Annotated in this window: 96 protein-coding genes, 2 tRNA genes, 1 pseudogene and 1 riboswitch (1 of these 100 cut by a window edge); of the genes and pseudogenes, 23 read left to right on the forward strand and 76 right to left on the reverse strand. The window is 72.4% G+C overall.

Annotated elements, in window-relative coordinates; genetic code table 11:
• A protein-coding gene (locus ACFYZR_RS09645; RefSeq protein WP_391907470.1) for an aminoglycoside phosphotransferase family protein crosses the window boundary here: on the forward strand, window positions 1-774 show its 3' portion. The gene continues 165 nt to the left of window position 1, outside the view; the window shows 774 of its 939 coding nt (coding positions 166-939); the start codon falls outside the window, past its left edge; it ends in the stop codon at window positions 772-774.
• Between the two features lie 125 nt (window positions 775-899).
• On the opposite strand, the gene ACFYZR_RS09650 is transcribed toward ACFYZR_RS09645, so the two are convergent.
• The 9 genes from ACFYZR_RS09650 to ACFYZR_RS09690 form a co-directional block, all read right to left on the reverse strand.
• Window positions 900-1,433: a GNAT family N-acetyltransferase gene (locus ACFYZR_RS09650; RefSeq protein WP_391907473.1), complete on the reverse strand. Its 534-nt coding sequence runs from the start codon at window positions 1,431-1,433 to the stop codon at window positions 900-902.
• 36 nt (window positions 1,434-1,469) lie between these two features.
• Entirely contained in the window at window positions 1,470-2,315 is an 846-nt protein-coding gene (locus tag ACFYZR_RS09655) for a GNAT family N-acetyltransferase (RefSeq protein WP_391907476.1), read from the reverse strand.
• Between the two features lie 159 nt (window positions 2,316-2,474).
• On the reverse strand, window positions 2,475-3,632 hold the full coding sequence (gene ispG / locus ACFYZR_RS09660; RefSeq protein ID WP_311614070.1) for a flavodoxin-dependent (E)-4-hydroxy-3-methylbut-2-enyl-diphosphate synthase: 1,158 nt from the start codon (window positions 3,630-3,632) through the stop codon (window positions 2,475-2,477).
• Window positions 3,633-3,760: 128 nt separating this feature from the next.
• The gene (locus ACFYZR_RS09665; protein WP_391907479.1) at window positions 3,761-5,062 is read right to left on the reverse strand and encodes a M50 family metallopeptidase; all 1,302 of its coding nucleotides are present in this window, start codon (window positions 5,060-5,062) and stop codon (window positions 3,761-3,763) included.
• Complete coding sequence (gene dxr, locus ACFYZR_RS09670) at window positions 5,059-6,333, reverse strand: 1-deoxy-D-xylulose-5-phosphate reductoisomerase (protein ID WP_391907482.1); 1,275 nt, start codon at window positions 6,331-6,333, stop codon at window positions 5,059-5,061. Before dxr ends, ACFYZR_RS09665 begins: the two co-directional genes overlap by 4 nt.
• A 75-nt stretch (window positions 6,334-6,408) precedes the next feature.
• A complete protein-coding gene (locus tag ACFYZR_RS09675) occupies window positions 6,409-8,343 on the reverse strand; it encodes an acyl-CoA dehydrogenase family protein (protein ID WP_391907485.1) in 1,935 nt (644 codons plus the stop codon).
• Between the two features lie 165 nt (window positions 8,344-8,508).
• Complete coding sequence (locus ACFYZR_RS09680; protein ID WP_391907487.1) at window positions 8,509-9,954, reverse strand: aldehyde dehydrogenase family protein; 1,446 nt, start codon at window positions 9,952-9,954, stop codon at window positions 8,509-8,511.
• 526 nt (window positions 9,955-10,480) lie between these two features.
• On the reverse strand, window positions 10,481-12,091 hold the full coding sequence (locus ACFYZR_RS09685) for a PucR family transcriptional regulator (protein WP_391907490.1): 1,611 nt from the start codon (window positions 12,089-12,091) through the stop codon (window positions 10,481-10,483).
• Between the two features lie 243 nt (window positions 12,092-12,334).
• Window positions 12,335-14,545 (reverse strand): ATP-binding protein, encoded by a 2,211-nt coding sequence (locus ACFYZR_RS09690; RefSeq protein WP_391907493.1) that lies wholly within the window; start codon window positions 14,543-14,545, stop codon window positions 12,335-12,337.
• Between the two features lie 189 nt (window positions 14,546-14,734).
• Here ACFYZR_RS09690 and gabT point away from each other — a divergent pair, with 189 nt between their 5' ends.
• The gene (gene gabT, locus ACFYZR_RS09695; protein WP_391907496.1) at window positions 14,735-16,087 is read left to right on the forward strand and encodes a 4-aminobutyrate--2-oxoglutarate transaminase; all 1,353 of its coding nucleotides are present in this window, start codon (window positions 14,735-14,737) and stop codon (window positions 16,085-16,087) included.
• A 330-nt stretch (window positions 16,088-16,417) separates the two neighbouring features.
• Entirely contained in the window at window positions 16,418-17,014 is a 597-nt protein-coding gene (locus ACFYZR_RS09700) for a phosphatase PAP2 family protein (protein WP_391907498.1), read from the forward strand.
• A gap of 54 nt (window positions 17,015-17,068) precedes the next feature.
• Here ACFYZR_RS09700 and ACFYZR_RS09705 read toward each other — a convergent pair whose 3' ends face one another.
• From ACFYZR_RS09705 to ACFYZR_RS09720, 4 genes are read right to left on the reverse strand one after another with little or no spacing between them, the layout of a single operon-like run.
• The gene (locus tag ACFYZR_RS09705; protein WP_391907501.1) at window positions 17,069-18,508 is read right to left on the reverse strand and encodes an NAD(P)/FAD-dependent oxidoreductase; all 1,440 of its coding nucleotides are present in this window, start codon (window positions 18,506-18,508) and stop codon (window positions 17,069-17,071) included.
• 5 nt (window positions 18,509-18,513) lie between these two features.
• Entirely contained in the window at window positions 18,514-19,320 is an 807-nt protein-coding gene (locus ACFYZR_RS09710) for an ABC transporter permease (protein WP_391907504.1), read from the reverse strand.
• Window positions 19,320-20,249, reverse strand: a complete 930-nt coding sequence (locus ACFYZR_RS09715) for an ABC transporter permease (protein WP_391908519.1) — start codon at window positions 20,247-20,249, stop codon at window positions 19,320-19,322. Before ACFYZR_RS09715 ends, ACFYZR_RS09710 begins: the two co-directional genes overlap by 1 nt.
• A gap of 2 nt (window positions 20,250-20,251) precedes the next feature.
• Window positions 20,252-21,451, reverse strand: coding sequence for an ABC transporter ATP-binding protein (locus ACFYZR_RS09720; RefSeq protein WP_391907506.1), 1,200 nt, complete (start codon window positions 21,449-21,451; stop codon window positions 20,252-20,254).
• Window positions 21,452-21,810: 359 nt separating this feature from the next.
• Here ACFYZR_RS09720 and ACFYZR_RS09725 point away from each other — a divergent pair, with 359 nt between their 5' ends.
• Window positions 21,811-22,425 carry an NADAR family protein gene (locus ACFYZR_RS09725; RefSeq protein ID WP_391907509.1) on the forward strand — a complete coding sequence of 205 codons (615 nt, stop codon included), beginning with the start codon at window positions 21,811-21,813 and terminating at the stop codon, window positions 22,423-22,425.
• Here ACFYZR_RS09725 and ACFYZR_RS09730 read toward each other — a convergent pair.
• Window positions 22,371-23,285: a hypothetical protein gene (locus ACFYZR_RS09730; protein WP_391907512.1), complete on the reverse strand. Its 915-nt coding sequence runs from the start codon at window positions 23,283-23,285 to the stop codon at window positions 22,371-22,373. The two genes, ACFYZR_RS09725 and ACFYZR_RS09730, sit on opposite strands and share 55 nt — an antisense overlap.
• 128 nt (window positions 23,286-23,413) lie before the next feature.
• Here ACFYZR_RS09730 and ACFYZR_RS09735 point away from each other — a divergent pair, with 128 nt between their 5' ends.
• Window positions 23,414-24,436 carry an adenosine deaminase gene (locus tag ACFYZR_RS09735; RefSeq protein ID WP_391907515.1) on the forward strand — a complete coding sequence of 341 codons (1,023 nt, stop codon included), beginning with the start codon at window positions 23,414-23,416 and terminating at the stop codon, window positions 24,434-24,436.
• 90 nt (window positions 24,437-24,526) lie between these two features.
• Complete coding sequence (locus ACFYZR_RS09740) at window positions 24,527-25,249, forward strand: glycerophosphodiester phosphodiesterase (RefSeq protein WP_391907518.1); 723 nt, start codon at window positions 24,527-24,529, stop codon at window positions 25,247-25,249.
• A 4-nt stretch (window positions 25,250-25,253) separates the two neighbouring features.
• On the opposite strand, the gene ACFYZR_RS09745 is transcribed toward ACFYZR_RS09740, so the two are convergent.
• Both ACFYZR_RS09745 and ACFYZR_RS09750 read right to left on the reverse strand, forming a co-directional pair.
• The gene (locus ACFYZR_RS09745) at window positions 25,254-26,417 is read right to left on the reverse strand and encodes a spermidine/putrescine ABC transporter substrate-binding protein (protein WP_391908524.1); all 1,164 of its coding nucleotides are present in this window, start codon (window positions 26,415-26,417) and stop codon (window positions 25,254-25,256) included.
• Between the two features lie 131 nt (window positions 26,418-26,548).
• Window positions 26,549-28,000, reverse strand: coding sequence for a gamma-aminobutyraldehyde dehydrogenase (locus tag ACFYZR_RS09750; RefSeq protein ID WP_391907521.1), 1,452 nt, complete (start codon window positions 27,998-28,000; stop codon window positions 26,549-26,551).
• 166 nt (window positions 28,001-28,166) lie between these two features.
• Here ACFYZR_RS09750 and ACFYZR_RS09755 point away from each other — a divergent pair, with 166 nt between their 5' ends.
• The 5 genes from ACFYZR_RS09755 (at window position 28,167) to ACFYZR_RS09775 (ending at window position 33,283) form a co-directional block, all read left to right on the forward strand.
• Entirely contained in the window at window positions 28,167-28,670 is a 504-nt protein-coding gene (locus tag ACFYZR_RS09755; RefSeq protein WP_311614053.1) for an Lrp/AsnC family transcriptional regulator, read from the forward strand.
• Window positions 28,655-30,034: an aspartate aminotransferase family protein gene (locus ACFYZR_RS09760; RefSeq protein ID WP_391907524.1), complete on the forward strand. Its 1,380-nt coding sequence runs from the start codon at window positions 28,655-28,657 to the stop codon at window positions 30,032-30,034. Before ACFYZR_RS09755 ends, ACFYZR_RS09760 begins: the two co-directional genes overlap by 16 nt.
• A 284-nt stretch (window positions 30,035-30,318) precedes the next feature.
• On the forward strand, window positions 30,319-31,056 hold the full coding sequence (locus ACFYZR_RS09765; protein WP_391907525.1) for an ABC transporter ATP-binding protein: 738 nt from the start codon (window positions 30,319-30,321) through the stop codon (window positions 31,054-31,056).
• Window positions 31,038-32,249, forward strand: coding sequence for a hypothetical protein (locus tag ACFYZR_RS09770; RefSeq protein WP_391907528.1), 1,212 nt, complete (start codon window positions 31,038-31,040; stop codon window positions 32,247-32,249). Before ACFYZR_RS09765 ends, ACFYZR_RS09770 begins: the two co-directional genes overlap by 19 nt.
• Before the next feature lie 101 nt (window positions 32,250-32,350).
• Window positions 32,351-33,283 (forward strand): hypothetical protein, encoded by a 933-nt coding sequence (locus ACFYZR_RS09775; protein ID WP_391907531.1) that lies wholly within the window; start codon window positions 32,351-32,353, stop codon window positions 33,281-33,283.
• 106 nt (window positions 33,284-33,389) lie between these two features.
• On the opposite strand, the gene ACFYZR_RS09780 is transcribed toward ACFYZR_RS09775, so the two are convergent.
• The 9 genes from ACFYZR_RS09780 to rpsB form a co-directional block, all read right to left on the reverse strand.
• On the reverse strand, window positions 33,390-34,406 hold the full coding sequence (locus tag ACFYZR_RS09780; RefSeq protein WP_391907534.1) for an ABC transporter ATP-binding protein: 1,017 nt from the start codon (window positions 34,404-34,406) through the stop codon (window positions 33,390-33,392).
• Window positions 34,406-36,019, reverse strand: coding sequence for an ABC transporter permease (locus ACFYZR_RS09785; protein ID WP_391908527.1), 1,614 nt, complete (start codon window positions 36,017-36,019; stop codon window positions 34,406-34,408). Before ACFYZR_RS09785 ends, ACFYZR_RS09780 begins: the two co-directional genes overlap by 1 nt.
• A gap of 83 nt (window positions 36,020-36,102) precedes the next feature.
• On the reverse strand, window positions 36,103-37,194 hold the full coding sequence (locus ACFYZR_RS09790; RefSeq protein WP_391907537.1) for a thiamine ABC transporter substrate binding subunit: 1,092 nt from the start codon (window positions 37,192-37,194) through the stop codon (window positions 36,103-36,105).
• A riboswitch (TPP riboswitch) is annotated at window positions 37,190-37,295 on the reverse strand. It overlaps the preceding gene by 5 nt.
• 62 nt (window positions 37,296-37,357) lie before the next feature.
• Window positions 37,358-38,464, reverse strand: a complete 1,107-nt coding sequence (gene rlmN / locus ACFYZR_RS09795; RefSeq protein WP_229349131.1) for a 23S rRNA (adenine(2503)-C(2))-methyltransferase RlmN — start codon at window positions 38,462-38,464, stop codon at window positions 37,358-37,360.
• Window positions 38,465-38,690: 226 nt separating this feature from the next.
• On the reverse strand, window positions 38,691-39,803 hold the full coding sequence (locus ACFYZR_RS09800; protein ID WP_391907543.1) for a phosphatidate cytidylyltransferase: 1,113 nt from the start codon (window positions 39,801-39,803) through the stop codon (window positions 38,691-38,693).
• Entirely contained in the window at window positions 39,803-40,360 is a 558-nt protein-coding gene (gene frr, locus ACFYZR_RS09805; RefSeq protein ID WP_229349127.1) for a ribosome recycling factor, read from the reverse strand. The genes ACFYZR_RS09800 and frr overlap by 1 nt, the downstream gene beginning before the upstream one ends.
• A gap of 184 nt (window positions 40,361-40,544) precedes the next feature.
• Complete coding sequence (gene pyrH, locus ACFYZR_RS09810) at window positions 40,545-41,324, reverse strand: UMP kinase (RefSeq protein WP_391907547.1); 780 nt, start codon at window positions 41,322-41,324, stop codon at window positions 40,545-40,547.
• Between the two features lie 162 nt (window positions 41,325-41,486).
• Window positions 41,487-42,323, reverse strand: coding sequence for a translation elongation factor Ts (gene tsf, locus ACFYZR_RS09815; protein ID WP_391907550.1), 837 nt, complete (start codon window positions 42,321-42,323; stop codon window positions 41,487-41,489).
• Window positions 42,324-42,499: 176 nt separating this feature from the next.
• Entirely contained in the window at window positions 42,500-43,360 is an 861-nt protein-coding gene (rpsB, locus tag ACFYZR_RS09820) for a 30S ribosomal protein S2 (RefSeq protein WP_391907553.1), read from the reverse strand.
• 314 nt (window positions 43,361-43,674) lie between these two features.
• Between rpsB and ACFYZR_RS09825 the strand changes: the two are divergent.
• Window positions 43,675-44,196: pseudogene (locus ACFYZR_RS09825) on the forward strand (peptidoglycan DD-metalloendopeptidase family protein); the annotation flags it as partial.
• A gap of 156 nt (window positions 44,197-44,352) precedes the next feature.
• On the opposite strand, the gene ACFYZR_RS09830 reads toward ACFYZR_RS09825, so the two are convergent.
• From ACFYZR_RS09830 to proS, 18 genes are all read right to left on the reverse strand, one after another.
• Window positions 44,353-44,910, reverse strand: coding sequence for a TetR/AcrR family transcriptional regulator (locus ACFYZR_RS09830; protein ID WP_391908530.1), 558 nt, complete (start codon window positions 44,908-44,910; stop codon window positions 44,353-44,355).
• A gap of 74 nt (window positions 44,911-44,984) precedes the next feature.
• Entirely contained in the window at window positions 44,985-45,821 is an 837-nt protein-coding gene (gene whiG / locus ACFYZR_RS09835; RefSeq protein ID WP_229349119.1) for an RNA polymerase sigma factor WhiG, read from the reverse strand.
• A gap of 250 nt (window positions 45,822-46,071) precedes the next feature.
• Window positions 46,072-47,253 (reverse strand): DNA-processing protein DprA, encoded by a 1,182-nt coding sequence (dprA, locus tag ACFYZR_RS09840; RefSeq protein ID WP_391907557.1) that lies wholly within the window; start codon window positions 47,251-47,253, stop codon window positions 46,072-46,074.
• Window positions 47,250-48,857, reverse strand: a complete 1,608-nt coding sequence (locus tag ACFYZR_RS09845; RefSeq protein ID WP_391908533.1) for a YifB family Mg chelatase-like AAA ATPase — start codon at window positions 48,855-48,857, stop codon at window positions 47,250-47,252. Before ACFYZR_RS09845 ends, dprA begins: the two co-directional genes overlap by 4 nt.
• On the reverse strand, window positions 48,857-49,216 hold the full coding sequence (locus ACFYZR_RS09850) for a YraN family protein (protein ID WP_391907560.1): 360 nt from the start codon (window positions 49,214-49,216) through the stop codon (window positions 48,857-48,859). Before ACFYZR_RS09850 ends, ACFYZR_RS09845 begins: the two co-directional genes overlap by 1 nt.
• Window positions 49,217-49,339: 123 nt before the next feature.
• On the reverse strand, window positions 49,340-49,648 hold the full coding sequence (locus ACFYZR_RS09855) for a DUF2469 domain-containing protein (RefSeq protein WP_126916304.1): 309 nt from the start codon (window positions 49,646-49,648) through the stop codon (window positions 49,340-49,342).
• 39 nt (window positions 49,649-49,687) lie between these two features.
• Window positions 49,688-50,197 carry an NUDIX hydrolase gene (locus tag ACFYZR_RS09860; RefSeq protein ID WP_391907563.1) on the reverse strand — a complete coding sequence of 170 codons (510 nt, stop codon included), beginning with the start codon at window positions 50,195-50,197 and terminating at the stop codon, window positions 49,688-49,690.
• A complete protein-coding gene (lepB, locus tag ACFYZR_RS09865; protein ID WP_391907566.1) occupies window positions 50,190-50,933 on the reverse strand; it encodes a signal peptidase I in 744 nt (247 codons plus the stop codon). The genes ACFYZR_RS09860 and lepB (ACFYZR_RS09865) overlap by 8 nt, the downstream gene beginning before the upstream one ends.
• 110 nt (window positions 50,934-51,043) lie before the next feature.
• Window positions 51,044-52,090: a signal peptidase I gene (gene lepB, locus ACFYZR_RS09870; RefSeq protein ID WP_391908536.1), complete on the reverse strand. Its 1,047-nt coding sequence runs from the start codon at window positions 52,088-52,090 to the stop codon at window positions 51,044-51,046.
• Window positions 52,029-53,075, reverse strand: coding sequence for a signal peptidase I (lepB, locus tag ACFYZR_RS09875; protein WP_391907569.1), 1,047 nt, complete (start codon window positions 53,073-53,075; stop codon window positions 52,029-52,031). Before lepB (ACFYZR_RS09875) ends, lepB (ACFYZR_RS09870) begins: the two co-directional genes overlap by 62 nt.
• On the reverse strand, window positions 53,068-53,883 hold the full coding sequence (lepB, locus tag ACFYZR_RS09880; protein ID WP_391907572.1) for a signal peptidase I: 816 nt from the start codon (window positions 53,881-53,883) through the stop codon (window positions 53,068-53,070). Before lepB (ACFYZR_RS09880) ends, lepB (ACFYZR_RS09875) begins: the two co-directional genes overlap by 8 nt.
• 45 nt (window positions 53,884-53,928) lie before the next feature.
• Window positions 53,929-54,279 carry a 50S ribosomal protein L19 gene (rplS, locus tag ACFYZR_RS09885; protein ID WP_361699541.1) on the reverse strand — a complete coding sequence of 117 codons (351 nt, stop codon included), beginning with the start codon at window positions 54,277-54,279 and terminating at the stop codon, window positions 53,929-53,931.
• Window positions 54,280-54,410: 131 nt separating this feature from the next.
• Window positions 54,411-55,226: a tRNA (guanosine(37)-N1)-methyltransferase TrmD gene (gene trmD / locus ACFYZR_RS09890; RefSeq protein WP_391907577.1), complete on the reverse strand. Its 816-nt coding sequence runs from the start codon at window positions 55,224-55,226 to the stop codon at window positions 54,411-54,413.
• A complete protein-coding gene (gene rimM / locus ACFYZR_RS09895) occupies window positions 55,226-55,780 on the reverse strand; it encodes a ribosome maturation factor RimM (protein ID WP_391907580.1) in 555 nt (184 codons plus the stop codon). The genes trmD and rimM overlap by 1 nt, the downstream gene beginning before the upstream one ends.
• A gap of 90 nt (window positions 55,781-55,870) precedes the next feature.
• Window positions 55,871-56,110 (reverse strand): RNA-binding protein, encoded by a 240-nt coding sequence (locus tag ACFYZR_RS09900; RefSeq protein ID WP_014153811.1) that lies wholly within the window; start codon window positions 56,108-56,110, stop codon window positions 55,871-55,873.
• A gap of 2 nt (window positions 56,111-56,112) precedes the next feature.
• Window positions 56,113-56,550 carry a 30S ribosomal protein S16 gene (rpsP, locus tag ACFYZR_RS09905; protein WP_391907584.1) on the reverse strand — a complete coding sequence of 146 codons (438 nt, stop codon included), beginning with the start codon at window positions 56,548-56,550 and terminating at the stop codon, window positions 56,113-56,115.
• Between the two features lie 206 nt (window positions 56,551-56,756).
• A complete protein-coding gene (locus ACFYZR_RS09910; RefSeq protein WP_311614030.1) occupies window positions 56,757-57,350 on the reverse strand; it encodes a hypothetical protein in 594 nt (197 codons plus the stop codon).
• A 266-nt stretch (window positions 57,351-57,616) separates the two neighbouring features.
• The gene (proS, locus tag ACFYZR_RS09915) at window positions 57,617-59,032 is read right to left on the reverse strand and encodes a proline--tRNA ligase (RefSeq protein ID WP_391907588.1); all 1,416 of its coding nucleotides are present in this window, start codon (window positions 59,030-59,032) and stop codon (window positions 57,617-57,619) included.
• Window positions 59,033-59,354: 322 nt separating this feature from the next.
• Between proS and ACFYZR_RS09920 the strand changes: the two genes are divergently transcribed.
• On the forward strand, window positions 59,355-60,182 hold the full coding sequence (locus tag ACFYZR_RS09920; protein WP_391907591.1) for a class I SAM-dependent methyltransferase: 828 nt from the start codon (window positions 59,355-59,357) through the stop codon (window positions 60,180-60,182).
• A gap of 68 nt (window positions 60,183-60,250) precedes the next feature.
• On the opposite strand, the gene ffh is transcribed toward ACFYZR_RS09920, so the two are convergent.
• From ffh to ACFYZR_RS09945, 5 genes are all read right to left on the reverse strand, one after another.
• Window positions 60,251-61,795, reverse strand: coding sequence for a signal recognition particle protein (gene ffh / locus ACFYZR_RS09925; protein ID WP_391907594.1), 1,545 nt, complete (start codon window positions 61,793-61,795; stop codon window positions 60,251-60,253).
• 76 nt (window positions 61,796-61,871) lie between these two features.
• Window positions 61,872-64,334: a [protein-PII] uridylyltransferase gene (locus ACFYZR_RS09930; RefSeq protein WP_391907597.1), complete on the reverse strand. Its 2,463-nt coding sequence runs from the start codon at window positions 64,332-64,334 to the stop codon at window positions 61,872-61,874.
• Between the two features lie 16 nt (window positions 64,335-64,350).
• Window positions 64,351-64,689, reverse strand: coding sequence for a P-II family nitrogen regulator (locus tag ACFYZR_RS09935; RefSeq protein ID WP_391907600.1), 339 nt, complete (start codon window positions 64,687-64,689; stop codon window positions 64,351-64,353).
• Window positions 64,686-65,972 (reverse strand): ammonium transporter, encoded by a 1,287-nt coding sequence (locus ACFYZR_RS09940; RefSeq protein ID WP_391907603.1) that lies wholly within the window; start codon window positions 65,970-65,972, stop codon window positions 64,686-64,688. The genes ACFYZR_RS09935 and ACFYZR_RS09940 overlap by 4 nt, the downstream gene beginning before the upstream one ends.
• Before the next feature lie 325 nt (window positions 65,973-66,297).
• Window positions 66,298-67,815, reverse strand: a complete 1,518-nt coding sequence (locus tag ACFYZR_RS09945) for a hypothetical protein (protein WP_391907606.1) — start codon at window positions 67,813-67,815, stop codon at window positions 66,298-66,300.
• Between the two features lie 426 nt (window positions 67,816-68,241).
• On the opposite strand from ACFYZR_RS09945, the gene ACFYZR_RS09950 reads away from it, so the two are divergent.
• The gene (locus ACFYZR_RS09950) at window positions 68,242-68,910 is read left to right on the forward strand and encodes a bifunctional DNA primase/polymerase (protein ID WP_391907609.1); all 669 of its coding nucleotides are present in this window, start codon (window positions 68,242-68,244) and stop codon (window positions 68,908-68,910) included.
• 188 nt (window positions 68,911-69,098) lie between these two features.
• Here ACFYZR_RS09950 and ftsY read toward each other — a convergent pair whose 3' ends face one another.
• On the reverse strand, window positions 69,099-70,346 hold the full coding sequence (gene ftsY / locus ACFYZR_RS09955) for a signal recognition particle-docking protein FtsY (RefSeq protein ID WP_391907612.1): 1,248 nt from the start codon (window positions 70,344-70,346) through the stop codon (window positions 69,099-69,101).
• A gap of 222 nt (window positions 70,347-70,568) precedes the next feature.
• Here ftsY and ACFYZR_RS09960 point away from each other — a divergent pair, with 222 nt between their 5' ends.
• A complete protein-coding gene (locus ACFYZR_RS09960; protein WP_391907615.1) occupies window positions 70,569-72,053 on the forward strand; it encodes a purine-cytosine permease family protein in 1,485 nt (494 codons plus the stop codon).
• Between the two features lie 482 nt (window positions 72,054-72,535).
• Here ACFYZR_RS09960 and ACFYZR_RS09965 read toward each other — a convergent pair whose 3' ends face one another.
• The 4 genes from ACFYZR_RS09965 to ACFYZR_RS09980 all read right to left on the reverse strand — a co-directional run bounded on the left by ACFYZR_RS09965 (window position 72,536) and on the right by ACFYZR_RS09980 (window position 78,904).
• Window positions 72,536-73,954 carry a sugar porter family MFS transporter gene (locus ACFYZR_RS09965; protein ID WP_391907618.1) on the reverse strand — a complete coding sequence of 473 codons (1,419 nt, stop codon included), beginning with the start codon at window positions 73,952-73,954 and terminating at the stop codon, window positions 72,536-72,538.
• A 215-nt stretch (window positions 73,955-74,169) separates the two neighbouring features.
• Window positions 74,170-77,760 carry a chromosome segregation protein SMC gene (gene smc / locus ACFYZR_RS09970; protein WP_391907621.1) on the reverse strand — a complete coding sequence of 1,197 codons (3,591 nt, stop codon included), beginning with the start codon at window positions 77,758-77,760 and terminating at the stop codon, window positions 74,170-74,172.
• 249 nt (window positions 77,761-78,009) lie between these two features.
• On the reverse strand, window positions 78,010-78,216 hold the full coding sequence (locus tag ACFYZR_RS09975) for a hypothetical protein (protein ID WP_391907624.1): 207 nt from the start codon (window positions 78,214-78,216) through the stop codon (window positions 78,010-78,012).
• A 406-nt stretch (window positions 78,217-78,622) separates the two neighbouring features.
• Window positions 78,623-78,904: an acylphosphatase gene (locus ACFYZR_RS09980; RefSeq protein ID WP_391907627.1), complete on the reverse strand. Its 282-nt coding sequence runs from the start codon at window positions 78,902-78,904 to the stop codon at window positions 78,623-78,625.
• Between the two features lie 130 nt (window positions 78,905-79,034).
• On the opposite strand from ACFYZR_RS09980, the gene ACFYZR_RS09985 reads away from it, so the two are divergent.
• Window positions 79,035-80,321: a CAP domain-containing protein gene (locus ACFYZR_RS09985; RefSeq protein ID WP_391907630.1), complete on the forward strand. Its 1,287-nt coding sequence runs from the start codon at window positions 79,035-79,037 to the stop codon at window positions 80,319-80,321.
• A gap of 149 nt (window positions 80,322-80,470) precedes the next feature.
• Here ACFYZR_RS09985 and ACFYZR_RS09990 read toward each other — a convergent pair whose 3' ends face one another.
• Window positions 80,471-81,055 (reverse strand): flavodoxin family protein, encoded by a 585-nt coding sequence (locus tag ACFYZR_RS09990; RefSeq protein ID WP_391907634.1) that lies wholly within the window; start codon window positions 81,053-81,055, stop codon window positions 80,471-80,473.
• Between the two features lie 109 nt (window positions 81,056-81,164).
• Between ACFYZR_RS09990 and ACFYZR_RS09995 the strand changes: the two genes are divergently transcribed.
• Entirely contained in the window at window positions 81,165-81,560 is a 396-nt protein-coding gene (locus ACFYZR_RS09995) for a winged helix-turn-helix transcriptional regulator (protein ID WP_391907637.1), read from the forward strand.
• Window positions 81,561-81,643: 83 nt separating this feature from the next.
• Here the strand turns inward: ACFYZR_RS09995 and mutM are convergent, their stop codons facing one another.
• From mutM to ACFYZR_RS10040, 9 genes are all read right to left on the reverse strand, one after another.
• The gene (gene mutM / locus ACFYZR_RS10000; protein ID WP_391907640.1) at window positions 81,644-82,522 is read right to left on the reverse strand and encodes a bifunctional DNA-formamidopyrimidine glycosylase/DNA-(apurinic or apyrimidinic site) lyase; all 879 of its coding nucleotides are present in this window, start codon (window positions 82,520-82,522) and stop codon (window positions 81,644-81,646) included.
• A gap of 79 nt (window positions 82,523-82,601) precedes the next feature.
• The gene (gene rnc, locus ACFYZR_RS10005; RefSeq protein ID WP_391907643.1) at window positions 82,602-83,393 is read right to left on the reverse strand and encodes a ribonuclease III; all 792 of its coding nucleotides are present in this window, start codon (window positions 83,391-83,393) and stop codon (window positions 82,602-82,604) included.
• Between the two features lie 19 nt (window positions 83,394-83,412).
• Window positions 83,413-83,586: a 50S ribosomal protein L32 gene (gene rpmF / locus ACFYZR_RS10010; protein ID WP_086575354.1), complete on the reverse strand. Its 174-nt coding sequence runs from the start codon at window positions 83,584-83,586 to the stop codon at window positions 83,413-83,415.
• A gap of 2 nt (window positions 83,587-83,588) precedes the next feature.
• Window positions 83,589-84,185, reverse strand: a complete 597-nt coding sequence (locus tag ACFYZR_RS10015; RefSeq protein ID WP_391907646.1) for a YceD family protein — start codon at window positions 84,183-84,185, stop codon at window positions 83,589-83,591.
• Window positions 84,186-84,374: 189 nt separating this feature from the next.
• Entirely contained in the window at window positions 84,375-85,508 is a 1,134-nt protein-coding gene (locus ACFYZR_RS10020) for a cell division initiation protein (RefSeq protein ID WP_391907649.1), read from the reverse strand.
• Window positions 85,509-85,613: 105 nt separating this feature from the next.
• Window positions 85,614-86,105 (reverse strand): pantetheine-phosphate adenylyltransferase, encoded by a 492-nt coding sequence (coaD, locus tag ACFYZR_RS10025; protein ID WP_391908539.1) that lies wholly within the window; start codon window positions 86,103-86,105, stop codon window positions 85,614-85,616.
• Window positions 86,106-86,131: 26 nt separating this feature from the next.
• On the reverse strand, window positions 86,132-86,734 hold the full coding sequence (gene rsmD, locus ACFYZR_RS10030; RefSeq protein WP_391907652.1) for a 16S rRNA (guanine(966)-N(2))-methyltransferase RsmD: 603 nt from the start codon (window positions 86,732-86,734) through the stop codon (window positions 86,132-86,134).
• Between the two features lie 104 nt (window positions 86,735-86,838).
• On the reverse strand, window positions 86,839-88,980 hold the full coding sequence (recG, locus tag ACFYZR_RS10035; RefSeq protein WP_391908542.1) for an ATP-dependent DNA helicase RecG: 2,142 nt from the start codon (window positions 88,978-88,980) through the stop codon (window positions 86,839-86,841).
• Window positions 88,981-89,095: 115 nt separating this feature from the next.
• Window positions 89,096-90,763 (reverse strand): DAK2 domain-containing protein, encoded by a 1,668-nt coding sequence (locus ACFYZR_RS10040; RefSeq protein WP_391907655.1) that lies wholly within the window; start codon window positions 90,761-90,763, stop codon window positions 89,096-89,098.
• 252 nt (window positions 90,764-91,015) lie between these two features.
• Between ACFYZR_RS10040 and rpmB the strand changes: the two genes are divergently transcribed.
• Window positions 91,016-91,201, forward strand: coding sequence for a 50S ribosomal protein L28 (rpmB, locus tag ACFYZR_RS10045; RefSeq protein WP_003957616.1), 186 nt, complete (start codon window positions 91,016-91,018; stop codon window positions 91,199-91,201).
• Between the two features lie 137 nt (window positions 91,202-91,338).
• Here rpmB and thiD read toward each other — a convergent pair whose 3' ends face one another.
• Both thiD and ACFYZR_RS10055 read right to left on the reverse strand, forming a co-directional pair.
• Window positions 91,339-92,127 (reverse strand): bifunctional hydroxymethylpyrimidine kinase/phosphomethylpyrimidine kinase, encoded by a 789-nt coding sequence (gene thiD / locus ACFYZR_RS10050; protein WP_391907658.1) that lies wholly within the window; start codon window positions 92,125-92,127, stop codon window positions 91,339-91,341.
• Window positions 92,128-92,136: 9 nt separating this feature from the next.
• Entirely contained in the window at window positions 92,137-93,111 is a 975-nt protein-coding gene (locus ACFYZR_RS10055; protein WP_391907660.1) for a thiamine-phosphate kinase, read from the reverse strand.
• 161 nt (window positions 93,112-93,272) lie between these two features.
• Between ACFYZR_RS10055 and ACFYZR_RS10060 the strand changes: the two genes are divergently transcribed.
• Together ACFYZR_RS10060 and ACFYZR_RS10065 are read left to right on the forward strand one after the other, a co-directional pair.
• Entirely contained in the window at window positions 93,273-93,506 is a 234-nt protein-coding gene (locus ACFYZR_RS10060) for an Lrp/AsnC ligand binding domain-containing protein (RefSeq protein ID WP_391907662.1), read from the forward strand.
• 20 nt (window positions 93,507-93,526) lie between these two features.
• Window positions 93,527-94,033 (forward strand): DUF3515 domain-containing protein, encoded by a 507-nt coding sequence (locus ACFYZR_RS10065; RefSeq protein WP_391907665.1) that lies wholly within the window; start codon window positions 93,527-93,529, stop codon window positions 94,031-94,033.
• Between the two features lie 28 nt (window positions 94,034-94,061).
• Here the strand turns inward: ACFYZR_RS10065 and ACFYZR_RS10070 are convergent, their stop codons facing one another.
• Genes ACFYZR_RS10070 through ACFYZR_RS10080 form a run of 3 tightly spaced genes read right to left on the reverse strand, consistent with a single transcriptional unit; the run spans window position 94,062 to window position 97,022 of the window.
• Window positions 94,062-95,213, reverse strand: a complete 1,152-nt coding sequence (locus tag ACFYZR_RS10070) for a D-alanine--D-alanine ligase family protein (RefSeq protein WP_391907668.1) — start codon at window positions 95,211-95,213, stop codon at window positions 94,062-94,064.
• Between the two features lie 34 nt (window positions 95,214-95,247).
• Window positions 95,248-96,249 (reverse strand): NAD(P)H-dependent glycerol-3-phosphate dehydrogenase, encoded by a 1,002-nt coding sequence (locus ACFYZR_RS10075; protein WP_391907672.1) that lies wholly within the window; start codon window positions 96,247-96,249, stop codon window positions 95,248-95,250.
• Window positions 96,246-97,022 carry a lysophospholipid acyltransferase family protein gene (locus tag ACFYZR_RS10080; protein ID WP_391907675.1) on the reverse strand — a complete coding sequence of 259 codons (777 nt, stop codon included), beginning with the start codon at window positions 97,020-97,022 and terminating at the stop codon, window positions 96,246-96,248. Before ACFYZR_RS10080 ends, ACFYZR_RS10075 begins: the two co-directional genes overlap by 4 nt.
• Before the next feature lie 202 nt (window positions 97,023-97,224).
• On the opposite strand from ACFYZR_RS10080, the gene cofC reads away from it, so the two are divergent.
• Together cofC and ACFYZR_RS10090 are read left to right on the forward strand one after the other, a co-directional pair.
• Window positions 97,225-97,884 (forward strand): 2-phospho-L-lactate guanylyltransferase, encoded by a 660-nt coding sequence (gene cofC, locus ACFYZR_RS10085; protein WP_391907678.1) that lies wholly within the window; start codon window positions 97,225-97,227, stop codon window positions 97,882-97,884.
• 10 nt (window positions 97,885-97,894) lie between these two features.
• A complete protein-coding gene (locus ACFYZR_RS10090; RefSeq protein ID WP_391907681.1) occupies window positions 97,895-98,122 on the forward strand; it encodes a hypothetical protein in 228 nt (75 codons plus the stop codon).
• A gap of 176 nt (window positions 98,123-98,298) precedes the next feature.
• Here the strand turns inward: ACFYZR_RS10090 and ACFYZR_RS10095 are convergent, their stop codons facing one another.
• The 4 genes from ACFYZR_RS10095 to leuC all read right to left on the reverse strand — a co-directional run bounded on the left by ACFYZR_RS10095 (window position 98,299) and on the right by leuC (window position 101,560).
• Window positions 98,299-98,988, reverse strand: a complete 690-nt coding sequence (locus ACFYZR_RS10095) for an HU family DNA-binding protein (RefSeq protein ID WP_391907684.1) — start codon at window positions 98,986-98,988, stop codon at window positions 98,299-98,301.
• A gap of 123 nt (window positions 98,989-99,111) precedes the next feature.
• Entirely contained in the window at window positions 99,112-99,357 is a 246-nt protein-coding gene (locus ACFYZR_RS10100) for a hypothetical protein (RefSeq protein WP_311615514.1), read from the reverse strand.
• 169 nt (window positions 99,358-99,526) lie between these two features.
• On the reverse strand, window positions 99,527-100,120 hold the full coding sequence (gene leuD, locus ACFYZR_RS10105; protein WP_391907687.1) for a 3-isopropylmalate dehydratase small subunit: 594 nt from the start codon (window positions 100,118-100,120) through the stop codon (window positions 99,527-99,529).
• A 3-nt stretch (window positions 100,121-100,123) separates the two neighbouring features.
• On the reverse strand, window positions 100,124-101,560 hold the full coding sequence (leuC, locus tag ACFYZR_RS10110) for a 3-isopropylmalate dehydratase large subunit (RefSeq protein WP_391907690.1): 1,437 nt from the start codon (window positions 101,558-101,560) through the stop codon (window positions 100,124-100,126).
• A 99-nt stretch (window positions 101,561-101,659) separates the two neighbouring features.
• Between leuC and ndgR the strand changes: the two genes are divergently transcribed.
• Window positions 101,660-102,388, forward strand: coding sequence for an IclR family transcriptional regulator NdgR (ndgR, locus tag ACFYZR_RS10115; protein ID WP_126916265.1), 729 nt, complete (start codon window positions 101,660-101,662; stop codon window positions 102,386-102,388).
• Window positions 102,389-102,531: 143 nt separating this feature from the next.
• On the opposite strand, the gene ACFYZR_RS10120 is transcribed toward ndgR, so the two are convergent.
• From ACFYZR_RS10120 to ACFYZR_RS10135, 4 genes are all read right to left on the reverse strand, one after another.
• Window positions 102,532-103,497 carry an anti-sigma factor RsbA family regulatory protein gene (locus tag ACFYZR_RS10120; protein WP_391907693.1) on the reverse strand — a complete coding sequence of 322 codons (966 nt, stop codon included), beginning with the start codon at window positions 103,495-103,497 and terminating at the stop codon, window positions 102,532-102,534.
• Window positions 103,484-104,326, reverse strand: coding sequence for an MEDS domain-containing protein (locus ACFYZR_RS10125; RefSeq protein WP_391907696.1), 843 nt, complete (start codon window positions 104,324-104,326; stop codon window positions 103,484-103,486). The genes ACFYZR_RS10120 and ACFYZR_RS10125 overlap by 14 nt, the downstream gene beginning before the upstream one ends.
• A 91-nt stretch (window positions 104,327-104,417) precedes the next feature.
• Window positions 104,418-104,490: transfer RNA gene (locus ACFYZR_RS10130), tRNA-Glu, on the reverse strand.
• Window positions 104,491-104,505: 15 nt separating this feature from the next.
• Window positions 104,506-104,577: transfer RNA gene (locus ACFYZR_RS10135), tRNA-Gln, on the reverse strand.
• Window positions 104,578-104,595 lie beyond the last annotated feature (18 nt).

A 104,595-nucleotide genomic window follows, 5' to 3' on the forward strand; every position in this document is an offset into this window, starting at 1 on the left:
CCCGGCGGCCGCACCAGCATGGTCATCCTCGTCCGGCAGGCCGACGGCACGCCCGCCGCGCTCAAGCTCTCCCCGCCCGACGGCACCACCGCGGCCGAGCACGCCGCGCTCGCCCACTGGGACGGCCGCTCGGCCGTCCGCCCGCTGCGCGTGGACGCCGAGGGCGGGGCGCTGCTCCTGGAGCGACTGCACGCCGACGTCAGCCTGCGCTCGCTGGCCGAGCAGAAGGCGCAGCTGGAGGCGGCGGCGACGCTCCAGCGGCTGTGGGTGGCGCCGCCCGCCGGGGAGCACCCCCTCGCCACCGTGGCCGACCGCTCGGCGGCGCTGGCCGAGGCGCTGCGCGCGTGGCGCGGGCTGCCGTGGGCGGCGGACGCCCGGGGGCTGGTCGACGAGGCCGTCGAGCTGCGGGACGGCCTGACGGCGGACGCCCCGGCGGAGCCGGCGGTGCTGCTGCACGGCGAGTTCCACCAGGGCAACGTGCTGGCCGCCGACCGGGTGCCGTGGCTGGCGATCGCGCCCCGCCCGCTGGTGGGCGAGCGGGCGTACGACCTGGCGTGGCTGGTGCGCGACCGGCTCGACACGCTGCTGGCGGCGCCGGGCGCGGCGGCCGCGGCGCGGCGGCGGGTGACGAAGCTGGCGGAGTCCCTGGAGGTCGACGCGGACCGGTTGCGCGGCTGGACGGTGTTCCGGGCGACGGCCGCCGGGATGCGGGAGCTGTCGCTGGGCGCGCGGGGCCGGGGCGAACTCCTCCTGGAGTTCGCGGACTTGCTGTGACACCGCGCGGGGCGGCCCGTGCTCACCCCAGCAGCGGCAGCGAAGCCCCCATCACCGCGTAGGGGCTCGCCGCGCTCGGACTGTGTACCCCGGGGGCAACCCCCGGACCCCCGGCCGGTCCGGGCTCACCCCAACAAGGGCAGCGAAGCCCCCATCACCGCGTAGGGGCTCGCCGCGCTGGGGAAGACCACATGGCGGGCCAGGTCGCGGTAGCCCAGTTTGCGGTAGAGCGCCCGGGCGGGGCTCTCCTTGTCGATGGCGGAGAGGATGGAGCGGGGCTCCTCCGCGTCGGCCGTGATCGTCGTGATGAGGGCGCGGCCGATCCGCCGGTTCTGGTAGGCGGGGTGGACGTGGAGCTCGGTGATGACGAAGGCCCCGTCGAGCCAGCCGTCCAGTCCGTTGGCGCGCAGATACGGCTCGACGACCGTGGACCACCAGTGCGTACGGTCGTTGGGCATGCCGTAGACGAAGCCCACCAGGCGGTCCTCGGGCGTGGTGGCGCCCAGGGCCCGGGCGCCGGGGCAGGTGAGGTGCCGGAGCACGATGTGGCGCCGGACGTCGACCTCCTCGGGTGTCAGCCCGAAGGCGAGGGCCTGGACGGCCAGCGCCTCGTCCACCCGGGAGGCCAGGTCGAGCGGGCCGACCACGATGTCATCCATGCCCGGGAGGCTACCCATGCGGGGTCCCGTGCCTCATCAGAACAGCACGCTCATGAACGCGCCGACTTCCTGGAAGCCCACGCGGCGGTAGGTGGCCCGCGCCGCGGTGTTGTAGTCGTTGACGTAGAGGCTCACCACGGGGGCGACCTCGCGCAGCGCGTAGCCGAGCACGGCGGCCATGCCGGTCACGGACAGCCCCTTGCCCCGGTGCTCGGGGGCGACCCAGACGCCCTGGATCTGGCACGCCAGGTCCGTGGCGGCGCCGATCTCGGCCTTGAAGACGACGCGGCCGTTCTCCACGCGGGCGAAGGAGCGCCCGGAGCCGACGAGTTCGGCGACGCGTGCCTGGTAGAGCAGGCCGCCGTCGCCGGCGAGCGGGGAGATGCCGACCTCCTCGGTGAACATGGCCACGCACGCGGGCATGATCGTCTCCATCTCGTCCTTGCGGACGCGGCGGACGAGGGGGTCGGGGGCGATCCCGGCGGGCATGGTCCGGGTGACCATGAGCGGCTGGTGGGCGCGGACCTCGCGGGCCGGACCCCAGTGGGGTTCCAGCAGGCTCCACAGCTCGGCCGTGGCCGGGGCGGGGCCGACGATGGAGGAACAGCGGCGTCCGCTCCGGCGGGCGCGGTCGGCGAAGGCGCGTACGGCCTCGGGACCCGCGCCGATGGGGACGAGGTTGGCGCCGGCGTAGCAGAGGGACGCGAGGCGGCCGCCCGCGTACCAGCCCCACATCTCGCCGCCGAGCCGCCAGGGGTCGAGGCCGGCGACCTTGACCCGGGCTGCGACGAAGGCGTTGGCGACGGGGTCGCGGTCGAGGACGGCGAGGGCGGCGTCGAGATCGCCGGGCTCCAGGACCTTGGTGGTGGTCGTCGTCAGCACGTGTCGGAATGCCTCACCGTCGCGGGCCCGAGGCCGGGGGAATCAGGTCCTGGCACTGTACCTCCCGCCTCCGCCGCCCACCCGCCGCGCCGCCGATATGGCGCCGCCCCGCCCGGTGCGCGGACGGGGCGGGGCGGGGCGGGGCCGGGGCGCGGGCGGTCAGCCCGCGACGCTGATGGTGGGCTCGCCGGAGGCGACGCCGTCCTTCTCCATCTGCTCGGCGATCTTCATCGCCTCCTCGATGAGGGTCTCGACGATCTTCGACTCGGGGACGGTCTTGATGACCTCGCCCTTCACGAAGATCTGGCCCTTGCCGTTGCCGGAGGCGACGCCCAGGTCGGCCTCGCGGGCCTCGCCCGGGCCGTTGACGACACAGCCCATGACGGCGACGCGCAGGGGCACCTCCATGCCCTCCAGGCCGGCGGTGACCTCCTCGGCCAGCTTGTAGACGTCGACCTGGGCGCGGCCGCAGGACGGGCAGGAGACGATCTCCAGGCGGCGCTGGCGGAGGTTGAGGGACTCCAGGATCTGGATGCCGACCTTGATCTCCTCGGCCGGCGGGGCGGAGAGGGAGACCCGGATGGTGTCGCCGATGCCCTCGGAGAGCAGGGCGCCGAAGGCGACGGCGGACTTGATGGTGCCCTGGAAGGCCGGGCCGGCCTCGGTGACGCCGAGGTGCAGCGGGTAGTCGCACTGGGCGGCCAGCTGGCGGTAGGCGTTGACCATGACGACCGGGTCGTTGTGCTTGACCGAGATCTTGATGTCGCGGAAGCCGTGCTCCTCGAAGAGGGACGCCTCCCAGAGGGCGGACTCGACCAGCGCCTCGGGGGTGGCCTTGCCGTACTTCTGGAGCAGGCGGCGGTCCAGCGAGCCGGCGTTCACACCGATGCGGATCGGGGTCCCGGCGTCGCCGGCGGCCTTGGCGATCTCCTTGACCTTGTCGTCGAACTGCTTGATGTTGCCGGGGTTGACCCGGACGGCGGCGCAGCCGGCGTCGATGGCGGCGAAGACGTACTTCGGCTGGAAGTGGATGTCGGCGATGACCGGGATCTGCGACTTCCTCGCGATGATCGGCAGGGCGTCGGCGTCGTCCTGGGTCGGGCAGGCGACGCGGACGATCTGGCAGCCGGAGGCGGTCAGCTCGGCGATCTGCTGGAGGGTGGCGCCGATGTCGGAGGTGCGGGTCGTCGTCATCGACTGGACCGAGACGGGGGCGTCGCCGCCGACGGCCACGGAGCCGACCTGGATCTTGCGGCTGACCCGGCGGTCGGCGAGCTTGGTCGGAACGGAAGGCATTCCAAGCGAAATCGCTGTCATCTGGCGAGCAACCCCAAGGTTTGAATCATGGTCCCGAGATCGGCGGGCTCCGGCATCCGAGGTTACGGCACGCGGTCCCTTCGGGGCACATCCACCGGGGCCCGGGGCGGCGCCCCGGGCCCCGGCGCCTACGTCAGCCGCACCGGGTTCACCACGTCCGCGATCAGCACCAGCAGCGTGAAGCAGACGAAGATGCCCGCCACCACGTACGCCACCGGCATCAGCTTCGCCACGTCGAACGGACCGGGGTCCGGCCGGCGGAAGACCTTGGCGAGATTGCGCCGGACCGACTCCCACAGGGCGCCCGCGATGTGCCCGCCGTCCAGCGGGAGCAGCGGCAGCATGTTGAAGAGGAACAGCGAGAGGTTGAAGCCGGCGACCAGGAAGAGCATGGTCGCGATCTGCTGCGACGGCGGGATGTCGAGGTTGAACACCTCACCGCCGACGCGGGCCGCGCCGACCACGCCCATGGGCGAGTCGGGCTTGCGCTCGCCGCCGTCGAAGGCCGCGTTCCACAGGTCCGGGATCTTGCCGGGCAGGGCGATCAGCGACTCCACGCCGGACTGGACCATGTCGCCCATGCGGTCGACGGACTGGCCGAAGGACTGCTGGACGACGCCCGAGGCCGGGGTGAAGCCGAGGAAGCCCGCGGTGACGTACTCGCCCTTGATGGGCGTGCCCTTGCCGTCGTACTTCTGGACCTGGTTGGAGATGAGGTCCGCGTGGAGGGTCTTCTCGACGCCGTCGCGGACGACGGTGATCGTGGCCGGTCCGGTGGTCTTGCGGATCTCCTTCTGGAGGGTGGTCCAGCCGTCGACCTTGTGGCCGTCGAAGGCGACGATCCGGTCCTTGGGCTGGAGGCCGGCCGCCTTGGCCGGGGAGTCCTTGGCGCCCTTGGGGCACTTGTCGGTGGCGGCGCTGGCGGAGACCACGCAGTCCGAGACGGCCGAGACGGTGGTCGTCTGGGTGTTGACGCCGAAGGACATCATCACGCCGAGGAAGATCGCGACGGCCAGGACCAGGTTCATGAACGGGCCGGCGAACATCACGATCACGCGCTTCCAGGGCTTGCGCGTGTAGAACATCCGGGTCTCGTCGCCCGGCTGGAGCTCCTCGTACGCGGCCGAGCGGGCGTCCTCGATCATGCCGCGCCAGGGGGAGGTGGAGCGGGCGCTTATCCGGCCGTCCTCGCCGGGCGGGAACATGCCGATCATGCGGATGTAGCCGCCGAGCGGGACGGCCTTGATCCCGTACTCGGTCTCGCCCTTCTTCCGCGACCACAGCGTCGGCCCGAAGCCGACCATGTACTGCGGCACACGGATGCCGAACATCTTCGCCGTGGACAGGTGGCCCAGCTCGTGCCAGGCGATGGAGAAGAGCAGGCCCACCACGAAGACGACTATCCCGAGGACCGTCATCAGTATCGTCATGCGCGGGCCTCCGAGGTCGCTTTCGCCGTACGGCCGCCCGTGCGGGCCGCCAGTTCACGGGCCCGGGCACGGGCCCAGGTCTCCGCCTCCAGGACGTCCGAGAGGGTCAGGCGAGTTCCCACGGCGGGGGTGCCGTGTTCCGCGACCACCTCGGCGACGGTGTCCACGATCCCATTGAACGGCAGGTGTCCGCTCAGGAACGCGTCGACGCACTCCTCGTTCGCTGCGTTGAAGACGGCCGGGGCGGTCCCGCCGAGCGTGCCGACGTGCCGGGCCAGGCCCACGGACGGGAAGGCCTCGTCGTCGAGCGGGAAGAATTCCCAGGTGGAGGCCTTGGACCAGTCGAAGGCGGGGGCGGCGTCGGGCACCCGCTCGGGCCAGCCCAGGCCGATGGCGATGGGGCCGCGCATGTCCGGCGGGGTTGCCTGCGCGAGGGTGGAGCCGTCGGTGAACTCCACCATCGAGTGGACGTACGACTGCGGGTGGACGACGACCTCGATGCGCTCGAACGGGATGTCGTAGAGCAGGTGGGCCTCGATGACCTCCAGGCCCTTGTTGACCAGGGTCGCGGAGTTGATCGTGATCACCGGGCCCATGGACCACGTGGGGTGGGCCAGGGCGTCCTTCGGGGTGACGGTGGCCAGCTCGGCCTTCGTCCGGCCGCGGAAGGGGCCGCCGGAGGCCGTGACGACCAGCTTGCGGACCTCGGCGCGGGTGCCGCCGAGGAGGGCCTGGAAGAGCGCGGCGTGCTCGGAGTCGACCGGGATGATCTGGCCGGGCTTGGCGAGGGCCTTCACCAGCGGCCCGCCGACGATCAGCGACTCCTTGTTGGCCAGGGCCAGGGTGCGGCCCGCCTCCAGGGCGGCGAGGGTGGGGGCCAGGCCGATGGAGCCGGTGATGCCGTTGAGGACCGTGTGGCACTCGCCACGGGCCACCTCGGTGGCCGCGTCCGGGCCCGCCAGGATCTCCGGCAGCGGCTCGGTGCCGTAGCGGGCGGCCAGCGCCTCGCGCAGCGCGGGCGCCTTGTCCTCCTGGGCGACGGCCACCGTGCGGACCCTCAGTCTGTGCGCCTGCTCGGCGAGGAGCTCCACCCGGCCGCCGGCGGCGGACAGCGCGGTCACCGTGAACCGCTCGGGATTGCGCAGCACCAGGTCGATGGCCTGGGTGCCGATCGAGCCGGTCGAGCCGAGGATCACGATCTCGCGCGGGCCGTCGTGGTCGCGGCCGGGGGCGGAGTAACGCAGGTGGGGGTCAGCGAGGCAGTCCGTCATCCCCCCATTGTGGCCGTACCGCCGGTGCGCACCGACAGGGCGTCCGGCGATACGGCGCGAGGGGCCGGCGGACGGTCAGCGGATCGGGCGGTGGACGTTCTCCGCCTTGGAGGGGCCGGGGGTGGCATCAGCGATCCAGGGGCCCTCGCCGCTGGGGTCCACGATGCCGCTCTCCAGCCATTCGTACGACCCGGCCATGACCCCCGAGACGACCTTGCGGTCGAGGTCGTCGGTGTTGGTCCACAGCCGCCGGAAGAGCTCCTCCACCCGGATGCGGGACTGCCGGCAGAAGGCGTCGGCGAGCTGGTAGGCCTCGGCGCCGTTCTCGCCGCGCAGCCGCAGGTGCTCGGCGCGGACGCAGGCGGCGCTCATCGCGAAGAGCTCGGCGCCGATGTCGACGATCCGGCCGAGGAAGCCCTGCTTGGTCTCCATGCGGCCCTGCCAGCGGGACATGGCGTAGAAGGTGGAGCGGGCGAGCTTGCGCGAGGACCGCTCGGCGTACCGCAGGTGGCCGGAGAGGTCGCGGTGGCCGGACGGGTGGAACTCGGAGTAGGTGCGCGGCAGCTGTCCGGGGCCCGCGACGAGCTTGGGCAGCCAGCGGGCGTAGAAGCCGCCCGCGCGGGCGCCGGCCCGTGCCTTGTCGCCCAGGGACTTGTCCGGGTCGATGAGGTCGCCGGCCACGGAGAGGTGGGCGTCGACGGCCTCGCGGGCGATCAGCAGGTGCATGATCTCGGTGGAGCCCTCGAAGATCCGGTTGATGCGCGCGTCGCGCAGCATCTGCTCGGCGGGGACCGCGCGCTCCCCCCGGGCGGCGAGCGAGTCGGCGGTCTCGTAGCCCCGGCCGCCGCGGATCTGGACCAGCTCGTCCGTCATCAGCCAGGCCATCTCGCTGGCGTAGAGCTTGGCGAGGGCGGCCTCGATGCGGATGTCGTTGCGCTCCTCGTCGGCCATCTGGCCGGACAGGTCGACGATCGCCTCCAGGGCGAAGGTGGTCGCCGCGATGAAGGAGATCTTCGAGCCGACGGCCTCGTGCTTGGCGATGGGCTTGCCCCACTGCTCGCGGGCCGAGGACCACTCGCGGGCGATCTTCAGTGCCCACTTGCCGCTGGCCGCGCACATGGCGGGGATGGACAGCCGGCCGGTGTTGAGCGTGGTCAGCGCGATCTTCAGGCCGGCGCCCTCGGGGCCGATCCGGTTGGCGGCGGGCACCCGCACCTGGTGGAAGCGGGTGACGCCGTTCTCGATGCCGCGCAGGCCCATGAAGGCGTTGCGGTTCTCCACGGTGACGCCCTCGGCGGCCGCCTCGACGACGAAGGCGGTGATGCCGCCCTTGTGGCCCTCGCCCTTCGGCACCCGCGCCATCACGACGAGCAGGTCGGCGACGACGCCGTTGGTCGTCCACAGCTTCACCCCGTCGAGGACGTAGTCGTCCCCGTCGGGCACGGCGGCGGTGGCCAGCCGGGCCGGGTCGGAGCCCACGTCCGGCTCGGTGAGCAGGAAGGCGGTGATGTCCGTGCGCGCGCAGCGCGGCAGGAACTTCTCCTTCTGCTCCTGCGTGCCGAAGAGCTTCAGCGGCTGGGGCACGCCGATCGACTGGTGCGCGGAGAGCAGCGCGCCGACGACGGGGCTCACGGAGCCGACAAGGGCGAGGGCCCTGTTGTAGTAGACGTGGTTGAGCCCGAGACCGCCGTACTTGACGTCGATCTTCATGCCGAAGGCGCCGAGCTCCTTGAGCCCGGCGACCGTCTCGTCGGGGATCTTCGCCTCGCGCTCGATGCGCGCGCCGTCGATCCGGGTCTCGCAGAATTCCCGGAGCTTGCCCAGGAACTCCTCGCCCCGCCGGACGTCCTCCGGCGCGGGGGTGGGATGCGGGTGGATCAGATCGAGCCGGAACCGGCCGAGGAAGAGCTCCTTGGCGAAACTGGGTTTCTTCCAGTCCTGCTCGCGCGCCGCTTCGGCGACCTGGCGCGCCTCGCGCTCGGAGACCGGTCGTACGGATGGTGCGGTCATGTGGCACCTCACCGCGTGAGTCGGGGTGATGGTCCCGGTCGACTACCGACCGGTGCTACTCGTCCGTATGTACCTACCCGATCTGTACCGGGTCTACCAGCCCCCGCGCAAGACGGGCCGCCGTCCCCCGCGTGGGGGACGGCGGCCCGTCTTGCGTCCGGAGGCTCAGAGGTCGAGGCCGGTGAGCACGAGCACGCGCTCGTAGGTGTAGTCGTCCATGGCGTACCGCACACCCTCGCGGCCGACGCCGGACTGCTTGGCGCCGCCGTACGGCATCTGGTCGGCGCGGTAGGACGGGACGTCGCCGACGACCACGCCGCCGACCTCCAGGGCCCGGTGGGCGCGGAAGGCGGTCTGCAGGTCGTGGGTGAAGACACCGGCCTGGAGGCCGTACGGGGAGTCGTTGACGGCCGCGAAGGCCGCCTCCTCGCCCTCGGCCTTGGCGATGGTCAGGACCGGGCCGAAGACCTCCTCGCAGGCGATGGTGACGCCGGCGGGGACGTCGGCGAGCACGGTCGGGGCGTACGTCGCGCCGTCGCGCTTGCCGCCGGCGAGCAGGGTGGCGCCCGCCGCGACGGCCTCGTCCACCCAGGACTCGACGCGCTTGGCGGCGTCCTCGCTGACCAGCGGGCCGACGTCGGTGGACGCGTCGGACGGGTCGCCCGTCACCTGCGCCTCGACGGCCGCGACGACCTTCGGCAGCAGCCGCTCGTAGAGCGAGGCGTCGGCGATGACGCGCTGCACGGAAATGCAGGACTGGCCGCCCTGGTAGTTGGAGAAGGTGGCGATCCGCTGCGCCGCCCAGTCCAGGTCCGCCTCGGAGGACCAGTCGGCGAGGACGACGGCCGCGCCGTTGCCGCCGAGCTCCAGGGTGACGTGCTTGCGGGGCACGGAGTCGAGGATCGACCAGCCGACCGGGCCGGAGCCGGTGAAGGAGATGACGGGCAGCCGCTCGTCCTGGACCAGGGCGGGCATCCGGTCGTTCGGGACCGGCAGGACGCTCCAGGAACCGGCGGGCAGCTCGGTCTCGGCCAGGATCTCGCCCAGGACGAGGGAGGAGATGGGGGTGGCCGGGGCGGGCTTGAGGATGATCGGGGCGCCGACGGCGATGGCCGGGGCGACCTTGTGGGCGCTCAGGTTGAGCGGGAAGTTGAACGGCGCGATGCCCAGGACCGTGCCGCGCGGGACGCGGCGGGTCAGCGCGAGGCGGCCGGTGCCGCCGGCGTCGGTGTCCAGGCGCTGGGCCTCGCCGGCGTTGAAGCGGCGGGCCTCCTCGGCGGCCCAGCGGAACACGGAGACGGCGCGGCCGACCTCGCCGCGGGCCCACTTGATGGGCTTGCCGTTCTCGGCGGAGATCAGCTGGGCGATCTCCTCGGTGCGCTCGGTGAGCCGCTTGGCGACGTGGTCGAGGGCGGCGGTGCGGACGTGCGCGGGCGTGGCCGCGAACTCCTCGCGCACGGCGTGCGCGGCCGCCACGGCCTCCTCGACCTGCGCCTCGGTCGGCACGCTCACGGTGCCGACGAGACGGCCGTCCCAGGAGTTCGTGACGTCGAAGGTCTCCTCGCCGGTGGCCTCACGGCCGGCCAGCCAGAACGCGATGGGAGCGGTCACGGGGTTCCTCCGGGGGGTGCGGATGATTTGGGGCACCCTCACCGTAGGGCTGGGCGACCGTCGGGTCGCTTGTCCGTGATGGAGCGCGCGGGGGCGCGAGCGCGCCGGTATGGCGGGGTGGGCACGGCACCGCCGGGATCCTTGACGGTGGCCGATCGCCGTCGCGGCGGGGGGAGGGCCCCGGTCCCGCCCTTTCACCGTTTCCGGGAGGGCTTCGCCCCCCCGACCCCCGGTCCCCGGAGGGCGAGGGGCTACCGCCCCCGCCCGGAAACCTGGGGGCGGACCCCCGGACCCCCAGAGCCCCGGAGCCCCAGAGCCCCAGAGCCCCGGGGGGCGTGCCCGAGGGGCTACCGCCTCGCGGGCCTCGCGGGCCTCGCGGGCGGGGGCGGAGCCCCTCGCCCTCCGGGGGCCCGGGGGCTTGCCCCCGGTTTCGGGAAGGGGCGGGATTGGGGCTCCTCCCCCGCCGCGACGGCGACCAGCCACCGTCAACGCGTCCGGCGGTGCCGGACCGTGCCCGGCCGGGCCGCTACGAAGGACCCGACGTCGCCTTCAACGCCAGCCACAGCTCCATCCGCACATCCGGGTCGTCCAGCGACCGCCCCAGGATCTCCTCCACCCGCCGCATCCGGTACCGCAGCGTGTGGCGGTGGACGCCCAGGTCGGCGGCGGCCGCGTCCCACTGGCCGTGGCGGGCGAGCCAGGCGCGCAGGGAGGCGACCAGGTCGCCGCGCCCGGTGGCGTCGTGCTCGTGGAGGGCGCGCAGGAGCCCGTCGGCGAAGGCCCGTACCGCGTCGTCGGCGAGCAGGGGCATGACCGAGCCGGTCGCGACCTCCTCGTGCTCGACGAGGGCGCGGCCCCGGCGCCGGGCGACGGACAGGGCCTGTTCGGCCTGGTGGAAGGCGGCCCCGGCGGCCGCCGGCCCGGTGGGCGCCGAAAGGCCGACGGCCACACCGGGCGCCGCGCCCCCATCTCGCCCGTCCCGTTCCGGCGCCGCCGCCCCGCGCCGCGCCTCGACCGTGCGGGCGTACGCGACGCACGCGGCCACGGCCGCCCCGCCGTCCCGGGCGAGGACGACGACGCGTTCCCCCTCCGGCACCACGAGCACCGGCTCGGCCGCCCGGCTCGCCGCGGTCTCGGCGGTGTCGGCGAGCACGCCGAGCTCGCCCTCCGGGTCGGTGTCGGCGGCCTCCGCCACCAGCATCCGGAAGGGCTCGTCCAGCAGCGCCCCGTACAGCTCCCCCGCGACGGCCCGCGCGTGGCCCGGCTCGTCCGCGAGCAGCATCCGCAGCACCGCCGCGCCCAGCCGCGCCTCCGCGTCCTGGAGGGCGCGCGAGCGCTCGGTGGTCAGGGTGAGGAGGGCGACCGCGGAGTTGACGGCGTAGCGCCCGGCGGTGCCGAGGGGGGCGTCCGTGCCGACGGCGAGGACGCCGCGCGTGCGGCGGCCGGTGCCGAGGGACTGGAGCTCGACGCGGTCGCCGCCCTCCGCCCCGGCGGCCTCCGGGCCGAGGACGGCGCTGGCTGGCGCGGGCCGCTCCCGCAGCCGTTTGACGTCGGCGCCCAGCCGGGCCGCGCGGCGGGCCGCCCAGCCGGGCGCGGCGGCGACGACCGCGCCGGAGGCGTCGTAGAGCGCGGCCCACCCGCCGAGGTGAGCGGCGAGCCGGGCGAGGAGGGCGGCGGGGCCCTCGGGGGCGAGGGCGGCGCGGGTCAGCTCGCGCTGGGCCTCGAAGCCCGCCGTGACCGCGTGGTACTGGTCGGCGGCGACGGCCGCGGAGACGGCCTTGGTGATGGCGAGGAACGGGGTGCGGCGGGGCACCTCCAGCAGCGGCAGGCCCTCCTCGGCGGCCGCCTCGACGAGGGCGCCGGGCACCTCGTCGTAGTTCACCCCGACGGCGAAGCCCAGCCCCACCACCCCGGCGCGCACCAGGCGGCGCACGTACTGCCGCATCTCCTCCCGGTCCGCGGCGTCGATCTTCATCGCCGTGATCAGCAGCAGTTCCCCGCCGTCCATCCACGGCACGGGGTCGGCGAGCTCGCTGACGTGCGCCCAGCGGACGGGCGTGTCCAGCCGGTCCGCTCCGGCGAGCACGGTGAGCCTGAGCGCGGAGTGGTTGACCAGGGCGGCGAGCGTGAGGGGCATGGAACCTTCGGGCGGGCGGTGCGAGGAGGGTGCCGTCCCGTATGAACGGCTGTGACCGATTCTGCCTCAGTGGAGCATTGCGTAGAAAGCGGGAGCCCGGGGCCGAGCGGGCCCGGTGAAGTCCGGCACGGTTCGGTGGCGCCCCGAAGGGGCGCGGGACAGTGCCGATATGCGGCTACGCCGCGTGGGCGCGACCGGCCACAACGCACCCGCGGATGACAAGCCGGAAATCCAGCGGAGCGCTCAGCGCTCCAGGTCGACCAGGACGGGGGGCGTGCTGCCGCCCCGTACGGACGTCACGGACAGTACCGCGTGCCCGGCGGGCACGCCGTGGGCCAGCTCGGAGGCGGACCAGCGCTCCCGCTCCACCTTGCGGACGGTCACGGACTGGGCGGTGACGGCCCGGCCCGTGATCACCCGGCGGACGACGTGGGTGACGCGGGTGAGCGGCTCGTGGGCGATGACCTGGCGGTCGGTGACGTCGCGGGTCTCCACCCACTCCTTGCCCCAGACCTCCGCGAAGCGCGCGCCGTCCCAGGTGGTCACCCCGGAGAAGGCCATCCGGCAGCCGACGGAGCCCAGCAGGGCGCTGCGCAGCGCCTCGGGGACGTCGTCGAGGGTGCGCAGGGTGAGCACGGCCCCGGCGTGGGCGGAGCGCAGCCGCGCCAGGCCGCGCACGGACTCGGGGGTGACGGTGTGGGTGGCGTCGTCGAGGACGAGGCAGGCGAACAGCGAGCGGTCGGCGCGGCCCGCGGCGCACTCCGTGAACTGGGCCAGGATCAGCCGGGCGAGCATCCGGGACGCCTCGGCGTGGCCGCGCTCGGGGAGGTCGATCCGGACGCGCAGCGGGTGCTCCAGCGTCCGCAGGGAGAAGCTCCGCCCGGGGCGGGTGGTGTCGAAGAAACCGGCGAAGGCGGGCCGGTCCAGGAGGGCGAGCCGGTCGGAGAGCAGCGGCCCGGGGTCGCCGGGCCGTCCCGCCTGGCGTTCGCGGGCGTCGAGTTCGCGGACGAGCGCCTCCTGTCCGCGCGCCGCGAGGGCGGTGCGCAGGGCGCCGGTCGCGGCGGCGGAGCCGTCGAGGAGGTCGCGCAGTTCGGGGACGGCCGGGAAGCGGCCGTGGGCGGCCCGGAACGGGCCGAGGAGCTGGGCCAGGGCGGTGGCGGCCCGGCGGCCGTCGTCGCCGGGAAGACCGGCGACGACGTCGCCGACGAGCCCCTCGGCCAGGACGGCGGCGGCCTCGTCGGGATCGTCCGTACCGCCGTACAGGTCGAGGTCGTAGGCGGAGTCCGGGCGTCCGATGCGGACCACGATGTCGAAGGCGTCGTCGGGGGCGAGCCCGGCGCCCGCCGCCCCGACGGCGACGACCGCCGTGCGCCCGGCGAGCGCCTGGAGGCACAGCGATTCGAGGACGGGCCGCACCAGCCGCGCGGACTTGCCGCAGCCGGGCGGCCCGACGGCAAGCAGGGAGGTGCCCAGCGACGTGGGGTCGAGGGCGGCGCCGACGCCCCGGTGGTCATAGGGGTTGCGCTCGTCGTCGATGGCGGTGCCGATGCGGACCTGACGGGTGGCGAGGTCGTGGACGGCGGCGCGTACGGGCAGGTCGCGCGCCCCGGAGGGGTGGGCGCAGGCGGCGGCGCCGTGCTTGACCACGGCGTCGGTGAAGGCGGCCAGCCGGTCGGGGCGGACGCGCTCGGTCTCCCAGGCGCGCCCGATGCGGGCGTGGTCGACGTCGTTCATCAGCCCGGCCCTGGCCTCCGCCGCCAGCCGGTCGGCGGCGGCCCCCGCCCCCGAGGCGCGCAGCCCGGGCCATTCGGCGGGGTCCTCGTCCGGTGTGGCGGGAGCGGCCGGCGCGGGGTCGCCGGAGTCGTCCCACAGGCGGCGCAGGGCGGGCGCGGCCCAGCGGCGCCAGACCTGGGGCCAGCGGCCGAGCCGGCCGAAGACGACGACGAGGACGAGGGCGACCAGGACGTAGTAGCCGTAGACGACCCAGACGGCGAACATGCCCTCCTCACGCCAGGAATCGGGCGTCAGGGCGAACAGCGGCCAGATCCAGTAGTGGCCGAGGTAGCCGTTCCACAGCAGGGACCACAGCAGCCAGCCGCACAGCAGGGAGATCACCGCGCTGCTGATCAGTTGCCGGCCGGGGATCCGGTCGGGCTCCTCCGGCGGCCGGGGCCGGTGGCCGAACGTCCACACGCCGGGCGCCGCGTCCGGGCGCGGGGTGCGCAGCCAGGTCAGGAACGGGGCGCCGGCGGCCCCGGCGTCCGGGGGCGCGGCGTCCGGGCGCGGCGGCACGGCCGCCTCGACGGGCGGTGGCACGACGGCCCCCACGGGCGGTGGCACGGCGGCGGCCCCGGCCGGAGGCGGCGTGGGCGGGCCCGCCTGGCGCGGCGGGCGGCCCCCCCGCGCGCCCGGCGCCTCCTTGGCGCCTCCCGTGGTCCCCTCGGTCTCCCTCACTGCCCCTCGCCCCCCACCCGGCCGTCGCGCCGCGCGTGCCTGAAGTCTCCGACCGGCCCAATCTAGTGGGACACCATGTCCGATACGGACAACGGGACGCGCGCACTTCTCCCGATCGGAACATGCCGCGCTCCCGCCGCCCCACCTAGCCTGCGAGCAAAAGCCCGTACGTTCCCCCTGGAGCTCTTCATGACCGAACTGTCCGGAGGCGCCGCCCTCCCCCAGGAGCGCCGCGTCGTCACCGCGATCCCCGGCCCCAAGTCGCTCGAGCTCCAGGCCCGCCGCCTCGAAACGGTCGCGGGCGGCGTGGGCTCCGTCCTGCCGGTGTTCACCGCGCGCGCCGGCGGCGGCGTCATCGAGGACGTCGACGGCAACCGCCTGATCGACTTCGGCTCGGGCATCGCCGTGACCTCGGTCGGCGCCAGCGCCGAGGCCGTGGTGCGCCGCGCCGCCGCGCAGCTCGCCGACTTCACCCACACCTGTTTCATGGTGACCCCGTACGAGGGTTACGTGGAGGTCTGCGAGAAGCTCGCCGAGCTGACCCCGGGCGACCACGCCAAGAAGTCCGCGCTGTTCAACTCGGGCGCCGAGGCCGTCGAGAACGCCGTCAAGATCGCCCGTGCGTACACCAAGCGCCAGGCCGTCGTCGTCTTCGACCACGGCTACCACGGCCGCACCAACCTGACGATGGCGCTCACCGCCAAGAACATGCCGTACAAGCACGGCTTCGGCCCGTTCGCGCCCGAGGTCTACCGGGTGCCGGTGGCGTACGGCTACCGCTGGCCGACCGGCGCGGAGAACTGCGGCCCCGAGGCCGCCGCCCAGGCCATCGACCAGATCACCAAGCAGATCGGCGCCGAGAACGTCGCCGCGATCATCATCGAGCCGGTGCTGGGCGAGGGCGGCTTCATCGAGCCGGCCAAGGGCTTCCTCCCGGCGATCGTGAAGTTCGCCAACGACAACGGCATCGTCTTCGTCGCCGACGAGATCCAGTCCGGCTTCTGCCGCACCGGCCAGTGGTTCGCCTGCGAGGACGAGGGCATCGTCCCCGACCTGATCACCACCGCCAAGGGCATCGCGGGCGGTCTGCCGCTGGCCGCCGTCACCGGCCGCGCCGAGATCATGGACGCGCCGCACGCGGGCGGCCTGGGCGGCACCTACGGCGGCAACCCGGTGGCCTGCGCCGGTGCCCTGGGCGCCATCGAGACCATGCGCGAGCTGGACCTCAACGGCAAGGCCAAGCGCATCGAGGAGGTCATGAAGGGCCGCCTCGCCGCGATGCAGGAGAAGTTCCCGGTCATCGGCGACATCCGCGGCCGCGGCGCGATGATCGCGATCGAGCTGGTCAAGGACCCGGCGACCAAGGAGCCGAACCCGGAGGCCGCCGGCGCGCTCGCCAAGGCCTGCCACGCCGAGGGTCTGCTGGTCCTCACCTGCGGCACCTACGGCAACGTGCTGCGCTTCCTGCCGCCGCTGGTCATCGGCGAGGACCTGCTCAACGAGGGCCTCGACATCATCGAGGGCGCGTTCGCGCGTCTCTGAGCCCACTGTGAGCCGGTGAAGAACCTGTGCGGGGCGGGTGGTGGACGGGTGATCCGACTATCGGATCGCCCGGCCGCTGCCGTACGGTTTCTTCAGATGAATGAAACACCCCGTCCGCAGGGGACTGCGGACGAGACCGTGCCGTCGCTTCCCCGGCGCCGGCCCGGCCGTGCCTTCGCGCACAGCACTGGAGCCTTCGGCTCCGGACATCCTCACCGATCGGACGGTCGCCCGCCCCATACCCCCCGGGGCGCGCGGTCCACCGGACGGACCGGCGGCCCTGGAACTTCCCCCCCTGTTCCGGGGCCGTCGGCATTCCTCTTCCCGGCCGTGTGCACGGCCCTCTTCGCCCTCGTCACCTGGCAGGTCGCCGCGCACGGGCCGCTGCGCGCCCTCGACGAGCGGCTGGGACGCACGGTCGTGGGCGCGGGCGCCGTGCCGTCGGGGGTCGCCGAGGTCCTGGCCGATCTGGGCAACACGGTGGTGGCGGTGCCGGTGCTGCTGGCGGCCGTCGTCTTCTCCGTGGCCCGCCACCGGCTGTGGCGGGCGCCGGTGGGTGCCGCCCTCGCGATGGTGGCGGTGCCCGCTCTCGTCGTGCCGCTGAAGTGGTGGATCGGACGGGCGGGGCCACCGGCGATGGGGGCCGGGCCGCATGACGGGTTCTTTCCTTCCGGCCATGCGGCCACGGCCGCTGTGGCGTACGGGGCGGCGGCGCTGCTCCTGTTCCGGACGTGGTGGTGGGTACCGCCGTACGTGTTGCTCAACCTTGGGGTCGGCCTCGGGCTGGTGCGGCAGGGGTATCACTGGCCGCTGGACGTGGTCGGGGCGTGGTGCCTGGCCGGGGTCGTGCTGTGGGCGCAGGCCGGTGGTCGCGTTGTGCCCACCCGTCCCGCCCTGCGGGACGATTGCCCACAACGCGCCCCGTAAGGGGCGCGGGGAACTGCGCGACCAGCCACCGACGGCCCGCAGTCGCATGAGCGCTCAGCTGTCGAAGCCCAGGCCCATCCTGTCCATGGCCCTCAGCCAAAGGTTGCGGCGGCCGTCGCGGTCGGCCCGCGCCATCGCCCACTGCGTGATGCCGATGCCCACCGACCGGACCGGCTCCGGCGGGAACGGGAGGGGCTTGCTGCGGACCATCTCCAGTTCCGTACGCTCGGTGCGCGCGCCGGAGAGCAGGTCCAGCATGACGTCCGCGCCGAAACGGGTCGCACCGACGCCCAGCCCCGTGAAGCCCAGCGCGTAGGCGACGCGGCCGCCGTGGGCGGTGCCGAAGAAGGCGGAGAAACGGGAGCAGGTGTCGATGGCACCGCCCCAGGTGTGCGAGAAGCGCACCCCCTCCAGTTGCGGGAAGCAGCGGAAGAAGTGCTCGGCCAGGCGCTGGTACGTGGCCGGGTGGTGGTCGTACTCGGCCCGTACGCCGCCGCCGTAGCGGTAGACGATGTCGTAGCCGCCCCACAGCACGCGGTTGTCCGCGGTCAGCCGGAAGTAGTGGAAGTGGTTGGCGCTGTCGCTGAGTCCCTGGCGGCGGCGCCAGCCGACGGAGGCCAGTTGCTCCTCGGTGAGCGGCTCGGTCATCAGCGCGTAGTCGTAGACGGGGGCGATGTACGGGCGCAGCCGCTTGACCAGGCAGGGGAAGGCGTTGGTGCCGAGCGCGGCGCGGCGGGCGAAGACCCGGCCGTAGGGGGTGCGGACGGCCAGTCGGGCGCGGCGGGCGGAGAGCTCGGTGCCGGGGGTGTGCTCGTAGATCCGTACGCCGAGGCCGAGGCAGGCGCGCCGGAGGCCCCAGGCGAGCCTGGCGGGGTGGAGCATGGCGACGCCGGTGCGGTTCCACAGTCCGGCGAGGAAGGTCGGGGAGTCGGCCTCGGCGCGCACGGCGTCGCGGTCGAGGAAGGTGTGGCCGGTGATGCCGAGGGCCTTCGCCCGCGCGGCGGCCTCGCGGAGTTCCAGGGCCTGGTGGGGGGCGGTGGCCACGTCGATCTCGCCGGTGCGCTCGAAGTCGCAGGTGATGCCGTGGCGGGCGAGGGTGGCCTCGATGCCGTCGAGGTTGCGGTGGCCGAGCTCCTCCAGCGTGCGGAGCTCGGCGGGCCAGCGGGCGTGGCCGTTGGCCCAGCCGTGGGTGAGGGAGGCGGCACAGAAGCCGCCGTTGCGGCCGGAGGCGGCCCAGCCGGTCTCCTGGGCCTCGATGAGGACGACGTCCCGGCCGGGGTCGCGCTCCTTGGCCAGGAGCGCGGTCCACAGGCCCGAGTAGCCGCCGCCGACGACGAGCAGGTCGCAGTGCTCGTCGCCGACGAGCGCGGGGAGCGCCTCCGGCCGGGAGGGGTCGTCGAGCCAGTAGGGGCGAGGGGTCGCGTCGGAGAGTGCTCGTACAGCGGGGATCCGGGGGCGTCCCCCGGACTGGTGCGGTATGGCACCGACGGCCATGGTTCTCAGCTCCTTCTCGGGCGTCTCCCGACGAGCTGGCCGACGAGGACGCACAACACGGCGATGGCGAACATCGCCGTTCCGATGACATTGATTTGAACGGGTGTGCCCCGTTGTGCGGAGCCCCAGACGTACATGGGGAAGGTGACGGTCGAGCCGGCGTTGAAGTTGGTGATGATGAAGTCGTCGAACGAGAGCGCGAAGGAGAGCAGCGCTCCGGCGACAATGCCGGGGGCGGCGATGGGCAGGGTGACCTTGCGGAAGGTCTGCCAGGGGGTGGCGTAGAGGTCCTGGGCGGCCTGTTCGAGGCGCGGGTCCATGCTCATCACCCGGGCCTTGACGGCGGTGACCACGAAGCTCAGGCAGAACGTGATGTGGGCGATGAGGATGGTCCAGAAGCCGAAGCTGACGCCCATGTTGAGGAAGAGGGTCGCCAGGGAGGCGGCCATGACGACCTCGGGCATGGCCATCGGCAGGAAGACCAGGGTGCCTGCGGAGGTGCGGGCCCGGAAGCGGTAGCGGGCGAGCGCGAAGGCGATCGCGGTGCCCAGGAGGGTGGCGCCGACGGTCGCCCAGAGGGCGATCCACAGGCTCAGCGAGAGCGAGCCGCACAGGTCGGCGACGCCGCAGGGGTTGGTCCAGGCGTCGGTGGAGAAACGCTGCCACTCGTAGTTGAAGCGGCCGTTCGGCTTGTTGAACGAGAAGACCGTCACGACGACGTTGGGCAGGATCAGGAAGGCGAGGGTGGCCAGCCCGGCGATCACGACCAGGTTGCGGCGCAGTCCGCGCGCGAGGCGGGTCAGAGGTGCCATCAGACCAGTTCCTCCGTCCCGGACTTGCGGATGTAGACGGTGACCACGGCGAGGATCACGGCCATGAGGAGGAACGACAGGGCGGCAGCCGTCGGGTAGTCGAGGACCCGCAGGAACTGGGACTGGATGACGTTGCCGATCATCTTCTGGTCGGTGGAACCCAGCAGCTCGGCGTTGATGTAGTCGCCCGTGGCGGGGATGAAGGTCAGCAGGGTGCCGGCGACGACGCCCGGCATGGACAGCGGGAGGGTCACCTTGCGGAAGGTGGTGAGCGGCCGGGCGTAGAGGTCGCCGGCGGCCTCGTGGAGGCGGCTGTCGATGCGTTCGAGCGAGGTGTAGAGCGGCAGGATCATGAACGGGAGGAAGTTGTAGGTCAGCCCGCAGACCACGGCGAGCGGGGTGGCGAGCACACGGTGGCCCTCGGTGACGCCCAGGGCGTCGGTGACGGCGAGGACGTGCAGCGCGTCGAGGGCGCGGACGACGGGGCCGCCGTCGGAGAGGATCGTCTTCCAGGCGAGGGTGCGGATCAGGAAGCTGGTGAAGAACGGCGCGATGACGAGCACCATCAGGACGTGGCGCCAGCGGCCCGCGCGGAAGGCGATGAGGTAGGCGAGCGGGTAGCCCAGCAGGAGGCAGAGCGCGGTGGCGGTCGCGGAGTAGGCGACGGAGCGCAGGAACTGCGGGTAGTACTCGGTCAGGGCGTCCCAGTAGGTGGCGAAGTGCCAGGTGACCTTGAAGCCCTCTTCGAGGGAACCGGTCTGTACGGACGTCGAGGCCTGGTAGACCAGGGGGGCCACGAAGAAGACGAGCAGCCAGAGGGCGCCGGGGAGCAGCAGCCAGTAGGGGACGCGCTTCCTGCGGAGGACGGCCTTGTGGAGGGCGCTGTCGGCGGGGGGTGCGGGAGGGTGGTCGGCGGTGGTGGTCGTCATCGTCACGTAGCCGCCTCTCGCGCGTCGATGCCCGCCTCGACGAGGTCCGTGCCGGTCTCGTCCGGCGTTCCGGCGGTCACGGCCTGGGCCGCGTCCAGGCCGAAGCCGTGGTCGGGGTTCCAGTGCAGGACCACGTCGGCGCCGGGGACGAGGCGCGGGTCGCGCTCGATGTTCTGCTCGTAGACGGACAGACCGGACGCGGCCGGGCTGTCGACGAGGTACTGGGTGGAGACGCCGATGAAGCTGGACTGCGCGATGCGCCCGGCGAGGCGGTTACGGCCGTCGGCGATGGTGCCGGCGTCGTCGGCATGGGTGAGCGTGATCTTCTCCGGCCGTATCCCGACCAGGAGTTTCTCGCCCACCCGGGCGGTGGCTGTACATCGTGTCCCCGGAAGGGTGAGTTTGGTATCGGAGACCCGCAGAAGGACGTCGTCGCCGGTGCCGACCACATCGGCGGCGATGAGGTTGGAGGTGCCGAGGAAGTTGGCGACGAAGGTGGTGCGCGGGGTCTCGTAGAGGTCGGCGGGGGCGCCCATCTGCTCGACGCGTCCGGCGTTCATGACCGCGACCGTGTCGGCCATGGTCATGGCTTCCTCCTGGTCGTGGGTGACGTGGATGAAGGTGATGCCGACCTCGGTCTGGATGCGCTTGAGCTCCAGCTGCATCTGGCGGCGCAGCTTGAGGTCGAGGGCGCCGAGGGGCTCGTCGAGGAGGAGGACGTCCGGGTGGTTGATCAGCGCGCGGGCGACGGCGACGCGCTGCTGCTGACCGCCGGAGAGCTGCTGGGGCTTGCGGCGGGCGTAGTCGCCGAGCTGGACGAGGTCGAGCATCTCGTCGACCTGCTTGCGGACGGACTTGACGCCGCGCCGGCGCAGGCCGAAGGCGACGTTCTCGTAGATGTCCAGGTGGGGGAAGAGCGCGTAGCTCTGGAAGACGGTGTTGACGGGCCGCTTGTACGGGGGCAGGGCGGTGACGTCCCGGCCACCGAGCTCGACAGTGCCGGTGGTGGGCTCCTCCAGGCCGGCGATCATGCGCAGCGTGGTGGTCTTGCCGCAGCCGGAGGCTCCGAGCAGGGCGAAGAAGGAGCCGGCGGGCACCGAGAGGTCGAGCGGGTGCACGGCGGTGACGTCGCCGTACGCCTTGCTGATGCCGGTGAGGCGGACGTCGGTGCCGTTGCTGCCTGTCGTGGCGAAAGCCGTCATGGTCGTGGGTCCAGGGGGTTCGTGGGGAGGACGCAGAACACGTAACAGTGACACACGATGGGACGTGGTCTCATACGGGCCATGCCGCGCTCGGGCCCGGGGCGGCCTCGCGCGGCGCCGGATCGTCGGTCCATCGCGTACTCCTCACCGGGCCCGGGCGTCGGGGCGGGTGTGGTTCCCACGGGATTGGTTGCCGATCCTGGCAGAGCAATTGGCTTGCGACAAGGGATTCCGTCGCCATCATTTGATGGGACGACGGATTCGGTGCGGCCCCCTCGTCGGCTCCCCTGCCCCGCGCGGGGCCGTTGTCAGTGGCCGTCGCCACACTGGCGCCAGGCAGGGAACGGGGAGGAAGCAGCATGATCAAGTCAGGTGCGGATGTCGCCGACGGGCCGCGCTCGGTCGAGGAGCTCACAGCGGCCGTGGCCCGCGGCGAGCGGGTGAAGTACGTGCACTTCTGGGGGCACCGGCCGCGCAGGGACGGCTCCGTCGGGCCCGGCTGCTTCAGCCAGTGGTGGCCGTCGCCGTTCACGGTGGACGGGACGGTCTACGCGACGGCGGAGCACTGGATGATGGCCGGGAAGGCGCGGCTGTTCGGTGACGCCGAGGCCGAGGCCCGGGCGCTCGCGGCGGGCCATCCCAAGCAGGCCAAGGACGCGGGCCGCGCGGTGCGCGGCTTCGACGAGGAGGTGTGGCGCCGCCACCACTACGCCCTGGTCGTCGAGGGCAGCGTGCACAAGTTCGGGCGGCATCCGGAGCTGAGGGAGTATCTGCTGGGCACCGGGGGCCGGGTGCTGGTGGAGGCGAGCCCGCTCGACCGGGTGTGGGGCATCGGCCTGGCCGCCGACGACGAGCGGGCCGGGGATCCGGCCCGCTGGAACGGTCTCAATCTGCTGGGTTTCGCCCTGATGGAGGCGCGTCAGCGGCTGGCGGCGGGCAGCAGCGGCCCGGGGCCCGGCGGCACGGCCATATAGGCGCCGTAGGTGGCGTCGTCGGGATTGTCGTCACCGGCCGGGCCGGTGCTCTCGCGCACCCCCACGGCGATGAAGACGACGAGCATCACGGCCGTCAGCAGCAGCGCCACCCCGCCCAGGATCAGCCCGACCAGCGCCTGGCCGCCGTTGGTCGCCTCACCGGTGTTGGCCTTGGTCCGGCCGATCGCCCCGAAGACGATCGCCATCACTCCGATGACGACGCCGAAGACGATCGTCCAGCACATCAGCACGCCGATGACGCCCAGCACGAGGGAGGCCACGCCCAGGCCGTTGTTGGGCACCCGCGCCGCGTGCGGCCAGCCCTGCCCGTAGCCCGGGGCGCCCCAGCCGTAGTGGCCGGTGCCATAGGCGGTCTGCCCGTAGGGGCCCTGGGCGTAGGGGCCCTGGGCGTACGGTCCGGCCGCGCCCGGCACGCCGTAGGGCGCCCCCGGCTGCGGCGGGAGGCCCGCCTGCGCGTAGCCGTACGGACCGGGCGGGTACGCGCCCGGGGTGCCCGGCCCGGTGGGCGCGAGGGGCACGGGAGGCACGGCGCCCGGCTCCGGGGCGACCGGAGCGGACGGGGCCGCGGGCGGCGCGGACGGCTCCACGGGGAGTCCGGCGGCCGGTCCCGGGGCGGGCGGCGCGGCGGGGAGACCGGCGGCAGGCCCGTCAACGGACAGTCCGGGAGCGGACGGTCCGGGGGCGGACTCGCTGGAGGCGGACGGTCCGGGAACGGGCCCCGCGGGCGGCGGCACCGGCGCCGTGCCGGGCTTGTCGAGCGGCACACGCCGCTCCGGCGGAGCCCAGGGGTCGCCGTCCCGGTGCTCCTGCTGCGCGTGCGCGTCGTCCTTCTCGGACATGGCCCTCCCCACTCGGTACCCCGTCATGCTAAGGCCTGAGCACAGCCGCGGCGGCATCCGTGCATACGATGATCGGCACGCCGTTGACCCGGACGGACCGAACGACCCGAGCAGCCCTGGAGGCCCCCATGTCCGCACTCGACTCGTTCATCGCAGGGCTCCCCAAAGCGGAGTTGCACGTGCACCACGTGGGATCGGCCTCCCCTCGCATCGTCGCCGAGCTGGCGGCCCGGCACCCCGACTCCCCCGTGCCCACGGACCCCGAGGCGCTCGCCGACTTCTTCACCTTCCGCGACTTCGCGCACTTCATCCAGGTCTACCTCTCCGTCGTCGACCTGATCCGCGACGCCGAGGACGTCCGGCTGCTGACCTTCGAGGTCGCCCGTGACATGGCCCGGCAGAACATCCGCTACGCCGAACTGACCGTCACCCCCTACAGCTCCACCAAGCGCGGCATCCCCGACGTCGCCTTCCTGGAGGCCATCGAGGACGCCCGCAAGGCCGCGGAGTCGGAGCTGGGCGTGGTGCTGCGCTGGTGCTTCGACATCCCCGGCGAGGCGGGCCTGGAGGCGGCCGAGGAGACGGCCCGGATCGCCTGCGACCTGGGGGCCGACGGCCTGGTCTCCTTCGGGCTCGGCGGGCCCGAGATCGGTGTGCCCCGGCCGCAGTTCAAGCCCTACTTCGACCGGGCGATCGCCGCCGGCCTCCACAGCGTGCCGCACGCCGGCGAGACCACCGGGCCGCAGACCGTCTGGGACGCGCTCACCGAGCTGCGCGCCGAGCGCATCGGCCACGGCACCAGCGCCCCGCAGGACCCGAGGCTGCTGGCCCACCTCGCCGAGCGCCGTATCCCGCTGGAGGTCTGCCCCACCTCCAACCTGGCCACCCGCGCGGTGACCGACCTGGAGCGGCACCCCATCAAGGAGATGGTCGCCGCCGGTGTGCTGGTGACCGTCAACAGCGACGACCCACCCATGTTCGGCACGGACCTCAACACCGAGTACGCGGTCGCGGCCCGGCTGCTGGACCTGGACGCCCGGGGCGTCGCCGCGCTCGCCAAGAACGCCGTGGAGGCGTCGTTCATGGACCAGGCGGGCAAGGCCGCGCTGACCGCCGAGATCGAGGCGTACACCGCCGCCTGGCGGGGCTGACGCGGGCGTGGGGCCGGGGTTCCGGGCGGGCGCCGCGCCCGCCCCCGGCCGCCGTGCCGGACGCCCCGCGCGCCCGTCACAATGAGGCCCATGGTCTCCACGGACTCCGCCGCCCCGCGCACCCCGGCCGCCTGCGTCGCCGTCGCCCACCGCGGCGACCCGTACGTCCACCGCGAGAACACCCTGCCCTCGATCCGCTCCGCGCTGGGGGCGGGCGCGGCCGCGGTGGAGATCGACGTCCGGCTGACCGCCGACGGGGTGCCCGTCCTGCTGCACGACGCGACGCTGGGGCGGCTGTGGGGCCACGAGCGGGCCCTCGCCGCGGTGTCGGCGGCCGAGCTGCGGGGGCTGACCGGGGGCGGGGTGCCGACGCTGGCCGAGACGCTGGACGCCACGGCGGAGGACCACGGGGCGCGGCTGTTCGTCGACCTGCCGGACCCGTCGGCGGCGGGCGCGGCCGTCGCCGAGGTCCGGTCCGCCGGCGCCGGGGACCGGGTCTACTACTGCGGCTCCCCCGCCGCCATGCTCGCCGTCCGGCGGGCCGACCCGGACGCCGAGATCGCGCTGACGTGGACCACGCTCGCCCCGCCGCGCCCGGCGCTGCTCGCCGAGGTGCGCCCGCACTGGCTCAACTACCGCTTCGGGCTGGTGAGCGAGGAGCTCGTCGCCCGCGACCACGCGGCGGGCTTCCTCGTCTCGGCCTGGACCGCCGACACCCGGTGGACCATGCGCCGGCTGCTGCGCGCGGGCGTGGACTCGATCACCACCAACCGCGTGGGCACCCTGCGCTCGCTGCTGCCGGGCCGCGGCTGAGGGCTCAGAGCCCGACGATCTCGTTCCACTCCTTGGTGAAGGCGGGGCGCTCCTTGGGCGTCATGTCGCGGGCGGTCGAGAGCCGCCCGCGCATGTCCTCGGTGGGGAAGACCAGCGGGTTCTCGGCGAGCTGGGCGAGTTCCTTCTCCTTGGAGGAGGCGAGGACCTCGCGCGCGGCCGGCACCGGGCAGACGTAGTTGACCGCCACGGCCAGCTTGGCCGCGACCTCCGGCTGGTAGTAGTAGTCGATGAGCCGTTCCGCGTTGCGCTTGTGGGCGGCGAGGTTGGGGATCATCAGGCTCTCGGCCCACAGCTCGGCGCCCTCCTGCGGGACGACGAACTCGATGTCGGGGTTGTCGGCCTGGAGCTGGATGATGTCGCCGGAGTAGGCCTGGCAGGCCAGGACGTCGCCGGAGGAGAGGTCCTTGATGTAGTCGTTGCCGGTGAAGCGGCGGATGTGGCGCTTGCGGACCAGGGTGCGCAGCTGGTCCGTCATCCGGTGGAAGTCGTCGGCGGTCCAGCGGGTGACGTCGGCGCCGTTGCCCAGCATCAGCAGCGCGAACGCCTCGTCCATGCCGGCGAGCAGGGTGACCTTGCCGCGCAGGTCGTCGGCCCACAGGTCGGAGGTGTGGCGGATCTCGCGGCCGAGCTTCTTGCGGTTGTAGGCGATGCCGGTGATCCCGGACTGCCAGGGGACGGTGTGGAGCCGGCCGGGGTCGAAGGACGGCTTGCGCAGCAGCGGGTCGAGCTCACGGGCGACGTGGGGCTGGGCCGCCCGGTCCATCGTCTGGACCCAGCCCAGGCGGACGTAGCGGGAGGCCATCCAGTCGCTGACGACGATGATGTCCCGGCCGGTGCTCTGGTGGTTCATCAGAGCGGGGCTGATCTTGCCGAAGAACTCGTCGTTGTCGTTGATCTCCTCGGTGTACTTCACCGAGATGCCGGTGCTCTTCTCGAAGGCGTCGAGGGTGGGCCGCCGCTCCGGGTGCTTCTCGTCGGTGTCGATGTAGAGCGGCCAGTTGGCGAAGGCGAGCCGGTGGTCGCGCTCGGAGCGGTCCTGGGCGGACCGGTCGCGCGGGGCGACGTACGCGGCGGGGACCCCGCATCCGGCGAGTGCTGCGGCCCCGGCGCCGGCGCCCAGCGCGCGCAGCAGGGTACGGCGGGACAGGGGCTTCACGGGCGTCTCGCATTCAAAGGACGTGCGGGGCGGGTGGGGGGCCGGTCGGCCGGGCGTCGATGATACGCGCACACGCGTACGGAACGTACGCGTGTGCGCGACCCCGCTCCCGCGGGCCGGGCTCAGCCCAGCGACGTCATGACGTGCTTGATGCGGGTGTAGTCCTCGAAGCCGTAGGCGGAGAGGTCCTTGCCGTAGCCGGACTTCTTGAAGCCGCCGTGGGGCATCTCGGCGACCAGCGGGATGTGGGTGTTGATCCACACGCAGCCGAAGTCGAGGGCCTTGGACATCCGCATCGCCCGGCCGTGGTCCTTGGTCCACACCGAGGAGGCCAGGGCGTACTCGACGCCGTTGGCGTAGGCGACGGCCTGCTCCTCGTCCGTGAAGGACTGGACGGTGATCACGGGGCCGAAGACCTCGTGCTGGACGATCTCGTCGTCCTGCTTGAGGCCGGAGACGACGGTCGGGGCGTAGAAGTAGCCCTTCTCGCCGACCCGGTGGCCGCCGGCCTCGACCTTGGCGTGGGCGGGGAGCCGCTCGATGAAGCCGGTCACCTGCTTGAGCTGGTTGGCGTTGTTGAGCGGGCCGTAGAGGACGTCCTCGTCGTCGGGCTGCCCGGTCTTGGTGTCGGCGGCGGCCTTGGCGAGGGCGGTGACGAACTCGTCGTGGACGGACTCGTGGACGAGCACGCGGGTGGCGGCCGTACAGTCCTGGCCGGCGTTGAAGTAGCCGGCGACGGCGATCTCCTCGACGGCCTTGGCGATGTCGGCGTCCTCGAAGACCACGACGGGGGCCTTGCCGCCGAGCTCCAGGTGGACGCGCTTGAGGTCGCGGGAGGCGGACTCGGCGACCTGCATGCCCGCGCGGACGGAGCCGGTGATGGAGGCCATGGCGGGCACCTTGTGCTCGACCATCAGCCGGCCGGTCTCGCGGTCGCCGCAGATGACGTTGAAGACGCCCTTGGGGTGGCCCAGCTCCTCCAGGACCCCGCCGATGATCTCGGCGAGGAGGACGGTGGAGGCGGGGGTGGTGTCGGAGGGCTTGAGGACGACGGTGTTGCCCGCGGCGAGCGCCGGGGCGAACTTCCACACGGCCATCATCATCGGGTAGTTCCACGGCGCGACCTGCGCGCAGACGCCGACGGGCTCCCGGCGGACGATGGAGGTCATCCCCTCCATGTACTCACCGGCGGAGCGGCCCTCCAGCAGCCGGGCGGCGCCCGCGAAGAACCGGATCTGGTCGACCATCGGGGGGAGCTCTTCGCTGCGGGTGAGCCCGAGCGGCTTGCCCGTGTTCTCCGACTCGGCGGCGATCAGTTCCTCGGCGCGCGCCTCGAAGGCGTCGGCGATCTTGAGCAGGACCTTCTGGCGCTCCCCGGGCACCAGGTCGCGCCAGGCGGGGAAGGCGGCCTCGGCGGCGGCCATGGCGGCGTCCACGTCGGCTGCGCCGGACAGCGGGGCGGTGGCGTACGCCTCTCCCGTGGCCGGATTGATGACCTCGGTGGTCCGCCCGTCGGCGGCGTCGCGGAACTCGCCGGCGATGTAGTTGCGCAGGCGGCGCAGCTCGGTGGTCACGATGTGCCACCCCTTCTGTCGGATGTCCGATCGGTGAGACGCCCAGCCTAGTCACTGAGGTGACGCTTTCGGCAGACCCATCAGGCATGAACAACGGAATCAGTGTTTCCACCACCATTCGGCAACGGATTTCATCGCCCAGGGGTTGTCACACCACCGAGTCCTCATGCACAGTGGGGATGTGGCCACTCGTAACCCCGAAGCGAAGAACCTGACCAGCGCACAGCCGGTCGACGCCGTCTCCCTGGCGATCATCGAGCAGCTCCAGGAGGACGGGCGCCGCCCCTACGCGGCGATCGGCAAGGCGGTGGGACTGTCCGAGGCGGCGGTCCGCCAGCGTGTGCAGAAGCTGCTCGACCAGGGCGTGATGCAGATCGTCGCCGTCACCGACCCGCTCACCGTGGGGCTGCGGCGCCAGGCCATGATCGGCATCAATGTCGAGGGGGACCTCGACCCGGTCGCGGACGCCCTGACCGCGATGGACGAAGTGGAGTACGTGGTCGTGACCGCGGGCTCCTTCGATCTCCTCATCGAGATCGTCTGCGAGGACGACGACCATCTCCTCGAAACGATCAACAAGCGGGTCCGGACCCTGCCCGGGGTCCGCTCCACGGAGAGCTTCGTCTACCTCAAGCTCCGCAAGCAGACCTACACATGGGGAACCCGATAGCCGTGAGCAAGGACCTCAGCAGGACGGCGTACGACCACCTGTGGATGCACTTCACCCGCATGTCGTCGTACGAGAACGCCCCCGTGCCCACCATCGTGCGCGGCGAGGGCACCTACATCTACGACGACAAGGGCAAGCGCTACCTCGACGGTCTCGCCGGCCTGTTCACGGTCCAGGCGGGCCACGGCCGCGCCGAGCTCGCCGAGGCGGCGAGCAAGCAGGCGCAGGAGCTGGCCTACTTCCCGGTGTGGAGCTACGCCCACCCCAAGGCCGTCGAGCTGGCGGAGCGACTGGCGCACTACGCCCCCGGGGACCTGAACAAGGTCTTCTTCACCACCGGCGGCGGCGAGGCCGTGGAGACCGCCTGGAAGCTGGCGAAGCAGTACCACAAGCTCACCGGCAACCCCACCAAGTACAAGGTGATATCCCGGAACGTCGCCTACCACGGCACCCCGCAGGGCGCCCTGGCCATCACCGGGCTGCCCGCCCTGAAGGCGCCCTTCGAGCCCCTGGTGCCCGGCGCGCACAAGGTGCCCAACACCAACATCTACCGGGCGCCCGTCCACGGCGACGACCCGGAGGCCTTCGGCCGCTGGGCCGCCGACCAGATCGAGCAGCAGATCCTGTTCGAGGGCGCGGACACCGTGGCCGCCGTCTTCCTGGAGCCCGTGCAGAACGCGGGCGGCTGCTTCCCGCCCCCGCCCGGCTACTTCCGGCGGGTCCGCGAGATCTGCGACCGGTACGACGTGCTGCTGGTCTCCGACGAGGTCATCTGCTCCTTCGGCCGGCTGGGCACCATGTTCGGCTGCGAGAAGTTCGGCTACGTGCCGGACATCATCACCTGTGCCAAGGGCATGACGTCGGGCTACTCCCCCATCGGCGCGGCGATCGTCTCCGACCGGATCGCGGAGCCCTTCTTCAAGGGCTCCCACACCTTCCTCCACGGCTACACCTTCGGCGGCCACCCGGTCTCCGCGGCCGTGGCACTGGCCAACCTCGACATCTTCGAGCGCGAGGGCCTCAACCAGCACGTGCTGGGCCACGAGGCCGCCTTCCACGCGACCCTCTCCAAGCTCCACGACCTGCCGATCGTCGGCGACGTCCGCGGCAACGGCTTCTTCTACGGCATCGAGCTGGTGAAGGACAAAGCCACCAAGGAGACCTTCAGCGGCGAGGAGTGCGAGCGCCTGCTGTACGGCTTCGTGTCCAAGAAGCTCTTCGAGAACGGCCTGTACTGCCGGGCCGACGACCGCGGTGACCCGGTCGTCCAGCTGGCCCCGCCGCTGATCTCCGGCCAGTCGACGTTCGACGAGATCGAGCAGATCCTGCGCGGCGTCCTCACGGAGGCCTGGACGAAGATCTGACCGAATCCCGCCCCCCGTCACGGCCCACGCCGGCGCACCCCTCCCGCGCCGCCGTGGGCCGCGGCACGCGCGCGTGGCCGACGGCGCGCCTCCCGCGCGTTAACCGTGATACCGCCGCGCAAACCTCGTCGTATGAGCCCGATGGGAGGAAAGTGAGGCACTAAAGCGCCGAGCCTGGACGGAGGCTAGGATCCCGGTTCCGTACGGTGCCAGTGACCCAATGGCCTCCGGTTCGTTCACCCGGACAGGGGAACGAACCCTCTCAGCGACCCGAGGTGCTCGATATGGTGGCCCCGCCGGACAACGACGTGCTCTGGGCACGCGGCCTGCACTACTCCTACAGCGGTTCCCCCGCCCTCGCCGGGGTGTCCATCGGGGTCCGGGAGGGCGAGATCCTCGCCGTGACCGGACCACGCGGCTGCGGCAAGACCACCCTCCTCAAATGCCTGTCCGGCCAACTCCTGGCCGACCCCGGCGAGGTGTGGTTCAACAGCGCCCCCGTGCACACCCTCTCCCGCTCCGCCCGCGAGCGACTGCGCCGCGACCGCTTCGGCTGGATCGACAGCGAACCGCACCTGGTCCCCGAGCTGACGGGCTGGGAGAACGCCGCCCTGCCGCTGCTGGTGCGCGGCACCGGCCACCGCACGGCCAAGCAGACCGCCACCGAGTGGCTCGAACGCCTCGACGTGGGCGACTGCGCCCGCAAACGCCCCCAGGCGCTCACCCAGGCCCAGCGCCAGCGCGTCGCCATCGCCCGGGCCCTGGCCGCCGAACCCACCGTGGTCTTCGCCGACGAGCCGACCGCCCCGCTGCACGCCGCCGACCGCGCCCAGGTGCTGCGCACGCTCACCACGGCCGCCCGCTCCCACCAGATCACCGTCGTCCTGGCCACCCTCGACGACGAGAGCGCGGCCCTCGCCGACCGCACCGTCGCCCTCGTCGACGGCCGCCGGGGCGGCGCGATCCCGGCACCCGAGGCGACCGACGGGGAGGGCAGGGCCGCGTGCTCAGTCTCCGCCTAGCGCGCGGCGCCCACCCGCTCGTCCTCCTGCGGCGGCTGCTGGTCGCCGTCGCCTCCTCCGGCGCCGGCTTCCTGCTGCTGTGCTCCCTGGGCTACGCGGTGGCCCACCCCAACGCCACGGAACAGTCGCTGGTGCGGCTGCTGTGGTGCGCGGTGCCCGTGGCCGCCGTCACCCAGTTCGCCGTCACCGTGGCCCGCAGCGACCCGGCGACCCGACCCCGCGACGGACTCGACGCCATCGGCTTCGGCCCCGTCCGCCTCTCCCTCCTCGCCGCCACCTCGACGGCCCTGTCCTGCGGCCTCGGCAGCGCCGCCGCCCTGCTGGTCTACCTCGAACTGCGCGGCGACCTCGGCGGCACCCCCCTGAGCGGCACGGCCTCCGGACTGCTCGACGGGGACGCCGCCCTGCCCTGGGCCGCGACGCTCACCCTGCTCGGGCTGCTCCCCGCGCTGGCGGCGGGCGCGTGCGCCATCGCACTGCGCCCGCGCAAGGAGCGCGCCGCAGGCGCGTCCACAGCCGCCTCCACGGCCTCGGCGCCCGCCCCCGCCAAGGACGACCGCCGAGGCCACGCGGGCCTCCCCTGGGGCGTGGCGACCATCGCCTGCGGCCTCGCCCTGGAGGCGTACGTGGGACACGCCCCGGCCCCCGCGCCGGACAGCCTGCTGGCCCTGCCGGGCCAGGACGGCGGCACCTCCCCCGGGCTGATGGGCGGCTGGCTGCTCGCCTCCCTCGGCCTGGTGCTGGCCGGCCCCGGCCTCACCCACTGGAGCGGCACCCTGCTCTCGGCCGGGCGGCCCGGCCCGATGCGGCTGCTCGCCGGCCGGATACTCCAGGACACGGCGAACCGGCTCGGACGGCCCCTCGGGGTGCTGTGCGCGGTGGCCGCGGGCACGCTCGCGGCCGTCGAACTGTACGGCGCGGCCTGGGAGCGGTCGGGCCCCCGCCCGTTCGGGCCGCTCACGGGGCTGGGCGCGGCCGTGGTGATGGCCTGTGTGACGGCCACCGCCGTCACCGCCGCCATCGACACCCGGCACTCCCGCGCCGAGACCACCGCGGCGCTGCTGCGGCTGGGCATCCCCGCCTCCCTGCTGCGCGGTGCGGCGGCCGTCCGCACGGGCGTCCTGCTGATCGTCCTCGCCCCGCTCACCTGGGTCATCGCCGAACTGACGGCACTGCCGCTCACCCGGTCTTGACCAGTTCTTGACCGAAGGCAACTCCGGCGCCGAAATTCACGTCTGCTCAGAAGTACGTCTGCTTCCTGAGCACGACGGCTTTCAGGCGAACGGAGCTACTGGTGATCATCGGCCTTGTCACGGCTGTCGCGGCCTCTGCGTGTTACGGCACAGGATCGGTCCTTCAGGCCGTGGGGTCCCGGAAATCGGCCCGGCAGGAGGCCGCGACGGCGTCCTCCACGGCCACCACCCAGCACGGCGGGCCCAGCCTGTCCTCCACCGCGAAGGCCGCGGTGACCTGGGAGTTCATGGTCGGCACGGTCCTGGACTTCATAGGCTTCGCCCTTGGCGCCCTCGCCGCCCGGATGCTGCCGCTGTTCCTCTCCCAGACCGTCATCAGCGCCAACCTGATCGTCACCGCGCTGCTGAGCATCAAGCTGCTCGGCATCAAGCTCAACCGCAGGGAGTGGATGTCGATCGGCGTGGTCTGCTCCGCCCTGGTGCTGCTGGCGACCGCCGCCGGCCACGAGGGCAGCGGCGACGCCGCGCGCTCCACCCACTGGTGGCTGCTCGCCATCTCCGTCGTCCTGATGGGCGGCGGCTGGATCGCCGTCCACTTCCTCGGCTCCCGGGCCGCGATCCTCGCCGGCCTGCTCTCCGGCCTCGGCTTCGGCGCGATCGGCGTGGGCGTCCGCATCCTCGACGGCATCGACCCCTTCGACCTGCCCACCCTCCTCGCCGACCCGGCCCTCTACGCCATCCTCATCTCCGGCTCCGTCGGCATGTACCTCCACACCGTCGCCCTCCAGATCGGCTCCGTCAACGGCGCCACGGCGGCCCTCGTCGTCGGTGAGACGGTCCTGCCGGGCATCATCGGCGTCCTGTGGCTGGGCGACACGTCCCGCGAGGGATTCGCGTGGATGGCCATCCTCGGCTTCCTCCTGGCCGTGGCGGGCGCGGTGGCGGTGGCGTGGTTCGGCGAACCGGACAGCCATGCGGCTGGGCTTCCGGAGACGGAGAAGCCGGCGCCGGAGCCGGCTCCCGTTCCGCGCTGACGCGCGGTGTCCTCAAACGCCGGACGGGCTGGATTTATCCAGCCCGTCCGGCGTTTGAGGACCGGGGGTCCGGGGGCGGAGCCCCGGGAAACGGTGAAAGGGCGGGTCAGGGGAGAACAACGACCTCGTCCACCACGAAGGCGGCACCCACCCGGTCGCCCACCCCCGGCGCCCCACCGAGCGGGCATGTCGCCTCGAGCTCCGGACCGTCGGCAGGCCGGAGCCGCACCACGACGTGGTCCCCCCGGAACGTCCGGGCGACCACCTCGCACGGCAACCCGTCCGCCGCCCCCACGAGCCGCACCCCCGCCGGCCGCACCAGCACCGCGCACTCCCCCGGCTCCGTCCCCTCCGGCACGGGAAGCACGCCCCACACCGTCTCCGCCCGCTCACCCGTGACCGTCGCCGGAACGACGTTGTCAAAACCCAGAAAACGCGCCACGAACTCGGACGCCGGCCGCCGCCACACCTCCAGCGGCGTACCCGCCTGTGCGATCCGCCCGTCGCGCATCACCACCACCCGGTCGGCGAGCGCGAACGCCTCGCCCTGGTCGTGGGTGACGGCCAGCACCGTCGTCCCCAGCCGCCCGAACAGCCCGCGCAGCTCCACCACGAGCCGCTCGCGCAGGCCCCGGTCGAGCTGCCCCAGCGGCTCGTCGAGCATCAGCAGCCGGGGCTGGGGCGCCAGCGCCCGCGCCAGCGCGACCCGCTGTTGCTCACCGCCCGACAGCGCCCCCACGGCCCGCTTCTGCGCGCCCGGCAGCCCCACCAGGTCGAGCAGCTCGGCCACCCGCCGCTCGGACTCGGCCCGCCCGGCCCCCCGTACGCGCAGCCCGAAGGCCACGTTCCCGACGACGTCCCGCTGGGGGAAGAGCTGGTGGTCCTGGAACATCAGGCCCACCCCGCGCCGGTGCGGGGGCACCCCGCTCTGGTCGCGCCCGCCGAGCAGCACCCGCCCGGCGGCGGCCGGCTGGAGGCCGGCCACCACGCGCAGCAGCGTCGACTTGCCGCTGCCGCTGGGGCCGAGCACGCACACGGTCTCGTGGTCGGCGACGTCGAGGTCCACCGCGTCCAGCACCGCGCGCTCGCCGAAGCGGACGGTCACGCCTTCGAGGCGAAGCATCAGAACTCTCCCGTACGGTCGGTGCGCACACGCTCCAGCACCAGCAGCGCCGCGGCGCACACCAGCATGAGGATCGTGCTGAGGGCCATCGCCTGCCCGTAGTTCAGCTCGCCGGGGCGGCCCAGCAGCCGGGCCACGGCCACCGGCAGGGTGGGGTTGTCGGGGCGGGCGATGAAGACGGTGGCGCCGAACTCGCCCAGCGACACCGCGAACGCGAAGCCCGCCGCGATGCCCAGGGCCCGGCCCACCAGCGGCAGGTCCACCTCCCGCCAGGCCCGCAGCGGGGACGCGCCGAGCACCGCCGCCGCCTCCCGCAGCCGGGTGTCGACCGCGCGCAGCACGGGCAGCACGGTGCGGACGACGAAGGGCACGCCCACCAGCGCCTGGGCCAGCGGCACCAGGATCCACGAGGTGCGCAGGTCCAGCGGCGGCTCGTCCAGGGCGATCAGGAAGCCGAAGCCGACGGTGACGGCGGAGGTGCCCAGCGGCAGCATCAGCAGCGCGTCGAACCCACGGACGAGCCTGCCCTCGCGCCGGGTGAGGGCCGCGGCCGCGAGGCCGCCGACGACGACCGCGATGGCGGTGGCGGCGAGCGCGTAGGTGAGCGAGTTGCCGATGGTGTCGAGCGCGGCGACGGTGAAGGTGCCGCCGCCCGCGCCCGCCGAGGTGAGCGCCCGGTAGGAGGCGAGGCCGTAGCCGTCGGGGCCCTCGAAGGAGCGCAGGACGAGCACCCCCAGCGGCAGCAGCACCAGCAGCGCGATGACGGCGAGGACGGAGATGAGCAGCGCCCACTGGCCGGCGCCGCGCGGGCGGTGGGCGGTGCGGGAGGCGTCCACCAGCCGCAGCGTCGCCTCGCGGCGCCGTACGGTCCGGGCGTGCACGGCCAGCAGCGCGGCCACGACCACGAACTGCAGCAGGGTGAGGACGGCGGCCGTGGGCAGGTCGAGGAGCTGCGCGGTCCGCTGGTAGATCTCCACCTCCAGCGTGGCGTAGCGGGGTCCGCCCAGGATCTGGACGACGCCGAAGGAGGTGAAGGTGAAGAGGAAGACCATGAGGGCGGCGGCGGCCACGGCGGGGCCGAGCGCGGGCAGGGTCACCCGGCGCCAGGCGGCGAGGCGGCCGGCGCCGAGGACGCGTGCCGCCTCCTCCTGGCGGGGGTCGAGCTGGGCCCACAGCCCGCCGACGGTCCGCACGACCACGGCGTAGTTGAAGAAGACGTGGGCGAGGAGGATCGCCCAGACCGTGGTGTCCAGGCGGACGCCCCACAGCTCGTCCAGCAGCCCGCCGCGGCCCACGAGCGCCAGGAACGCCGAGCCGGCGACGACGGTCGGCAGCACGAACGGGATCGTGACGACGGCCCGGAGCAGCCGTTTGCCGGGGAAGTCCAGGCGCGCGAAGACGTAGGCGCCGGGCAGGGCCAGCAGGAGGGTGAGGGCGGTGGAGGCGGCCGCCTGCCAGAGCGTGAACCACAGGACGTCGCGGATGCCCGGGTCGGTGAGCACCTCGCCCACGCGGGCGAGCTGCCACCGGCCGCCGTCCGTGAGGCCGCGGGTGACGATCGAGGCGACGGGGTAGGCGAAGAAGACGCCGAAGAAGGCGAGCGGCACGGCCATCAGGCCGAGCCGCGTCGCCGTCCGGCGGACGCCGGTGGCCCGCCCCTCCGCCGCCTCGGCCGCGGTCGCTCCGGTTGGTTCGGTTACTTCAGGACGAGCGAGGACCATTCCTTGACCCACTGGTCGCGATTCTTGGCGATCTTCTCCGGGGCAAGGGTCTGCGGGTCGGGGACCTGCGCTCCGTACCGGGTGAAGATCTCGGGCAGCTTGGCGTCCTTGACGACCGGCTTGACGTACATCTGGAGGGGCATGTCCTCCTGGAACGTCCGGCTCAGCATGAAGTCGATCAGGGCCTTGCCGCCCTCGGTGTTCTTCGCGCCCTTGAGCAGGCCGGCGAACTCGGTCTGCCGGAAGCAGGTGCCGGTCGCGACGCCGGTCGGGCCCTCCTTGGGCAGCGGGTTCGCGCCGGCGACCTCGGCGGGCGGGCTGGAGGCGTAGGAGACGACGAGGGGCTTGTCGCCCTTGGCCTTCCTGCCGCCGGCGGAGCCGGAGAAGCGCTCGTTGTAGGCCTGCTCCCAGCCGTCGACGACCTCGACGCCATTGGCCTTCAGCTTGGTCCAGTAGTCCTTCCAGCCGTTGTCGCCGTACTTGGCGGCGGTCGCGAGCTGGAAGGCGAGGCCGGGCGAGGAGGTGGCGGCGTTCTCGGTGACGAGGAGGTTCTTGTACTCCGGCTTGATCAGGTCGTCGAGCGTCTTCGGCGGGTCCATCTTGTGGTCGGCGAAGTACGCACGGTCGTAGTTGACGCAGATCTCGCCGGTGTCGACGGGCGTGACGCGGTGCCCGTCGGCGTCGGCCTGGAACTCCTTGGGGACCCCGGCCAGGCCCTTGGCCTCGTAGGCGGTGAACAGGCCGTTGTCGAGGGCCCGGGAGAGCAGGGTGTTGTCGACGCCGAAGAAGACGTCGCCCTGCGGGTGGCTCTTGGAGAGGATCGCCTGGTTGACGGCCCGGCCGGCGTCGCCGCCCTTGACGACCTTGACCTTGTAGCCGGTCTGCTTGGTGAATTCCTGGAGCACGGAGTCCGAGGCGACGAACGAGTCGTGCGAGACGAGGGTGACGGTCTTGCCGCCCGACGCCTCACCGCCCTTGTCGCCGGAGCCGCCGCAGGCGGCGAGCGCGGGAAGGCCGAGGGCGGCGACGGCCGTCGCCACGACGGCACGCCGAAGACTGGTGTTCATGGTGGTGCTGACTCCCTACGCCGGTACTAACCGGATCAGGTCCGAGGGTCTGCGGGCCGTGCCGCACTCTCAGCGCCCTGGGCGCTCCCCTGTCGGATTGTTCATTTGTACGAAAGGCACCGTATCAGTGCCGACCGGTCTCCCCGGCCGGCACCGATACGGCTCAGCGCTCGGTGGCGGCCAGCTGGCCGCAGGCGCCGTCGATCTCCTGGCCGCGGGTGTCCCGTACGGTCACGGGCACGCCGTGGGCGGCGATGGCCTCGACGAAGGCCCGCTCGTCCTCCGGACGGGACGCCGTCCACTTGGACCCGGGGGTGGGGTTGAGCGGGATCAGGTTGACGTGCACCCGCTTGCCCTTGAGGAGCCGGCCGAGCAGGTCGCCACGCCAGGCCTGGTCGTTGATGTCGCGGATCAGGGCGTACTCGATGGAGATCCGGCGGCCGGACTTCTCCGCGTACTCCCAGGCGGCGTCGAGGACCTCACGGACCTTCCAGCGGGTGTTGACCGGCACCAGGGTGTCGCGCAGCTCGTCGTCGGGCGCGTGCAGCGAGACCGCGAGACGGCACTTGAAGCCCTCGTCGGCGAACCGGTGCATGGCCGGGACCAGGCCGACCGTGGAGACGGTGATCCCGCGCTGGGACAGGCCCAGGCCGTCCGGCTCCGGGTCGGTCAGCCGGCGGATGGCGCCGACGACGCGCTTGTAGTTGGCCAGCGGCTCGCCCATGCCCATGAAGACGATGTTGGACAGCCGTGCCGGGCCGCCGGGCACCTCGCCGTCGCGCAGGGCGCGCATGCCGTCGACGATCTGGTGGACGATCTCGGCGGTGGACAGATTGCGGTCCAGCCCGGCCTGGCCGGTGGCGCAGAACGGGCAGTTCATACCGCAGCCCGCCTGGGAGCTGATGCACATGGTGACCCGGTCCGGGTAGCGCATCAGGACGGACTCGACGAGCTTGCCGTCGTGCAGCCGCCAGAGGGTCTTGCGGGTGGTGTCGTCGTCGCACGAGATGTGCCGCACCACGCTCATCAGGTCCGGCAGCAGCTCACCGGCGAGCTTCTCGCGGGCCGCCGCCGGGATGTCCGTCCACTGCGCCGGGTCGTGGGCGTAGCGGGCGAAGTAGTGCTGGGACAGCTGCTTGGCGCGGAACGGCTTCTCGCCGATCGCGGCGACGGCCTCGCGGCGCTCGGCGGGGCTGAGGTCGGCGAGGTGCCGCGGGGGCAGCTTGGCTCCGCGGGGGGCGACGAAAGTGAGTTCTCCGGGTGCAGGCATGGTCCCACCAGTGTCGCAGACATACGGAGGGGGCCCGCCGTCCTGTGGACGACGGACCCCTCACGTATCGAACACCTACCGAAAACCCCAGGTCAGAGGCGTTCGGACATCAGGAGCCGACGAACGCCACCATCAGCAGCCAGACCACCGGCGCGGTCGGCAGCAGCGAGTCCAGCCGGTCCATGCTGCGTCCGATGTGCGGCTACCGCCGCGTGGCGCCGTGGCCTCAGCCGCTCCCCACGAACGCCACCATCAGCAACCAGACCACCGGTGCCGTCGGCAGCAGCGAGTCCAGCCGGTCCATGATCCCGCCGTGGCCGGGGAGCAGGGCACCCATGTCCTTGATCCCCAGATCCCGCTTGATCATGGATTCACCGAGGTCGCCGAGCGTGGCGCTGACCGCCACCGCGAGGCCCAGCAGCAGGCCCTGCCACCACGCCCCGTCGTCGATCAGCAGCTGCATGCACAGCGCGCCCGCCACCATCGCGAACAGCACCGCGCCCATCAGGCCCTCGCGGGTCTTGCCGGGGCTGATGCGCGGCGCGAGCTTGTGCCGGCCGAACCGCCAGCCCACCGCGTACGCCCCGGTGTCGCTGACGACCGTCAGGATCAGGAACGTCAGCACCCGCCAGGCGCCGTCCTCCGCGGCCAGCATCAGCGCCACGAACGTGGCGAGGAAGGGCACGTAGAACGCCGCGAAGATGCCGGCCGTGACGTCCTTGAGGTAGTCGTCCGGCGCCTCCGTCATCCGCCAGACGAGCACGGCGAGCGCGGTGAAGGCCATGGCCACCCACGCGCCCTCGGCGCCGTTGACATAGCCGGCGACGATCATCGCGGCACCGCCGATGGCCAGCGGCACCAAGGGGGCCTTGATGTTCTTCCGCTCGGCGAGCCGGGAGGTCAGCTCCCACAGCCCGACCACCACGGCGATCACGATCACGCCGAGGAAGACGGGCTTGTAGACGAACAGGGAGGCGAGGATCACCGCACCGAGGCCGACCCCCACCCCTATCGCGGCACGCAGATCACGCCCCGCGCTCTTCTTCGCCGGGGGTCCCTGTGGGGCGGCGGGCTCCTGCGGCCGGATGTCGGGCTCCTGTTCATCGCGGAACAGGGGGCCACCGATGTGGGCGGCCCCCTGGTCACGGTCGGCTCCGTCGTCCTGGTATCCGCCTGCTCCGGGCACAATGGGCATGGGCCGAGTCTGCGCCGCGTCGCCCGCGACGTGCAGAGGACCCGCCGATGGGGGCACCTCCCGGCCGTAGCCGGGGGAGGTCCCTTGGCCGGTGGACCCCCAGTGGCCGGCGCGCGGCGGGGCTCCCCAGGATGCGTCGTTCATCAGACCTCGAGCAGCTCGGATTCCTTGTGCTTGAGCAGCTCGTCCACCTGCGCGACATACTTCGCGGTGGTGTCGTCGAGCTCCTTCTCCGCGCGGCGGACCTCGTCCTCGCCGGACTCCTTGTCCTTGACGAGCTTGTCGAGGGCGTCCTTGGCCTTGCGGCGGATGGAGCGGATCGAGACCTTGGCGTCCTCGGCCTTGGTCTTGGCGACCTTGACGAACTCACGGCGCCGCTGCTCGGTGAGCTCGGGGAAGTTCACCCGGATGATGTTGCCGTCATTGCTCGGGTTGACGCCCAGGTCCGAGTCGCGGATGGCCTGCTCGATGTTGCGCAGCGCGCTCTTGTCGAACGGGGTCACCACGGCCATGCGCGGCTCGGGCACCGAGAACGACGCCAGCTGATTGATGGGCGTCAGCGCGCCGTAGTAGTCGGCCACGATCTTGTTGAACATCGCCGGGTGCGCACGCCCGGTGCGGATCGCCGCGAAGTCCTCCTTGGCGACCACAACGGCCTTCTCCATCTTCTCCTCGGCCTCGAGGAGGATCTCTTCGATCACCACTTGCTCCTGGTGTTATCAGTAAGCAGAGCCTCGCCCCTGCGCGCGTCTTCTCCTGCACGGTGTCCGACCGGCAGGCAGTTGTCCATCCCCGTGCCGAGGTCTTCCCCCGGCGCGGTGTTGCCGTCCATGGCGGGGGCGGCCGATTCCTCGGCCGCCCGGCGCGGACGGCTTACGGGCCTTGTCAGTCCCGCGTGCCCTGGTCGCTCACGAGCGTGCCGATCTTCTCACCCTTGACCGCGCGGGCGATGTTGCCCGCCGCGAGCAGCTCGAAGACGAGGATCGGCAGCTTGTTGTCCATGCACAGGCTGATCGCGGTGGCGTCGGCGACCTTGAGGCCGCGAGCCAGCACCTCGCTGTACTCGAGGGCGTCGAACTTCACCGCGTCGGGGTTCTTCTTGGGGTCGGAGTCGTAGACCCCGTCAACGCCGTTCTTGCCCATGAGGATCGCCTCGGCGTGGATCTCCAGGGCGCGCTGGGCGGCGGTGGTGTCGGTGGAGAAGTAGGGCATGCCCATGCCCGCGCCGAAGATCACGACGCGGCCCTTCTCCAGGTGACGCACGGCGCGCAGCGGGATGAACGGCTCGGCGACCTGGCCCATGGTGATACCGGTCTGGACCCGGGTCTCGACGCCTTCCTTGGCCAGGAAGTCCTGGAGGGCGAGGCTGTTCATCACGGTGCCGAGCATGCCCATGTAGTCCGAGCGGGCACGGTCCATGCCGCGCTGCTGGAGCTCGGCGCCGCGGAAGAAGTTTCCGCCGCCGATGACCACGGCGATCTCGTAGCCCTCGCGGACCACGGCCGCGATCTCGCGGGCGATGGCGTGCACGACATCGGGGTCGACGCCGAGTCCACCGCCGCCGGCGAAGGCCTCACCTGACAGTTTCAGCAGGAACCGACGGCGTTTGCCCTGGTCGGTGCCGGTGTCACCGGCGGCCTGCGTGGCGTCCGCGCCCTGATTCATTGGAGTTCTCCTCGTGCACATACGAAGAAGGCCACTGCCGGATGGATCCTTTCGGTTCCCTCTGCGGCAATGGCCTCCTCGTCACATCAGCGGCCGGCCGGTGGGCGGCCGACTGCGTACGACCCTAGCGGGTCGCGGGTCATTCGCTGCCCTGCGGGCGGCTCAGGCGCCGACGCGGATGCGGGCGAAGCGCTTCAGCGTGACGCCGGCCTCGTCCAGGATCTTCTGGACGGTCTTCTTGTTGTCCTTGGCGAAGGGCTGGTCCAGCAGGACCTGCTCCTTGAAGAAGCCGGTGACGCGACCCTCGACGATCTTCGGCAGGGCGGCCTCGGGCTTGCCCTCCTCGCGAGCGGTGGCCTCGGCGACGCGACGCTCGTTCTCCACCGTCTCGGCCGGGATGGCGTCACGGGAGAGGAACTTCGGCGCGAAGGCGGCGATGTGCTGCGCGACGTCCTTGGCGACCTCGGCGTTGTCCTTGTCCAGCTCGACCAGGACACCGACCTGCGGGGGCAGGTCCGCGGCGGTGCGGTGCATGTAGGCGTAGACCTTGCCGTCGGCGAAGTGCGCGAAGCGGTCCACGACGATCTTCTCACCGAGGGTGGCGTTGGCCTCGTCCACGAACGCCTGGACGGTCTTGCCGGCCTCGATCTCGGAGGCCATGAGGGCCTCGACGTCGGCCGGGGCGACCTTGGCGATGTGGGCGGCCAGGGCGTCGGCGACGGTGATGAACTTCTCACCCTTGGCGACGAAGTCCGTCTCGCACTTCAGCTCGACGATGACACCGGAGGTGTTGTCGTCGGCGATGAGGGAGGCGACGGCGCCGTTCTCGGTGGTGCGGCTCTCGCGCTTGGCCACGCCCTTCAGGCCCTTGACGCGGACGATCTCGATGGCCTTCTCGAGGTTGCCCTCGGCCTCGTCGAGCGCCTTCTTGCAGTCCATCATGCCGGCGCCGGTCTGCTCACGGAGCTTCTTGACGTCAGCGGCGGTGTAGTTCGCCATCCTTCAATCCTTCTCGTCACTGCGCCCCGCCGTGCCACCCGGGCATCCGGCAGGGCTGGTCCGTCTTGAGGTCACCACACCTGTCGGCTCCCGTCCCGCTGACGGGGTCCGACAGTGGATCCGCCGGATGACGGCGGGGGCGCGACGCCCCCGCCGTCATCCGGTACGGCAAGGCGTCAGGCCTGCTCGGCGTCCGCGGCCGGCTTCTCGGCCTCGGCGGCCGGCTCAGCGGCGGCCTCGGCGGCCGGCTCGTCGGCCTTCTTCTCGCCCTCGAGCAGGTCGCGCTCCCACTCGGCCAGCGGCTCGCCGGCGGCCTTGTCGGCCTTGACGTCACCGGTGGCGGCACCGGAGCGGGCGATGAGGCCCTCGGCGACGGCGTCGGCGATCACGCGGGTGAGCAGGGTGACGGAGCGGATGGCGTCGTCGTTGCCCGGGATCTTGTAGTCGACCTCGTCGGGGTCGCAGTTGGTGTCGAGGATGGCGACAACCGGGATGCGGAGCTTGCGCGCCTCACCGACGGCGATGTGCTCCTTCTTGGTGTCCACGACCCAGACGGCGCTCGGCACCTTCTGCATCTCGCGGATACCGCCGAGGGTCTTCTCCAGCTTGGCCTTCTCGCGGGAGAGGACCAGGAGCTCCTTCTTGGTGAGGCCGGAGGCGGCCACGTCCTCGAAGTCGATGAGCTCGAGCTCCTTCAGGCGCTGGAGGCGCTTGTAGACGGTCGAGAAGTTGGTGAGCATGCCGCCCAGCCAGCGCTGGTTGACGTAGGGCATGCCGACGCGCGTCGCCTGCTCGGCGATGGCCTCCTGGGCCTGCTTCTTCGTACCGACGAACATGATGGAGCCGCCGTGCGCGACGGTCTCCTTGACGAACTCGTAGGCGCGGTCGATGTACGACAGCGACTGGAGCAGGTCGATGATGTAGATGCCGTTGCGCTCCGTGAAGATGAAACGCTTCATCTTCGGGTTCCAACGACGGGTCTGGTGACCGAAGTGGACGCCGCTCTCCAGCAGCTCCCGCATCGTGACGACGGCCATGGCCGCGCTCCTTGAAATACTCGGTTCCACGACGGCCGGGCGGCCGCCGCTCCTGACGCCCCGACGCGCCTGCCGCGAACGAATCCCTTGCGAGGAGCCGTTTCACGGACCGAGAGACACGGCCACCGTGCTGCCCGAGAGGGTCTGACGCGTCAGTGGCGGGGCGTGCGAAGTCGACCCGGTGACCCGGATCGCCATGAGAAGTGTACGGGACCGGAGAACCCCCGGGTGACGGCGTTGTCCACAACCCGCGAGTAGTCCACAGATCCCGTTCAAGATCCCCACGGTCCGCCGGCCCCCGCCATGGTTACTCCATGCGACGACCCGAGCTCTCTCCCGGATTCTCCGCCCGACTGCGCGGCACGGCCCGACGGGCACTCGCGCTCTGCGCTCCCGCGGCCCCGATCACGCTCCTGATCGTGGCTCTGACCTGTGCGACAGCCGTGTCCGGACCCGCTCCCCCGGCCCCCGCTCCCCCGTCCTCCGGACCACCGGGACCATCGGGGCCCTCAGGCCCCGGAGGCGACCGGTCCTGGCCCGTGGCGGGCGCCCGGGGCGCCCGGCCCCTGGTCCTACGGGCCTGGGAACCGCCCCCGGCACGCTGGGCGGCGGGCCACCGGGGCGTCGATCTCGCGGCCGGGCCCGGCCGGCCGGTCCGCGCGGCCACCCCGGGGCGGATCTCCTTCGCCGGCCAGATCGCGGGGCGAGGAGTGGTGTCGGTGGAGCTCGCCCCCACCCTGCGGACCACATACGAGCCCGTAAGGGCGACGGTCCACGAAGGGGACCATGTCAGCGCCGGGCAGACGATCGGCGTCCTGGAGGCAGGATCGGCCCACTGCCCGGGCCATGGCTGTCTCCACTGGGGCCTGCGTCGCGGGGAGGACTACCTCGACCCGCTGACCCTCCTGCCCCCATGGATGCTGCGCCGCGCCCCGTCCCGGCTGTGGCCGGTGGCGGGAGCGCTCGGCGCGTTCTCGGCCGCCTCAGCCGCCTCAGCCGCAGACGCCCCGCAGGGCCATGGCGACGGCCGCCTCCGTGATCCGGTCCGGCTCCTCCGCCGCGCCGAGCTCGATACGGCGCACCGCCGCGTCGACGACTCCCTGGAGGAGCATGGCCGCCAGCCGGGGCTGGTCGTGGCCGAGGGCCTCCAGCGCCTCGACGACCATGGCGATCAGACCGCCGTGGGCAGCACGGATCTTCTCCCGGGCGCCGGCGTCCAGCTCGCCCGCGGAGATGGCGACCACGGCCCGGTGGCGGCGGTCGCCGACGAGCGACAGCTGCTGCCGCACATATGCCTCGATCTTCCCCCCGGGCGTGTCGGCGCGCTCCATGGCGGCCTCGACCTCCGCCGCCCAGACGGGGAAGTCCACGGCGCACAGCTCTTCGACGACGGCGGCGCGGGAGCGGAAGTACTCGTAGACCGAGGACCGCGCGAGCCCGGTGCGCTCGGCCAGGGCGGGGAAGGTCAGGGCCTCCGTCCCGCCTTCGGACAGCAAGGAGCGCGCGGCGTCCAGGAGGGCGCCGCGCTGCATCGTCCGGTGCTCGGCCACTGAGGCCGCTCGAATCCTGGGCACGGTCCCACTTTACGGACACGCCGCGTCGGGGACGACGTTGGAGGGACGATTCAGCGTCCGACGTCCGCCAGCTTGGCCCTCAACTGGAGGACGGACTTCGTGTGGATCTGGCTGACCCTGCTCTCGGTGACCCCGAGCACGTGACCGATCTCGGCGAGGGTGAGTCCCTCGTAGTAGTAGAGGGTGACCACGGTCTTCTCCCGGTCGGGGAGGGTGTTGATCGCCCGGGCCAGCAGCCGGCGCAGTTCGTGGTCCTCGGCCACCTCGACGGGGTCGTCGGCCGCGGTGTCCTCCAGGGTGTCCATCAGGCTGAGCCGGTCGCCGCCCTCGCCGCCGACGTGCAGCAGCTCCTCCAGGGCCACCACATTGGCCAGCGACAACTGACTGAAGACGGAGTGGAGTTCCTCCAGGGAGATGTCCATCTCGGCCGCGACCTCCGCTTCGGAGGGGGTACGGCGCAGGGCGGCTTCCAGGGTGGCGTAGGCGCGCTCCACGGCACGGGCCTTCTGCCGGACCGAACGGGGGATCCAGTCCAGGGCCCGCAGTTCGTCGATCATGGCGCCCCGGATGCGGGTGATCGCATAGGTCTCGAACTTGATGGAGCGGGTGGGGTCGAACTTCTCGATGGCGTCGATCAGGCCGAAGATCCCGGAGGAGACGAAGTCGGCCTGCTCGACATTGGGCGGCAGCCCGACGCTGACGCGGCCCGCCACGTACTTCACCAGGGGTGAGTAGTGGAGGATCAGTTGCTCCCGCAGCCGGTCGTCGCCCGAGGCCTTGTACGACCGCCACAGCTCGTCGAGCGTCGAGGGTGCGGGAGGGCGCACGGCGCCGCGCGCTGCGGGCGGTGCCGCCGCGCGGTCGGACCCGGAGGTGTGCTGGGGCATTCGTCGTTTTGAGCCGTTCTGCTGTGACTTGGATCGGGTGGTACGAATGGCTGGATTCTGTGAGCGTAGCGTGACCGTGGCGCTGCGGTGAGCGATGAGACCTCCTTCGGTAGTGAGGGAGGGGCGCGGATGTCCTTCGCGGGTCCGCGTTCCGCGGCGGCGGCCATCGGGGCGCCCCGGGGGCCGCGCGGAGCCCGCCGTATCGGCCGGCTTGGCCCGCCCCTTAACCCTTTCACCCGATCACCCCAGGTCAAGCACCGCCTCGCCGCGCGCCGGGGCGCCGTCCGAGCGGCTTGGGGGTCACGGAGGTTGACGCCGCGTCAGCCAACTGCCAGAGATCGCCCAGTCGTTCCACGAACCCTAGCGCCTGGAGTTCGTACAGACTGCCGAGTGTCCGGTCCCGGCCCATCCCGGCGTTCCGGGCGATGAGCGCGAGCTCGGCGCCGCCTCTGCCGGGGACGGCTTCCAGCGTTCTGACGGCCGCTTCGGGCAGCAGGTCCCTGGCCACGACCGGTCCTCTGCGCTCCGGGGCCAGCTCTCCCATGTCGCCGATCAGCTCGGTGATCTCATCGGCGTCGGTCACCAGACAGGCTCCTTCGCGCAGGAGTTCGTGAACCCCGGCGGAGAGTCCTGAGGTGACCGGGCCGGGCACTCCCATGGTGTGGCGTCCCAGTCGTCGCGCGTGGCGCGCGGTGACGAGCGAGCCGCTGCGGTATTCGGCCTCCACGACCACGGTGCCCCGCGTGAGCGCGGCGATCACACGGTTGCGCAGGACGAAGCGGCTGCGCGTGGGGTGTCCGCCGGGTGGCAACTCGGCCAGTACGAGACCTTGTTCCGCGATCCGGCCGAGCAACTCGGCGTGTCCGCGCGGATAGGGCACGTCGATTCCCGAGGCCAGTACCGCCATGGTGGCCCCGCCGGCGGCCAGCGCGCCCCTGTGGGCGGCCCCGTCGACACCGAAGGCGGCCCCGGAGACGACCACCCATCCGCGTTCCGCGAGCCCGGAGCCGAGGACGGCCGCCACATAGGACCCGTAGTCGGTGCAGGCGCGGGCTCCGACGACGGCGACCGACCGCAGCGCCCACAGTCGTACATTCGGACTGCCGTGGACCCAGAGGCCGATGGGGCGGGCGTCCCCGAGGTCGTCGAGCTGTCCGGGCCATTCGATGTCGCCCGGGCAGATGAAGCGCCCGCCCATCCGGGCGACGGTGGCGAGGTCGCGGGCCGGGTCGCGGTGGGCGGCGCGGGCGCGGCAGCCTTCGAGCCGGTCCGGGCGGGCTCCTTTCGGCGGTGGTCCCGCGCCGGTCAGGCCGTGGAGCAGGGCCTCGGCGCCCATCTCCCGAAGCCAGCGGCCCACGTGTTCGTCCCCCGGTTCCGTCAGGCCGGTGAGCGCGGCCCGCGCCAGCCGCTCCCTCGGCCCCGGCCCGCTCATGGCCGACCTCCGGCGGGGACCGTGCCGCGCCGGACGCCCGTGCGCAGTTCCAGCGCCTGGGCCACGTCCTCGGTGTCCGGCCGGGGGCGTCCGGCGAGGTCCGCGATCGTCCAGGCGACCCGGAGGACCCGGTCCAGCCCCCGTGCCGTCAGCAGTCCGCGCTCCATGTCCCGTTCGGCCTCGGCGAGGGCGTCCGGTGGCACGCTCCAGCGGGTGCGCAGCTCGTAACCCGGCACTTCGCTGTTGGTGCGCCAGGGTGTGCCGGTGTACCGGGCGGCGGCTCGCTCGCGGGCGAGGCGGACGCGCGCGGCGACGTCGGCCGTGGATTCCGCCGGAGGGCCGGTGAGCTCGGAGCGGGCCACGGGTTCGACGGCCACTCGGAGGTCCACACGGTCCATCAGCGGCCCGGACAGGCGCCCCAGATAGCGTTTGACGGCCCGGGGCGGGCAGTCGCAGCCGTCGCCGGTCATACCGCGCCGGCCGCAGGGGCAGGGGTTGGCCGCGAGGGCGAGCAGAAAGGCGGCGGGCAGCCGCATCACTCCGCCGGTGCGGGCGACGACGACGTGTCCGGACTCGAGTGGCTGGCGCAGGGCGTCGAGCACTCTGCCGGAGAATTCGGGGGCTTCGTCGAGGAAAAGTACGCCGTGGTGCGCGAGGGAGACGGCTCCCGGCCGGGGCAGCCCGGAGCCGCCGCCGATCAGCGCGGGCATGGACGCCGAGTGGTGGGGTGCGCAGTAGGGGGCGCGGTCGATCAGGGGCTGGCCTGCGGGCAGGGTCCCGGCTACGGAGTGGACTGCTGTGACTTCGAGTGACTCTTGGGGTGTGAGGGGCGGGAGCAGTCCCGGGAGTCGTTCGGCCAGCATGGTCTTGCCGGCCCCCGGGCTGCCCATGAAGAGGAGGTGGTGACGCCCGGCGGCGGCCACCTCCAGTGCCCGGCGGGCCCTGGCCTGTCCGGCGACCTCGGCGAGGTCGGGCGGACGCTCGCCGGGCCGCGCCCCGAACCCGCCACCGGCGCCCGGTACGGCCAGCCCCGCGAGCATGGGGTCGGGCCGCCCCTCCCCCAGCGGCTCCTCGTCCTCCTCGGGGACGGGCTCGTCCGCCAGCACCGCGATCAGCTGGCGCAGACTGCGGACGCCCAGCACGGACACCCCTGGCACCAGGGCGGCCTCGGCCGCCGTGCGTTCGGGGACGACGACCTGGCGGTATCCGGCGTCGGCGGCGGCCAGGACGGCGGGGAGGATGCCGCGCACGGGGCGGACCCGGCCGTCGAGGCCGAGCTCGCCGATCATCATCAGGTCGGCGATCGCCCTGGGGTCGATCCGCTCGGCGGCGCCGAGGACCGCGCAGGCCACCGCGAGGTCGAAGCCGCTGCCGCCCTTGGGCACCGAGGCCGGGCTGAGGCCCACGGTGAGCTTCTTCTGCGGCCAGTCCGCGCCCGAGTTCACCACGGCGGCCCGCACTCTGTCCCGGCTCTCGCTGAGGGATTTGTCCGGCAGCCCGACGAGGGTGAAGGCGGCCACTCCCGGCTCCAGGCCGGCCTGGACCTCGACCACCACGCCGTCCACACCGGTCAGGGCGACCGAGCACGTCCGCGCGAAGCCCATCACGCCACCCCCTTGGCGTGCTCGACGAGGGGCGCGCCCCGGTCCGGGACGACCACGCCCACGAGATCGATGCGCACCCCGCCCGGTGGGGCTCCGCCGTGCCGGGCCAGCCAGCGCTCGGCGAGCTCGCGCAGCCGCCCGGCCTTGGTGGCCGTGACGGCGGCCATCGGATGTTCGAACCGGCCCGCGCGGCGGGCCTTCACCTCGCAGATCACCAGGACGTCGCCGTCCAGGGCCACGATGTCCAGCTCGCCGGCGCGGCACCGCCAGTTGCGGGCCAGCACGGTCATCCCGGCCTCGGTCAGCCGGCGCGCCGCCAGATCCTCCCCGTACCTGCCGAGCCCCCCTCGGGCGTTCATGGGCACCACCTCCGGTGCCGACTATGCCGCCCTCGCCCCCAAGTTTTGGATCTTGGTGGACAACCCCGCGATTGTGGAAAACCCCGTCACCCGATCAGGGAAGAACGCCCCTGGACGCTCGGATCACGTCCCCGGCAGATCAAGATCGGTCTTGTTCAGCTCCTCGATGTTCACGTCCTTGAACGTGAGCACCCGGACCTGCTTCACAAAGCGCGCCGGCCGGTACATGTCCCACACCCAGGCGTCCGCCATCGAGACCTCGAAGAAGACCTCGCCCTGCACCGAGTGCACCTGCATCTCGTAGTCGTTCGTCAGGTAGAAACGGCGCTCGGTCTCGATCACGTATTTGAACAGCCCGACGACGTCGCGGTACTCCCGGTAGAGCTTCAGCTCCATCTCGGTCTCGTACTTCTCGAGGTCCTCGGCGCTCATGGCATGTTCCCCTTCAGCCGTGCGTCCCCCCATTGTGCGTCAGGCGCGCTCGGTCTCCAGGAGCACCGGCGTACTCGGGGGTCCCTCGTCGAGCAGCGCCCGCAGCAGCCCGGCGAGTCTGGTCGGATACACCGTCTCATGCGTCGCGAGCAGTTCTTCGCAGGTCCACCAGCGCAGCCCCGACAGGCTGCGCCGCTCCAGCTCCGTCCCGCCGCCGGACCAGGTGGGCCGCTGCGCGGTACGGGCCAGGTAGTAGCGCTCGTCCTGCTCCCAGCGGCGGCCGTCGAAGGGGAACGAGCAGCTGCGCGTCCAGAGCACCGGGCCGAGTTCGATCTCGGTGACGCCCGTCTCCTCGGCCAGCTCGCGGCGCGCGGCCTCCTCCCAGCCCTCGTCGCCCTCCAGTCCCCCGCCGGGGGTGAACCACCAGGTGGTGCCGGGGTCGTCCGGTTCGTAGCCGTGGAGCAGCAGGATCCGGTCGTCCGGGTCCAGCAGGACGACACGGGCGGCCCGGCGCGGGCCGTCGCCCTCAGCCCCGCCCGTCTCACCCATGGGTCGCCACCGCCGCCTTCCCGCCGCGTGCCGCCCGCTGCGCGAGCGCGCCCACCGCCGCACCTCCCAGGATGAGCACCGCGCCCGCCACCACGCACGTCGTGATCAGGGGCAGCGGGCCCGGCCGGGACGTGCCGCCGGGCAGCCCCGCGAAGGCACCGGGGCGCTCGATCATGCCCCAGCCGGACACCGGCCAGGCCTTGGCGTCCACCCGGGCCCGTACCGCGTCGCGCGGCACCGTGCCCTGCCCCGCCTCGGTCATATGGCTGCGGGAGTCCAGCGAGTCGGAACGGTGGTCGCCGAGGAGGAACAGCCGGCCCTCGGGGACGGTGGCCGAGAAGCCCGTGGGCGAGGCCGGGCCGGAGCCCTCCAGATAGGGCTCCTCCACGGGTTTGCCGTTGATCGTCAGACGGCCCTGTCTGTCACAGCACTCGATGTGATCGCCACCGACGCCGACGACCCGTTTGACCATCGGGACGCTGCCCCAGACCTCGTCCTCGAAGACGACGACGTCCCCGCGCCGCACCTCGCCGCCGTCGATCCGCTGGGCGAGGATCCGGTCGCCGCGCCCGATCGTGGGCGCCATCGAGTCCGTGGGCACGGTGTACGGCCGGTACAGCAGGGCGGCCCAGCCGAAGCCGCCGAGGAAGAGCAGAGCGCCGACGGCCACGGCCAGCCCGGACAGCACTCTGCCCGCGCGGCCGTGGCCGTCGGCGCCACGTTCCACTGTGCTCATCGCGTCCCATCCCCCGTCCGCCGGTCCGACGGAACCGCACCCTACCCGGGGGTACGGGCATCGGTCAGCCCCTGGCGAGGGCCGATGTCAGCCGGTTCGGGGGCGGCGCGTCACCCCTTCGCGGCGGGGACCACCACGACGGACCGCTCGGCCCCCTCGGCCTTCCGCAGCGTGCGGCGCCGGCGCCACAGCACCAGCGGCAGCGCGCCCGCGAGCCCGAGCGCCGGCGGCGCGACGGCGGCCGCCGCGCTCAGCCCCGGCTGGTCGAACGTGCCGGGGACGGGCAGCGTGGCCCACCGGTTGACCGGCCAGGCGACGACGATCGCGCGGCCGACGACCTCGTCCTCCGAGACCGTGCCCTGGAACCTGTCGAGCTCCTGGTGGTAACGGGAGTCGAGGGAGTCCTGGCGGTGGTCGCCCATCACCCAGATCCGGCCCTTGGGCACCTTGATCGGGCCGAAGGGCTTGTCACCGCAGGGCGTGTTCCCGGGGAAGATGTACGGCTCGTCGAGCGCCTTGCCGTTGACCGTCACGGGCTCGTTGTTGCCCTTGCACTCGACGGTGTCGCCGCCGACCGCGATGACCCGCTTGATCAGGTCCTTCTCCTCGGCCGAGGGCATCAGGCCGATGAAGCTGAGCACCTTCTGGACGCCATTGGCCACCGGGCCCTGGTCGGTGGCCGGGCTCTCGCCCAGCCAGCCGCCCGGATCGTGGAAGACGACGACCTCGCCGCGCTCGGGTTTCGAGCCGAACCACGGCGTGAGCTTGTCCACCAGCACCCGGTCGCCGCGCTGGAGGGTGTTCTGCATCGACTCGGAGGGAATCGAGAACGCCTGCACCAGGAAGGTCTTGATGAGCAGCGCGAGCACCAGCGCGATGCCGATGAGGAGCGGCAGCTCCTTCCAGAAGGATCGTTGCTTCTTGGGCTCGTCGCGGCGCGCCCCGCGGCCCTCGCCGCCGCTTGCGCCGCGTCCCGCGCCATCCTCGGACGCGGGGGTCTCCGAGGACGTCACCGTCGTGGCGTCCTGGCCGGGCCCGGCCGCCTGGGACCTGGCCTCCTGCGGCGTGTCGCCGCCGGACGGCTCCCCGGACGGGTCATCCGTCCGCCCGGGCCGCCTTTCGGGCTCTCCGTGACCGGAACGCGCGCCGACCGCCACATCCCCCACATCCACTCCTCACTCCACGCTGCCGCCCGCGATACGTACGACGCAGGCCCATCACTCCCATAACGAGCGGGAGTTCCGCAGGGGTCGGGAGCAGGATCAATCCTTCATGATCCATGGGGGACAGACTATGCGGCGAACCGCCCGCCCGCGCATCCGCGCGCGGCGCGTCCCGCACCGAAGCGTACGTGTCCGGCTCGGTGAGCCGCCGCCAGTGGTCCATGGGCCAGGCGATCAGCACCGCACGTCCCACCACCAGGTCCTCCGGGACGGTTCCCTGCCCCGGCTGGTCCAGGTGGTAGCGCGAGTCCGCCGAGTCGGAACGGTGGTCCCCCATGACGAAGAGCCGGTCCTTGGGCACCTTCACGTCGAACGTCATCTGGGAAGGAGGATTTCCCGGATGGACGTAGGGTTCGAGGAGCGGCGTTCCGTTGACCGTGATTTTGCCGTCCTTGTCGCAGCACTTGACCCTGTCGCCGCCGACGCCCACCACGCGTTTGATGAGGTCCTGCTCGTCGGCCGAGGGCAGCAGGCCGATGAAGGTGAGCGCCTGCTTGGCCTGCTTGACGCCCACCGGGTCGTTGCGGGACTTCCACTCGTCGCCGAGCCATCCGCCGGGGTCCTTGAAGACCACCACGTCGCCGCGTTGCGGCCGGGTCCCGAACCAGGGCGTCAGTTTGTCGACCAGCACCCGGTCACCGATCCGGATGGTCTCCTCCATCGAGCCGGACGGAATCACGAAGGCCTGGACGAGGAACGTCTTGAGCACCAGGGCGATCAGCACCGCGACGCCTATAAGGATCGGTACTTCCTTGAGCACCGAGCGCTGCCGGCGGTGGCGCAGCTTCCTGGCGGTCCGTTTCGCGGCCTTGCGCCGCTCCGCCCGTCCCCCGGTCCCCGGGGGCGGCCGGTCCGCGGGCGCCGCCGGGCGGGCGGCCGGCGCGGCCGTACGGACGCTTGTACGGCCCCTGCTACCCATGCGGGCCGCCTCCCCCGTGCCCCGGGCCCGGCGCGGGTACGTCCGCGAAGGCACCGGTGCGGCCCAGGGAGGTCATCCGGCCCAGCGGCCAGCCGATCCAGTCGGCGCGCCCGATGACGCGGTCCACCGGAACCATGCCGCCGCCCGGCTCGCCCAGATGGTCCCGGGAGTCACGGGAGTCGCTGCGATGGTCACCCATGACCCATAGCTTGCCCTCCGGCACCACCACATCGAACGGCACTTGGGAGGGAACGTCCCCCGGGTAGAGGTATTCCTCCAGCACGGGATGGCCGTTGATCTCCAGCCTGCCCCATTTGTCGCAGCAGCGGACCCGGTCGCCGCCGACGCCGACGACACGCTTGATGTAGTCGGTCTCGGAGGGGCGCATCAGCCCGACGGCCGCCGCGCCCTTGCGGATGATCGTGGTCACCGCGTTCTCCGAGGGCCGGTCCTGGACGAAGGAGTCGGTGCCGTCGAAGACGATCACCTCGCCCCGGCGCGGCTCGTCCCCGAAGCGATAGGCGAGCTTGTTGACGAGCACCCGGTCGCCGACCTGGAGCGTCTTCTCCATCGACCCGCTGGGGATCAGGAACGGCTGCACCACATAGCCGCTGACCAGCAGCAGCGAGACCAGGCAGAGGGAGAGCAGCACCCCGGCGCGCCGCAGCGGCCCGCCGTCCGCGTACCAGCGCCATGCGGCGGAGAGCCGGGGAAAACGCGCGGAGCGCGACCCCTGTCCCTCCCCCTGTGCGGGTTCGGGAGAGCGGTCGCGCTCCGGAAGCGATGCGAGCTGTGCGTCGGTGTCCATCGGGCCGAAAGCCTATCCGGCCGTTCCCGGACGCCGTCGGGAAGCTCAGTTGTCGCGCTTCTCCTTGATCTTCGCGGCCTTGCCGCGCAGCTCACGGAGGTAGTACAGCTTGGCGCGGCGGACGTCACCGCGGGTGACGAGCTCGACCTTCTCGAAGATCGGGCTGTGCACCGGGAAGGTGCGCTCGACGCCGACGGAGAAGGAGACCTTGCGGACCGTGAAGGTCTCGCTGATGCCCGCGCCCTGGCGGCGGATGACGACACCCTTGAACTGCTGGATGCGGGAGCGGTTGCCCTCGATGACGCGAACGTGGACGTTCACGGTGTCACCGGGACGGAAGGCCGGGACGTCGGTGCGCAGCGAAGCGGCGTTGACGCCGTCGAGCAGGGAAGACATATTCGTCTGCTTCCTCGCCGATGCCACAGGTCATCGGCGGAATTCGTATGGAAAAGAGAACGGTACCTCGCACACCGGGCGGGCGTCGGTCCCCCTGTGGCAGGGGCGCACGCCGGACGCAAGGCAACGGCTCATTCTTCCACGTCGGGGGCCACTCGCCCAAATCGGCCGTCCTCGCCGGGGCCCCAGCCCAGGATCGAGAGCATCTCGCGGTCCTTCTTGTCGAAGGCGGCCGGGTCGGTGCGCTCCAGGAGGTCGGGGCGGTTGGCGGTGGTGCGGCGGAAGGCCTCGTCGCGGCGCCAGCGGGCGATCTTGCCGTGGTGGCCGCTGAGCAGGACGTCGGGGATGCCACGGCCGCGCCACTCCGGCGGCTTGGTGTAGACGGGGCCTTCCAGGAGGTCGGCCATGGCGCCGGGGGCGAAGGAGTCGTCGCGGTGCGACTCGGCGTTGCCGAGGACGCCGGGCAGCAGCCGGGCGACGGCCTCGACCATGACGAGGACGGGGGCCTCGCCGCCGGCCAGGACGTAGTCGCCGATGGAGAGCTCGCGGACGTCGTAGTGGTCGCCGTACTCCTCGATGACGCGGCGGTCGATGCCCTCGTAGCGGGCGGGGGTGAAGACCAGCCACGGCTTCTCGGCGAGCTCGACGGCGATCTCCTGGGTGAAGGGCTTGCCGCTGGGGGTGGGGACGACGATGGTGGGCCGGGCGCCCTCCGCGCCGGACTCGATGATCGCGTCCAGTGCCTCGCCCCAGGGCTCGGGCTTCATCACCATGCCGGGGCCGCCGCCGTACGGGGTGTCGTCGACGGTGTTGTGCTTGTCGTGCGTCCACTCGCGCAGGTCGTGGACGCGTACGTCGAGCTGGCCGCGGGCACGGGCCTTGCCGACGAGCGAGACGTTCAGCGGCTCGAGGTACTCGGGGAAGATCGTGACGACGTCGAGGCGCATTACTCCTGCCCCTCCTCGTCGCGAGAGCTCGCGACCTCGGCCTCACCGCTGTCGAGGAGGCCGCGCGGCGGGTCGACGACGGCCCGCTGTGCGTCGAGGTCGATCTCGGTGACGATCTCGGAGACGAAGGGGATCATCACCTCGGTGCCGTCCGGCCGCTCGACGATGAAGAGGTCCTGGGAGGGCAGGTGGGAGATCTCGGCGATCCGGCCGACGGCGGTGCCGTCGACGGTGACGACGTCGAGGTCCATCAGCTGGTGGTCGTAGTACTCCTCGGGGTCCTCGGGAGTCTCGTCCGGATCGACGTCGGCGATCAGCAGGGTGTTGCGCAGGGCCTCGGCCGCGTTGCGGTCGGCGACGCCGACGAAGCGCAGGAGCAGCCGGCCGCTGTGCACCCGGCCGGTCTCGACGGTCAGCGGGCCCGTGCCCGCGGGGTCCGTGGCCAGCACCGCGCCGGGTCCGAGCCGCAGCTCGGGCTCGTCCGTACGCACCTCCACGGTGACCTCGCCCTTGATGCCGTGGGCGCGTCCGATCCTGCCGACTACCAGCTGCACAGTCTCAATCCTTCTCGCATGGTCTTACGAACGCGACAACGGGCCGGGAAGGGAAACCCTTCCCGGCCCGTGCCGGTGCTCTGTCGCTTCTCAGCGGACCTGGTCCACGTCGACGAGGTCGACACGGATGCCACGGCCGCCGATGGCGCCCACGACGGTGCGCAGGGCGCGGGCGGTACGGCCGTTGCGGCCGATCACCTTGCCGAGGTCGTCGGGGTGGACCCGGACCTCCAGCACGCGCCCGCGGCGCAGGTCGCGCGAGGCGACCTGCACGTCGTCGGGGTTGTCGACGATGCCCTTCACGAGGTGCTCAAGGGCCTCCTCGAGCATCCTCAGGCCTCGGTCGACTCAGCGGACTCGGCCTCGGCGGCCTCGTCCTTCTTCTCCGACTTCTTGGCCTTCGGGGTGATGGCCTCACCCTTCGCCTCACCCGCGGCGTTCACACGAGCCTCGAAGAGGTCGCTGAAGTCGCGCTTCTTCTCCTCGGCGACCAGCATCGGGGCCGGGGCCGGCAGACCCTTGAACTTCTGCCAGTCGCCGGTGACCTTCAGGATGGCCAGGACGGGCTCGGTCGGCTGGGCGCCGACGCTCAGCCAGTACTGGGCGCGCTCGCTGTTGACCTCGATGCGCGAGGGGTTCTGCACCGGGTGGTACAGACCGATCTCCTCGATCGCACGGCCGTCACGGCGGGTGCGGGAGTCGGCGACGACGATGCGGTAGTGAGGCGAACGGATCTTGCCCAGACGCTTCAGCTTGATCTTGACTGCCACTGGAGTGGTGTCTCCTGGTCTTGACGTGGTTGGGCACAACGAGATGCCACGTGGGGTTTGCGGTACTCGGGGTGCCCGATGGACGCGTCAGCCGGAGGAGAGAGGGGTCCTATGCGACTGTCGAGTACAGCGACCCATTGTGCCACACCGATCGCGGGGCGCCGAACGGCCCGGGTCCGCCGGGGCGGACCCGGGCACGCGCCGTCTCAGCCGACCGGGACGGCGGGCTCCGGGATCCGGAAGGGCTGGCCGCAGCCGCCGCACATGATCGGCGCCTGGGCGAGCACGGACGGCACGACGCGCACATTGCGTCCGCAGTCACACACGGCCTTCACCCGCACCCCGCCGCCGGAGGAGCCGTGGCGCGCGGCCGGGCCCCGGAAGGTGCGCGAGGTGTCGGCGGCGGTGGCCACCGTGTGCGCCTTGAGCGCCCGCTGGAGTCTCTCGATCGTGGGCCGGTAGCGCTTGCGCGCCTCCGGATTGAGCACGACGAGCGAGAAGCCGCTGCTGGGATGCGGCTCATCACTGTGGTCGAGCCCCAGCTCCTCGGCGATCGCCAGGAATCGCCGGTTGTGGTAGCGGCCGGCACGAGAGGTGTCCCGGACACCGCGGGCGGCCGCGATGCCGTGCACTGCCTCGTGCAGCAGCCTTTCGAAGGAGAGCTCGGCGCCACAGGCGGACGACGACTCTCCGATCAACGATTCGGGCGCGGCTAGATCCGGCAGCTCGGGGTGGAACCGCTGAATGTCGGCCCACGCCTGTGCCAGCTCTGCGGCGAGAACAGGTGGTGTCGTGCTCACGTCGTGACAACGAGCGGGTACGGCCCGGTGTTCCGATACCGGGCCATCCCAAATAATTTGCACGTACCAGTCAGTTTCCCGCCTCATTCGTCCTGAGGAGGGCGGGTGCGCAGAACTGCGGAGAAGGAGGGATGAGACGCTCAGCTGTTCGCAAGGTGGGACGTACTGACTCATCAGTAAGCGGCAGTACGCCCCGCTCCGGCGCCCGTACAAGCGCGAACCCCCGGAACGCGCGCCTCGGGAGCGCGCGCCCGGGGGCGGGTGGATCAGTAGGCGCGCGCGACGATCGCGACGGCGCCCTCGGCGTCGTCGGTCTCCGGCACCGAGCCGTCGGGCATCACCAGGCAGCGCACGGTCACGGCCTGCTCGGCCAGCTTGGCCTCGCCCTCCGCGCCCAGCGTCGCCCACGGGATACGGGCCCAGCCGCCGGCGAGGGCGGCCTCGGCGGCCTCCTCGATGGTCGCCACGTCCGTCGTGCGGGCCAGCCGGCGCTCGCGCGACTCGCGCAGCAGCTGCGCCTGGTCCTCCTCCAGGACCTTGGGCAGCAGCGCGGCCAGCTCGTCGATGCGCACGGCCTCCTTGCCGCCCGGGATGCGGCGGGCCAGCATCGCGGTGCCGTTCTCCAGGTCGCGGGGGCCGATCTCGATGCGGACCGGGACGCCCTTGAGCTCCCAGTCGACGGCGCGCCGGCCGAAGGGGGTGTCGGTGCGGTCGTCGACCTGCACCCGCACGCCCGCCGCCTTGAGGACGTCGCCGAGCTCGCGGACCTTGGCCAGGACGGCCTCGTCGCCCTTGATGGCCAGGACCACGGCCTGGACGGAGGCCAGGCGCGGCGGCACCCGCAGGCCCTTGTCGTCGCCGTGGGACATGATCAGGCCGCCGACCATACGGGTGGAGACGCCCCAGGAGGTCTGCCAGACCAGCTCCTGCTGCCCGTCCTTGGACAGGTAGGAGGTGTTGAAGGCCTTGGCGAAGTTCTGGCCGAGCTCGTGGCTCGTGCCCATCTGGAGGGCCTTGCCGTCGCCCATCATGCCCTCGAGGGTGAGGGTGTTGATGGCGCCCGCGAAACGCTCCTTGGGCGTCTTGCGGCCGAGCACCACGTCGATGCCCAGGACGTTCACCATGAAGTCGTAGTAGACGTCCCGGTGGATGCGGGCCGCGTAGTCGCGGGCGTCCTCGTACGTGGCGTGGGCGGTGTGGCCCTCCTGCCAGAGGAATTCGCTCGTGCGGAGGAAGACGCGGGGGCGCATCTCCCAACGGACGACATTGGCCCACTGGTTGATGAGCAGGGGCAGGTCGCGGTAGCTCTGCACCCACTTCGAGAAGTACTCGTTGATGATCGTCTCGGAGGTGGGCCGGACGACGACCGGCTCCTCCAGCTCCTTGCCGCCGCCGTGGGTGACGACCGCGAGCTCGGGGGCGAAGCCCTCGACGTGCTCCGCCTCCTTCGTCAGGTAGGACTGCGGGATGAAGAGCGGGAAGTACGCGTTGGAGGCGCCCGCGTCCTTGATCCGGGCGTCCATCTCCTGCTGCATGCGCTCCCAGAGCCCGTACCCGTACGGGCGGATGACCATGGTGCCGCGCACCGGGCCGTTGTCGGCCAGCTCGGCCTTGTTGATCAGGTCCTGGTACCAGCGCGGGAAGTCTTCCGCCTGGGGGGTGAGAATGGGAGCCTTTGCCATGCTGCGAATGGTACGGGGCCCGTCAGTCCGAGTGTGAATCCGTCCGCCGGCGACCGTCTCTTCCCGGCCGTCGAGGGGGCCGCCCGTACGCCCGGCACATGCCATCGTGACGCCGGGGTAAAGCGTCGGCCCCACCCCTGGACTCGGCGGCCGAAGCGGAGTTCTCTGGCATCGGGGGGTTCTTCGCCACGGCCCGCGGAACGATGTCCCGCGGCCTTCGGTACATCGCGGCGAAGCACCGGGCACTCGGCAAGGACAAGAAGCATTCGGGGGGCGGGACCACGGACCAGAACACGTGAACCGGCGGATTGGGGCGCTTTCGATGACACCAACGCTCGTGCGGCGGCACCGGCCGTCCCCGACCTCGCCCGAATCCCGGGCCCGCGACTGGGCGGAAATCCAGGAACGGATGCTGGTACCGCTCTACGAGGCCGTGTACGAGCGCCTGGAGACCGGCCCCGGCACCCGGCTCCTGAGCCTCGGCTGCGGCTCGGGGCTCGCCCTGCTGATGGCCGCGGCCCGGGGAGCCGTCGTCCGCGGTGTGGACACCGACGGCCGCAGGCTCGCGCTGGCCCGTGAGCGGCTGCTGCCGGAGGGCGCCCGGGCGGGCGGCCCCCGACTCGGCCTCGGCGGGCCCGAGGCCGTGAGCGGGCCGGACGACCCGCTCTTCACCCTCGTCACCGCCTTCGACCCGCTCTTCTGCGCGGGCAGCGGCCCCCGGGGCCTGGCCCGGGAGCTCGCCAGCGCCGCCGCCTACGCGGCGCCGGGCTTCCCCGTCGTCCTGGCCGGCTGGGGCCCGCAGGAGCGCTGCGCGGCGTCCGGCGCGCTCCGGGTGGCCGCGCGTCTGGCGGATCCGATGTGCGCCCCCGCCCGCTGGCGTCCGTGCGGCCGTGACGACCTGGAGAACCTGGCCCGCGACGCCGGGCTCACCCCGGACGGCTCGGGCCGGGTCTCCTGCCCGTACGGCTACGCCGACATGGGCAGCGCGGTGCGGGGCCTGCTGTCGACGGGCGCCTTCGACGCGGCGGTGCGGGCGACGGACGAGGAGCAGGTCGCCAAGGAGCTCGTCGAGGCCCTCCACCCGTATCTGCGGGCCGACGGGACGGTGTGGATGCCGAATGTGTTCCGCTATCTGATCGCCCGGGTGTAGGCGTACGGAACGACGGACAGCCCCCGGCGGTGCCGGGGGCTGTCGTCTCCGGGAGACCCGCCGAGGGGTCAGCCCATGAACTTCTTGAACTCGTCGGGCAGTTCGAACTTGCCGTCGGCGCCCGTCGGGAGCTCGGGCATGCCACCGGCCTGCGCCTGCTCACGGCGGGCGGCCGCGGCCTCCGCCTCGGCCTTGCGCTTCATCGGGTTGCCGGACTGACGCTTGCCCTTGGCCTGCTTGATCTGCTTCTTCTTGCGGGCCGCGCCGCCGCCCATGCCCGGGATACCCGGCATGCCCGGCATTCCGCCGCCCTGGGCCATGCGGGACATCATCTTGCGGGCCTCGAAGAAGCGCTCCACGAGGTTCTTCACGGCGCTGACGTCCACACCGGAACCCTTGGCGATACGGGCGCGGCGCGAGCCGTTGATGATCGTCGGGTCCTGGCGCTCGGCCGGGGTCATCGACTTGATGATCGCGGCGGTGCGGTCGACGTCGCGCTCGTCGAGGTTGTTGATCTGGTCCTTGATCTGGCCCATGCCCGGGAGCATGCCGAGGAGCTTGGAGATGGAGCCCATCTTGCGGACCTGCTCCATCTGCGACAGGAAGTCGTCGAGCGTGAACTCCTTGGGGCCCTTCGCCAGCTTGGCCGCCATCTTCTCGGCCTCGTCCTGGCTGAAGGTCTGCTCGGCCTTCTCGATGAGGCTGAGCATGTCGCCCATGCCGAGGATGCGGGACGCCATGCGGTCCGGGTGGAACGCGTCGAAGTCGTCCAGCTTCTCGCCGTTGGAGGCGAACATGATCTGCTTGCCGGTCACGTGCGCGACCGACAGGGCGGCACCGCCGCGCGCGTCGCCGTCGAGCTTGGAGAGCACGACACCGTCGAAGCCGACGCCGTCGCGGAAGGCCTCGGCGGTGTTGACCGCGTCCTGACCGATCATCGCGTCGAGGACGAAGAGGATCTCCTGCGGCTGCACCGCGTCACGGATGTCCGCGGCCTGCTGCATCATCTCGGAGTCGATGCCGAGGCGGCCGGCGGTGTCGACGATCACCACGTCGTACTGCTTGGCGCGGGCGTGCTCGATGGAGTCCTTGGCGACCTGGACCGGATCGCCGACGCCGTTGCCCGGCTCCGGCGCGAAGATCGCGACACCGGCGCGCTCGGCGACGACGCCGAGCTGGTTGACGGCGTTGGGGCGCTGGAGGTCACAGGCGACGAGCAGCGGGGTGTGGCCCTGGCCCTTGAGCCAGTGGCCGAGCTTTCCGGCGAGGGTCGTCTTACCGGCACCCTGGAGACCGGCGAGCATGATGACCGTCGGGCCGCTCTTGGCGAAGCGGAGGCGGCGGGTCTCGCCACCGAGGATGCCGATCAGCTCCTCGTTGACGATCTTGATGACCTGCTGGGCCGGGTTGAGGGCCTGGGAGACCTCGGCGCCGAGCGCGCGCTCCTTGACCTGCTTGATGAAGGCCCGCACGGCGGGCAGCGCCACATCGGCCTCGAGCAGGGCGATGCGGATCTCGCGTGCCGTGGCGTCGATGTCGGCCTCGGAGAGGCGGCCCTTGCCCCGGAGGTTCTTGAACGTCGCTGCGAGGCGGTCGGAGAGGGTATCGAACACGGTGGTCGCGAGTCCTTCTTGTCGTGAGTCAAGGCGGCGGCTGACCCCCAAGGGTATCCGGCCCTCCCCGGTGCGGTCAGCCGCCCAGTGACTCCTGGACCGCGCGGGCCGTCCGCGCAGCCTCCTCGGGCGGCAGCGGGCCGCCCCCGGAGCCCGTCACATAGAACGCGTCCACGGCGCTCGCGCCCAGGGTGCTCACGTGCGCGCTGCGCACCCACAGCCCGGCTTCCTCCAGGGCCCGGCCGATGCGGTGCAGCAGTCCGGGGGCGTCCTGGGCCCGTACTTCCAGGACCGTCGCGTCCCGGGAGCCGCCCGGGGCCACGCTCACCCGGGGCGGCGCGTGGGGCACGCCGGGGCGCCGGCCGCGGTAGGCGGCCTCGCGCTCGGCCAGCCGCCCGGCGACGTCGAGGGAGCCGTCCAGGGCCCGTGTCAGGTCCTCGCGCAGCCGGGCCGCCCCGGGCGGGGAGCCGTACTCGGCGGCGACGCGCCAGGTGAGCAGGAGGACCGGGCGGTCGCCGGCCGGTGCGGCCATGGCGCGGATCTCGGCCGTGCGGACGCGCAGCCGGTGGAGGGCCAGCACCCCGGCGGCGGCGGGCAGGACGCCCGGCCGGTCGGGGAGCGCTATCAGCAGCTCGACGCCGACGGGCCCGTCGCCGTCGGTGCCCTCGGGGCGGGCCCGCAGGACGACGACGGGGGCGCCCGTGCGCCGGGCCTCGTCCGCCGCCGTCGTCTGCTCGGCGGTGGGGGCGCTCCGCCGGGGGCCGGGCGGCACGGGCCGGCCGTCGAGGGCGGCGGCCGCCCGGCGCACCAGGTCGGCCACCAGCGAGGCCCGCCAGGCGCTCCAGGCCGTGGGGCCGGTGGCGAGGGCGTCGGCCTCGGTGAGGGCGTGCAGCAGCTCCAGGACGGCGGCGGAGCCGACCGCGTCCGTGACCGCGCGGACCGTGGCGGGGTCGCCGAGGTCGCGGCGCGTGGCGGTGTCGGCCAGCAGCAGATGGTGGCGGACGAGCGTGGCGAGGACGCCGGCGTCCTCCGGGCCGTAGCCGAGCCGGGCCGCCACCTGGCGGGCGGTCTCCGCGCCCGTCTCGGAGTGGTCGCCGGGCCGGCCCTTGCCGATGTCGTGGAGGAGCGCGGCCAGCAGCAGCAGGTCGGGGCGGCCGACGCGGCGGGTGAGGGCGGCGGCGCGCACGGCCGTCTCGACGAGGTGACGGTCGACGGTCCAGCGGTGGAGGGCGTTGCGCTGGGGGCGGCAGCGCACGTGCTCCCATTCGGGCAGCAGCCGGGAGACGATTCCCTCGGTCTCCAGGGCCTCCCAGACGGCCACGGCGGGCTCTCCCGCGCCGAGGAGGGTGAGGAGCTGCTCGCGGGCCTCGGCGGGCCAGGGCACGGGCAGCGCGGCGGCGCCGGTCATGCGGCGCACCGCGTGCCGGGACAGCGGCAGGCCCGCCTGGGCGGCGGCCGCCGCGGCGCGCAGCGGGAGCACGGGGTCGTGCTCGGGGCGGGCGGTACGGGCGAGGCCGACCTCGCCGTCCTGTTCGACGACGCCTTCCGCCAGCGGGATCCTCTCGGGCGCGACGAAGCCGCCGCGTCCCCCGCGCCCCCCGTCCCCCATAGCCTGAACGGCATGGGAGGTACCCCCACCCCGCCGCAGCCGGGGCCGTCCGGAGCGGGCGCGCAGGACGCGGCCGACCTCGCGCCAGGTGACCTCGGCGGCGTAGGAGACGGTGTGGGCGGCCCCGTACACCCGGCGCAGCAGGGCGTCGGCGTCGGGGAGGCCGAGGGCGGCGGCGACCTGGTCCTGCTCCTGGAGGGCGAGCCGGTCGGTGGCGCGGCCGGTGGCCAGGTGGAGGGCGTCGCGGGTGTCGAGGAGGAGGGTGCGGGCGGCTTCGAGGCCCTCGCGGGGGGCGTCCGCGAGCCAGGAGGCGGCCACGGCCCGCAGGGCGGTGGCGTCGCGCAGGCCGCCGCGCGCCTCCTTCAGGTCGGGCTCCAGTAGGAAGCGCAGCTCGCCCTGGCGGCGGGCGCGTTCCTCGCACAGCTCGCGCAGTTCGGGCAGCCGGGCGGGGGCCTGGGCGCGCCAGTCCTCGTAGGCGGTGGTGCGCAGGGCGGCGGTGAGGGCGGGGTCGCCGGCGAGGTGGCGGGCGTCGAGGAGGCCGAGGTGGACCTTGAGGTCGCTCGCGGCGGCCTTGCGGGCCTCGGCGGGGGTGCGGACGGAGTGGTCGAGGGCGAGGCCCATGTCCCAGACGGGGTACCAGACGCGGTCGGCGAGGGCGGCGATGCCGGGGTCCGCGGTGGTGCCGTCGTGCAGGAGGAGGACGTCGAGGTCGCTGCGGGGGGAGAGCTCGCCGCGGCCGTAGCCGCCGACGGCGACGAGGGCGACACCGGGGGCGGGGCCGAGGAGCTCGCCCAGCCAGTGGTCGGTGGCCCGGGCGAGCTCGGTGCGCAGGGGCGGGCCGGTGAGCCGTTCCTGGTGGAGGAGGCGCAACCGGGCGGCCGCGTAGCCGCCCTGTCGCCCGGGGTGCGCCTCGGTGTCGTGCTCCGTCAAGGGGTGCTCCTGGCGGTCACAGCGCGTCCGGGCCGCGCTCGTCGGTGCGGACGCGGACGACGGTGTCGAGGGGGACGACCCAGACCTTGCCGTCACCGATCTTTCCGGTCTGGGCGCTCCGGACGATGACGTCGACGATGTCGTCGGCGTCCTCGTCCTCGGCGAGGACCTCTATGCGGATCTTGGGGACGAGGTCGATGGTGTACTCGGCGCCGCGGTAGACCTCGGTGTGGCCGCGCTGGCGGCCGTGGCCGGTGGCCTCGCTGACGGTCAGGCCGTGGACGCCGAATTCGCGCAGGGCGGTCTTGATGTCCTCGAGCTTGTAGGGCTTGACGATCGCGGTGACGAGCTTCACGCGTCCACCTTCTTGTCGGGCGTCCCGTTCGGGAGCTGTTGTGCGGGGGTGTGGTGGACGGCGCGGTTGGCGGCGGATCCGCCGACGGCGGTGAAGTCGTAGGCGGTCTCGGCGTGGAAGGCCTGGTCGACGCCGGTGATCTCGTCCTCCTCGCTCGCCCGGAAGCCGACGAGCCTGTCGACGAGCTTGGCGAGCAGCCAGGAGACGGTGAAGGAGTAGGCCATCACCGAGAACGCTCCGGCGGCCTGGCGGCCCAGCTGGGTGAGGCCGCCGACGCCGTCGGTGGCGAGGAGGCCGACGAGGAGGGTGCCGATGACGCCGCCGACGAGGTGGACGCCGACCACGTCGAGGGAGTCGTCGAAGCCGAGCCTGAACTTCCAGCTCACGGCCCAGGAGCAGACGGCTCCGGCGACGAGGCCGATGAGGATCGCCCCGAAGGCGTTGACGGCGGCGCCGGAGGGGGTGATGGCGACGAGGCCGGCGACGGCTCCGGAGGCGGCGCCGAGGGTGGTGAACGCGCCGTGCCGGATCCGCTCGTAGGCGAGCCAGCCGAGCATGGCCGCGCCGGTGGCGATCTGGGTGTTCATGGCCATGTTGGCGGCGGTGCCGTTGGCGGCGAGCGCGGAGCCGGCGTTGAAGCCGAACCAGCCGAACCACAGCAGTCCCGCGCCGAGCATCACCAGGGGCAGGCTGTGGGGGCGCATCGGGTCCTTCTTGAAGCCGACGCGCTTGCCGACGACGAGGACGGCGGCGAGGGCGCCGATGCCCGCGTTGATGTGGACGGCCGTGCCACCGGCGAAGTCGATCACCTTGAGCTTGAACAGCCAGCCGTCGGCCTGCCAGACCCAGTGGGCGACGGGGAAGTAGACGACGCTCACCCACAGGGCGATGAACAGCGTCCAGGCGCTGAACTTCACCCGGTCGGCGAGGGCGCCGCTCATCAGGGCGGGGGTGATGACGGCGAACATCATCTGGAAGAGGGCGAAGGCGAGGACGGGGATGCCCTCCTTGCCGCCGGTGAGGGTGTCGGGGTGGATGCCGCTCAGGCCGAGGTGGCCGAGGCCGCCCAGGAGGCCGGCGCCGATGTCGTCACCGAAGGCCAGGGAGTAGCCGTAGAGCACCCACAGGACGCTGACGACGCCCAGCGAGATGAACGACATCATCAGCATGTTGAGCGCGCTCTTCACCCGGACCATGCCGCCGTAGAAGAAGGCCAGGGCGGGTGTCATCAGCATCACGAGCGCGGCACTGATCAGTACGAACGCGGTGTCTGCGCCATTCAATGTCGGTGTCTCCTCGCCGCCGCGGCCCGGGCCCCCGTGCGGGCGGTGTTCGGTGGGCCGTTGTCGCCTTGAGGCTGTCGCAGCGCGGTTTCAGCCGGTGCCGTGGACTGTTTCACGCCGGTGACGATGGAGGCGGGCGCGTTACGCCCCGGTGAACGGCGGGGCGGGCGCGGCGGGTCTCCCGTACCCTGCCGGCCACCTCGGCCGCGGCCCCCGCGCGAGGACACGGACCGGCCGTGGCGACCGTCCGGGGTGACCTGGCGTGGGGGAGCCGAGTCGGGCTGTACGGGAGGGTCGCCACGGCCGGGCAGGGGGGCCGGAGGGATCAGACCGCGTGGGCGGCCTCCAGGGATTCCGGCAGGTGGACGGCGAGTTGGTCGGTCAGGTCGACGACTTCGGCGACGTCGCCGAAGTCGCGGTGGGCGTTGTCGACGGTCTTGCGCAGCCGGTTGTTGACCCGCTCGGAGCGGACCTGTTTGGCGATCCTCAGCGCCTTCTTCACGGGCTCCGCGCAGGCCTCCGGCTCACGCTGGAGCAGGTGGACGGTGGCCATGCCGATCAGGTTGAGCGCATACGAACGCTGGTGCTCGTCGTCCTGGGAGAACAGCTCGACGGCCCGCTCCATCTTGGGCCGCGCCAGCTGGGCGTAGGTGGGGCTGCGGCCGGCCACATAGGCCAGATCGCGGAAGGAGTGGGCGTTCTCGGCGTTGAGCTCGGCCTCGGAGAAGAAGCGGATCCAGTCGGGGTCCCCGTCGCCGGGCGCGATGTCGGCGAAGCAGTCCTCGGCCATGGCGACCGCGCGCTTGACCTTGGCGGGCTGGCCCATGTTGGCGTAGGCGCGGGCCTCCATGGCGTGGAGCATGGCCTGGGTGCGGGGGGTGGCCGTTTCCCTGGAGCCGTACTGGCCGAGGTGGATCAGCTCCAGGGCGTCGTCCGGGCGGCCGAGGTGGATCATCTGGCGGCTCATCATGGAGAGCACGAACGAGCCCAGGGGGCGGTTGCCCGCCTCCTTGGCGGCGTGGAGGGCGAGGACGAAGTACTTCTGGGCGGTGGGGTGGAGGCCGATGTCGTAGCTCATCCAGCCGGCCAGCTCGGCCAGCTCGGCGGCGACGTGGAACAGCCGCCGGGTGGTCTCGTCGGGCTGGGGCTCCTGGAGCAGGTCGGTGACCTCGTGGAGCTGGCCCACCACGGCCTTGCGGCGCAACCCGCCGCCGCACTGGGCGTCCCACTGGCGGAACATCACGGTCGTCGACTCCAGCAGCTCCAGCTCCGGCTCGGAGAGCCGGGACCTGCGGGAGCGGTCGCGCTCGGCGCTCCGGGCGCCGTCCCGGCCGGTGGGGCCGGGCACCAGCCAGCGCTGCATGGGCTCGATGAGGGCGGGGCCGGCGGTGAGGGCGAGCGAGGTGCCGAGGAAGCCCCGGCGGGCGAGCATCAGATCGCTGCGGGAGAACTCGCTGAGCAGCTCCACGGTCTGGGGGGCGGCCCAGGGCAGGTCCACCCCGCCGACGGAGGGCGACCGGTGGGCGACGCGCAGGCCGATGTCCTCGACGCCGACGACGCAGCCGAAGCGCTCGGAGAAGAGCTCGGAGAGGATCTTGGGGATGGGCTCGCGGGGCTGCTCGCCGTCCAGCCAGCGGCGCACCCGGGAGGTGTCCGTGCTGATGTGATGGGCACCCAGCTGTCGGGCCCTGCGGTTGACCTGGCGGGCGAGCTCGCCCTTGGACCAGCCGCTGCGCAGGAACCAGGAGTTCAGCTGTTCGTTCGGGCGTTTCTCACCCTTGTCGGCCCGATCGGCCTTCTCGGCCCGATCGGCGCCGTCGGCACCACTGACATTGCCGCTCATGGGAACGCCCCCATCCACAATTCCGCAATTCCGCGATACGTGTCCACACGTGCGCTCACCACGTCTGCGCGTGAAGTCTGCGCGTGAACCGCCAACAGCTTGCCGCGTGTTGCCGCCGTCTGTCCGGCGCTGTCCATGCACCGAAAGTAATCCTACGATCACCGTTCAGGCGAGAGCGGTCCAGTAAACGCCACCATTCGCCACCCCAAGGAATGAACGAGTCCCCCGCACTTCGCGCTTGACTTGACGCGGAACGACCACAGGGAAACCGGGCAGCGGGTGGATCGTTGCGCGCCACGGCGCACGGCCTACGGCGCACCACCCGTCGCACACCGTCGCACCGCCCCGGAGCAGACGTCCGCGACCGTACGTGTCCGAGACACTCCGACACGTAACCAACTGCGAACACGACCCGTTGGAGGGGGCATGGGCTTCACAATCGGCGGCATCCGGGACCTGCGCTCGAGCTCTCGGCGCCGAGGCCGCGCGTCCGAGTACGCGACGACGGTCGCGGAGTACACCGGCCTGTGGGGCTGGGACGTGGTCCCGGGCGCCCGGGCCTCGCGCGGGGGCCGGGTGGTCTGCTCGTGCGGAGCCGCCGACTGCCCCTCCCCCGGCGCCCACCCCCTCCCCTTCGCCTCACCGGTCCCCGCGGGCTCCACGCTGGACGAGGCCGCGGCCGCCTGGGCGGAGGTGCCGGGCGCGGCCGTGCTGCTGCCGGTGGGGCGCTCCTTCGACGTGCTGGAGGTCGCGGAGGCGGCCGGGCGGCACGCCCTGGCCCGGCTGGAGCGGATGGGGGTGCCGCTGGGCCCCGTGGCCCTCACCCCGGACGGCCGCGCGCTGTTCCTCGTCGCCCCCGGCGCGGCCGCGGAGCTCCCCCAGCTGCTCTACCGCATGGGGTGGGACGACGCCCGGCTCGATCTGCGCGGCCTGGGCCGCGGCGACCACATCACGGCCCCGCCGTCGGACTACGCGGGCCTGGGGCCGATGCGCTGGCTGCTGCCGCCCGCCCTCGACACGGCGGGCTGCCCCCCGGAGGCCCGCCTGCTGCTGGGGACGCTGGCGTATGTGTGCCACCGGTCCGCCGGCGCCTAGCCGGTTCCGGCCGGGCCGGTTCGGGGTGCGGAGCCCGTTCGGGTCGGCCCTGCGGATGGCCGGGTGCGGGCACGTCCGGGTGCGGGACCGGTCCTGACCAGGCCGGGTGGCGGCCGGGTGCGGGTACAGGTGAGCCCCGTCGCGGTCTCCGTCGCGACGGGGCTCCTTGGGGTCGTTGCGGCCGTCGGCTAGTCGCCGATCAGCGCGTCGACGAACGCCTCCGGCTCGAACGGCGCGAGGTCGTCCGCGCCCTCGCCGAGGCCGACGAGCTTGACCGGCACGCCCAGCTGGCGCTGGACCTGGACGATGATGCCGCCCTTGGCCGTACCGTCGAGCTTGGTGAGGACGACACCGGTGATGTCGACCACCTCGGCGAAGACCCGGGCCTGGACCAGGCCGTTCTGGCCGGTGGTGGCGTCGAGGACCAGCAGCACCTCGTCGACCGAGCCGTGCTTCTCCACGACGCGCTTGACCTTGCCGAGCTCGTCCATCAGACCGGTCTTGGTGTGGAGCCGGCCGGCGGTGTCGATGAGCACGACGTCCGCGTTCTCGGCGATGCCCTCCTTGACCGCGTCGAAGGCGATCGACGCCGGGTCGCCGCCCTCGGGGCCGCGGACCGTGCGGGCGCCCACGCGCTCGCCCCAGGTCTGGAGCTGATCGGCGGCGGCGGCACGGAAGGTGTCGGCCGCGCCCAGGACGACGGACTTGCCGTCGGCGACGAGCACCCGGGCGAGCTTGCCGGTGGTGGTGGTCTTGCCGACGCCGTTGACGCCGACGACCATCACGACGCCGGGCTTCTCCTCGCCGTTCGTCCCCACACCGGGCTCGGTGTGGACACTGCGGTCGGCTTCGGTGCCGATCAGGGTGAGCAGCTCCTCGCGCAGCAGGCCGCGCAGCTCCTCGGGGGTACGGGTGCCGAGGACCTTGACGCGCTCGCGCAGGCGCTCGACCAGCTCCTGGGTGGGGGCGACGCCCACATCCGCGGTGAGAAGGGTGTCCTCGATCTCCTCCCAGGTGTCCTCGTCGAGGTGCTCACGGGACAGCAGGGTCAGCAGACCCTTGCCGAGGGAGTTCTGGGAACGGGAGAGACGGGCCCGCAGCCGCACCAGCCGGCCGGCGGTGGGCTCGGGAACCTCGATCTCGGGTTCGGCCGGCGCGGGAGCCTCGGCAACCGGCTCCGGCTCGACGACGGGAGCGGTCTCCTCCGGGGCGGGGGCGGCCTCGGGGAGCTCGACCTCCTCCACGGTGCGGCGGGTTTCCGGCCGCGGGGTCTCGGCCTCCTCGCCGACGTGCGGTTCGGCGGGCGGCGCGGTGACGGACGGGCTGCTCGGCGGAGCGGGGGGCAGCGCTTTCTTCTTGCGACTGCTGACCACGAGCCCGCTGATCGCGCCCAGCGCGACCACGGCGATGACTACAGCAAGGATGACGATGTCCATAACGCCCCCCAGTATCCGGCACCTGCGCTCGAGGGCGCTGCGGCGCCTTCGAACGGGGCGTGTTCGTGCTTTTCCACAAGGACCAATGGCACTAACCGGCTAAAGTTAGATCAAAGTACGATGGCGTGGGTTCGCGCGACGCGCGTAGAGTCCCAACGTCCCTTTCTGCCCAGGCCCCGCCCTGCAATTCCCCCACACGGAGCCCCCGATATGGCCCCCACCATGGACAACGCTGCCGAAGGCGCCAACGTGTCCAGCACCGACGGCGCCGCGAGCGCCGTCGAGACCCGAGGTATCGAGCCGGTACCCGACAACGAACGGCACGGCCGGGTCCGGGAGCTCTTCCCGACCTGGGTGGCCGCCAACATCAGTGTGCTGCTGCTCACCATGGGCGCGGCACTGGTGGTCTTCAACAAGCTGAACTTCTGGCAGGTCCTGATCGTCGCGGCGTGCGCCGCGCTCGTGTCGTTCGGCCTGGTCGGCGTCGTCTCCGTGTCGGGCAAGTGGGGCGGCGCGCCCGGCGCGATGCTCTCCCGGGCCACCTTCGGTGTACGCGGCAACCTCTTCCCGGGCGCGATCCTGTGGGTCGCCCGCTTCGGCTGGGAGACGATCAACGCGGTCACCGGCGCGTACGCGGTGCTGACCGTGCTCGATCTGGTCTTCGGCGTGAAGAGCAACAACGTGCTGATCGTGATCACGCTGTTCGTCTTCGTCGCCTGCACGTTCCTGGTGAGCGGCATGGGCCGCAAGGTGCTCAACGTCTGCAACACGTGGTCGACGTACCTCTTCGGCGTCTTCAGCGTGCTGGTGCTCGGCTACCTGATCGTCCACATCAAGTGGGACGACGTCTTCTCCAAGCCCGCGGGCACCACCGCCATGATGATCGCCGGCATCGGCACGATCGCCGCGGGCGGCATCAGCTGGGTGCCCACCGGCCCCGACTTCGCCCGCTACCTGCCGCACGCCGCCTCCGGCAAGAAGATCGCGGGTGTCACGGTCTCCGGCGCCGGCATGGTGATGGTCCCCATGGTGCTGATGGGCGCGGTGATGGCCGTGGCCACACCGGGCCTCGCCGACGCGCCGGACCCGGTCTCCTTCCTCGGTGACCTCCTGCCGACGTGGCTCGCCGTGCCCTACCTGATCACCGCGATCGTCGGCATGCTGCTGATCAACTCCCTGTCGATGTACTCGGCCGGCTTCACCGCCCAGACGATGGGCGTCAAGCTGCCGCGCGCGCTGGCCGTGAGCATCAACGCCGCGATCTCGCTGATCGGCGGTCTGCTGCTGATGCTGGTCGCGAAGAGCTTCCTGAGCTCGTTCATCACCTTCCTGATCCTGCTGGCCGTCTCCTTCTCGGCCTGGATCGGCGTCTACGTGGTCGACATGGCCCGGCGCAAGAAGCGGGCCGTCCGCTACGACGCCGAGGCGCTCATGAACACCGGCCGTACCAGCAAGTACTGGTACGTGGGCGGCTTCTGCTGGCAGGCGATGACGGCCTGGGCCGTCGCCCTGATCGCGGGCATCGCCTTCACCAAGTGCGACTGGTTCGCCGGTCCGCTGTCGGGGACGTTCGTCGGCAAGTACGGGCTGGGCTGGGCGGCGACGATCGTGATCTCGGCGGCGGTCATGGCACTGCTGCCGGCGCCGCGTGAGGTTTCGGCGGAGTCGCCGGAGTCGCTCCCGGAGCGGGAGAAGGTCGCCGCGTAAGCTGCGCGACAACGCGCGGAGGGCCCCCTTTGGGGGCCCTTTTCGCGTTTCCGGGTTCAGTCGGCTTTCCGGCTCGCCGCCGTGGGGGTTTTCCGCGCCTTCGGCGCGGTTCTACCCCACCCACCCGCCCGATTGCCCGGCACTGATTGCCCGGGTAGGGGGCGGGGGTAGGGGGTCAGGGCAGGGGGGCGTCCCCGGGCGTCCCTGGGTGCCCCCGGTGGGGTGACGTGAGGGGGCGGGGTGGGGTGGATGGGTCCTTGCGGAGCGTAAAGAGCTCTTCGCCGCTAGGGCCAAGTACGGGGTACCCCGTACCGAAGTGGCAGGCACCGCGAAGAGCTCAGCCCCGTAAGGGCCCGTCCGCCCCCCCCCGCCCCCGACCCACCCACCGAACCGCCACCCAGCGCGCGCAAAGCGAAAGGGTGCTGCCCCGGCCGACAAGGCCGGGGCAGCACCCTTCGAGGAGAAAGGCGGCGGGGGGGGGGTTAGCCCATCTCCTCCAGCGCCTTGCCCTTGGTCTCCTTCACGAACTTGAGCACGAAGGGAATCGAGAGCACGGCGAAGACCGCGTAGATGACATACGCACCCGACAGGTTCCAGTCCGCCAGGCTCGGGAAGCTGGCCGTGATGGCCCAGTTCGCGACCCACTGCGCGGACGCGGCCACACCGAGCGCGGCGGCGCGGATGCGGTTGGGGAACATCTCGCCCAGGAAGACCCAGACCACGACGCCCCAGGAGAGCGCGAAGAAGAGGACGAACGCGTGGGCCGCGACGAGGGCGACCGTGCCCTGCGTGGTGGGCAGGGTGCCGTCCGCCGTCTTGGAGGCGAAGGCCCAGGCCTCGAGGGCGAGGGAGACGGCCATGCCGACGGAGCCGACGAGCGCGAGCGGCTTACGGCCGATCCGGTCGACGAGGATCATCGCGATCACGGTGCCGACGATGTTGATGATCGACGTGGTGAAGCTGTAGAAGAACGAGCTCTCCGGGTTGACGCCGACGGACTGCCACAGCGTCGAGGAGTAGTAGAACGCGACGTTGATGCCGACGAACTGCTGGAAGACGGAGAGGCCGATGCCGACCCAGACGATGGGCAGGAGGCCGAAGCGGCCGCCGAGGAGGTCCTTGAAGGTGGACTTCTCCTCGCTGTGCATCGCGTGCTCGATCTCGGCGACGCGCTTGTCGACGTCGACGGTGTGACCCTCGACCTCGGCCAGGATCTCCTTGGCCTTGTCGGTCTTGCCGACGGAGATCAGGAAGCGGGGGGACTCGGGGATGGCGAAGGAGAGCAGGCCGTAGAGGACGGCCGGGACGACCATGACGCCGAGCATGAGCTGCCAGGCCTCGATGCCCAGGACCTTGCCGCGCTGCTCACCGTTGGCGGCGTTGAGGATGCCCCAGTTGACCAGCTGCGAGACGGCGATGCCGACGACGATCGCGGCCTGCTGGAAGGCGCCGAGGCGGCCGCGGTAGGCCGGCGGGGAGACCTCGGCGATGTAGGCCGGGCCGATGACGGAGGCCATGCCGATGGCCATGCCGCCCAGGACGCGCCAGAAGGCGAGGTCGTAGAGCGAGAAGGGCAGGGCCGAGCCCACGGCGCTGATGGTGAAGAGCGTCGCGGAGATCTGCATGACGCGGATGCGGCCGATGCGGTCGGCGAGCTTGCCCGCGACGGCGGCACCGACGGCACAGCCGATCAGCGCGATGGCGATGACCTGGGCCAGGGCGGCGGAACCGATGTCGTACTTCCCGCGGATGCCCTCGACCGCGCCGTTGATCACGGAGCTGTCGTAGCCGAAGAGGAAGCCACCCATGGCCGCGGCCGCGGTGATGAAGATGACGTGGCCGAGGTGGTCCGGCTGGGCCTTGCGGCCCTCGGACCCCTGCGCCGTCGCAGTGCTGGTCAAGGTTTTCTCCTGGGCCCGGCCACGTTGCCGGGAGTGGGGGGCGGCCTTTCCCGTGGGACAGATCCAGTGGGACACAAGATCAAGGGGGTCACCACGTGAAGGCGCGAGCGTCGTGGGAGACCCTATGTCTTCAATTTTCTAAGTCAATAGGTTGTGATGAAGAAGTTTCCGGGGCGTTTCCCCAGCGTTGGCTTCAATAGTTGAATCGATCTTGGCTAGTGAAGCCGCTGGCTGATCACCTTTGACACTCCGTCGCCCTGCATCGACACTCCGTAGAGCGCGTCGGCGACTTCCATGGTCCGTTTCTGGTGCGTGATCACAATCAGCTGGGAGCTCTCCTGGAGTTCCCTCATGATCCCGATCAGCCGCTGGAGATTGGTGTCGTCCAGGGCAGCCTCGACCTCGTCCATGACATAGAACGGGCTCGGCCGGGCCTTGAAGATGGCGACGAGGAGGGCGACCGCGGTCAGGGAGCGCTCGCCGCCCGACAGCAGGGACAGCCGCTTCACCTTCTTGCCGGGCGGCCGGGCCTCCACGTCCACACCCGTCGCCAGCATGTCGTCCGGGTCGGTGAGCACCAGGCGGCCCTCGCCACCGGGGAAGAGCCGGGAGAAGACACCCTCGAACTCCCGGGCCGTGTCGTGGTAGGCGGCGGTGAAGACCTCCTCGACCCGCCTGTCGACGTCCTTCACGACCTGCAACAGATCCGCCCGGGTCTTCTTGAGGTCCTCCAGCTGCTCGGAGAGGAACTGGTGGCGCTCCTCCAGCGCCGCGAACTCCTCCAGGGCGAGCGGGTTGACCTTGCCCAGCTGCTGGTACGCGCGTTCGGCGGCCTTGAGGCGCTTCTCCTGGGCGGCCCGGTCGTAGGGCACGGGACGGTTGCGCGGGTGCTCCGGGTCGTCGGGGAGCTGCTCGCCCTCGGCCGGGGGCGAGGGCGGTACGGGCTGGTCGGGCCCGTACTCGGCGATCAGGACGGCCGGCTCCACGCCCAGCTCCTCCAGGGCCCTGGCCTCCAGCTGCTCGATGCGCAGCCGCTTCTCCGCGCCGAGGACCTCGCCCCGGTGGACCGAGTCCGTGAGCTTGTCCAGCTCCGTCTTCAGGACCCGGGAGCGGTCGCGCTCGGCGGTCAGCTCCGCCTCGCGGTCGGCCTTCGCCCGCTCGGCGCGCCCCCGCTCCTCGTCCGCGCGCAGCAGCGAGACCTCCACATGGGCCAGGAGCTGGCGGGCACCGGACGCGACGGCCCCGGCGACCCGGGCCTCGTGCGCCAGCCGGGCGCGGCGCCCCTCGGCGCGGGCGCGTGCCTCGCGTTCGGCGCGGGCCGCGCGGTCGAGGCCGTCCGCCCGGCCGGCGAGCGCCTTGACCCGCTCCTCGTGGGTACGGACCTGGAGGCGGGCCTCCATCTCGGTCTGCCGCGCGTTGGCTCCGTCGGCGGCGAGGCGGTCGCGGACGGAGGTGTCGGGTTCGTCCGTGCCGTGCTCGTCGTCGAGCTCCTCGGCCGCCGCGAGCCGGGCGGCGAGCTCCTCGGCCTCCTCGGTGGCCGCCGCGAGCGCCTCCTCGGCGCGCGCGACCGCCGCGGCCGTGCGCTCGGCCTCGCCGGCCGCCGCCCTGGCCTGCCCGGCGAGACGGCCGAGCGCCTGGGCGGTCCGGGACTTCTCCCGGTCGGCGTCGGTACGGCGGGCGGCCAGCTCCTCGACGAGGGCGGCCGCGGCCGCGCGGCGCTCCTCGGCCGTGTGCCGGGCCTCGGCGAGTCCGGCGCAGCGGGTGGTCAGCCCGGTCAGCTCGGCGGTCGCCTCGTCCACCGCCGCCTGGGTCTCCAGGAGGCTGGGGGCACCGCCGGAGCCGCCCTGGGCGAGGTGGGCGCCGAGGAGATCGCCGTCGGCGGTGACCGCGGTGCGCTCGGGATGGGCGCGGACGAGGGCCTCGGCGTCGTCGAGGGTGTCGACGACGACGATGCCGCGCAGCAGCCGGCGGACGGCGGGCATCAGGTCGTCGGGGCCGCTCACCAGGGCGGCGGCCGGGCGGGCGCCGCCGGGGGCGTTCTCGGGGAGTGACGTTCCTTCCGAGGGACCGGCCGAGGGGCCGATAGAGGGTCCGGCGAGCAGGAGGGTGGCCCGGCCCGCGTCCTCCTTCTTCAGCAGGCGCAGCGCCTCGACCGCGGCGGTGGGGCCGGTGACGGCGATCGCGTCGGCCGCCGTGCCCAGGGCGGCGGCGACGGGGAGCTCGTACCCAGGGGTGACGGTCAGGAGCGCGGCGGCCGGGCCGAGGAGTCCGGTCAGTCGTTCCCGCGCGCTCAGCAGCGCTCCGGTGCCGTCCTTGCGGCGCAGGCCGAGGGCGAGGGCGTCACGGCGGGCGGTGACGGCGGCGCGTCGGCGGTCGGCCGCGGCGGCCTCCTCGCGGGCGGCGTCGAGGGCGGCCTCGGCGGCGGTCAGAGCGGCCCTGGCCGCGTCGTGGCGGGCGGTGAGCTCGGCGTCGTCGGCGGCGGTGCCGTCGGCCTCGGCCTGGTGGCGTTCGTACTCCTCCTGAGCGGCGGCGGCGCGCTCGGCGGCCTCTTGGTGGGCGGCCGCGAGGCGGCCGATCTCGGCCTCGGCGGAGGTGGCGCGGCCGCGGGCGGCGGTGACCCTGCCCTGGAGCCGGGCGAGGTGTTCGCGGCGGTCGGCGATGGCGCGGGCGGCGTCCTTGAGGCGGCGTTCCTCCTCGGCGAGGCGGCGTTCGAGCTCGGCGCGGTGGCTACTGGTGTCCTCCAGGGCGTGGCCGGCGGCCTCCAGCGCGGCTTCGAGCTCGGCCTCCTGTTCCCGGACGCGGGCGGCCTCGCGTTCCTGGTCCTCCGGGTCGCGGCCCCGGCGTTCCTCGGCGGGGGCGGAGGTGGCGCTGGTGACGCGGGCGTCGGCGAGGCCGACCGTGCCGCGGACGCGTTCGGCGAGCCGGGAGAGTTCGTGCCAGGTCTGCTGGGCGCGGGCGAGGCGCGGGGCGAGCTCACGGACGTGCTCCTCGAGTGCGGCCTCGCGCCGGGCGGCGGCCAGCAGTTCCGTCTCGGCGGCCTCCTTGCGGGCCTTGAGGGCGGCCTCGTCGGCGATCTCGGCGCGCAGGGCCTCGCGGAGGACGACCAGGTCGTCGGCGAGCAGGCGGAGCCGGGCGTCGCGCAGGTCGGCCTGGATGACGGCGGCGCGGCGGGCGACGGCGGCCTGCCGGCCGAGCGGTTTGAGCTGGCGGCGCAGTTCGTCGGTGAGGTCCTGGACGCGGGCGAGGTTGGCCTTCATCGCGTCGAGTTTCCGCAGCGCCTTCTCCTTGCGCTTGCGGTGTTTGAGGACGCCGGCGGCCTCCTCGATGAAGGCGCGGCGGCCCTGGGGGTCGGCGTGGAGGACGGAGTCGAGCTGGCCCTGGCCGACGATGACGTGCATCTCGCGGCCGATGCCGGAGTCGGAGAGCAGTTCCTGGATGTCGAGCAGCCGGCAGGTGTCGCCGTTGATCTGGTACTCGCTGCCGCCGTTGCGGAACATGATCCGCGTGATGGTGACTTCGGCGTAGTCGATGGGGAGGGCACCGTCGGAGTTGTCGATGGTGAGGGAGACCTCGGCGCGGCCCAGCGGGGGGCGGCCGGTCGTCCCGGCGAAGATGACGTCCTCCATCTTGCCGCCGCGCAGGGACTTGGCGCCCTGCTCGCCCATGACCCAGGAGAGCGCGTCCACGACATTGGACTTCCCCGAGCCGTTGGGGCCGACGACACAGGTGATCCCGGGCTCGAAGCGCAGCGTGGTGGCGGAGGCGAAGGATTTGAAGCCGCGCAGGGTCAGGCTCTTGAGGTGCACGCGGAAGGAGTCTAGCGGCCGTACGGCGCACGGAGCCGTCCCGCGCGCCGTGCTGGCGCGCCGCCTTTAACAATGGGTTTCACCCGGGAATCTTCAGGGCACACCATGCGTGAGGCGACGTCGCGGTGGAACGGGGGGACGGGGGACACGACCGGATACGACGAAGGGACGCCGAAGCGTCCCTTGCTTGTGCGAATCTCCAGCGGCTGACGGTACAGCCCGACCGGGCCCCCGGGGCAGGGCACGTGGTCAGGCGAGCGCAGGCTCCGCCTTCGATACGTCGATGCTGTCGAGCAGCGAGTCACCGCGGTGAGCGGCGGCAGCCAGCGCGTCATTCTCGGCCTGCATCCGGATGAGCTCGGATTCAAGGTCCTGGACACGCTGCTGGAGCCGTCGCATCTCGGAGAGGACTCGGGGGTCGGAGCCGCCGACGTAACCGAGAAGCGCCTTTGCCATGATGGATGGTCCTCCACACTGAGTGACCGACCGAAGCGGTGTGGGTCGTGAGGGATTCGCACCCGCGGTGTCTGCCATCACTACTGCGGTGTTCCAATGCCAAACAGCTAAGGTGCGCGGGGCTTCCAGAGTCTCACCAAATGGTTTGACGGTCAACACGATCACACCCCGTATCCGCAGGCGTCCCAGGGGTGCGCGCGGGTTTATCCGCGCCGCATTTCCGCGCCCGGGGCCCGAGAGGGCGTAGAGATCATCCGTTGACAGGCAGCCTTGCACGATGCGGCCCGGTTGGCAACCATCAGGCGATTTCCCGCCCCCACATATGCCATTGGCATATGTGGGGGACATCGCTCCTTGTGTGATTCCCGGGAAAATCGAGCCGATATCCGATTTTCCGGCGGTCGGGTCAGCGGATCTCGAAACCGTCGTATCCACCCCTGGGCGTACCCCAGATCTCGGTGACACCGTCCACCCGCCCGGGCGTGTCGCCGACCCGCAGCCAGTCGAGCAGTCGTTCGCAGCCCTGGCGGGAGCCCTCGGCGACGACCTGCACCCGGCCGTCGGAGAGATTGGAGGCGAAGCCGATCAGGTCACCGATCCGCAAGGCATTGGCCCGAGTGAACCAACGAAAGCCCACACCCTGCACATGTCCACGGACCCACGCCGTGAGACGAACATTGTCGTTCATGTCTGCACGTTAACCGGCCAATTACATAAGCAGCACTTCGGCCCACCGTCCCGTGCCGTACAGTCGCGGCCGAATAAGGCTCCCCCGTACGAGTGATGCACTTCGGCGCCGAACACAAGGAAGGCAGCGGATGGGTCGCCATCGACGCTCTGCCCGTGCGACCGCTGACGAGGCGGTGGCGAATGCCCGGCAGGCCCGGGCTCCCCTGACGAGCGAGACGGCCGGAGTGTTCGAGCCCGAGGATCCGGCCGAGGCGGTCACCCAGCCCATTCCCATCGTCCGCCCCAACCCCACCGGCACCGGTCGCCACCGCAGCCCCCACCGGGCCAAGCCCAAGGCGGGCCGGGCGCCCAAGGCGGGCGCCGCCACGGCGGGCCGGGGCGGCGGAAAGCCCCCCAAACCCGCGCCGCCGGCCCGGCGGGCCGGGCTGCTCGGCGCGTCGGCGGCCGTGGCGATGGGCGCGGTCGCGATGGTCTCCGGTCTGCTGCCCAGCGGGGCCTTCCCGCCGGGCGGCGAGCCGCACTCCCCCGGCTCCGGCAGCAGCGGCCACGTGCTGGCCGACGCCCCGCCCGAGACACCACCCGAGGCACCGGCGTCCCCGCCGCGGCGCGACGGCCGGGCCGACGCCCCGCCGGACCGGGCGGACGGGCACGACGGCCCGGCCCCGGCCCTGGAGGCCCGTCCGGAGCGCGACACGGCGGCACCCCCGGAGGCGTCCGGCCCAGCGGCATCCGGCCCGGTCGCGGCGGCGGCGCCCCGGAACGCCCAGGCGGACCGGAGCGCCCAGGCGGAGCCGGTGAGCGCGCCCGGGCGCGGCAACGCCCCGGTGAACCGGGCCGCCGAGCGGCCCCCGGCCTCCTCCGGCGCCCCGGCCGACGCGCGCCCCGAGGGCCCGGCCCGCACCGCCGTCCCCGGTCGGCGCCCGGCCCCACCGGCACCCGGCACCCCCCGGCGGCCCGCGACGCACGAGCACACCGAGCACACCGATCACGATCCCGACGACGACCTGGGTGCGCTGCCCGGCACGCTGGCGGACACCCGGTCGTCCGCCGCGCATCTGGTGCTCTCCCTGGTCAACGCCGAGCGGGCGAAGGCAGGCTGCCGCCCCCTGCGGGTCAGCGGCAAGCTCAGCCGGCTGGCCCAGTCGTTCAGCGACGACATGGCCCGGCGGGGCTTCTTCGACCACACCGACCCGGACGGCCGGACCCCCTGGGACCGGGCCGCCCGGCGCGGCATCAACAACCTCGGCGGGGAGAACATCGCCCGCGGCCACCCCGACGCCCACACCGTGATGGAGGCCTGGATGCGCAGCAGCGGCCACCGGGCGAACATCCTCAACTGCGACTACCGCAGCATCGGCGTAGGAGTGCACCACGGGGGCAACGGCCCCTACTGGACGCAGGACTTCGGCTACTGACCCGGCGCCGCGACGCACCGCTGCCCCGGCCGTACGGCGGTACGGCCGGGGCAGCGGCGTCCGGTGGCCGCGCGGTGTCACGCGGCGGCGCGGGGTCGGGCGAAAGCGCTGGATCGGGCAAAGGCGCCGGATCGGGCGGCGGCCCGGGATCAGGCGGAGGCGCGGCCCGCCACATAGATCCGGGTCTGCTCGGCGACGCGGCGGCCCAGCAGCTCGGCGGTGGCTATGTCCGCCTTGTGGACGCCCTCGGGGCCCTGGTCGTTGTCGGTCTGGGCGCCGGCGCCGAGGAAGAAGCCGAGGCGGTTGATGTCGTTCTCGGAGGCGGTGGAGCTGTTCCAGCCCGGCATCGCGCCGAGGCCGACCCAGTGCATGCCGTGCTGGGCGGCGAGGACGGTGAAGAACTGGAGGGTGTGGAGCTTGTCACCGCTCTTGGAGGCGGAGTTGGTGAAGCCGGCCGCGATCTTGTCCTGCCAGGCGCGGGTGAACCAGCGCTTGGACGTCGCCTCGGCGAAGACGTGGAAGGCGCCCGAGGCGGTGCCCATGTAGGTGGGCGAGCCGAAGACGATCGCGTCGGAGGCGTCGAGGAGCTCCCACTGCGCGTCGGTGATCTCGGCGACGTTGATCAGGTGGACGGTCGCCCCGGTCTCGGCGGCACCGGCGCGGACGGCCTCGGCGAGGACGGCGGTGTGGCCGAAGCCGGAGTGGTAGGCGATGGCGACGACGGGCGTGGTCACGATGGGCTCCTGGAGAAGCTGGTTGCGCTGACTGGGTGACCAAAGGAAAGCACTAACTTTTGGTTAGCGCAACCCTTTGGATAGCGCTGCGCGAGAGTATGGTGTTCTCATGACGACGATCGACGGCATCGACGGCACGGACGAGCAACTGCCCTTCGACGTCTTCGCCCGCAACTGCCCTTCGCGCGAAACCCTGGGGCATGTCACCGGCCGCTGGGGCGCCCTGACCCTCGGCGCCCTGCGCGAGGACACGCTGCGCTTCAACGAGCTGCGGCGGCGGGTGGAGGGCGTCAGCGAGAAGATGCTGTCGCAGACGCTCCACGCGCTGGAGCGTGATGGTCTCGTGCACCGGGAGGCGCAGCCCACCAATCCGCCGCGCGTCGATTACCGGCTGACGCCGCTGGGTCGCGACGTGACCGGGCGACTGATGGGGCTCATCGAGCTCCTTGAGGAGCGCATGCCCGAGGTACTGGCCGCGCGGCAGCGGTACGACGGCGGGCGCTGAGCGCTCCGCTGAGGTCTGGTACGTCGTCTGCGGGTGCGTCGTGGCTGGTCGCGCAGTTCCCCGCGCCCCTTCGGGGCACCCGGTCAGCGCGGCGGGCGCTGGCAGCGGGGGCAGAAGTAGCTGGAGCGGTTCATCCAGGGCCGGCGGCGAATGGGCGTGCCGCAGCGGCGGCACGGCTCGTCCTCACGGCCGTACGCGTCCAGGGAGCGGTCGAAGTAGCCCGACTCGCCGTTCACATTGACGTAGAGGCTGTCGAAGCTGGTGCCGCCCACCGCGAGGGCCTCGTTCATGACCTCGCGGATGTGGGTGAGCAGCTCGGCCGTGCGCGGGCGGGTGAGGCTCGCGGTCGGGCGCTCGTAGTGGAGCCGGGTGCGCCACAGCGCCTCGTCGGCGTAGATGTTGCCCACGCCGCTGATCAGCGACTGGTCGAGCAGGGCGCGTTTGATCGTCGTCCGGCGGCCGCGCAGCGCGGTGTGGAAGGCGGCGTCGTCGAAGGCCTCGTCGAGGGGGTCGCGGGCGATGTGCGCGATCACGTCGGGCAGCCCGTCGGGGTCGCCCTCCACGGTGTCGTGCAGCGAGAGCCCGCCGAAGGTGCGCTGGTCGACGAAGCGCAGCTCGGTCGCGGTGGCGTCGGCGAAACGGACGCGGACCCGCAGGTGCTTCTCGTCCGGGGAGCCCTGCGGCTGGACGAGCAGCTGGCCGCTCATGCCGAGGTGGGCGAGGACGGCCTGGGTGGGGGCATCCGTCCCGGTGAGGGGTTCCAGCGGCAGCCAGAGGTACTTTCCGCGGCGGCGCGCGGGGCCCAGCCGGTGGCCGGTCAGCCGGGCGGCGAAGTCGTCCGGCCCCGCCGGGTGGCGGCGGATCGCCCGGGGGTGGAGGACCTCCACGGCGGCGACGACACGGCCGGAGATCCAGCGCTCCAGACCCCGTCGGACGACCTCGACCTCGGGCAACTCCGGCACGGTGCTCCTTGATGAAGGCGAAGAAAAAGGAAAAGGTCCGGGCCGCGGTGCTCTCGCACCGCGGCCCGGACCGTTGTTCTCAGTTGGAGCTCTCGCCCGGCATCGCGCCGGACTCGGCGGCGGCCTTCTCGGCCGCCACGCGGGCTTCCGCCGCGCTGTTGATGGCGCGCCAGGCGGACTCCGCCGCCTGTTGCTCCGCTTCCTTCTTGCTGCGGCCGGTGCCGGTGCCGTACGCGACACCACCGACGCGGGCAGCAGCCGTGAAGGTCTTCTCGTGATCGGGACCCGTCTCCGTGACGAGGTACTCCGGAACGCCGAGACCCTCGGTGGCGGTCAGCTCCTGGAGGCTGGTCTTCCAGTCCAGGCCGGCGCCAAGGTTCGAGGACTTCTCGATCAGCGGGTCGAAGAGCCGGTGCACCAGCTCCGCGGCCGCGTCGAGGCCCTGGTCGAGGTAGACCGCACCGATGACGGCCTCCAGGGTGTCCGCGAGGATGGACGCCTTGTCCCGGCCGCCGGTGCCCTCTTCACCCCGGCCGAGCCGGATGAAGGAGCCCAGGTCCAGGCCCCGGCCGACTTCGGCCAGCGCCCGTGAGTTGACCACCGCGGCGCGCAGCTTGGCGAGCTGGCCCTCGGGGAGGTCCGGGTGGATGCGGTACAGCGTGTCGGTGACCACCAGGCCCAGGACGGAGTCCCCGAGGAACTCCAGCCGTTCGTTGGTGGGCAGCCCGCCGTTCTCGTAGGCGTAGGACCGGTGCGTCAGCGCACGCACCAGAAGGGCGGACTCGAGTGTGTACCCGAGCCGCCCTTCCAGAAGCGTGTGGGACGAGGCCGTGTCCGCCGACGCCTTCTTCGGCGCTGTGGCGTCTGACATGAAGCCTGTCACCCGCCGATCAGACCGCGAGGACCTGGCGCTTGTTGTAGGTGCCGCAGCTGGGGCACGCGATGTGCTGCTGCTTCGGCTCGTGGCAGCGCTCGCACGCCACCAGGGGGGTGACCGCAGCCTTCCACTGCGACCGGCGGTGGCGCGTGTTGCTGCGCGACATCTTCCGCTTCGGAACAGCCACGGCTACTTCTCCTGTGTGTCATCCCCGCCGGAGCGGGGTGCGTTGTCCGTCTCGCCGGCCGTCTCGGATCCGGCGAGTCCCTTCAGTGCCGCCCAACGAATGTCGACGGACTCGTGGTGGTGGTCCGGGTCGTCCGCCAGCCGCTCTCCGCATTCGGAGCACAGGCCGGGGCAGTCGTCCTGGCACACCGGCTGCAGCGGCAGTGCGAGCACCACCGCGTCACGCAGCACGGGTTCGAGGTCGAACAGGTCGTCCTCGAGGTGGAGGATGTCCTCCTCATCGTCCTCGGCGTCGTCGTCCGTGGCCACGATGCGGCCCCGGGCGTCGGCGTCGGGGTAGGAGTACATCTCCTGGAAGTCCGCTTCAAACTCTCGCTCGAGCGGCTCCAGACACCTTACGCACTCCCCGGTGAGCGGCGCACGGGCGGTGCCTGTGACAAGCACCCCTTCCATGACCGACTCAAGGCGGAGGTCGAGCTCCACCGCCGCGCCCTCGGCCACGCCGATGACCTCGATACCGAGATCGCGCGGGGCGGGGACGGAGCGGGAAACCCTCTTCAGCGCACCGGGACGCCGGCCCAGCTCGCGCGTATCGAACACGAGAGGGTTGCGGGGGTCAAGGCGGGCGTTCAGGGCTTCCTGCTTTCTACGCTGCGGTGGCGGCGGCCCCGGGTGCACGGGGCACGGAGGGCAGCCTGGATCGCGGACGTACACGCGACCGAAGAGCCAGGATACTGGACGGCCGCCCGTGGGCCCAATCCGCACCCGGCGACGGCCGCCGGAGCGGGGTCAGCGGCCCTGCTCGTACTCGCGGAGCCGGTTCAGGTCGATCATCGAGGTGTCGAAGAAGCTGGTCTCGTCGAGGGCGCCCGCCGCCCGGGGCTGGTGCCCGTCGGCCGGGTAGCCGGCGGCGGTCCCGTAGCCGTGGCCGAGGTCCGTGCCGTGGCCCGCCCCCTGCCCCTGGTCCGGGGCCTGCCAGGCGTACGGGTCGGCCTGCTGGTAACCGCCGGGGACGGCGTACGGGTCGGCCTGCGGCGGGTACTGCGCGGCCTGCTGGGGGTAGCCGTAGGGGTCCTGCCCGCCGTAGCCCCCGGCGGGGACGGTGTAGTCGCTCCAGACGGGCTGCTGCGGGACCTGGGGCGGCTCGGGGGCCCGGTGGGCCTCCCTGGGCGCCCTGGGTGCGACCAGGGGTTCTTGCGGGCCGCCGGCGAGCTCGGCGAGGAAGTCGGCGTCGCTGGTGGGGCGGCCGGCGGCGATGCCGTCGTGGGCGGCCAGATGGGCGCCCAGCTCGTCGACGGGGCGGGCCCCGAGCAGCTTCTCCCGGCCCCGGCCGACGGCCTCCAGGGCCTTGGCCAGCACGGCCGAGACGGCACCCAGCTTGACGTCCACATAGGCGTCGGCGCTCTGCCGCTGGGTCCGGGGGTCGGTGCTGCGCTCCGGGGCGTCGTGGGCCAGGCCCTCGGGGTCGTGGCCGTCGCCGTCGAGGCCGAGGAGCTTCTCGCGGCCCCGGTCGACGGAGCCGATGGTCTTGGTGAGGACGACCTCGAAATTGGCGAGGGTGCTGTCGACGTAGTCGTCGGCGCCGGCGCGGATCTCCTCGGCCTCCCGGCGGGCCTCCTCGAGGATGCGGTCGGCCTCCTCGCGGGACTGGCGGGCGACCTCGGTGTCGGAGATCAGCGAGCCGCGCTGGGCCCGGGCCGAGGCGAGGATCGCCTCGGCCTCCTCGTGCGCCCGGGCGACGAGCTGCTCCCGGTCGCCGATGAGCTCGCGCGCCTGGGCCAGCGAGCCGGGCAGGGCGGCGCGCACCTCCTCCAGGAGGGCGAGCAGCTCGGCCCGGTTGACCACACAGGAGGCCGACATGGGCAGGGACCGGGCGCCGGTGACGGTCGTGACGATCTCGTCGAGTCTCTTCTGGACGTCCACCGTGACGCTCGCCGCCTTCTCGCATTCCGGGGTGGCCTGGTGGCCGATGGGAACGAACGGGGACGACTGTACGGCCGGCGGCCCCCGGCCGACAGCTACTGACGATCAGTCAGAGTCGGACCGCTGGACGAGGCGCTTCTTGAGGGCCTCCAGCACCAGCGGCGGCACCAGGTGGGAGACGTCGCCGCCCCACGCCGCGACCTCCTTGACCAGGCTGGAGGAGAGGAAGCTGTAGGTGGGGTTGGTGGGGACGAAGAGGGTCTCGACGCCCGAGAGGCCGTTGTTCATCTGGGCCATCTGGAGCTCGTAGTCGAAGTCGCTGACCGCCCGCAGGCCCTTGACGATGGCCGGGATGTCGCGCTCCTTGCAGAAGTCGACGAGCAGGCCGTGATGGGACTCCACCTGGACGTTGCCGTACTCGGCGGTGACCTGGCGGAGGAGTTCTATCCGCTCGTCGACGGTGAACAGGCCCTTCTTGGACTTGTTGACCATCACGGCGACGTGCACGACGTCGTACAGCTTCGAAGCGCGGGCGATGATGTCGAGGTGCCCATTGGTGACGGGGTCGAACGACCCCGGACAGACGGCGCGGCGCAACGGTGTTTCCTCGCTCTCCGGTCCATTCATGACGTGCCTGATCCCGTGGTGTCGGCAGTGCACGGCGAAGCGGCGTGACCGTACCAAAGCGTCCCCTCGCCGTAGCGACGGGCCCTCAGTGCGTCGAAACCCTCCGGCCAGCGGAATTCCCCGCCCCTGGTGCTGCGCTCCACAGTGACGAGCGCGTCCTCGGCCAGCCAGCCCCTGTCCCTGAGTGTGAGGAGGATCTCTCGGAGATCGTCGTCGGTCACCACGTAGGGCGGGTCGAGGAAGACCACGTCGTACGGCAGGGCGGGCGGCGGCCCGGCCACGACCTGCTCGGCCTTGCCGCCGCGCACCTCGGCGCCGGGCAGGCCGACCACGCGGACGTTGTCCTGGATGACGCGCAGGGCGCGGGCGTCCGCCTCGACGAGGAGGGTGTGGGCGGCGCCCCGGGAGAGCGCCTCCAGGCCGACGGCGCCGGAGCCGCCGTAGAGGTCCAGCACGCGTGCGCCGTCGAGGGTGCCGAGGAAGGACGTCCAGGTGGAGAACAGGCCCTCGCGCGCCCGGTCGGAGGTGGGGCGGGTGCCGGTGCCGGGCGGTACGGCCAGGCGGCGTCCGCCGGCGCGGCCGGCGATCACGCGGGTCATGGTCTCGGGAGTCCTTCGGCGGTGGGTGACACGGTGCGGCGGTGGCCGCACCGACAGCGTATGGCGTCGGCGCCGCGACGTCCGCCCGGCCCTCGCCCGACGCGTCAGCCCTTGTCCAGGAACTCCTCCCGCTCCTTGTCCAGCAGGGCGTCGAGGGCGGTGCGCAGCTCGGGCAGCCGGGCGAGCTCGGGGTCGGCGGCGACGACCGCGGCGGCCTCCTCGCGGGCGGCCGCGATGATCTCCTCGTCGTCGATGACGGTGAGCATCCGCAAGGAGGAGCGGACGCCGGACTGCGCCTGGCCGAGGACGTCGCCCTCGCGGCGCTGCTCCAGGTCGATGCGGGAGAGCTCGAAGCCGTCGAGGGTGGCGGCGACCGCGCCGAGCCGGGCCCGGGCCGGGCTGGCCTCCGGCATCTCGCTGACCAGCAGGCAGAGCCCGGGGGCCGAGCCACGGCCGACGCGGCCGCGCAGCTGGTGGAGCTGGGAGACGCCGAACCGGTCGGCGTCCATGATCACCATCGCGGTGGAGTTGGGCACGTTCACCCCGACCTCGATGACGGTGGTGGCGACCAGGACGTCGACCTCGCCCGCCGCGAAGCGGCGCATCACCTCGTCCTTGGCGTCGGGCTGCATCCGCCCGTGCAGCACCTCCACGCGCAGCCCGGCCAGGGGCCCCCGGGAGAGCTCCTCTGCGACGTCGAGCACGGCCAGCGGGGGGCGGCGCTCGGCGGCGTCCTCGGCGGACTCGGCGGACTTCTTCCTGGGGGCGTCCTCCTCGTCGCCGATGCGGGGGCAGACGACGTACGCCTGGTGGCCGCCCTGGACCTCCTCGCGGACCCGTTCCCAGGCGCGGGCCAGGAAGTGCGGCTTGTCCTTGGCGGGCACCACATGGGTGGCGATGGGCGAGCGCCCGGCGGGCAGCTGGTCCAGGACGGAGGTCTCCAGGTCGCCGAAGACGGTCATGGCGACGGTGCGCGGGATGGGGGTGGCGGTCATCACCAGCAGATGCGGCGGTTGCTTGCCCTTGGAGCGCAGGGCGTCGCGCTGCTCGACGCCGAAGCGGTGCTGTTCGTCGACGACGACCAGGCCCAGGTCGTGGAACTGGACCTTGTCCTCGATCAGGGCGTGCGTCCCGACGACGACGCCCGCCTCACCGGTGACCAGGTCGAGCAGCGCCGCCCGGCGCGCGGCGGTGCCCATGGAGCCGGTCAGCAGCACGACCTTGGTGCCCTGCTCGGCCCCGCCGAGCATCCCGCCCTCGGCGAGCTCGCCCATCATCTCGGTGATCGACCGGTGGTGCTGCTGGGCGAGGACCTCGGTGGGGGCGAGCATGGCCGCCTGGCCGCCCGCGTCCACGACGGCGAGCATCGCGCGCAGGGCGACCATGGTCTTGCCGCTGCCGACCTCGCCCTGGAGCAGCCGGTGCATGGGGTGCTCGGTGGCCAGGTCGTCGAAGATCTCGGCGGAGACCTTCCGCTGGCCGTCGGTGAGGGTGAAGGGCAGCTTGGCATCGAAGGCGTCCAGCAGGCCGCCGGGCGCGGGCTTGCGGGCCACGGCGGGCAACTGGGAGTCGGCGTGCCTGCGGCGGGCGAGGGCGACCTGGAGGACGAACGCCTCGTCCCACTTCAGCCGGGAGCGGGCCTCCTCGATGTCCGTCCTGGCCCGGGGCCGGTGGATCTTGCGGAGGGCCTCCGGGAGCTCGACCAGGCCGCGGCCCTCGCGCAGCGCGGGCGGCAGCGGGTCCACCACGGCCTCCCAGCCGGTGGCCTCCATCGAGGCGAGCACGACGTCGACCGCGTTGGAGATCTTCCAGGACTCCATCTTGGAGCAGGCCGGGTAGAGCGGGATCAGCTGGTCGGCCCAGGCCTTGGCGGCGGAGGCGTCGCTGTCGCCGCCGAGCATCTCGTAGGCGGGGTGGGAGAGCTGGCGGATGTTGCGGAACGTGCCGACCTTGCCGGCGAACATGCCGCGCCGGCCGGGAACGAGCTCCTTTTGGTGGTGGTAGATCGACCGGCCGAAGAAGACCAGCTGGAGTCTGCCGCTGCCGTCGGTGACGGTCACCTCCAGCCGCTGGCCCCGGCCCTGGTTGAACTTGTGCACCCGGGCGTCGGAGACCTGCGCGACGACCGTGACGTGCTCGTCGAGCGGCAGGTCGGCGAGCCGGGTGAGCTCGCCGCGCTCGGCGTAGCGGCGCGGGTAGTGGTGCAGCAGGTCGCCGACCGTGTGCAGGTCGAGGTGCTCGGCCATCACCTTCGCGGTGGTGCCGCCGAGCGTCTTCTTCAGGGGTTCTTCCAGCGCGGGCACGGGTCCATTGCACACCACGGCGCTGACAACGGGGCCCGTGCGGCGCCACGGGCACGGTTCATTCGATGCCGATGATCAGCCGGGCGGCGTGCTGCCCGCCCCGGTAGACCACGGTGTCCACGGCCAGGTGGCCGCCGCGCACGTGCCGCTGGAGGCGGTCGGCGACGGTGTCGGGCACGTCCGCGCCGAGTACGAGCGTGACCATCTCGCCGCCCGCCGCGAGCATCCGGTCCAGCACGGTCTCGGCGGTGGCGGCGAGCTCCGCGCCGATGACGGCCACGTCGCCGTCGATGAGGCCGAGGACGTCCCCGGCCTGGCAGACGCCCGCCATGGTCCACGACTGCCGCTCGGCCACGACGAGCTCCGCGTGGCGGGTGGCCCCGGCGGCGGAGGTCATGGCCACGACGTCCTCGTCGAAGCGGCGGCCGGGCTCGTGGACGGCGAGGGCGGCGATGCCCTGGACCGGGGAGCGGGTGGGGATGAGGGCGACCCGCACGCCCTCGGCGCGGGCCTGCTCGGCGGCCGCGGCGGCGGTGTGGCGCAGGTCCGCGTCGTTGGGCAGCAGCACCACCTCGCGCGCGTGGGCGCGCCGGACGGCCTGCACCAGCTCTCCGCTCGCGGGCGGCTCCCCCGGCCGTGCGGTGACGACGGTCGCGCCGGCCTCGGCGCACAGCGCCGCCAGGCCCTCGCCCGGTACGACCGCGACGACGGCCCGCTGGACGGGCTCATGGACCCGGGTGCGCTCGATGGCGGCGGAGCCGAAGTGGGTGATGCGGACGCGGTACGGGCGTCCCGCGTCGATGCCCGCCTCGACGGCGGCGCCGGCGTCGTCCACGTGCACATGGACGTTCCACAGGCCGTCCCCGCCGACGACGACGAGGGACTCGCCCAGCGCGTCGAGGCGGGTCCGCAGCCGGGCGACGGCCGGGTCGTCCGCCTCCAGCAGGTAGATCACCTCGAAGGCGGGCCCGTCGCCCGCCGGGACGTCCGCGCCGCCGGCCTCGGCCGGGCAGCCCCCTGCGAGCCAGTCGTGGGCGGCGCGGTCGGGCGCGGCGGCGGCCCGTGCCACGGCGCCGGGGCCGCCCGTCAGGGCGGTCACGAGCGCGCCCAGCACCTCCACGAGGCCCTTGCCGCCCGCGTCGACCACGCCCGCCCGCCCGAGGACCTCCAGCTGGCAGGGGGTGGCCGCCAGGGCCGTCAGGGCGCCCTGGTGGGCGGCGCGGGCGACGGCCGGGCCGTCGCCGGGGGTGACCTCGGCGGCCTCGGCGGCGGCCGTGGCGACCGACAGCACGGTGCCCTCGACGGGGCGGGCGACGCCCTCGTACGCCGACTCGACCGCGCGGCGCAGGGCGCGGCGCAGCAGGGCCGCGTCGTCGCGCCGCTCCTCGCCGGCGGGGGCGGCCAGGACCTCGGCCATGCCACGCAGCAGCTGCGCCAGGATCGTCCCGGAGTTGCCGCGGGCTCCTATGAGCGCGCCGTGGGCCATCGCCCGGACGGCCTCGGCCAGGCCCGGGCGGGAGCCGGGGCCGCCGGTGGCGTGGCCGTCGAAGACGGCGTCGACGGCGCGGGCGGCGGACTCGACGGTCAGGTAGAGGTTGGTGCCGGTGTCGCCGTCCGCGACGGGATAGACGTTGATCGCGTCGATCTCCTCGCGGGCCCCGCCGAGCGCGTCGAGCGCCAGGGCGCACCAGGCGCGTACCGCATCGGCGTCGAGCTGGTGCGGCACGTGGGTCCTCCTCGGACGACGGGACTGGGCTGGGGGAAGCGCTGGAGCAGACTAGTCCCGCGCGGGGGCCCGGGGGGGGCGGGCCGGGCGGGTTCGGGGCCGGTCATGGTAGTTTCGTTGTCCAGGAGCGGTCGTTGTATGCTGCTCCGGTTGCCTGATGAGAATCAGGCCAATCCCCCTGGCAAGCCAGTCACCTACGACCCGGCACGCCGGGATTTCCCGTAAGTGCATCTGAAGTCTTTGGAGTGACCCGTGGCTGCCAACTGCGACGTCTGCGGCAAGGGGCCGGGCTTCGGCAACAACATTTCGCACTCGCACCGCCGTACGTCCCGTCGCTGGAACCCGAACATCCAGCGTGTGCGTGCCGTGGTCGGTCGGACGCCGAAGCGCCTCAATGTCTGCACCTCGTGCATCAAGGCCGGCAAGGTCTCGCGCTAACTAGCTAGTAGCGCGGCAGCCTCGCCGCCCCTTGAAAAGCCGGTTCCCTTCGGGGGGCCGGCTTTTTGCCGTGCGCGGGTTTCTTCCGGGGGCTCCGCCCCCGGACCCGCGGTCCTCAAACGCCGGACGGGCTGATTTCAGCCCATCCACCCGTGGTCCACCGGGCCGATGCCGCCGCCCAGGGCGAACCCCGCCGCGATCGCGCCGGTGACGTACGACTTCGCCTCCGCGACCGCCTCCGGCACGGAGACCCCCTTCGCGAGGCCCGCCGCGATCGCGCTCGCCAGCGTGCACCCCGTCCCGTGCGTGTGCCGGTTGTCGTGGCGCGGGGCACGGAACCAGTGCTCCTCCGCCCCGTCCGTCAGGAAGTCCACCGCGTCGCCCTCGAGGTGGCCGCCCTTGATCAGCGCCCAGCGCGGCCCGTACGACAGCACGGCGTCCGCCGCGCGGCGCAGGCCCGCCTCGGAGGACACCTGGACGCCCGTCAGCCAGGCGACCTCGTCCAGGTTGGGGGTGGCGACCGTCGCGGCCGGCAGGAGCTTCGTGCGGACCGCGTCGCGCGCGGAGGCGGCCAGCAGGGCGTCGCCGTGCTTGGAGATGCCGACGGGGTCGACGACGACGGGGGCCGTCACCTCGCCCAGGAGGGCGGCCACGGTCTCCACGAGCTCCGCCGAGGCGAGCATGCCGGTCTTCACGGCCTCCACCCCGATGTCGTCCACGACGCTGCGGAACTGGGCCCGTACCGCCTCGGCGGGCAGCGGCCAGGCGCCCTGGACGCCGAGGGAGTTCTGCGCGGTCACCGCCGTGACCACGCTCATGCCGTGGGTGCCGAGGGCGAGCATCGTCTTCAGGTCGGCCTGGATGCCCGCACCGCCGCCGGAGTCGGATCCGGCGACGGTCAGCACGCGGGGCGGGGGTATGCGCATGCGCGCAATCTACTCGCCCGGCTCCAGGCCGTCGCCGAAGTGGTCCCAGCCGCCCGCCTTGTCCCAGGGCGCGCCGTCCACGGTGACCTGCGGGAGGGCGGAGGGGTTGACGACCTCGCCGATGATCTTCCAGCGGGCGGGGAGCTTCACGTCCGGCGGGAAGGTCGCCACGATGGCGTGGTCCTCTCCCCCGGTCAGCACCCACTGGAGCGGGTCGACGCCGACGGCCTGGCCGATGTCGTACATCTGCGTGGGCACGTCGATGGCGGCCGTGCGCAGGTCGATGCGGACCTTGCTGGCCTCGGCGATGTGGCCGAGGTCGGCGATGAGGCCGTCGCTGACGTCCGTCATGGCGGTGGCGCCGAGCGCGGCGGCGGCGGGTCCCGCGTGGTACGGGGGCTCCGGCCGGCGGTGGGCCTCGACGAAGGCGCGTGGGGAGCGGAAGCCGCGGGAGAGCACGGCGAGCCCGGCGGCGGACCAGCCCAGCCAGCCGGTGACGGCCACGACGTCGCCCGCGCGGGCCCCGGAGCGGGTGACCGGCTCGTGGTTGCGCAGGTCGCCCAGGGCCGTGATGGCGACGGTGATGGTGTCACCGCGCACCACGTCCCCGCCGACCACGGCCGCGCCGGCGACCTGGCACTCGTCGCGGATGCCGTCCATCAGCTCGGTCGGCCAGGTGGCGGGGAGCTCGGCGGGTACGACGAGGCCCAGCAGCACGGCCGTGGGCACCGCGCCCATGGCGGCGATGTCGGCGAGGTTCTGCGCGGTGGCCTTGCGCCCGACGTCGTAGGCGGTGGACCAGTCGCGGCGGAAGTGCCGTCCCTCCAGGAGTACGTCCGTACTCGCGACGACCCGGCGGTCGGGCGCCGCGACCACCGCGGCGTCGTCACCCGGCCCGAGCCGGACCGCCGGGGTGGTGGTGAGCCGGGAGGTCAGCTCTCTGATGAGGCCGAACTCCCCCAACTCGCCCACGGTGCCTTTCACTGAGCTCCTCCTCGGAGTGGTGTCGGTTGTGGTGTCGGTTGCCCTGATCCTGACGTGTCCCGCGCCGCGCAGGCCGCGCGGGTCTCCCCGCACCGTGCGGTGACGCGGTACCGTGGCGTCTCTTCTCCCCACATGATCCTCGAAGCCGCCCTGGAGGTTCCGTGGTACAGGCGTACATCCTGATCCAGACCGAGGTCGGCAAGGCGTCGACCGTGGCCGAAGTCATCGGAAAGATCGAGGGAGTGATCCAGGCCGAGGACGTGACCGGGCCGTACGACGTGATCGTGCGCGCCCAGGCGGACACCGTGGACGAGCTCGGTCGCATGGTGGTCGCGAAGGTCCAGCGGGTGGAGGGCATCACCCGCACCCTGACCTGCCCGGTGGTCCATATCTAGCTCCCCCGTATGCTCGGCCGGTGAAGTCTTCGCTCCGCCGGCCCCTCGGCCTGCCCGCCGCCGCCCTGCTCCTCGCGGCCGTGGGCTGCTCGGCGCCGGACCCGTCGGCGGGTCCGGCGGTGCCCTCACCGGACGCGCGGCAGGCCGGGCCCTGCCGGGCGCTGCACCGTGCGTTGCCGGACGTCCTGGACGGGCGGAAGCGGCGTACCGCGGAGCCCGTCTCGGACTTCACGGCACTGTGGGGCGATCCCGCGATCACGCTGCGCTGCGGGGTGGCGCGTCCCAAGATCCTTACGCCCGGGACCGAACACTACAACCCCGGCGCGGACTCGGCGGATCTCAATGGCGTCACCTGGCTGCCGGAGCGGCGGCCGGACGGCAGCGTCCGCTGTACGACCGTGCAGCGGGAGGCCTGGGTCGAGGTGACGCTGCCCAAGCGGGTGGTGGGCGACGCCGGCGACATCAGCGCGCTGACCGATCTCGCCGACGCCGTGAAGAAGACGGTTCCGGAAGGAATCCTCCCGTAGGGGATTCCTTCCGGAGCGCCCCGGACGGCTAGCGCAGCCCCGTGGAGCGGCGCAGGGCGGCCTGGACGAGCCGGTCGACCAGCTCCGGGTACTCGACGCCGCTCTCCTGCCACATGCGCGGGTACATGGAGATGGGCGTGAAGCCGGGCATGGTGTTGATCTCGTTGATCACGAACTCGCCGTCCTCGGTGAGGAAGAAGTCCGCGCGGACCAGCCCCTCGCAGGAGGCGGCCTCGAAGGCCTCGACGGCCAGCTCCTGGACCCGGCGGGTCTGCTCCTCGCTCAGCGGGGCGGGGACGATGCCGGAGGCGGAGTCGATGTACTTGGCCTCGAAGTCGTAGAAGTCGTGGGCGGAGACCGGGGGGATCTCGGCGGGCACGCTGGCGCGCGGGCCGTCCTCGAACTCGAGGACGCCGCACTCGATCTCACGGCCGCGCAGCAACGATTCGACCAGGATCTTCGGGTCGTGGCGGCGGGCTTCCTCGATGGCCTCGTCCAGACCGGAGAGGTCGTCGACCTTGGTGATGCCCATGGAGGAGCCGGCGCGCGCGGGCTTCACGAAGAGCGGCCAGCCGTGCTCGCCGGCGAAGTCCACGATCTTCTTGCGGGCGGCCGCCTGGTCCTTCTCCCACTCGCGCGGGCGGACGACCACGTACGGGCCCACGGGCAGGCCGAAGGAGATGAAGACGCGCTTCATGTACTCCTTGTCCTGGCCGACGGCGGAGGCGAGGACGCCCGCGCCCACGTAGGGGATCCCGGCCAGTTCCAGCATGCCCTGGAGGGTGCCGTCCTCGCCGTAGGGGCCGTGGAGCACGGGGAAGACGACGTCGACCTCGCCCAGCGCCTTGGGGACGGCACCGGGCTCGGCGTAGACGACCTCACGGCTGGCGGGCGTGGTGACGGGCAGCAGCACCCCGCCGTCGGAGGCGTCGGCGAGCTGCTCCACGCTCGGCAGCGAGCGGTCGGCGATGGCCATCCGCTCGGGGTCGTCGGCGGTCAGCGCCCAACGGCCGTCGGTGGTAATGCCGATCGGCAGCACGTCGTACTTGGCGCGGTCGATGGCGCGCAGCACCGCGCCTGCGGTCACCACGGAAATGGCGTGTTCGGAACTGCGGCCGCCGAAGACGACCGCGACACGCGGCTTCCGCTGAGGGCTCTGGGGGGAGGTCTCGCTGCTCATATCGCGTCGAGAGTACCTGGTGACCGCGGGTGCTTCAGTGTCGCTCGGCCTTGGCGCTGCGCGACATCAGCTCCTTGAGGGCCACCATGGGCGGCTTGCCCTCGTGGACGATGCCGACGACCGTCTCCGTGATCGGCATGTCGACATGGTGACGCCGGGCCAGATCGAGCACGGACTCGCAGGACTTGACGCCCTCCGCCGTCTGCTTGGTGACGGCGACGGTCTCCTCCAGGGTCATGCCCCGGCCGAGGCAGGCGCCGAAGGTGCGGTTGCGGGAGAGCGGCGAGGCGCAGGTGGCGACGAGGTCGCCCATGCCGGCCAGGCCCGCGAAGGTGTGGGCGTCGGCGCCCATGGCCAGGCCCAGCCGGGTGGTCTCGGCGAGGCCCCGGGTGATCAGGGACGCCTTGGCGTTGTCGCCCAGGCCCATGCCGTCGGCGATGCCCACGGCCAGCGCGATGACGTTCTTCACCGCGCCGCCCAGCTCGCAGCCCACCACGTCGGTGTTGGTGTACGGGCGGAAGTACGCGGTGTGGCTGGCGGCCTGGAGCCGCCGGGCGACGGACTCGTCGGGGCAGGCGACGACGGCGGCGGCGGGCTGCCGTGCCGCGATCTCCTTGGCGAGGTTGGGGCCGGTGAGCACGGCGACCCGGTCCGGGGAGACCTTGGCGACCTCCTCGATCACCTCGCTCATCCGCTTCGCCGTGCCGAGCTCGATGCCCTTCATCAGGGAGACCAGCACGGTGCCGTCGGCCAGCAGGGGCGTCCACTCGGCGAGGTTGCCGCGCAGGGTCTGGGAGGGCACGGCGAGCACGGTGAACGCGGCGTCGCGGGCGGCCTCGGCGGGGTCGGTGGTGGCCCGTACGGCGGCGGGGAGCTCGACGCCGGGGAGGTAGTCGGGGTTGGTGCGGCCGGTGTTGATGGCGTCCACGAGGGCGGCGCGGCGGCCCCACATGGTGACCTCGCAGCCGGCGTCGGCGAGGACCATCGCGAAGGCGGTGCCCCAGGAACCGGTGCCGTAGACGGCGACGCGCGTCACTTGTCGTTCTCCTCCTCGGACGGGGCGTTCCCGGGCCCGGTCTTCTTCGCCGCGGCCGCGGCACGGGCCTTCTTGAGGTTGTACGGCTCGGCCGGGGCGGGCTCGTCGCGCAGTTCGGCGAGGAGTTCGGTGATGGCCCTCATGATGACCTCGGTGACCTCGCGCAGCACCTCGGCGGTGGGCTCCTTGCCGTAGTACGCCGACAGGTCGACGGGCGGGCCGGCCAGCACCCGGAGGGTCTTGCGGGGGAAGAGCCGGAGCTTCTTCTCCTTGGCGTACGGCGGCATCGCCTCGTTGGCGCCCCACTGGGCGACCGGGACGACGGGCGCGCGGGTGAGCAGGGCGACGCGGGCGGCGCCGGTCTTGCCCTCCATGGGCCACATGTCGGGATCGCGGGTCAGGGTGCCCTCGGGGTAGAAGGCCACGCACTCGCCCCTGTTGATGGCGTCCACGGCGGACCGGAAGGCGGTGGCCGCGTCGGCGGACTCGCGGTAGACGGGAATCTGCCCGGTGCCGCGCAGGATCGCGCCGACGAAGCTGCCCTTGAACAGCCCGGCCTTGGCGAGGAAGCGCGGGACCCGCCCGGTGTTGTACTGGTAATGGGCGTAGGACAGCGGGTCGAGATACGAGTTGTGGTTGACGGCGGTGATGAAGCCGCCGTCGGCGGGAATGTGCTCCATTCCGCGCCAGTCCCGCTTGAACAGAACCACGAGCGGCGGTTTCGCCAACACCGCCGCAAAGCGGTACCAGAAGCCGATTCTGTGGCGGGACACTCGGACACCCTTCTGTTGGAACCTGGACGTGCTTCGGGCGTGCTGCTCACCCGGGGGCCGGACAAGTGTCGCCCCGGGTACCCGGTCTGTCGAGAACGCCCCGGGGGCCCGGACTTCTCGGAACACCGTAACCCCGCACCCGGCGCCCGGCTGCGGCAGCGGGTGACAATGGGATCCGACGCGAGGAGAGGGGACCGGGGCCGTGCTGTGGACGCTGGTGGTACCGGTGAAACCGCTGGCGGCGGCCAAGAGCCGCCTCGTGGCGGGCGCGGCGCGGCTGCCGGGTCCCGCGCTGGCCCTGGCCTTCGCCCTGGACACGGTGGGTGCCGCGCTGGCCTGCGGCGCCGTGCGGGATGTGGCGGTCGTCACGGCTGATCCGCTGGCCGGGGCCGAGCTGGCGGCCCTCGGCGCCCGGGTGCTGCCCGAGCCGCCGGGCGGCGGGCTGAACGCGGCCCTGGCGCACGGCGCCCACGAGGTGCGCCGGGCGCGCCCGGACGCGGCCGTGGCCACGCTCAACGCGGATCTGCCGGCATTGCGCCCCGGCGAACTCGGGCGGGTGCTCGAATTCGCGGCCGGATTTCCCCGCGCATTTCTCGCGGACGCCGCGGGAATCGGTACGACGTTGTTGGCGGCGGCCCCCGGAAGGGAATTGTCCCCGGCGTTCGAGGGCGCCTCGCGCGCCCGGCACCGGGCCTCGGGGGCCCGGGAGATAACCCTCGCGGGCGTGGACTCCGTGCGCCGGGACGTGGACACCGAGCAGGATCTGCGGGCCGCGCTGGCGCTGGGCGTGGGGCCGCGCACGGTGGCGGTCGCCGGCCGGGCGCGGGCCGCCGGGGCGCCCTCGCCCGCGCGGGCGGACTAGGCTTCCGGGCATGCAGGCCACCGCGTACACCTTCGATCCCCAGACCCGTGCCGGGAGCGTCCTCCTGGACGACGGCACGCCCGTGCCCTTCGACGGGGCCGCGTTCGACGCCGGGGGTCTGCTGATGCTGCGGCCCGGCCAGCGGGTGCGGATCGAGTTCGCGGCGCCGGCCGAGGGGGCCCCGGAGGTCCCGCCGGCGGAGCGCCGGGTGACCCTGGTGACGCTCCAGACGTTCTGACGCTCCGGACGTTCCGAGGACGGTCCCCGGCCGGCGCCGGGCGCGCCGCGAGGCGGCGCCCGGAACGCGGGACGGCGCCGGGAACGTCCCGTCCGGCCGGCGGGGCCGGACGCACCGCGGGCCGGGCTCCCCGACGGGGAGCCCGGCCCGGCGCGTTACGCCGTACGTCCGCTGCCTTACTTCTTCTTGGCAGTGGTCTTCTTGGCGGTGGTCTTGCGCGCGGTGGTGGTGCGGGTGGTGGCCTTCTTCGCGGGCGCGGTCTTCTTCGCCGCGGCCGCCTTCTTCGCCGGAGCCGCCTTCTTCGCCACGGCCGCCTTCTTGGCGGGCGCCGCCTTCTTCGCGGTGGCCTTGGTGGCGGGGGCGGCCTTCTTGGCCGCCGCGGTCTTCTTGACCGCGGTCGCCTTCTTGGCGGCCGTGGTCTTCTTCGCGGCCGTGGTCTTCGCGGCGGTCGTCTTCTTGACGGCGGCCTTCTTCGCGGTGGCCTTCTTGGCGGTGGCCTTCTTGGCCGCGGCCTTGGTGGTGGCCTTGCCGGCCGTCAGGCTGCCCTTGGGCGCCTTCTTGACGGAGACCTCGCCGGCCTTCGGGAGCTTCTTCGTGCCGCTCACCAGGTCCTTGAAGCCCTGACCCGCGCGGAAGCGCGGCACCGAGGTCTTCTTGACCCGGACGCGCTCGCCCGTCTGCGGGTTACGGGCGTAGCGGGCCGGCCGGTCGACCTTCTCGAACGAACCGAAGCCGGTCACCGAGACACGGTCACCGGAGACCACCGCACGGACAATCGCGTCGAGCACCGCGTCGACGGCGTCCGCGGCCTGCTGACGGCCGCCGAGCTTGTCGGCAATCGCTTCAACGAGCTGCGCCTTGTTCACGTCTTCCCCTTCGGAGACATTGGCTGGAAAGTGCTCCAGCTTTTTCGCACGTTAGGCAGATATATACCGCAAATCAAACACGAAACGGTCTAATCACCCTTGTGCCGCAACGAACCCGACGCATCACGGAGTTCCGTGCGTGCCGGGATCTTCGGGGAAACGGCCCTCGTCGAGGTCGTTCATCAGCCGGTCCAGACGCCTTGCGGCGCCTGAGAGATCGTGCTTTGCCGAGGCCGTGATGGCCAGCAGCTGCCGGGACAGCGCCATCCGTACGCCCTCCGGGACTTGCAGTGCGCGCACCCTTGTGTGCGCTTCCTTCAGTTGGTCGGCGACGAGCCGGTAAAGCTTGAGTTGGCTGTCGCGTTCCATGCACCGATTGTGCCATCTGAGGCGAGTTGTCGCTCCACAGGGCCTCAACAAAGCGATGCGCCCCCTGTCCGAAGACAGGGGGCGCATCATGCCAAACCCTGGGTGAGCAGCGGTAATCCGGGGTCCGCTAAGGCCGTCAGGCACTGGGCCAAACGAGCCGGAATCGGTCTCAGATTCTTGCCGTGGAGGGCTTGAACGAGGGCCTTCGGGCCTCGTACGCGTCGATGTCCGCCGCGTTCCTGAGGGTCAGGTCGATGTCGTCCAGCCCCTCCAGGAGTCGCCACCGGGCGTTCTCGTCAAGGTCGAAACCGGCCGTCAGCCCGCCGGCCCGCACCTCGCGCGCCACCAGGTCGACCGTCACCGGGGTCGTGGGGTCGTTCTCGGTCAGCTCCCACAGGGCTTCCACCGTCTCCTGCGGCAGAACGACGGTGAGCAGTCCGTTCTTGAGCGAGTTGCCGCGGAAGATGTCGGCGAAGCGGGACGACACGACGGTTTTGAAACCGTAGTTCTGCAGCGCCCAGACGGCGTGTTCACGGGAGGAGCCGGTGCCGAAGTCGGGGCCGGCGATCAGCACGGTGGCGCCCGCGCGCTCGGGGCGGTTCAGCACGAACTCCGGGTCCTTGCGCCACGCCTCGAAGAGCCCGTCCTCGAAACCGTCGCGGGTGACCTTCTTCAGCCAGTGCGCGGGGATGATCTGGTCGGTGTCGACGTTGCCGCGGCGCAGCGGAACGGCCCGGCCGGTGTGGGTGGTGAACGCTTCCATCGGTCAGGCCTCCACGGGGGTGGGTACGTCGGTGGCGTGGCCGGGCAGGTCGCCCGGGGCGGCGAGGCGGCCCAGCACGGCGGTGGCGGCGGCCACCTGGGGAGAGACCAGATGGGTGCGGCCGCCCTTGCCCTGCCTGCCCTCGAAGTTGCGGTTGGAGGTGGACGCGGAGCGCTCGCCCGGCGCGAGTTGGTCGGGGTTCATCCCCAGGCACATGGAGCAGCCCGCGTGCCGCCATTCGGCGCCGGCCGCGGTGAACACCTTGTCCAGCCCCTCCTCGACCGCCTGGAGCGCCACCCGTACGGACCCGGGGACCACCAGCATCCGGACGCCGTCGGCGACGCCCCGGCCCTCGATGACCGACGCGGCGGCGCGCAGGTCCTCGATGCGGCCGTTGGTGCAGGAGCCCACGAAGACCGTGTCGACACGGATGTCGCGCAGCGCCTGACCGGGCGTCAAGTCCATGTACTCCAGCGCCTTTTCGGCGGCGAGCCGCTCGGACGGGTCGGTGTACGAGGCGGGGTCGGGAACAGCGGCGGACAGCGGCGCGCCCTGGCCCGGGTTGGTGCCCCAGGTGACGAACGGGGAGAGCTCGGCGGCGTCGACGACCACCTCGTGGTCGAAGACCGCGTCGTCGTCGGTGCGCAGGGTGCGCCAGTAGGCGACGGCGTCGTCCCAGTCCGCGCCGCGGGGGGCGTGGGGGCGGTCCTTGAGGTAGGCGAAGGTGGTCTCGTCGGGTGCGATCATGCCCGCCCGGGCGCCCGCCTCGATGGACATGTTGCACACGGTCATCCGGGCCTCCATCGAGAGGTTCTCGATGGCGGAGCCGCGGTACTCGATGACGTAGCCCTGGCCGCCGCCCGTGCCGATCCTGGCGATGACCGCGAGGATCAGGTCCTTGGCGGTGACGCCCTCGGGCAGTTCGCCCTCGACGGTGACGGCCATGGTCTTGAACGGCGCCAGCGGCAGGGTCTGGGTGGCCAGGACGTGCTCGACCTGGCTGGTGCCGATGCCGAACGCGAGCGCGCCGAACGCGCCGTGGGTGGAGGTGTGGCTGTCGCCGCAGACCACGGTGGTGCCCGGCTGGGTCAGCCCCAGCTGCGGTCCCACCACATGGACGACGCCCTGCTCGATGTCGCCCAGCGGATGGAGGCGCACCCCGAACTCGGCGCAGTTGCGGCGCAGGGTCTCCAGCTGGGTGCGGGAGACCGGGTCCGCGATGGGTTTGTCGATGTCGAGGGTGGGGGTGTTGTGGTCCTCGGTGGCGATGGTCAGGTCGAGCCTACGGACCGGTCGTCCCGCCTTCCGCAGTCCGTCGAAGGCCTGCGGGCTGGTCACCTCGTGGAGCAGGTGCAGATCGATGAAGAGGAGGTCGGGCTCGCCCTCGGCGCGCGTCACGACATGGTCGTCCCAGACCTTTTCCGCGAGTGTCCGTCCCATCGCCTTCTCTCCTGTGGGTTCGGTGCTGTCCGTCCAGAGTGGCGCGTCCCGGGAAAATATGAACTTGCGTTTCATAGTGTGAGACGCGAGTATCGTTGCATGGACAACAGTAGTGGCGGCTCTAGCGGTGTGGGCGTTCTCGACAAAGCGGCTCTGGTTCTGAGCGCTCTGGAGTCCGGCCCGGCGACCCTCGCCGGGCTGGTCACGGCGACCGGCCTCGCGCGTCCGACGGCCCACCGCCTCGCGGTGGCCCTGGAGCACCACCGGATGGTGGCGCGCGACATGCAGGGCCGTTTCATCCTCGGTCCCCGGCTGAGCGAGCTCGCGGCCGCGGCGGGCGAGGACCGGCTCCTGGCCACGGCGGGCCCCGTCCTCACCCACCTGCGCGACGTCACGGGCGAGAGCGCGCAGCTCTACCGGCGCCAGGGCGACATGCGGATCTGCGTGGCCGCGGCGGAACGACTGTCCGGATTGCGGGACACGGTGCCCGTGGGCTCCACGCTGCCGATGAAGGCCGGTTCGGCGGCCCAGGTCCTCATGGCCTGGGAGGAGCCGGAGCGGCTGCACCGCGGCCTCCAGGGCGCCCGCTTCACGGCGACCGCGCTCTCGGGCGTACGGCGCCGGGGCTGGGCCCAGTCGATCGGCGAGCGCGAGCCGGGTGTGGCGTCGGTCTCGGCGCCGGTGCGGGGGCCGTCCAACCGCGTGGTGGCCGCCGTCTCGGTCTCCGGACCGATCGAGCGCCTCACCCGGCATCCGGGCCGGATGCACGCCCAGGCCGTCCTGGACGCGGCGATCCGCCTCACGGAAGCGCTGCGGCGCAACGGCTGATCTTTTCGGGGCTCCGCCCCGGACCGCGCTCCGCGCGGTGTCCTCAAACGCCGGACGGGCTGAATTTCAGCCCGTCCGGCGTTTGAGGACCGGGGGTCCGGGGGCGGAACCCTCGGGAAACGGTGAAAGGGCGGGACCGGGGCTCACCACCGCTCCGCGTCCCCGGGACCGGCAATGCGCAAGATCAGCCGCGCCAGCGGGCCATGGCCGCGTACATCCAGCGATTCGCTGAGCATCCGCGCCAGCCACAGCCCGTCCTCGGGATCCGGCTCCGCCCCCGGCGGCCGGAAGCCCGCGAAGGCGGGCACCGGCCCCACAGGCGCCCCCAGCAGCTCGTACACGAGCACCCCCGGCTCCTCCCAGGCCCGCGCCCCCACCCGCGTGCCCCCGCACGCCAGCAGATACCCCGCCGCCTCGCACACCCCCAGCACTGCCAGCCCCAGCCGCTCCCCCCGCAGCCCGGCCGCCCCCGCCCGCTCGCGGGCGAAGGAGCGGATCTCCGCGATCCGCCCCGTGGGCCCCGTCCGGGCCGCCCCCGGCGGCGCGGGAAGCCTCGGCGGCGGCACCTCGGCCGCGTACGCCCCCGGGTCCGTGAACTCGGCGCAGGGCGTCACCAGGCGCCCGTCCACCCGCGCCGGGTGGGTGGCCCGGGCGGCGCGGGCCACGTCGCCGGGCACGGTCCTGGTGTCGTACGGGCAGATCATCCAGACCGGCAGCCCGGCCAGCAGCACGTTCAGCCCCGACTCCATCCGCTTCCACTCGGCGGTCTGGCGCGCGGACCTGCCGCCCCACACGGGCTCGGCCAGGATCCGCAGCCGCCGCCCGGGGCGGGAGCGGCGGTCGTGGTAGCGGAGGAACGCGGACACCCGCTCCACGGGCCGGCGCCCGAAGTACGCCGTCTCGGCCGTGTCCAGCTCCCCCGCCCGCTCCCCCAGCGCCGACCTCAGCAGCTCGATGTTGGCGGGCGTCGTGGCGGCGAGGACGGGCTCTCCCACCGCCAGCCCGTCGAGGGCGAAGGGCACCGCGGTCGCCAGGAACTCCCCGTCCGTGCCGTAGAGGCACGCGTGGTGGACAAAACCGGTGCCGGTGCCGGGGTCAGTCCCGTCCATGCCCGGCCCCCAGCCGGAGGCCGGGGGTCCGGTCCCAGCCCACGAGCGTGATGACCTGCCGCAGGTGCGGCCGCAGCCCGGTGAGCTCCACGGTGCAGTGGCGGGCGGCCCGGGCCCGGGCGAAGGACATCAGCAGCCGCAGCCCGCCGAGGTCGAGGAACTCCACCCGGGACATCTCCAGGCTGACGTCGCCCCGGACCGCCGCCACGGACCGCAGGGCGTCCCGCAGACAGCGACGGGCCCCCTCGTCGACGAGGCCCTCCAGCCGCAGCCCCTGGGGGCGGTAGGTCCGGGCGACGACCAGTTCGGGGGTGCGCACCAGCGGATCCGCCTCGACGCTCCCGGCGTGGGCGGAGGCGAAGGCGGCGAGGGCCGCGGGCTCGCAGCGGCGGATGTCGTACTGGCAGACGGCCAGGGCCCGGCCCGTCCTGAACTCCTCGGCCAGCAGCGCCTCGTACCGCAGCAGCCGGCGGACGTCCCGCTCGTCATGGACGGCGGCGCACAGGTCCCCGGCGACCCGCAGGGCACGATAGCCCTCCCGGCGGGAGCGCTCGGCGGCGCTCCGCAGCCTCCGCAGCAGGGCGGCGGGCTCCAACCGCCCACGGCCGGAGAGGATTTCCCCGAGCGCTACGACCTCGACCCGGCCCGCCGGCACCTCGGGCAGCCCCGGGGGCCCCGCCGTGTCCCCCGCACCGCTCAGATAGAGGATCTTGTCCTTGGCGTCCAGGCCCCCTCGGACGAAGTCCCGCAGAATGGAGGCCCGCTCCTCGTCCGAGCCGAAGAGCAGGCACGCGTGGTCACCGGGCCGCAGATCACCGACGTGGACCATGCCGGGATTATCCCGTCGCCTCGCGAGGGACGGAAGAACGCACAAAAAATGCCCCCCGCCGAAGCGGAGGGCATTTCCTGTGTTTTCGCTGTACCCCCGACCGGATTCGAACCGGCGCTACCGCCTTGAGAGGGCGGCGTGCTAGGCCGCTACACAACGGGGGCTTGCTATTTACTGCGCTGGGGTACCAGGACTCGAACCTAGACTAAATGAACCAGAATCACTCGTGCTGCCAATTACACCATACCCCATGGTGGTTTTACCCGTAC

Origin of the sequence: Streptomyces sp. NPDC001678 (assembly GCF_042892945.1) — a bacterium.
In the GTDB taxonomy this organism is placed as follows: Bacteria; Actinomycetota; Actinomycetes; order Streptomycetales; family Streptomycetaceae; genus Streptomyces.

Excerpts from the sequence above, each read along its gene's own strand:
- rpsB (WP_391907553.1), bottom strand. The coding sequence starts at position 43,360 with ATGGCCGTCGTCACGATGCGGGAGCTGCTGGAGAGCGGCGTCCACTTC.
- ispG (WP_311614070.1), bottom strand. The coding sequence starts at position 3,632 with ATGACAGCGATTTCGCTTGGAATGCCTTCCGTTCCGACCAAGCTCGCC.
- ACFYZR_RS09945 (WP_391907606.1), bottom strand. The coding sequence starts at position 67,815 with ATGAGCGGCAATGTCAGTGGTGCCGACGGCGCCGATCGGGCCGAGAAG.
- ACFYZR_RS09685 (WP_391907490.1), bottom strand. The coding sequence starts at position 12,091 with ATGCCCCTCACGCTCGCCGCCCTGGTCAACCACTCCGCGCTCAGGCTC.
- ACFYZR_RS09780 (WP_391907534.1), bottom strand. The coding sequence starts at position 34,406 with ATGCTTCGCCTCGAAGGCGTGACCGTCCGCTTCGGCGAGCGCGCGGTG.
- ACFYZR_RS09730 (WP_391907512.1), bottom strand. The coding sequence starts at position 23,285 with ATGTCCGAGAAGGACGACGCGCACGCGCAGCAGGAGCACCGGGACGGC.
- ACFYZR_RS09740 (WP_391907518.1), top strand. The coding sequence starts at position 24,527 with ATGGTCTCCACGGACTCCGCCGCCCCGCGCACCCCGGCCGCCTGCGTC.
- ACFYZR_RS10100 (WP_311615514.1), bottom strand. The coding sequence starts at position 99,357 with ATGGAACGCGACAGCCAACTCAAGCTTTACCGGCTCGTCGCCGACCAA.
- ACFYZR_RS10070 (WP_391907668.1), bottom strand. The coding sequence starts at position 95,213 with ATGAGCAGCGAGACCTCCCCCCAGAGCCCTCAGCGGAAGCCGCGTGTC.
- ACFYZR_RS09975 (WP_391907624.1), bottom strand. The coding sequence starts at position 78,216 with ATGGCAAAGGCGCTTCTCGGTTACGTCGGCGGCTCCGACCCCCGAGTC.
- rsmD (WP_391907652.1), bottom strand. The coding sequence starts at position 86,734 with ATGACCCGCGTGATCGCCGGCCGCGCCGGCGGACGCCGCCTGGCCGTA.
- rplS (WP_361699541.1), bottom strand. The coding sequence starts at position 54,279 with ATGTCTTCCCTGCTCGACGGCGTCAACGCCGCTTCGCTGCGCACCGAC.
- ftsY (WP_391907612.1), bottom strand. The coding sequence starts at position 70,346 with ATGGACATCGTCATCCTTGCTGTAGTCATCGCCGTGGTCGCGCTGGGC.
- ACFYZR_RS10120 (WP_391907693.1), bottom strand. The coding sequence starts at position 103,497 with ATGGACGGGACTGACCCCGGCACCGGCACCGGTTTTGTCCACCACGCG.
- ndgR (WP_126916265.1), top strand. The coding sequence starts at position 101,660 with ATGGACAACAGTAGTGGCGGCTCTAGCGGTGTGGGCGTTCTCGACAAA.
- pyrH (WP_391907547.1), bottom strand. The coding sequence starts at position 41,324 with ATGAATCAGGGCGCGGACGCCACGCAGGCCGCCGGTGACACCGGCACC.
- ACFYZR_RS09735 (WP_391907515.1), top strand. The coding sequence starts at position 23,414 with ATGTCCGCACTCGACTCGTTCATCGCAGGGCTCCCCAAAGCGGAGTTG.
- ACFYZR_RS09845 (WP_391908533.1), bottom strand. The coding sequence starts at position 48,857 with ATGGGCTTCGCGCGGACGTGCTCGGTCGCCCTGACCGGTGTGGACGGC.
- ACFYZR_RS09765 (WP_391907525.1), top strand. The coding sequence starts at position 30,319 with ATGGTGGCCCCGCCGGACAACGACGTGCTCTGGGCACGCGGCCTGCAC.
- ACFYZR_RS09755 (WP_311614053.1), top strand. The coding sequence starts at position 28,167 with ATGCACAGTGGGGATGTGGCCACTCGTAACCCCGAAGCGAAGAACCTG.
- ACFYZR_RS09950 (WP_391907609.1), top strand. The coding sequence starts at position 68,242 with ATGGGCTTCACAATCGGCGGCATCCGGGACCTGCGCTCGAGCTCTCGG.
- ACFYZR_RS10125 (WP_391907696.1), bottom strand. The coding sequence starts at position 104,326 with ATGGTCCACGTCGGTGATCTGCGGCCCGGTGACCACGCGTGCCTGCTC.
- lepB (WP_391907566.1), bottom strand. The coding sequence starts at position 50,933 with ATGAGCACAGTGGAACGTGGCGCCGACGGCCACGGCCGCGCGGGCAGA.
- proS (WP_391907588.1), bottom strand. The coding sequence starts at position 59,032 with ATGGCAAAGGCTCCCATTCTCACCCCCCAGGCGGAAGACTTCCCGCGC.
- ACFYZR_RS10090 (WP_391907681.1), top strand. The coding sequence starts at position 97,895 with ATGCAGGCCACCGCGTACACCTTCGATCCCCAGACCCGTGCCGGGAGC.
- tsf (WP_391907550.1), bottom strand. The coding sequence starts at position 42,323 with ATGGCGAACTACACCGCCGCTGACGTCAAGAAGCTCCGTGAGCAGACC.
- ACFYZR_RS09650 (WP_391907473.1), bottom strand. The coding sequence starts at position 1,433 with ATGGATGACATCGTGGTCGGCCCGCTCGACCTGGCCTCCCGGGTGGAC.
- ACFYZR_RS09790 (WP_391907537.1), bottom strand. The coding sequence starts at position 37,194 with ATGAACACCAGTCTTCGGCGTGCCGTCGTGGCGACGGCCGTCGCCGCC.
- ACFYZR_RS09785 (WP_391908527.1), bottom strand. The coding sequence starts at position 36,019 with ATGGCCGTGCCGCTCGCCTTCTTCGGCGTCTTCTTCGCCTACCCCGTC.
- recG (WP_391908542.1), bottom strand. The coding sequence starts at position 88,980 with ATGGCCGAGCACCTCGACCTGCACACGGTCGGCGACCTGCTGCACCAC.
- rlmN (WP_229349131.1), bottom strand. The coding sequence starts at position 38,464 with ATGCCTGCACCCGGAGAACTCACTTTCGTCGCCCCCCGCGGAGCCAAG.
- trmD (WP_391907577.1), bottom strand. The coding sequence starts at position 55,226 with ATGCGCCTCGACGTCGTCACGATCTTCCCCGAGTACCTCGAGCCGCTG.
- ACFYZR_RS09860 (WP_391907563.1), bottom strand. The coding sequence starts at position 50,197 with ATGGGTGAGACGGGCGGGGCTGAGGGCGACGGCCCGCGCCGGGCCGCC.
- ACFYZR_RS09855 (WP_126916304.1), bottom strand. The coding sequence starts at position 49,648 with ATGAGCGCCGAGGACCTCGAGAAGTACGAGACCGAGATGGAGCTGAAG.
- ACFYZR_RS09800 (WP_391907543.1), bottom strand. The coding sequence starts at position 39,803 with ATGAACGACGCATCCTGGGGAGCCCCGCCGCGCGCCGGCCACTGGGGG.
- whiG (WP_229349119.1), bottom strand. The coding sequence starts at position 45,821 with ATGCCCCAGCACACCTCCGGGTCCGACCGCGCGGCGGCACCGCCCGCA.
- ACFYZR_RS09720 (WP_391907506.1), bottom strand. The coding sequence starts at position 21,451 with ATGACGGCTTTCGCCACGACAGGCAGCAACGGCACCGACGTCCGCCTC.
- ACFYZR_RS09985 (WP_391907630.1), top strand. The coding sequence starts at position 79,035 with ATGGGTCGCCATCGACGCTCTGCCCGTGCGACCGCTGACGAGGCGGTG.
- ACFYZR_RS09850 (WP_391907560.1), bottom strand. The coding sequence starts at position 49,216 with ATGAACGCCCGAGGGGGGCTCGGCAGGTACGGGGAGGATCTGGCGGCG.
- ACFYZR_RS09980 (WP_391907627.1), bottom strand. The coding sequence starts at position 78,904 with ATGAACGACAATGTTCGTCTCACGGCGTGGGTCCGTGGACATGTGCAG.
- ACFYZR_RS09665 (WP_391907479.1), bottom strand. The coding sequence starts at position 5,062 with ATGACGATACTGATGACGGTCCTCGGGATAGTCGTCTTCGTGGTGGGC.
- ACFYZR_RS09715 (WP_391908519.1), bottom strand. The coding sequence starts at position 20,249 with ATGACGACCACCACCGCCGACCACCCTCCCGCACCCCCCGCCGACAGC.
- ACFYZR_RS09900 (WP_014153811.1), bottom strand. The coding sequence starts at position 56,110 with ATGCTCGAGGAGGCCCTTGAGCACCTCGTGAAGGGCATCGTCGACAAC.
- leuC (WP_391907690.1), bottom strand. The coding sequence starts at position 101,560 with ATGGGACGGACACTCGCGGAAAAGGTCTGGGACGACCATGTCGTGACG.
- dxr (WP_391907482.1), bottom strand. The coding sequence starts at position 6,333 with ATGACGGACTGCCTCGCTGACCCCCACCTGCGTTACTCCGCCCCCGGC.
- ACFYZR_RS09995 (WP_391907637.1), top strand. The coding sequence starts at position 81,165 with ATGACGACGATCGACGGCATCGACGGCACGGACGAGCAACTGCCCTTC.
- ACFYZR_RS09710 (WP_391907504.1), bottom strand. The coding sequence starts at position 19,320 with ATGGCACCTCTGACCCGCCTCGCGCGCGGACTGCGCCGCAACCTGGTC.
- lepB (WP_391907569.1), bottom strand. The coding sequence starts at position 53,075 with ATGGGTAGCAGGGGCCGTACAAGCGTCCGTACGGCCGCGCCGGCCGCC.
- dprA (WP_391907557.1), bottom strand. The coding sequence starts at position 47,253 with ATGAGCGGGCCGGGGCCGAGGGAGCGGCTGGCGCGGGCCGCGCTCACC.
- rnc (WP_391907643.1), bottom strand. The coding sequence starts at position 83,393 with ATGTCAGACGCCACAGCGCCGAAGAAGGCGTCGGCGGACACGGCCTCG.
- ACFYZR_RS09960 (WP_391907615.1), top strand. The coding sequence starts at position 70,569 with ATGGACAACGCTGCCGAAGGCGCCAACGTGTCCAGCACCGACGGCGCC.
- thiD (WP_391907658.1), bottom strand. The coding sequence starts at position 92,127 with ATGCGCATACCCCCGCCCCGCGTGCTGACCGTCGCCGGATCCGACTCC.
- ACFYZR_RS09675 (WP_391907485.1), bottom strand. The coding sequence starts at position 8,343 with ATGACCGCACCATCCGTACGACCGGTCTCCGAGCGCGAGGCGCGCCAG.
- ACFYZR_RS09705 (WP_391907501.1), bottom strand. The coding sequence starts at position 18,508 with ATGGCCGTCGGTGCCATACCGCACCAGTCCGGGGGACGCCCCCGGATC.
- gabT (WP_391907496.1), top strand. The coding sequence starts at position 14,735 with ATGACCGAACTGTCCGGAGGCGCCGCCCTCCCCCAGGAGCGCCGCGTC.
- ACFYZR_RS09920 (WP_391907591.1), top strand. The coding sequence starts at position 59,355 with ATGACACCAACGCTCGTGCGGCGGCACCGGCCGTCCCCGACCTCGCCC.
- leuD (WP_391907687.1), bottom strand. The coding sequence starts at position 100,120 with ATGGAAGCGTTCACCACCCACACCGGCCGGGCCGTTCCGCTGCGCCGC.
- ACFYZR_RS09760 (WP_391907524.1), top strand. The coding sequence starts at position 28,655 with ATGGGGAACCCGATAGCCGTGAGCAAGGACCTCAGCAGGACGGCGTAC.
- ACFYZR_RS09725 (WP_391907509.1), top strand. The coding sequence starts at position 21,811 with ATGATCAAGTCAGGTGCGGATGTCGCCGACGGGCCGCGCTCGGTCGAG.
- lepB (WP_391907572.1), bottom strand. The coding sequence starts at position 53,883 with ATGGACACCGACGCACAGCTCGCATCGCTTCCGGAGCGCGACCGCTCT.